The sequence below is a fragment of the Gilliamella sp. Gris1-4 genome (genome assembly GCF_001690335.1).
Taxonomy (GTDB): Bacteria; Pseudomonadota; Gammaproteobacteria; order Enterobacterales; family Orbaceae; genus Gilliamella; species Gilliamella apicola_P.
Map to the genome: position 1 here is coordinate 1 of NZ_LZHA01000037.1, position 104,766 is coordinate 104,766.

At 34.7% G+C, this 104,766-nt stretch carries 87 protein-coding genes, 6 tRNA genes, 1 other RNA gene, 1 pseudogene, 1 CRISPR repeat array and 1 riboswitch; of the genes and pseudogenes, 60 read left to right on the plus strand and 35 right to left on the minus strand.

Annotated features, from left to right (window positions below; genetic code table 11):
- Positions 1-43: 43 nt before the first annotated feature.
- Positions 44-371: a CRISPR direct-repeat array (repeat unit 28 nt; unit sequence CCTTAACGCCGTATAGGCGGTTTAGAAA).
- 464 nt (positions 372-835) lie between these two features.
- Positions 836-2,092, plus strand: coding sequence for a serine hydroxymethyltransferase (gene glyA, locus A9G31_RS04235; RefSeq protein ID WP_065560589.1), 1,257 nt, complete (start codon positions 836-838; stop codon positions 2,090-2,092).
- A 48-nt stretch (positions 2,093-2,140) separates the two neighbouring features.
- On the opposite strand, the gene A9G31_RS04240 is transcribed toward glyA, so the two are convergent.
- Positions 2,141-4,312: a phage holin family protein gene (locus A9G31_RS04240; protein WP_065560590.1), complete on the minus strand. Its 2,172-nt coding sequence runs from the start codon at positions 4,310-4,312 to the stop codon at positions 2,141-2,143.
- Between the two features lie 202 nt (positions 4,313-4,514).
- Between A9G31_RS04240 and A9G31_RS04245 the strand changes: the two genes are divergently transcribed.
- Positions 4,515-6,440 carry an ABC transporter ATP-binding protein gene (locus tag A9G31_RS04245; RefSeq protein ID WP_065560591.1) on the plus strand — a complete coding sequence of 642 codons (1,926 nt, stop codon included), beginning with the start codon at positions 4,515-4,517 and terminating at the stop codon, positions 6,438-6,440.
- Between the two features lie 105 nt (positions 6,441-6,545).
- Here the strand turns inward: A9G31_RS04245 and A9G31_RS04250 are convergent, their stop codons facing one another.
- The 3 genes from A9G31_RS04250 to apbC all read right to left on the minus strand — a co-directional run bounded on the left by A9G31_RS04250 (position 6,546) and on the right by apbC (position 9,748).
- Entirely contained in the window at positions 6,546-7,727 is a 1,182-nt protein-coding gene (locus tag A9G31_RS04250; protein WP_065560592.1) for a sugar transporter, read from the minus strand.
- 140 nt (positions 7,728-7,867) lie between these two features.
- Positions 7,868-8,380 carry a thiol peroxidase gene (tpx, locus tag A9G31_RS04255; RefSeq protein ID WP_065560593.1) on the minus strand — a complete coding sequence of 171 codons (513 nt, stop codon included), beginning with the start codon at positions 8,378-8,380 and terminating at the stop codon, positions 7,868-7,870.
- A 294-nt stretch (positions 8,381-8,674) separates the two neighbouring features.
- On the minus strand, positions 8,675-9,748 hold the full coding sequence (gene apbC / locus A9G31_RS04260) for an iron-sulfur cluster carrier protein ApbC (RefSeq protein ID WP_065560594.1): 1,074 nt from the start codon (positions 9,746-9,748) through the stop codon (positions 8,675-8,677).
- Positions 9,749-10,000: 252 nt separating this feature from the next.
- Here apbC and metG point away from each other — a divergent pair, with 252 nt between their 5' ends.
- Positions 10,001-12,028, plus strand: coding sequence for a methionine--tRNA ligase (gene metG, locus A9G31_RS04265; protein WP_065560595.1), 2,028 nt, complete (start codon positions 10,001-10,003; stop codon positions 12,026-12,028).
- A gap of 500 nt (positions 12,029-12,528) precedes the next feature.
- Positions 12,529-13,020: a hypothetical protein gene (locus A9G31_RS04270; RefSeq protein ID WP_065560596.1), complete on the plus strand. Its 492-nt coding sequence runs from the start codon at positions 12,529-12,531 to the stop codon at positions 13,018-13,020.
- Positions 13,021-13,147: 127 nt separating this feature from the next.
- Here the strand turns inward: A9G31_RS04270 and A9G31_RS04275 are convergent.
- Together A9G31_RS04275 and tolC are read right to left on the minus strand one after the other, a co-directional pair.
- Positions 13,148-13,878 (minus strand): annotated as a pseudogene (locus tag A9G31_RS04275) (SDR family NAD(P)-dependent oxidoreductase).
- A 386-nt stretch (positions 13,879-14,264) separates the two neighbouring features.
- Entirely contained in the window at positions 14,265-15,608 is a 1,344-nt protein-coding gene (gene tolC / locus A9G31_RS04280) for an outer membrane channel protein TolC (RefSeq protein WP_065560597.1), read from the minus strand.
- A gap of 139 nt (positions 15,609-15,747) precedes the next feature.
- On the opposite strand from tolC, the gene nudF reads away from it, so the two are divergent.
- Positions 15,748-16,377, plus strand: a complete 630-nt coding sequence (gene nudF, locus A9G31_RS04285; RefSeq protein WP_065560598.1) for an ADP-ribose diphosphatase — start codon at positions 15,748-15,750, stop codon at positions 16,375-16,377.
- A gap of 166 nt (positions 16,378-16,543) precedes the next feature.
- Positions 16,544-17,374 carry a 3',5'-cyclic-AMP phosphodiesterase gene (gene cpdA / locus A9G31_RS04290; protein WP_065560599.1) on the plus strand — a complete coding sequence of 277 codons (831 nt, stop codon included), beginning with the start codon at positions 16,544-16,546 and terminating at the stop codon, positions 17,372-17,374.
- 38 nt (positions 17,375-17,412) lie between these two features.
- Here cpdA and cls read toward each other — a convergent pair whose 3' ends face one another.
- The 5 genes from cls to fldA form a co-directional block, all read right to left on the minus strand.
- Positions 17,413-18,876 carry a cardiolipin synthase gene (gene cls / locus A9G31_RS04295; RefSeq protein ID WP_065560600.1) on the minus strand — a complete coding sequence of 488 codons (1,464 nt, stop codon included), beginning with the start codon at positions 18,874-18,876 and terminating at the stop codon, positions 17,413-17,415.
- A gap of 6 nt (positions 18,877-18,882) precedes the next feature.
- Positions 18,883-19,338 (minus strand): acyl-CoA thioester hydrolase YciA, encoded by a 456-nt coding sequence (gene yciA / locus A9G31_RS04300; RefSeq protein ID WP_065560601.1) that lies wholly within the window; start codon positions 19,336-19,338, stop codon positions 18,883-18,885.
- 24 nt (positions 19,339-19,362) lie between these two features.
- Positions 19,363-19,905, minus strand: a complete 543-nt coding sequence (locus A9G31_RS04305) for an inner membrane-spanning protein YciB (protein ID WP_065560602.1) — start codon at positions 19,903-19,905, stop codon at positions 19,363-19,365.
- Between the two features lie 65 nt (positions 19,906-19,970).
- Positions 19,971-20,429, minus strand: coding sequence for a ferric iron uptake transcriptional regulator (gene fur, locus A9G31_RS04310; RefSeq protein WP_034909755.1), 459 nt, complete (start codon positions 20,427-20,429; stop codon positions 19,971-19,973).
- Positions 20,430-20,508: 79 nt separating this feature from the next.
- On the minus strand, positions 20,509-21,021 hold the full coding sequence (gene fldA / locus A9G31_RS04315) for a flavodoxin FldA (RefSeq protein ID WP_065560603.1): 513 nt from the start codon (positions 21,019-21,021) through the stop codon (positions 20,509-20,511).
- Between the two features lie 178 nt (positions 21,022-21,199).
- On the opposite strand from fldA, the gene sucC reads away from it, so the two are divergent.
- The 11 genes from sucC to hslU all read left to right on the plus strand — a co-directional run bounded on the left by sucC (position 21,200) and on the right by hslU (position 31,067).
- The gene (gene sucC, locus A9G31_RS04320; RefSeq protein WP_065560604.1) at positions 21,200-22,372 is read left to right on the plus strand and encodes an ADP-forming succinate--CoA ligase subunit beta; all 1,173 of its coding nucleotides are present in this window, start codon (positions 21,200-21,202) and stop codon (positions 22,370-22,372) included.
- 24 nt (positions 22,373-22,396) lie between these two features.
- A complete protein-coding gene (gene sucD / locus A9G31_RS04325; RefSeq protein WP_065560605.1) occupies positions 22,397-23,269 on the plus strand; it encodes a succinate--CoA ligase subunit alpha in 873 nt (290 codons plus the stop codon).
- Positions 23,270-23,367: 98 nt separating this feature from the next.
- Positions 23,368-24,945 carry a cytochrome ubiquinol oxidase subunit I gene (locus A9G31_RS04330; RefSeq protein ID WP_065560606.1) on the plus strand — a complete coding sequence of 526 codons (1,578 nt, stop codon included), beginning with the start codon at positions 23,368-23,370 and terminating at the stop codon, positions 24,943-24,945.
- 13 nt (positions 24,946-24,958) lie between these two features.
- Positions 24,959-26,095: a cytochrome d ubiquinol oxidase subunit II gene (gene cydB, locus A9G31_RS04335; protein WP_065560607.1), complete on the plus strand. Its 1,137-nt coding sequence runs from the start codon at positions 24,959-24,961 to the stop codon at positions 26,093-26,095.
- Positions 26,096-26,104: 9 nt separating this feature from the next.
- A complete protein-coding gene (locus A9G31_RS12085; RefSeq protein ID WP_255306953.1) occupies positions 26,105-26,212 on the plus strand; it encodes a cytochrome bd oxidase small subunit, CydX/CbdX family in 108 nt (35 codons plus the stop codon).
- A 174-nt stretch (positions 26,213-26,386) separates the two neighbouring features.
- Positions 26,387-26,782, plus strand: coding sequence for a tol-pal system-associated acyl-CoA thioesterase (gene ybgC / locus A9G31_RS04340; protein WP_065560608.1), 396 nt, complete (start codon positions 26,387-26,389; stop codon positions 26,780-26,782).
- The gene (gene tolQ, locus A9G31_RS04345) at positions 26,783-27,463 is read left to right on the plus strand and encodes a protein TolQ (RefSeq protein ID WP_065560609.1); all 681 of its coding nucleotides are present in this window, start codon (positions 26,783-26,785) and stop codon (positions 27,461-27,463) included.
- A 2-nt stretch (positions 27,464-27,465) separates the two neighbouring features.
- Positions 27,466-27,891 carry a colicin uptake protein TolR gene (tolR, locus tag A9G31_RS04350; RefSeq protein WP_065560610.1) on the plus strand — a complete coding sequence of 142 codons (426 nt, stop codon included), beginning with the start codon at positions 27,466-27,468 and terminating at the stop codon, positions 27,889-27,891.
- A 21-nt stretch (positions 27,892-27,912) separates the two neighbouring features.
- Complete coding sequence (gene tolA, locus A9G31_RS04355) at positions 27,913-29,043, plus strand: cell envelope integrity protein TolA (protein WP_065560663.1); 1,131 nt, start codon at positions 27,913-27,915, stop codon at positions 29,041-29,043.
- A gap of 147 nt (positions 29,044-29,190) precedes the next feature.
- Positions 29,191-29,718 (plus strand): ATP-dependent protease subunit HslV, encoded by a 528-nt coding sequence (gene hslV / locus A9G31_RS04360; protein ID WP_025316169.1) that lies wholly within the window; start codon positions 29,191-29,193, stop codon positions 29,716-29,718.
- A 23-nt stretch (positions 29,719-29,741) separates the two neighbouring features.
- Positions 29,742-31,067 carry an HslU--HslV peptidase ATPase subunit gene (gene hslU, locus A9G31_RS04365; RefSeq protein ID WP_065560611.1) on the plus strand — a complete coding sequence of 442 codons (1,326 nt, stop codon included), beginning with the start codon at positions 29,742-29,744 and terminating at the stop codon, positions 31,065-31,067.
- Positions 31,068-31,129: 62 nt separating this feature from the next.
- On the opposite strand, the gene asmA is transcribed toward hslU, so the two are convergent.
- The 3 genes from asmA to mltA form a co-directional block, all read right to left on the minus strand.
- Positions 31,130-33,010 (minus strand): outer membrane assembly protein AsmA, encoded by a 1,881-nt coding sequence (asmA, locus tag A9G31_RS04370; protein ID WP_065560612.1) that lies wholly within the window; start codon positions 33,008-33,010, stop codon positions 31,130-31,132.
- Positions 33,011-33,042: 32 nt separating this feature from the next.
- Positions 33,043-33,624, minus strand: coding sequence for a dCTP deaminase (dcd, locus tag A9G31_RS04375; RefSeq protein ID WP_065560613.1), 582 nt, complete (start codon positions 33,622-33,624; stop codon positions 33,043-33,045).
- Positions 33,625-33,694: 70 nt separating this feature from the next.
- Positions 33,695-34,783 (minus strand): murein transglycosylase A, encoded by a 1,089-nt coding sequence (mltA, locus tag A9G31_RS04380; RefSeq protein ID WP_065560614.1) that lies wholly within the window; start codon positions 34,781-34,783, stop codon positions 33,695-33,697.
- 199 nt (positions 34,784-34,982) lie between these two features.
- On the opposite strand from mltA, the gene cycA reads away from it, so the two are divergent.
- Entirely contained in the window at positions 34,983-36,356 is a 1,374-nt protein-coding gene (gene cycA, locus A9G31_RS04385) for a D-serine/D-alanine/glycine transporter (protein ID WP_065560615.1), read from the plus strand.
- 57 nt (positions 36,357-36,413) lie between these two features.
- Here cycA and A9G31_RS04390 read toward each other — a convergent pair whose 3' ends face one another.
- Positions 36,414-37,427 (minus strand): TerC/Alx family metal homeostasis membrane protein, encoded by a 1,014-nt coding sequence (locus A9G31_RS04390; protein WP_065560616.1) that lies wholly within the window; start codon positions 37,425-37,427, stop codon positions 36,414-36,416.
- Between the two features lie 176 nt (positions 37,428-37,603).
- Here A9G31_RS04390 and dacB point away from each other — a divergent pair, with 176 nt between their 5' ends.
- On the plus strand, positions 37,604-39,040 hold the full coding sequence (dacB, locus tag A9G31_RS04395; RefSeq protein WP_065560617.1) for a serine-type D-Ala-D-Ala carboxypeptidase: 1,437 nt from the start codon (positions 37,604-37,606) through the stop codon (positions 39,038-39,040).
- A 64-nt stretch (positions 39,041-39,104) separates the two neighbouring features.
- Here the strand turns inward: dacB and A9G31_RS04400 are convergent, their stop codons facing one another.
- Positions 39,105-40,946 carry an ABC transporter ATP-binding protein gene (locus A9G31_RS04400; protein ID WP_065560618.1) on the minus strand — a complete coding sequence of 614 codons (1,842 nt, stop codon included), beginning with the start codon at positions 40,944-40,946 and terminating at the stop codon, positions 39,105-39,107.
- Positions 40,947-41,185: 239 nt separating this feature from the next.
- Entirely contained in the window at positions 41,186-41,875 is a 690-nt protein-coding gene (locus tag A9G31_RS04405; RefSeq protein WP_065560619.1) for a LexA family transcriptional regulator, read from the minus strand.
- A gap of 618 nt (positions 41,876-42,493) precedes the next feature.
- Between A9G31_RS04405 and tatA the strand changes: the two genes are divergently transcribed.
- Both tatA and A9G31_RS04415 read left to right on the plus strand, forming a co-directional pair.
- Entirely contained in the window at positions 42,494-42,673 is a 180-nt protein-coding gene (gene tatA, locus A9G31_RS04410; RefSeq protein ID WP_065560620.1) for a Sec-independent protein translocase subunit TatA, read from the plus strand.
- 15 nt (positions 42,674-42,688) lie between these two features.
- Complete coding sequence (locus tag A9G31_RS04415) at positions 42,689-43,873, plus strand: FAD-dependent monooxygenase (protein ID WP_065560621.1); 1,185 nt, start codon at positions 42,689-42,691, stop codon at positions 43,871-43,873.
- A gap of 242 nt (positions 43,874-44,115) precedes the next feature.
- Here A9G31_RS04415 and mutY read toward each other — a convergent pair whose 3' ends face one another.
- The 3 genes from mutY to raiA all read right to left on the minus strand — a co-directional run bounded on the left by mutY (position 44,116) and on the right by raiA (position 46,746).
- A complete protein-coding gene (gene mutY, locus A9G31_RS04420; protein WP_065560664.1) occupies positions 44,116-45,156 on the minus strand; it encodes an A/G-specific adenine glycosylase in 1,041 nt (346 codons plus the stop codon).
- Between the two features lie 5 nt (positions 45,157-45,161).
- Entirely contained in the window at positions 45,162-46,313 is a 1,152-nt protein-coding gene (gene pheA, locus A9G31_RS04425) for a bifunctional chorismate mutase/prephenate dehydratase (RefSeq protein ID WP_065560622.1), read from the minus strand.
- 100 nt (positions 46,314-46,413) lie between these two features.
- A complete protein-coding gene (gene raiA / locus A9G31_RS04430) occupies positions 46,414-46,746 on the minus strand; it encodes a ribosome-associated translation inhibitor RaiA (RefSeq protein WP_065560623.1) in 333 nt (110 codons plus the stop codon).
- A 314-nt stretch (positions 46,747-47,060) separates the two neighbouring features.
- Here raiA and trmJ point away from each other — a divergent pair, with 314 nt between their 5' ends.
- Positions 47,061-47,750, plus strand: coding sequence for a tRNA (cytosine(32)/uridine(32)-2'-O)-methyltransferase TrmJ (trmJ, locus tag A9G31_RS04435; protein WP_051634114.1), 690 nt, complete (start codon positions 47,061-47,063; stop codon positions 47,748-47,750).
- 101 nt (positions 47,751-47,851) lie between these two features.
- On the opposite strand, the gene cysS is transcribed toward trmJ, so the two are convergent.
- The 5 genes from cysS to mog all read right to left on the minus strand — a co-directional run bounded on the left by cysS (position 47,852) and on the right by mog (position 52,953).
- Positions 47,852-49,249 (minus strand): cysteine--tRNA ligase, encoded by a 1,398-nt coding sequence (gene cysS, locus A9G31_RS04440; RefSeq protein WP_065560624.1) that lies wholly within the window; start codon positions 49,247-49,249, stop codon positions 47,852-47,854.
- A gap of 233 nt (positions 49,250-49,482) precedes the next feature.
- Complete coding sequence (locus tag A9G31_RS04445; RefSeq protein WP_065560625.1) at positions 49,483-49,728, minus strand: GlsB/YeaQ/YmgE family stress response membrane protein; 246 nt, start codon at positions 49,726-49,728, stop codon at positions 49,483-49,485.
- A 303-nt stretch (positions 49,729-50,031) separates the two neighbouring features.
- Positions 50,032-51,396, minus strand: a complete 1,365-nt coding sequence (gene lysC / locus A9G31_RS04450) for a lysine-sensitive aspartokinase 3 (RefSeq protein WP_065560626.1) — start codon at positions 51,394-51,396, stop codon at positions 50,032-50,034.
- A 74-nt stretch (positions 51,397-51,470) separates the two neighbouring features.
- Positions 51,471-51,644, minus strand: a riboswitch (Lysine riboswitch).
- Between the two features lie 108 nt (positions 51,645-51,752).
- A complete protein-coding gene (argR, locus tag A9G31_RS04455) occupies positions 51,753-52,211 on the minus strand; it encodes a transcriptional regulator ArgR (protein ID WP_065560627.1) in 459 nt (152 codons plus the stop codon).
- A 163-nt stretch (positions 52,212-52,374) separates the two neighbouring features.
- A complete protein-coding gene (gene mog, locus A9G31_RS04460) occupies positions 52,375-52,953 on the minus strand; it encodes a molybdopterin adenylyltransferase (RefSeq protein WP_065560628.1) in 579 nt (192 codons plus the stop codon).
- A gap of 220 nt (positions 52,954-53,173) precedes the next feature.
- Between mog and A9G31_RS04465 the strand changes: the two genes are divergently transcribed.
- Both A9G31_RS04465 and A9G31_RS04470 read left to right on the plus strand, forming a co-directional pair.
- Positions 53,174-54,118, plus strand: a complete 945-nt coding sequence (locus tag A9G31_RS04465; protein WP_065560629.1) for an ABC transporter ATP-binding protein — start codon at positions 53,174-53,176, stop codon at positions 54,116-54,118.
- A complete protein-coding gene (locus tag A9G31_RS04470) occupies positions 54,111-54,881 on the plus strand; it encodes an ABC transporter permease (RefSeq protein ID WP_065560630.1) in 771 nt (256 codons plus the stop codon). The genes A9G31_RS04465 and A9G31_RS04470 overlap by 8 nt, the downstream gene beginning before the upstream one ends.
- 57 nt (positions 54,882-54,938) lie before the next feature.
- On the opposite strand, the gene A9G31_RS04475 is transcribed toward A9G31_RS04470, so the two are convergent.
- From A9G31_RS04475 to accB, 3 genes are all read right to left on the minus strand, one after another.
- Positions 54,939-55,577, minus strand: coding sequence for a bifunctional 4-hydroxy-2-oxoglutarate aldolase/2-dehydro-3-deoxy-phosphogluconate aldolase (locus A9G31_RS04475; RefSeq protein ID WP_065560631.1), 639 nt, complete (start codon positions 55,575-55,577; stop codon positions 54,939-54,941).
- A gap of 68 nt (positions 55,578-55,645) precedes the next feature.
- On the minus strand, positions 55,646-56,992 hold the full coding sequence (accC, locus tag A9G31_RS04480) for an acetyl-CoA carboxylase biotin carboxylase subunit (RefSeq protein ID WP_065560632.1): 1,347 nt from the start codon (positions 56,990-56,992) through the stop codon (positions 55,646-55,648).
- 39 nt (positions 56,993-57,031) lie between these two features.
- Positions 57,032-57,487, minus strand: a complete 456-nt coding sequence (accB, locus tag A9G31_RS04485) for an acetyl-CoA carboxylase biotin carboxyl carrier protein (protein WP_034909700.1) — start codon at positions 57,485-57,487, stop codon at positions 57,032-57,034.
- Between the two features lie 368 nt (positions 57,488-57,855).
- On the opposite strand from accB, the gene A9G31_RS04490 reads away from it, so the two are divergent.
- The 6 genes from A9G31_RS04490 to A9G31_RS04515 all read left to right on the plus strand — a co-directional run bounded on the left by A9G31_RS04490 (position 57,856) and on the right by A9G31_RS04515 (position 64,166).
- Entirely contained in the window at positions 57,856-58,902 is a 1,047-nt protein-coding gene (locus A9G31_RS04490; protein WP_065560633.1) for a rod shape-determining protein, read from the plus strand.
- Between the two features lie 143 nt (positions 58,903-59,045).
- Positions 59,046-59,888, plus strand: a complete 843-nt coding sequence (gene mreC, locus A9G31_RS04495; RefSeq protein ID WP_065560634.1) for a rod shape-determining protein MreC — start codon at positions 59,046-59,048, stop codon at positions 59,886-59,888.
- Positions 59,875-60,360: a rod shape-determining protein MreD gene (mreD, locus tag A9G31_RS04500; RefSeq protein WP_065560635.1), complete on the plus strand. Its 486-nt coding sequence runs from the start codon at positions 59,875-59,877 to the stop codon at positions 60,358-60,360. The genes mreC and mreD overlap by 14 nt, the downstream gene beginning before the upstream one ends.
- A gap of 11 nt (positions 60,361-60,371) precedes the next feature.
- Positions 60,372-61,847: a ribonuclease G gene (gene rng, locus A9G31_RS04505; RefSeq protein WP_065560636.1), complete on the plus strand. Its 1,476-nt coding sequence runs from the start codon at positions 60,372-60,374 to the stop codon at positions 61,845-61,847.
- A gap of 138 nt (positions 61,848-61,985) precedes the next feature.
- Positions 61,986-63,443 carry a metalloprotease TldD gene (gene tldD, locus A9G31_RS04510; RefSeq protein WP_065560637.1) on the plus strand — a complete coding sequence of 486 codons (1,458 nt, stop codon included), beginning with the start codon at positions 61,986-61,988 and terminating at the stop codon, positions 63,441-63,443.
- A 27-nt stretch (positions 63,444-63,470) separates the two neighbouring features.
- On the plus strand, positions 63,471-64,166 hold the full coding sequence (locus A9G31_RS04515; RefSeq protein WP_065560638.1) for a DedA family protein: 696 nt from the start codon (positions 63,471-63,473) through the stop codon (positions 64,164-64,166).
- A gap of 1 nt (position 64,167) precedes the next feature.
- On the opposite strand, the gene rnpB is transcribed toward A9G31_RS04515, so the two are convergent.
- Both rnpB and bamE read right to left on the minus strand, forming a co-directional pair.
- Positions 64,168-64,550: RNase P RNA component class A (rnpB, locus tag A9G31_RS04520), an RNA gene on the minus strand.
- Between the two features lie 163 nt (positions 64,551-64,713).
- A complete protein-coding gene (gene bamE / locus A9G31_RS04525) occupies positions 64,714-65,076 on the minus strand; it encodes an outer membrane protein assembly factor BamE domain-containing protein (RefSeq protein ID WP_065560639.1) in 363 nt (120 codons plus the stop codon).
- 500 nt (positions 65,077-65,576) lie between these two features.
- Here bamE and proQ point away from each other — a divergent pair, with 500 nt between their 5' ends.
- The 15 genes from proQ to recB all read left to right on the plus strand — a co-directional run bounded on the left by proQ (position 65,577) and on the right by recB (position 82,774).
- Complete coding sequence (proQ, locus tag A9G31_RS04530) at positions 65,577-66,125, plus strand: RNA chaperone ProQ (protein ID WP_065560640.1); 549 nt, start codon at positions 65,577-65,579, stop codon at positions 66,123-66,125.
- Between the two features lie 9 nt (positions 66,126-66,134).
- A complete protein-coding gene (gene prc, locus A9G31_RS04535) occupies positions 66,135-68,210 on the plus strand; it encodes a carboxy terminal-processing peptidase (RefSeq protein WP_065560641.1) in 2,076 nt (691 codons plus the stop codon).
- 21 nt (positions 68,211-68,231) lie between these two features.
- Entirely contained in the window at positions 68,232-68,324 is a 93-nt protein-coding gene (gene cydH / locus A9G31_RS11590) for a cytochrome bd-I oxidase subunit CydH (RefSeq protein WP_176700353.1), read from the plus strand.
- Positions 68,325-68,396: 72 nt separating this feature from the next.
- Positions 68,397-68,484 (plus strand) — tRNA-Ser (locus A9G31_RS04540).
- 145 nt (positions 68,485-68,629) lie between these two features.
- On the plus strand, positions 68,630-69,523 hold the full coding sequence (gene prmB / locus A9G31_RS04545) for a 50S ribosomal protein L3 N(5)-glutamine methyltransferase (RefSeq protein ID WP_065560642.1): 894 nt from the start codon (positions 68,630-68,632) through the stop codon (positions 69,521-69,523).
- A gap of 30 nt (positions 69,524-69,553) precedes the next feature.
- On the plus strand, positions 69,554-70,627 hold the full coding sequence (aroC, locus tag A9G31_RS04550; RefSeq protein ID WP_065560643.1) for a chorismate synthase: 1,074 nt from the start codon (positions 69,554-69,556) through the stop codon (positions 70,625-70,627).
- Positions 70,624-71,385 carry a TSUP family transporter gene (locus A9G31_RS04555; protein ID WP_065560644.1) on the plus strand — a complete coding sequence of 254 codons (762 nt, stop codon included), beginning with the start codon at positions 70,624-70,626 and terminating at the stop codon, positions 71,383-71,385. The genes aroC and A9G31_RS04555 overlap by 4 nt, the downstream gene beginning before the upstream one ends.
- A 225-nt stretch (positions 71,386-71,610) precedes the next feature.
- Positions 71,611-72,534, plus strand: coding sequence for a LysR family transcriptional regulator (locus A9G31_RS04560; RefSeq protein WP_065560645.1), 924 nt, complete (start codon positions 71,611-71,613; stop codon positions 72,532-72,534).
- Positions 72,535-72,683: 149 nt separating this feature from the next.
- Positions 72,684-72,953, plus strand: coding sequence for a 30S ribosomal protein S15 (gene rpsO / locus A9G31_RS04565; RefSeq protein ID WP_034909676.1), 270 nt, complete (start codon positions 72,684-72,686; stop codon positions 72,951-72,953).
- A gap of 306 nt (positions 72,954-73,259) precedes the next feature.
- Complete coding sequence (pnp, locus tag A9G31_RS04570; RefSeq protein WP_065560646.1) at positions 73,260-75,374, plus strand: polyribonucleotide nucleotidyltransferase; 2,115 nt, start codon at positions 73,260-73,262, stop codon at positions 75,372-75,374.
- A 25-nt stretch (positions 75,375-75,399) separates the two neighbouring features.
- Positions 75,400-76,260 carry a lipoprotein NlpI gene (nlpI, locus tag A9G31_RS04575; protein ID WP_065560647.1) on the plus strand — a complete coding sequence of 287 codons (861 nt, stop codon included), beginning with the start codon at positions 75,400-75,402 and terminating at the stop codon, positions 76,258-76,260.
- Between the two features lie 347 nt (positions 76,261-76,607).
- Entirely contained in the window at positions 76,608-78,374 is a 1,767-nt protein-coding gene (locus A9G31_RS04580; protein ID WP_081299341.1) for a DEAD/DEAH family ATP-dependent RNA helicase, read from the plus strand.
- A gap of 185 nt (positions 78,375-78,559) precedes the next feature.
- Positions 78,560-78,856 (plus strand): YfcZ/YiiS family protein, encoded by a 297-nt coding sequence (locus A9G31_RS04585; RefSeq protein ID WP_065560648.1) that lies wholly within the window; start codon positions 78,560-78,562, stop codon positions 78,854-78,856.
- A 25-nt stretch (positions 78,857-78,881) separates the two neighbouring features.
- The gene (gene sixA / locus A9G31_RS04590; protein WP_218056372.1) at positions 78,882-79,325 is read left to right on the plus strand and encodes a phosphohistidine phosphatase SixA; all 444 of its coding nucleotides are present in this window, start codon (positions 78,882-78,884) and stop codon (positions 79,323-79,325) included.
- Positions 79,304-82,774 (plus strand): exodeoxyribonuclease V subunit beta, encoded by a 3,471-nt coding sequence (gene recB, locus A9G31_RS04595; RefSeq protein ID WP_065560650.1) that lies wholly within the window; start codon positions 79,304-79,306, stop codon positions 82,772-82,774. Before sixA ends, recB begins: the two co-directional genes overlap by 22 nt.
- A gap of 92 nt (positions 82,775-82,866) precedes the next feature.
- On the opposite strand, the gene A9G31_RS04600 is transcribed toward recB, so the two are convergent.
- The 3 genes from A9G31_RS04600 to A9G31_RS04610 form a co-directional block, all read right to left on the minus strand.
- Positions 82,867-85,953, minus strand: a complete 3,087-nt coding sequence (locus A9G31_RS04600; RefSeq protein ID WP_065560651.1) for a beta-galactosidase — start codon at positions 85,951-85,953, stop codon at positions 82,867-82,869.
- 447 nt (positions 85,954-86,400) lie between these two features.
- Positions 86,401-87,405: a substrate-binding domain-containing protein gene (locus tag A9G31_RS04605; protein WP_034909666.1), complete on the minus strand. Its 1,005-nt coding sequence runs from the start codon at positions 87,403-87,405 to the stop codon at positions 86,401-86,403.
- Positions 87,406-87,738: 333 nt separating this feature from the next.
- Entirely contained in the window at positions 87,739-89,856 is a 2,118-nt protein-coding gene (locus A9G31_RS04610) for an alpha-galactosidase (RefSeq protein WP_065560652.1), read from the minus strand.
- A 230-nt stretch (positions 89,857-90,086) separates the two neighbouring features.
- On the opposite strand from A9G31_RS04610, the gene A9G31_RS04615 reads away from it, so the two are divergent.
- The 7 genes from A9G31_RS04615 to A9G31_RS04645 all read left to right on the plus strand — a co-directional run bounded on the left by A9G31_RS04615 (position 90,087) and on the right by A9G31_RS04645 (position 92,465).
- Positions 90,087-90,701, plus strand: coding sequence for a TIGR04211 family SH3 domain-containing protein (locus tag A9G31_RS04615; RefSeq protein WP_065560653.1), 615 nt, complete (start codon positions 90,087-90,089; stop codon positions 90,699-90,701).
- Positions 90,702-91,799 (plus strand): multifunctional CCA addition/repair protein, encoded by a 1,098-nt coding sequence (locus tag A9G31_RS04620; RefSeq protein WP_065560654.1) that lies wholly within the window; start codon positions 90,702-90,704, stop codon positions 91,797-91,799.
- Positions 91,800-91,915: 116 nt separating this feature from the next.
- Positions 91,916-91,992, plus strand: a tRNA-Met gene (locus tag A9G31_RS04625).
- Between the two features lie 37 nt (positions 91,993-92,029).
- Positions 92,030-92,114, plus strand: a tRNA-Leu gene (locus A9G31_RS04630).
- A gap of 25 nt (positions 92,115-92,139) precedes the next feature.
- Positions 92,140-92,214: transfer RNA gene (locus A9G31_RS04635), tRNA-Gln, on the plus strand.
- A 72-nt stretch (positions 92,215-92,286) separates the two neighbouring features.
- Positions 92,287-92,371: transfer RNA gene (locus A9G31_RS04640), tRNA-Leu, on the plus strand.
- A 19-nt stretch (positions 92,372-92,390) separates the two neighbouring features.
- Positions 92,391-92,465: transfer RNA gene (locus A9G31_RS04645), tRNA-Gln, on the plus strand.
- Positions 92,466-92,708: 243 nt separating this feature from the next.
- On the opposite strand, the gene A9G31_RS04650 is transcribed toward A9G31_RS04645, so the two are convergent.
- Positions 92,709-93,509: a YdgH/BhsA/McbA-like domain containing protein gene (locus A9G31_RS04650; protein ID WP_065560655.1), complete on the minus strand. Its 801-nt coding sequence runs from the start codon at positions 93,507-93,509 to the stop codon at positions 92,709-92,711.
- A 357-nt stretch (positions 93,510-93,866) separates the two neighbouring features.
- A complete protein-coding gene (locus A9G31_RS04655; RefSeq protein ID WP_065560656.1) occupies positions 93,867-94,478 on the minus strand; it encodes an NUDIX hydrolase in 612 nt (203 codons plus the stop codon).
- A gap of 92 nt (positions 94,479-94,570) precedes the next feature.
- Here A9G31_RS04655 and A9G31_RS04660 point away from each other — a divergent pair, with 92 nt between their 5' ends.
- The 8 genes from A9G31_RS04660 (at position 94,571) to era (ending at position 104,074) form a co-directional block, all read left to right on the plus strand.
- The gene (locus A9G31_RS04660; RefSeq protein ID WP_141671382.1) at positions 94,571-97,075 is read left to right on the plus strand and encodes a class I adenylate cyclase; all 2,505 of its coding nucleotides are present in this window, start codon (positions 94,571-94,573) and stop codon (positions 97,073-97,075) included.
- A gap of 218 nt (positions 97,076-97,293) precedes the next feature.
- Entirely contained in the window at positions 97,294-97,866 is a 573-nt protein-coding gene (rpoE, locus tag A9G31_RS04665; protein WP_034909980.1) for an RNA polymerase sigma factor RpoE, read from the plus strand.
- A gap of 50 nt (positions 97,867-97,916) precedes the next feature.
- Positions 97,917-98,495 (plus strand): RseA family anti-sigma factor, encoded by a 579-nt coding sequence (locus tag A9G31_RS04670; RefSeq protein ID WP_065560658.1) that lies wholly within the window; start codon positions 97,917-97,919, stop codon positions 98,493-98,495.
- Positions 98,496-98,501: 6 nt separating this feature from the next.
- The gene (locus A9G31_RS04675) at positions 98,502-99,485 is read left to right on the plus strand and encodes a MucB/RseB C-terminal domain-containing protein (RefSeq protein WP_065560659.1); all 984 of its coding nucleotides are present in this window, start codon (positions 98,502-98,504) and stop codon (positions 99,483-99,485) included.
- Between the two features lie 154 nt (positions 99,486-99,639).
- The gene (gene lepA / locus A9G31_RS04680; protein WP_034909972.1) at positions 99,640-101,436 is read left to right on the plus strand and encodes a translation elongation factor 4; all 1,797 of its coding nucleotides are present in this window, start codon (positions 99,640-99,642) and stop codon (positions 101,434-101,436) included.
- A gap of 48 nt (positions 101,437-101,484) precedes the next feature.
- On the plus strand, positions 101,485-102,486 hold the full coding sequence (gene lepB / locus A9G31_RS04685) for a signal peptidase I (RefSeq protein ID WP_065560660.1): 1,002 nt from the start codon (positions 101,485-101,487) through the stop codon (positions 102,484-102,486).
- Between the two features lie 8 nt (positions 102,487-102,494).
- Positions 102,495-103,172, plus strand: a complete 678-nt coding sequence (rnc, locus tag A9G31_RS04690; RefSeq protein WP_442902668.1) for a ribonuclease III — start codon at positions 102,495-102,497, stop codon at positions 103,170-103,172.
- On the plus strand, positions 103,169-104,074 hold the full coding sequence (gene era, locus A9G31_RS04695; RefSeq protein ID WP_065560662.1) for a GTPase Era: 906 nt from the start codon (positions 103,169-103,171) through the stop codon (positions 104,072-104,074). The genes rnc and era overlap by 4 nt, the downstream gene beginning before the upstream one ends.
- The last annotated feature ends 692 nt before the right edge of the window (positions 104,075-104,766 follow it).

Here is a 104,766-nt window from a genome sequence, read left to right on the forward strand (position 1 = left end):
TGTTTATCTTTATATAACAAGATTTATCAAATCTTGAGTTCTACCTTAACGCCGTATAGGCGGTTTAGAAAACTTTATGCCAAAAGTAGCGCAACAATTCCCTCCTTAACGCCGTATAGGCGGTTTAGAAAACGACAACGTGGACATGGTACAGGATGCGGTACCTTAACGCCGTATAGGCGGTTTAGAAATACTAAGTGATCAAATAACTAAACATACGAAACCTTAACGCCGTATAGGCGGTTTAGAAATGTAACGCAATCAACTAGCTTAGAAGAAATGCCCTTAACGCCGTATAGGCGGTTTAGAAAAATATAACTTGTAGTTTTAGAGGAGTACGCGACCTTAACGCCGTATAGGCGGCAATAAAAATAGAATTAATCATATAATTACAAAAAAAACAATCGGCTGTACTGTCTGACTTACTCTGGCGTCGGGGAGCCGAAGGCCACATTCTGCAGCCAAAGCGTGGGTTGTTAGGGAATTCGCTTAAATTCCCTAACTCGGACGTGGGCACTGAGGCTATTTTATTCACCAAAGCTAAAACGTCCGAAACCACCACACCCAACCCACTCTATCCACCAACAAAAAAAAACTATTTTGACAAAAAAACGCTCTGGTAGACTATTGATTTTATTAATGTTTTTAGCTATTTTTAACAAAAACAGCCTTATAAAAACACAATAACTTATCCCTCGATATAAATATTTTTTATAACCTCAAAAAAAAGATTGAAATCGTTTGGTTGTTAAGTAACCATATGAGTGTAATGCCCATTTTTGCTAACGATAAAGCAAAATCTGACAAACTAAATAATTGATGATAAGGATCTAACATGTTTAGTAAAGATATGACTATTGCCGATTATGATGCGGAATTGTGGAATGCTATTAAAGGTGAAGAACAGCGCCAAGAAGATCACCTTGAACTGATCGCATCAGAAAACTACACCAGTCCACGAGTAATGCAAGCGCAAGGTTCGCAATTAACCAATAAATATGCCGAAGGTTATCCCGGAAAACGTTATTATGGTGGTTGTGAGTATGTTGATGTTGTTGAAAAATTAGCAATTGATCGTGCTAAGGCTTTATTTGGTGCTGATTATGCTAATGTGCAACCGCATTCAGGTTCACAAGCTAATTTTGCCGTTTATATGGCGCTTTTAAATACAGGCGATACGGTTTTAGGTATGAACCTGTCTGAAGGTGGGCATTTGACACACGGTTCGCCAGTTAGCTTTTCGGGTAAACTTTATCATGTTGTGGATTATGGTGTTGATGATTCAGGGCGTATTGATTATGACAAGTTAGCTAAAACAGCCCAAGAATCTAAACCTAAAATGATTATTGGTGGTTTTTCGGCTTATTCTGGGGTGGTGGATTGGCAACGTATGCGCGAAATCGCCGATAGTGTGGGCGCTTATTTGTTTGTGGATATGGCGCATGTGGCAGGGCTAGTTGCGGCAGGTGTTTATCCAAATCCAGTTCCGTATGCACACGTTGTTACTACTACAACTCATAAAACTTTAGGTGGTCCTCGTGGCGGTTTGATTTTGGCTAAAGGTGGTAGTGAAGAATTATATAAAAAGTTAAATTCGGCTGTCTTTCCTGGAGCGCAAGGTGGTCCTTTAATGCATGTAATTGCCGCTAAAGCAGTTGCGTTAAAAGAGGCGATGGAGCCTGAGTATAAAATCTATCAACAACAAGTGGTGAAAAACGCTAAAGCTATGGTCGAGGTGATTTTGCAACGTGGCTATAAGGTAGTTTCTGGCGAAACACAAAACCATCTGTTTTTAATTGATTTAGTCGATAAAAATATCACAGGTAAAGAAGCTGATGCGGCTTTAGGTAGTGCTAATATTACCGTTAATAAAAATAGTGTACCAAAAGATCCACAAAGCCCATTTGTAACATCTGGTGTGCGCATTGGTACGCCGGCTATTACTCGCCGAGGCTTTAAAGAAGCCGAATCGCGAGATTTAGCTAATTGGATTTGTGATGTTTTAGATAATATAGATGATGAGCAAACCATCCAAGCTGTGAAAGAAAAGGTGCTTGCAATTTGCCGTCGTTTGCCAGTTTATCAGCATTAATGGTTGTTTCATTTCGCCGACGGTTGGCGGCGAAATGGTTTTTTGCTTTTATTTACCAATATTGGCATTTGTGTCAGTTTTGTTTTGTGCTTGTTTGTGCTGTTCGATATAGCGGTCAAGGTAACCTTCATGCCATAACCAGCCTCCTGTAATTCCAACACCAAGTAAAATTGCCAACCAAAAAATAATAATTAGTTTGTTGTGACGTTGTTTCATTGGATCGCGCAAATTACGTTTTGCATTGGTAGGGAGTTGGGCTTTGCTAGTGAGCAAGCTTCCTAGCATTAAGTTGATTTTGACTTGCCCATTAATTGCCCAACCCGATGCTTCTAGTAATGGTCCAAGTGTTCTTCGACGTAATTTTAACCATGCTAAAATAACAGAAGGGCCTGAAATAATTAGAAATAATCCAATAAAAACTAAAGGTACTTGCCACCAAGCTAGCGCAAAAATGGCTTGGAATATTGTGGCTAATGCTGTGCCGATTGCGCCAATGGCTAAACCAATTGCAGCAAAAATCCCTACACTTTTACCAATATCAAATTTATTAGCTGGATTTTGTAGTGCCTGTTCACTTGATTTTTCAATGTTGGTATCTTTACTGCTTGCCCATTTGTTTATTTGTTCGGTAATCACACGCCCCATACGTTGATAAGGAGCCCAAATTGCTTGTTGGATGCTGATTGGCTTAGTGATTATTTTAACAACATTGGCATCCCAATCGTTACCTTTATTGTCAATAAACACACCATTGCGGCCTTCAATTAATAAATCACCTTGTCCTGCTGTCATTGCTGCTGCAATTAGCTGTTTTTGTCCATGTCTAGTGCATTCACAATAAAGTAAACAGAGTTCAGAATAATTTGCCATGGTTGCGTGTTTGGCAATATTATCGACCGCAACGCAGAGTGTTGCACAGCGACCATCAATGTAGAGTTCACCAAGTTGAAATGCTGCTCGTTTTTCAGGCTGGAAGAAGTCTGCAAAAGAGGCAAAGTTAACTAGCAGACGGTAAAGATGTTTATGAAATAGGACTAATTTTTCTAACACGAGAATATCTGATGCGGATATCGGTGTTTGATTATCTTGTTCAACCATTTTCTCAAATTCGGTCAGTAAATCATTGCTAGCTAGGTTGGTAATGATGCTAATAGGAATATCATCTATACTGGCCGAAGGTTTAATTTCAACGGTTAATTGTGCCATTTCGGGCTTAGTGCTAATAAGTGAGGTATATGCTTGCAAGCTTTGTTGTATATTTTGCCATTCTTTTTGTGTTAGTTGGTCTGGGTTGGATAATGATGATTCTACTAATGTCTTAAATCGGCTGATTTTAGCTTTCCAAAGTGGATTTAGCCCATTGACTAGATCTAGAGTATCAGTTGTGTCGATTTTGGATAGCGGTAATTCGGCTAATTCTTCTTCAGATAGTAATCCGTTTTGTGTTGGTACAATATATTTTTCGTCGACATTAAGTGCCGTTTGCGCTTGAGGAGCGTATTGTGCTAATTCAGCACGTAGAAAATAATCATCAATTTTGGGTTTTAATAGCTGAATTAGTTTCCAAATTTCTGCGGTATTTTCACTAAATGGGGTTTGCGTATTACTTATTTTTGTTTGCCATTGTAACCACGTTTGTAGATTTTCAACAAAGGTGGTTGCTATGTTTAAATCAATGCCATCTTGCCCACTCATATCTTTTTGTGCACCAGTAGTTTTGATTGCTGTTGTAATAAACATTTGCATGTTTGGTGACAATTCGCTTGATGGAGGAAAGATCAAATCACCATTATAAAGTTTGTTAGCATTGATTTTTATTGATTGTTGTATATCATCTTGTGTTAAATAATCCACATTTTTTTTATTTAAGCTAGCTAAAATGCTTTGTGCGGTGACCGATAATTTTTTTCCTTGCGGGGTCGATGAGTTAATTTGTGATAATGGTAGTGTTTCACTTGTACTTAAGATACTATCAAATGAATTGATTTTATCGCAAGTCCAGCTAATGGCATCTAAAATATCAGGTATGCGAATACGTCCGTCATTATCTGAATCGAGTAGAGATAAGGTTCGTTCATCAAAATCCAACCCTGTTGTTGGGCAACTTAGAGCGACCCATAATTTAGGATCTAAATCAGGTAAATTAATAATATCACTGGCACTTTTGAATACAACTTGATCAAGCCCACCAACACGTTGAAATGTCCACATATGGCTCATAATAATCTCCACACAGAAATTTAATAATATTTTTACTAATTAATATATCAGTATTTATCTTTTTTGATAGAACTGAACAGTGATTTCTAATATTTGTAAGATCTATTGGTTTATCTTTTGTATTTGCTTTAGTTGCCTTTGGTCACTTTATGATAGAATAATGCTTTATTACTTAATATCTAAATAAAAACCACCAATAACTATGTCATTAATTAATCTTACCAATGCTTATCTTTCATTTAGTGATGCGCCCTTGCTTGATCATATCGATATGTCTATTGAGCCAAATGAGCGTGTTTGTCTTGTTGGTCGTAACGGTGCTGGAAAATCGACTTTACTTAAAGTTTTAAATAAAGAAGTGCCATTAGACGAAGGGCAAATTATTTATGAAAATAATGTGATTGTTTCACGATTGCAACAAGATCCTCCTCGTGATGTGCAAGGTAGTGTGTTTGATTTTGTGGCAGAAGGATTACACGAACAAGCACAGTTATTACGAGATTACTATGATTTAGCTCATCGTGTTGAGCACGATCCTTGCGAAAGTAATTTAGATAAATTAGCTAAAATGCAAGAACAGTTAGATCATCAAAATGGTTGGCAATTAGATAGCCGTATTCGTAATGTTATTTCTTCATTATCGCTTGATGGTGATGCGTTGTTGTCTTCGTTATCGGGAGGGTGGTTGCGTAAAGCCGCATTAGCCAAAGCGTTGGTTTGTCAACCAACAGTTTTATTGCTTGATGAACCAACCAATCATTTGGATATTCAAACCATTAAATGGTTGGAAGATTTTTTGAAAAGTTTTAATGGCAGTATTGTGTTTATTTCCCATGATCGTTCGTTTATTCGTCAAATGGCAACGCGTATTATTGATTTGGATCGAGGTAAAATTGCGTCTTGGAGTGGGAATTATGATAATTATTTGCTTGGTAAAGAAGAAGCATTGCGTGTTGAAGAGTTACAAAATGCTGAATTTGATAAAAAATTAGCCCAAGAAGAAGTCTGGATCCGACAAGGCATTAAAGCTCGTCGTACTCGTAATGAAGGGCGAGTGCGAGCATTAAAAGCAATGCGCCAAGAATATAGCAAGCGACGCCAAGTTATGGGTAGTGCTAAAATGCAAATCGAGGAAGCATTACGTTCAGGGAAAATTGTTTTTGAGCTTGAAAATGTGACATATCAGATTGAGGATAAGTTACTAGTTAATGATTTTTCTGTGCAAGTATTACGTGGTGATAAGATCGCTCTGATTGGTCCTAATGGTATTGGTAAAACAACTTTATTAAAACTGATGTTGGGTAATTTGATACCAACATTAGGTAGTGTGCATTGTGGCACAAAGCTTGAAGTTGCTTATTTTGACCAATATCGTCTCGAACTCGATCCTGAAAAAACGGTGATGGATAATTTAGCCGAAGGTAAGCAAGAGGTCATGGTTAATGGCCGATCACGCCATGTACTTGGTTATTTACAGGACTTTTTATTTCCGCCTAAACGTGCCAGAACACCTGTACGAGCACTGTCTGGTGGGGAGCGTAACCGTTTATTGCTGGCTAAACTATTTTTAAAACCTAGCAATTTATTAATACTTGATGAACCGACCAATGATCTTGATATTGAAACATTAGAATTGCTAGAAGAGTTAGTGAATGATTATCAAGGAACTGTTTTGTTGGTTAGTCATGATCGACAATTTGTTGATAATGTGGTCACTCAATGTTGGTTTTTTGAAGAAAAAGGCCATATTGGTGTTTATGCTGGTGGTTATGCCGATGCTTTGCAACAACAGCAGCAGGCACAACCAGTTAAAGTAACGACAGTTAATAAACTTGAGCAACCTAAAAAAGAATTAGCTGCTACTAATAATCAAAGTAGTGAGCGAACCGCTAAAAAGAAAGTTAGACTGAGTTATAATGAACAACGAGAATTGGCACAATTACCAAGCAAAATAGAACAATTAGAATTAGAGATTACTGATTTACAAGCACAAATTGGTCAAAGTGACTTTTTTAATCAAACTCATGAAATTACTAGTCCAATTTTACAATCTTTGGCAGATAAAGAGGCTGAATTAGAAGCTGTTTTTGAAAGATGGGAACAGTTAGAGTCTTTAAGTAAATCATAAGGTAAATGTTAGTATTGTTCAGCATTATTTATTTGTGTTATAAAATAAATAATGCTGTTTCCTTACCCTAAAGTTTTTATATAATATTTTTTACATAACCCTTTTTTAAATAACCGTTTTATTATTCCATAATTTTCTAGATAAAAAGTAGAATAATAATAGTGCGATGATGACAAAACACGCACCAACATAACCAATGTAATCAATTGAAAGTAAAATTAATACTTTACTGCCTATAAAAGCACCGCCTCCTATTCCAATATTGAAAATACCAGAATAGACTGAAGTGGCTATATCTGTGGCATCGGGTGCGGCATCAATTACTTTGCTTTGCATAACCATTCCAATAATTGTAATGGAAAGCCCCCAAATTAAACATTGAATGATTGCAGTATAAAGCGTGAATGAACATACATAAAGCGATAATAAGCAAGTAATCAGTAATAGCATAGGGATGATGAAAATTGCGGTTGGATTTTTTTCAGCATATTTTGCAAAAATAACGCTACCAATCATTCCAGAAAAACCTACAACTAATAATAAAAGGACGATAACATTTTGATTAAATCCACCAATATTTTTCATGAATGGCGTAATATAGGTATAGGCAGTAAAGTGACCTGCAATAATAATGGCAATTAATAAATAAATGTTTAGCAGTATTGGGCGTTTTAATACCATTGGAATATTTTTGATAGAGATAATATCCATGCTTGGTACAGCAGGCAATAAGCGGAGTAGTAATATCATCACGCAAAAAGCGATACCAGCAATACATAAAAAAGTCACGCGCCAGCCAACGAGTTGTCCTATGATGGTGCCAATTGGAATGCCTAGAATGGTTGCCATCGATACGCCAATAACAATAAAGCCCATTGCTTTAGCTTTTTTACCATTGGGCGCTAACCGAACTGCAAGCGGTGTTGTAATTGCCCAAAATACCGCATGTGCACAAGCAATACCAATTCTTGCTATCATTAAACTGTAAAAATTCCATGCGACTCCAGCTAAAATATGACTACCTATAAATAGGCAAAATAAAAGGATAAGTAGCTTCCTTCGTTCCATTTTTGACGTTAATACTGTGAGTGGCAATGATAATAGCGAGACAGCCCATGCATAAATGGTGAGTAATAATCCAGCATGAGCTACATCCATTGAAAAGCTTTCAGCAATATTGGGTAATAGTCCGACAGGTACAAATTCCGTTGTATTAAAAATAAATGCCGCAAATGCAAGGCAAAGAATTGATGACCAAACCCGAGATCGGTTAATACTATTATTCATGATTAAGATTTTGGAGGGAATATTAGATTACTTTTGATTATAACTGAATATGTTTGTCTATTAAATAGTTGCTAAGAATAAATCTTAAACTTAATCGCCACCAATATTAGTATTTGAGGGCGATGTTTCATTATAGCGATTTATTCTAGTGCTTTAGCTGCAGCTAGGGCTTTGTCATAATCAGGTTCAGAAGAGGTTTCTTTAACATATTCCACATAAACAATTTTGTCGTTTTTATCAATGACAAATACAGCTCGAGAAAGTAATCGCAACTCTTCAATAACAACTCCATATTTTAAACCAAAGTTGAGTTCTTTATGATCTGAGGTGACTTTAACGGCATCAATACCTTCAGCAGCACAGTAGCGATTTAAGGCAAAAGGTAAATCGACGCTAATTGAAAATATCACTGTGTCTTTTAATTTTGCCGCTTCGACGTTAAAGCGATGCACTTGAGCACTACATACTGAGGTGTCAATGGATGGAACCGAATTAATAATTCTGATTTTACCTTTAAAATCGGACAATTTAATGGGCTCCATTTTTAAATCTTGCACGATAAAATTGGGCGCTGTGTCGCCAACTTTAATTTGTGTGCCTAACAAAGTAATAGGTGCTCCGCGCATGGTGATTTCATTAACTCTTTTTTGCATAACAGTTTCCTTAGTGTTGTGACGAATCACGTTGTTGACAGTGTAATGTCTTCCAATGAATTGGAGCTGTTGCACTTGTTAGGGATAAATAGATTTAGAACTGTTCCAATATAGAACTAAAACAACTTCTGAACAATACTTGAATTTGTTTTAAGTGATGAATTAGCCGATTTCTATTATCGTTAATAATGTTATTGTTCAAAATGGTGAATAAATTTGAGTAGTTATCGAATTAATAGAAATGATATGTAATTAGTATTGGCTGTTTTTACAGCCAATAGTTGGATTTTTAAGTTACAATGTCTTAAAAGCAATATCAGGCAAAATCGCTTCACCTTGCCAATATAACTCACTAGCAATACTTCCTGCAATTTGATAATAAAGTTGGCTAAATTCGCTATCAGGGTGGTTAATGACAGTGGGCTTTCCTGTATCAAGATCTTGGCGTAACATTTTTTGAAGTGGAATTTGCCCTAGCAATTTGGTTTGATATTGCTCAGCTAAATGTTTTGCGCCACCTTCACCAAAGATGGCCTCATGATGTCCACAATGTTCGCAAATGTGGTAACTCATGTTTTCAATAATTCCTAGTGTTGGGATGTTTACTTTATTAAACATGGTAATACCTTTTTTTGCATCGATTAAAGCAATATCTTGAGGAGTTGTGATAATCACAGCAGCAGTAACTGGAATGTTTTGCGCTAGGGTTAATTGGATATCCCCTGTGCCTGGAGGCATATCAATGACAAGATAGTCGAGTTCTGGCCAAAGCGTATCTTGTAAAATCTGTAATAGTGCTTTACTTGCCATAGGTCCACGCCATACCATAGCACCATTAGGATCAACCAAATAACCAATGGAATTACTAGCAAGCCCATATGCCATGATTGGTGTCATATGTTTATTATCGGGTGTTAATGGTTGCTGGTTTTCTGTACCTAGCATGGTTGGGATCGAGGGACCATAAATATCTGCATCTAAAATCCCTACTTTCGCCCCTTGTTTTTGTAAAGCTAGCGCAAGATTGACAGCTGTTGATGATTTGCCCACACCGCCTTTTCCTGAGCTTATCGCGATAATGTTTTTTATATTATTAATGGCATTTTGGTTATTAGCACGTTTTAAAGTAGCAATTTTATATTCAATATGCCAGTCAACTTCATTAACGCTGTTAAGTTTAAGCAATTCTGGAGTGGTTATTTTTTTCAATTCTTCAAAAGCAGATTGCCAAGCGAAAGGCATTGTTAAATTTATAGTTAAGTGGTGATTAACTATTTCGCATTTTTTTATTGCTCCAAGTTCAAGTAAATTTTTTTGTAAAGTTGGATGAGTAAAATTTTCAAGAATTTTTTTTACTTCAGTGTTCATTGTGGTTATCTCTTTATGCCTTAGTATTTATACTCGTTTTATTTCCAATTACCTTGCATTAAAAGCGTAAAATACCTTAAATAATAAGGCGGTAAACAGTAAATTGGTTTACCCTCATAAAAAATGATTATTTTCTGTTTTGAAATATGAATTGAGTATATAAATTTTATCAAATTATGGCATAAATCTAGCGATAATCCCACGATTGATGTACTATTTCTGCCATTATGTAAAAAAGGGTAATAAATCAACATGACAACTCAACGCAAAATATTGGTGACTTGTGCACTTCCTTATGCCAATGGTGCAATTCACTTAGGTCATATGCTAGAACACATTCAAGCTGATGTATGGGTACGCTATCAACGTATGCGTGGTAATGAGATCTATTTTATTTGTGCTGACGATGCCCATGGCACGCCAATTATGCTAAAGGCTCAGCAATTGGGAATTACTCCAGAGCAGATGATTAGTGAAGTCAAAACCGAACATCTACGTGATTTTTCTGGCTTTAATATTAGTTATGATAATTACCATTCAACCCATAGCCCAGAAAATCGTGAGATATCAGAGCAAATTTATAAGCGTTTGAAAGCGAATGGTTATATTAAAACTAAAGTTATTTCACAGCTATTCGATCCTGAAAAACAGATGTTTTTACCTGATCGCTTTGTAAAAGGCACTTGCCCACGTTGTAAAGCGCCTGATCAGTATGGTGATAACTGTGAAGTGTGTAGTGCTACTTATAATCCTATTGATTTAATTGACCCTAAGTCTGTGGTTTCGGGCGCTACGCCGATTTTAAAAGAGTCTGAACATTTCTTTTTTGATCTACCTGCTTTTTCAAATATGTTACAAGAGTGGATTCGCTCAGGAACATTACAAGATCAAGTTGCTAATAAAATGCAAGAATGGTTCGAATCAGGCTTACAACCGTGGGATATTAGCCGTGATGCACCTTATTTTGGATTTGAGATCCCCGATGCGCCTGGTAAGTATTTTTACGTTTGGTTAGATGCACCAATCGGTTATATGGGATCTTTCTTAAATTACTGTAATAAACAAAATAAACCAATTTTTGATGAGTTTTGGGACAAAAATTCAAATACAGAACTTTACCATTTTATTGGTAAAGATATCGTGTACTTCCATAGTTTATTTTGGCCAGCTATGCTTGAAGGTAGTGAATATCGTAAACCATCGAATATTTTTGTTCATGGGTATGTCACGGTTGACGGCGCAAAAATGTCTAAATCACGCGGTACTTTTATTCAAGCAAGTACCTATTTAAAACATTTAGATCCTGACTGTTTGCGTTATTATTATGCCGCTAAACTATCATCACATATCGATGATATTGACTTAAATTTAGAAGACTTTGTTCAACGTGTAAACAGTGATTTAGTCAACAAGGTCGTTAATATTGCTTCGCGTTCTGCTGGTTTTATTTATAAACGCTTTGACGGCAAATTATCAGATAAAGTGGCAGAGCCTGAACTGTATTCCTTGTTTGTTGAAAAAGCAGAAGTGATTGCTGACTACTTTGAACAACGCGAATCAGGCAAAGCAATTCGTGAAATTATGGCACTTGCTGACGAAGCTAACCGTTATATTGACGAAAAGGCTCCTTGGGTGGTTGCTAAACAAGAAGGGCAAGATCAAACATTGCAAGATATTTGCTCAATGGGTATTCACTTATTCCGCATCTTAATGACCTATTTAAAACCCATTGTGCCTTCATTGGCTGAACGTACAGAAGCATTTTTAAATAGCAAATTAGAATGGAATGAAATTGATAATGCTTTAACAAGTCATAAAATTAATCAGTTTAAAGCTTTATTTAATCGTATTGATATGGATAAAATTACAAACATGATTGAAGAAACAAAACAACAAGCTGCATTAGCCCAACCGGCAAAACCTAAAGTTGCAGAGCCTATCGCCGAGACGATTAATTTTGACGACTTTGCTAAAGTCGATATGCGCGTTGCTTTAATTAAACATGCTTGCTTTGTTGAAGGATCCGATAAATTACTTCAATTAACGCTTGATATTGGTGACGAAACCCGTAATGTGTTTTCAGGTATCAAGCAGTTTTATCCTGACCCAGAGGTGTTAATTGGGCGTTTAACTATTATGATTGCTAACTTAGCTCCTCGTAAAATGCGCTTTGGTGTTTCAGAAGGTATGGTGCTTTGTGCGAGTGGTAAAGGTGATGATGAAGGTGTGTACCTACTATCACCAGATAGTGGCGCTAAACCAGGAATGCGAATTTCGTAATTGATACCTTTATTATAGAAGTCACATCTTAACAAGTTAATATGCTTGTTAAGATGTTTCCGATAACTATGTGTTTCAGTATAAAAATTGCTAATTTGATAAATAATTGTAGTGTGAGTTTTTCTTTCTACTCTAAAAAATCTCATTACAGTTTGATAGAGCGCAATGAGTGTCCAAAAATAGAAACCAGTATTTAAATCAAGACATTTTATTTTTATACCTACTCAGGTTGAAGACGATACAACAACTATTTGTTATTCTTTTTTTTTACGTTAAAACTAAGTTAAGTCCATTATTAAGCAATAAATTTTGATTTATCAGGTAAATTAATAGAAATCCTAGCTAACACAACTGGAGGATTTGTGTTCTAGCCATTAATTAGTTTTATAATCTATTTTCAATATGGGTATTTTATTATTTTGCTTATCAATTGATGGCTTTATTAAGTTTATTATTGATTGGTTTTTATTAATATTTTAGTAAGTATTTTTAGGATAAACATGATAAAACTGATATCTAATATTACATTAAAACCGCTACCTAAAGGTAAAAGAGGTAAAATTAGTTCGCTTGTTGAAGTTGATGGTGTTTGCTATGCTGAAAAATTAGAAGGCCGCTTTTTAGAAATGGCTTTTAGCTATGATGACTGTTATGTTTTAATTTTTGTGACACAAGATGGAGGTCCTTGGGAAGAAGTTTTATTCATCTATCTACTTGATTCAAAAAAACACAATATCGTTGATCGTGCCAGAATTGGCGGTAGCGCATATGATTGGCTTAGTGCTTGTGGTCTTTGTAATATTAAAATTTTATCTGACCATACGGTAAGTTTTGAATTTATGTCGTTTGAGGGGACTGATGGTTGGTTACTTAAACTTTTTAAAAAGCCTATAAAAACCTTTCCGTTTACACTTAGGAACCTATTTCATATCTGGCGGCCAATTTCATTTAAACGCCATTTTTTGATCGAAGTAAATAAAATTTCACTTTAAATCAATATGCTATATTTTTCTTTTTATCCTGAAATTGGCAATCAAAATAACGATTGCCAAAGCTCAATTTTGTTAAAATTCATATTTTGCTGTTTGATTTAACATTATTTGTAAATTCATTATTTTCTTACTTTTGATTTTCTGACGGATTTCCTGAATAAGGAAATATGCTGTCTTTTAGTGAAAAAGAGGAATCTTTAGTATTAATCTCACCAATAATTTTGTTGCTATCGTATAAAGCTAGTAAAAATTCGGCCATTTGCTTTGCATTATGGTACTTTGTAAAAGTTGCATCGTAGTTGTATTCACTAACATTGTTGGCTTTTTCACCAAATTCTGTTTTTGTTGCAGCGGGAGCCAATACCTTTGCGGTTAATTGTGCGTTAGCTTGCTTTAATTCCTGTGCTAGCCCTTCGGTAAAAGCATTGACATAGAATTTTGTTGCGCAATAAGTTATCGCATTAGGAACGAGAGTATACCCGCCTCGGGAGGAGATGTTTATTAGTTGTGTTTCGGGTTCATTTTGATATTTACATACATAAAGTGTTGAAAAAATCGTTAGGGTTTCAATATTTAAATGAAGCATTGATTCTATTTTTACTAAATCTTGATCGCTAACACTGCCGTAATGACCAAAACCGGCATTATTAATCCATGTTTCAATAAAATAACTGTCTAAATCATTAAAAAGGGAATAAGCGTTGGTTGTGATAAATCACAAAGTTTTATAATTACGTCTAATGCTGGGGCAATTTTTGCAATTTCTTGTTGTAAAAGTTCCAAATTTTCTTGTCTTCTTCCAATAACAATAAGGTTTTTATTTCGTTTTGCAAAAACATCAATGCTTGATTTACCAATATGTGAATCAGAATAAAAAAGATCATGTTTGGACGTTTATGATTAATGGTGAAATAGTTAATATTCCTATATCAGGGACATTTAAAAGTAATCAGACTTCAGCGTTAGCGATAGCCGTGATTGAAGGGTTAGGTATCACGATGCTACCAGAATCTATGTTACAAGAATCAATCAAGCAAAAAAATTATTTCCTATATTACAAGAGTTTTTACCACCTGCCAAGCCGCTTAATATGCTTTATACTGCTGATCGTCAGCAACCACCAAAACTAAAAGCATTTATTGAATTTGTGTTGAATGCAATATCGTAATAGGTGTGTTTTTTATACATAATAAAAAAGGCGATTTGCTCGCCTTTTTTAACAGTTTTCATAAAAGAACCAATAGTTATTTTATCGTCACTAAAGTGCTCACTTCTTTACCTAACATATTGTTTAGATAAACTAAATCATTAGCAGTTAAAGTTCCTACTGCATATTTTAATTGTAGTAAACTTGTTAAATAGTTATATTTTGCATCTGATAAATTTCGTTTAGAACTGTATAGTTGAGTTGTTGCATTTAATACGTCAACAATTGTTCTTGTTCCTACTTGATAACCAGAATTGGTTGCTTCTAATGAACTTTGTGCAGAAACTACTGCTTGTTGATAAGCTTTGATGGCACTTATTGATGATGAAATGTTGTTGTATGATGAGCGGACTTGATTAATTACACCTCGATTGGTGCTTTCTAATTTTTCGCTAAAACTGACGTAATTTTGTTGTGCTTGCTCAACTTTAGACATCGTTGCACCACCTGAAAAGATAGGTAGGTTTACACTGACTCCGACATAGTTATTCCCTGAATAAGATTTACCATGTGCACCAGAACCTACGCTATTACCGTATCTATCAGTTTTATTTAAATTAGTTGATGCTTCTAAACTTGCTGTAGGTAAATGTCCTGCTTGTGAGAGTTTGATCTGTTCTCGCGCGATGTCTTGATTTAATCTCATGGTTAATAAATTAAGATTAGATTTTTCAGATTGTTTTAACAGTGCGCTGATTTGTGCTGGTGATTCTGTTTTAAATGTATTGGTATTGACACTTGCTAAACTTGAATAAAAACGGCCACTTAATTGGCGCAATGCTTCAATGGCATTATTTAGATCATTTAATGCATCAACTTGTTGTGCAACAGTTAAGTCATAGTTAGCTTGAGCGTTTTGTACATCAGTGATTGCAACTAAACCAACTTGATGTTGTTGACGCGTTTGTTCTAACTGATGGCCAATCGCTTTTTTCTGTGCATCAATAAAGCTTAATGCATCGAGTGCTTTTAAGACATTAAAATAAGCGACAGATGTATTCAAGATTAATGTTTGACCTTGGTATTGATAGGCAATATCGGCAATACTTGCTTGTTTTTTAGTAATATCTAAGGCTTTCCAATTTGAGAAATTAAAAATGCTTTGAGATATTGCGACTTGGTATAAGTTGCCACTTTTAGATTTTACACCACTTGTATCACGTCGACCATGAGTAACACCATATGAAGCACTTAAACCAACTTGTGGTAATAAACTTGCTCGAGAACCTGAAATTGCTGCGTATGCTTTATTTTTTTCAGCTAATGAACTACGTAGATCTGGGTTAGTTTCTTTTGCTTGTTCATAAACTTGTATCAAATTTTCAGCAAAGACAGATTGGCTTAACGCTAAGCCAATTAAAAAGGTTAAGGTTTTTTTCATCAATCTTCTCTTTAAAAATCATTAAAATATAGTAGTATTTTTAATGGCGTAATTTTAACAGATAATTAGTATATAGTAAGCATAGTTTGTGCGTCATTCGCACTTTTTATTCAAATTCAGTTTAAATTCGGGATCTTTTATGAAAATTAACAACAATCTGGTAAATTTTGACAAAAATGATGTGTTTAATCTTACGAAAAGAATTTTGTATAAAGGTTTTTTTTCTTTGTTTGAATATCGTTTTCAATATCGAAAATTTGATGGTTCAATGAGTGAGATTGTTACTCGTGAAATTTTAGAACGTGGGCATGCGGTTGTGCTTTTAGCATATGACGCAAAACGTGATGAAGTTGTGCTAATTGAGCAAATCCGGATTGCTGCTATTGAAACCCAAGATAGCCCTTGGATACTAGAACTTATTGCTGGTATGATGGATCATGAAAATGAATCATTTGAAGAAGTAGCAAAACGTGAAGCAATGGAGGAGGCGGGAGTTGTTATTGGTCGATGTAAACCCATCATCAGTTATTTAGCATCTCCTGGAGGTTTAACTGAACAATTGCACATTTTGGTGGGTGAAGTTGACTCATCAACCGCTGAAGGCATTCATGGTCTTGACGAAGAAAGTGAAGATATTAAAGTTCATGTAGTAAGTCGATCTCAAGCTTATCAATGGGTTAAAGATGGAGTTATTAACAATGCTGCATCAATTATTGCCCTTCAGTGGTTAGAACTTAATCATGAGCTATTAAGAAAAGAGTGGAAATAACTTTTTAGGCATCATTTTTAATTATTTCTTTCATAAATGTGAGAACTATTTTACACTTTAATAGAATGCTAGGATTTATAATAAATTGTTTTTTCAGTCACAATGTCTATTGTGTTGTTGACATTATTAACCATGATTATAGATTAATAGACAATTGGGGTGAATTTTGGAGTCATTTCTGAAACTTCCAATCCGTAATACAAATTGCGGTAAAATATTACATATAACTGACACTCATCTTTTTGCTGATGACAATGGCTCATTGCTTGGCGTTAATTCTAATGCAAGCTTTCTAGCAGTTATAAATGAAATTGAACGTAGTAATAAGAAGTTTGATTTAATTGTAGCAACGGGTGATTTTGTACAAGATGGCTCTAAAAAAGCTTATGCGCGTTTTGCAGAACAAATAATTAAGTTTGACACCCCTTGTGTGTGGTTGGCTGGCAATCATGATAATTATGCGTATATGCAAGATGTGTTTGCAAATTATCATTTTGCTGACAATAAAGCAGTTTTGTTAGGAGATAAGTGGCTGATTATTTTATTGAATAGCCAAGTTTCTGGTCAGGCTTATGGTTTTTTACCTGAATCTGAACTCAAGTTTTTACATAATGTTTTAACTGAACATCCATATAGAGACGCATTAGTTTTTTTACACCATCATCCAGTTAATTCTGGTTGTCACTGGCTAGATCATCATATTTTGAAGAATAGTGACCAATTAGAGGAAATTATTCAAAAACATTCCAATGTAAAAGGGATTGGGTGGGGACACATTCATCAAAAACAAGATTATGTCTGGCATAATTGTAAGGCGTTTTCAACTCCTTCAACTTGTTTTCAATTTAAACCTAAATGTTATGATTTTCAATTATCAAGTGACGATGCACCGGGTTGGCGAGAAATCACACTTAATATTGATGGTTCTATTGATAGTGATGTTTATCGATTAAAGGATAATCAGTTTTTGCCAGATGTTTCTCAAAATGGTTATTAGTAGTTAGTAATCATAATAAGTTTAAAATAGGTTAATAATTACAACAAAGGTGCGAAAAAGTAAAAAAGCCGCTCGACTATGCGTTGCCAAATAGGGCGTTGATTCCACTCTTTGGTGTTTATTTCATCTGAATTAGATAAATATTTTTGTAAAAGATTTGATAAAGATTTAGCGAACTCTGCATCATCAATCACAGTTGTAATTTCAAAATTAAGCCATAAACTGCGCATATCTAAATTGACAGTTCCGACAAGACTTAATTGATTGTCAATTAAAACACTTTTGGTATGTAGCAAATTATCATTGAATTGATAGAGTTTTACTCCGCCGTTTAATAATTCAGAAAAGAATGCTCGACTTGCCCATTTTACCATTAATGAGTCATTATTTTTAGGAATGATGATGATGACTTCAACACCTCGCTGTGCAGCTGTGCATACAGCATGTAAAATATCATCACTTGGTACTAAATAAGGTGTAGTGAAAATAATTTGTTCTTGTGCCGAATAAATTGCTGTTAATAATACTTGGTGGATCATGTTTTCCATATAACCCGGACCCGATGCAATTAATTGCATAATGTGTTTATTATCTTCAGGTGGTTCAGCGAAATCAGTAATTTTTGGTAGTGCTAAATATTTTCCGGTCTCTAGCTCCCAATCACTGGCATAGAGAGCACCCATAAGGGTTGTAACAGGACCATTCATTCTGACCATGATATCAACCCATTTGCCAACATGTTTATTTTGTTTGAAGAAATTCGGATCGACAATATTCATACTACCAGTATAAGATATATAGTTATCGATAATAGCGACTTTGCGGTGTTGACGTAAGTCTAATCGCCTAAACATAAATCGAAGTAAATTTACTTGTAAGGCTTCGACAATGATGATGCCTGCAGCACGCATTCTTTTACTAGCATTACTTTTTATAAAATGCCTACTACCGGCAGAATCAACCATTAATCGGCAAGTTACACCTCGTTTAGTTGCTTGAATAAGTGCGTGTTCGACTTCATCAGCACGACCTCCTTCATTCCATATATAAAATACCATTTCGATATTTGATGTTGCTTTATTTATATCATCAATTAAACGATCAAAAATCATGTTTGTTTCACTCAGTAACTCAATATGATTACCATTGATTCCATCAAGACCAGTTTGATGTTTACAGAGTTGAAAAATTGGTTTGCTGACTTGGCTAACTTTATTGGTGAATATGTCAGGAAAGTCACTTAGTTGGTTAATAAACTTGGAAATAGTTGGGCGCATTTTTTGTGCGCGTTTAACACGTTGCTGACCTAAGTGAGCTTCGCCCAGTGAAAAATAAAGAATCACACCAACAAGCGGTAAAATATAAATAACCAGCATCCATGCAATAACATAAGTTGTAGGTCTTCGTTTAAAGACAATCCGTAATGTTGTTGAAACAATGATCAACCAATAAATAAGGAAGATCAAAGTACTAATTAATGCATGAAATGAGGTAAATTGCATATTTAATTAGCTATCAGTTAGGTTTAACTTGGTTATTGGATCTTTAGTACAATCATAATTCTGAAATACTTCTGGTAATGGTTTTGGGTTATTATGCTTATCGACTGAAACATATGTGAATACGGCATCTGTTATGCAAAACCGTTGTGTCGAATCAGATGTATCTATGACTTTTTTAACCCAAACTTCAATACCAATTGTGATAGAGGTTTTTCCGGTTTTGATACAATGTGCATAACAACAAACAACATCACCAACCATTGCAGGTTTGTAGAATGTAATACTACTAGCATTAACTGTTACAACTCGGTTTCTTGCTATTTCTTTAGATAAAATACCTCCGGCGAGATCCATTTGAGACATTATCCATCCACCAAAAATGTGCCCATGCGGATTAGTGTCAGCCGGCATCGCTAACGTTCTAAGTACCAATTGACCTTTAGGGGCTATATTTTGTGTCATGCTAAAATACTCCGTGTGTAGAATTTATTTGTTTTCTGTATCTTTATTCATATTTTTATAGATATAGATACCTGATATCAACGATAATAGTAAGGATGCACCAGGTAAAATAAATACTTTAAATATCCAAAAGAAATCATCTGTCATGTAATAGGTCGCGCCTAAACTAATGGTGCCACATAATATAAAAAAGAAGATCCATAATAAATTTAATTTATTCCATATGTTTGTCTCTAGTTGTATTTCTTTCCCTAACATTTTTTGAAGTAGGTTTTTTTTGAAAAAAAATTGGCTAACTAATAATGCTGAGGCGAATAAAAAATTAATAATAGTTACTTTCCATTTAATGATGTTAGGATCACGCATGTAGAGTGTGAATCCACCAAAAACCATAACCATTAGATAAGAAATTAGCTCTACTTTATCTAGTTTTCTATATAAAATAAGAATCAGAAGAAAACATGCTGTAGCAGCGATCATTAATGCTTGAACGCCAACAAAAACATCATACATGGTTAGAAAGACAAAAAAGAATACAAGAGGAATAAAATTTAAAAGTTGTTTCATTCAATTATTATCCTAGCACAAAAGATGAATAGATATTTTTAAATAAAAAGCCTATTGGAATAGGCTTATTTTTTGTGATGAAGTTCAGGGTGAGCTTTGCAATCGCCCGATTGACAATGTCCATACAGATATAAACTGTGAAAAGTTAAATTAACACCATATTGTTCTGCGATCTCTTTTTGTCTAGCATTGATAATATCATCACGGAACTCAAATACTTCGCCACAATCTAAGCAAATTAAATGATTGTGATGTTGTTGTGTTGCTAGTTCAAATACAGCTTTGCCACCTTCAAAGTTATGGCGAGTAACAATTCCAGCATCATCAAATTGATTTAAAACACGGTAAACGGTTGCAAGTCCAATTTCTTCACCCATATTAAGTAATTTTTTATAAAGGTCTTCTACTGTAATATGTTGGCACGAAGGATCTCGTAATAATTCTAAAATCTTTAATCGTGGTAACGTAACCTTTAAACCAGCGCTTTTGAGTGCTTCGTTATTATCATTATCATGATTTGTCATATTACTTCCCAATTAATTTATTGATCATAATTCATTATAGGAACTATGTACGGTAAATAAAAGAAATCATTTCAATAGACTAAATTTTCATTTCTGTTTTGACTTGATTTACCCAATTGTTAATACGTTCTTCAGTTAATTCTGGTTGACGATCTTCATCAATGGCTAAACCAATGAAATGAGTGTCATCAACTAAGCTTTTAGATGCTTCGAAACTATAACCTTCGGTTGACCATTGACCAACAATTTTTGCTCCTTTAGGTTCAATAACATCGCGGAGTGTTCCCATAGCATCACAGAAATATTCTGCATAGTCTTCTTGATCGCCACAACCAAAGATAGCTACTGTTTTACCACTAAAATCAATTTTTTCTAAATTAGGAAAAAAGTCATCCCAGTCAGCCTGAGATTCGCCATAGTACCAAGTTGGGATACCGAAAAATAGGTAATCGTATTGTTCAATGTTTTCTTTAGTGGCTTTTGCAATGTCGAAAAGATCAGCTTTGTCACTACCTAAAATGAGTTGGATTTGCTTTGCTACATTTTCTGTATTACCTGTATCACTACCAAAAAAAATACCAACTTGTTTCATATTTGTACCTTTGCTATCTATGATATTAAATTATTTTAGGAGTATATCATTGTCACTTATTATCAGCAATAATTCTAAATTACACAGAACATAAGTTATTATGTGCTATACAATTTATTTATCTTGCATTAAAATTATTGCCTATTTTTTATATTAAATTAGGCTGTGGAATTTCATTATGAACTTGCATGAGTATCAATCTAAATATCTTTTTAAACAATATAATTTGCCTGTACCTGAAGGGTATGTTTGTAACTCAATCGGTGAAATACAAGATACATTAGCTGAATTATCTTCAGGATCAAATTTAGGAGCTTGGGTTGCTAAATGTCAAGTTCATGCAGGGGGACGAGGTAAAGCTGGTGGTGTTATTTGTACTCAAAACTATAGTGAAATAATGCAATTTGCTGAAAAATGGTTAGGGCAAAATCTAGTTACTTATCAAACTACAGATAAAGGTCAACCAGTTAATAAGATTTTAATTGAAAAAGCATCTAATATTCAGAAAGAACTTTATTTAGGAGCAGTGGTCGATCGTAGTTCCAAGCGTGTAGTAATTATGGCTTCGACAGAAGGTGGTGTTGATATTGAAAGTGTTGCAGAAAAAACTCCATATTTAATTTATAAGACTTCACTTGATCCATTAACTGGCCCCTGTGCTTACCAAGGGCGTGAACTTGCGTTCAAATTGGGATTAACAGGTAAATTAATTAATCAATTTACAAAGTTATTTGTTAATTTTGCAAAATTATTTTTAGAAAATGATGTTTCATTAGCTGAAGTTAATCCATTAGTGATTACTGATTCCGATGAACTAATTTGTTTGGACGCAAAAGTTGTGTTAGATGATAATGCCATTTTTAGACATCCTAATTTAAATATTTTAAGGGACACAACTCAAGAAGATGAACGTGAGTCAATTGCCGCAAAACAAGGTATTAGCTATGTATCTTTAAATGGCAATATTGGTTGTATGGTTAATGGTGCAGGTCTTGCGATGGCAACTATGGATATTATTAAACTACATGGTGGTTCGCCTGCTAACTTTTTGGACGTTGGGGGTGGCACAACGAAAGAGCGTGTTGCTGAAGCATTTAAGTTAATATTATCTGACAAAAACGTGAAAGCGATTTTGGTTAATATTTTTGGTGGTATTGTTCGTTGCGATTTAATCGCCGATGGAATTATCAGTGCAATTAAAGAAATAGGTCTTACTGTTCCTGTTGTTGTTCGCCTTGAAGGTAACAATGCACAGCTTGCTCGAGAAATTTTAGCTAAAAGTAAATTAAATGTTACTACTGCCGAAAGTTTACTAGATGCGGCCCAAAAAATTGTTGCTGTTGCCAAATAATAGGACGCATGGAGAATAGTTATTATGTCAATTTTAGTTAATAAAGAAACAAAAGTTATCTGTCAAGGATTTACTGGTAGTCAGGGAACTTTTCATTCTGAACAAGCGCTTGCCTATGGTACTAAGTTAGTTGGTGGTGTGACGCCAGGTAAAGGTGGAACAACCCATTTAGGTTTACCTGTTTTTAATACTGTTAAAGAAGCGGTTGTTGCAACTGGTGCAACAGCTAGTGTTATTTATGTACCAGCAGCATTTGGTAAGGATTCTATTTTGGAAGCGATTGATGCAGGCATTAAGCTAATAGTCTGTATTACTGAAGGTATTCCAACTCTAGATATGCTTGTTGTTAAGGCAAAGTTACAACAAAATGATGTCGTAATGATTGGACCAAATTGCCCTGGTATTATTGTTCCTGATGAATGTAAAATTGGTATTATGCCTGGACATATTCATCGTGCAGGAAAGGTTGGCATCGTTTCGCGTTCTGGAACGTTAACTTATGAAGCGGTTAAACAAACAACAGATATTGGTTTAGGGCAATCCGTATGTATCGGTATCGGAGGTGACCCTATACCTGGTAGTGATTTTATTTCTATTTTAGCGCTGCTTGAACAAGATCCTAAAACTGAAGTTATTGTTATGATAGGTGAAATTGGTGGTAGTGCTGAAGAAGAAGCTGCTGAATATGTTAAAAAACATGTAACTAAACCTGTTATAGCTTATATTGCTGGTGTTTCAGCTCCATCAGGAAAACGCATGGGGCATGCAGGTGCAATTATTTCAGGAAAGAAAGGAACCGCAGTAGAAAAATCTAAAGCATTGCAATCTGCAGGCATTACAGTTGTAACAAGCCTTACCGATATAGGTGATGCAGTAAAAAAACAAATTAAAATATAATTTTTTTGATGTATATCAATTTTATTCTTTAATTATCGGTGTATAATACCCGACAATAACGTAAAAATTTGTGAGCATTTAAGGATTAGGGAGCGTTTATGCTAGATATAGTAGAACTTTCACGCCTCCAGTTTGCTCTTACTGCAATGTATCATTTTATTTTTGTTCCATTAACGCTAGGATTGGCGTTTATGCTAGCAATTATGGAAACGGTATATGTTGTTAGTGGTAAGCAAGTCTGGAAAGATATGACCAAATTCTGGGGTAAACTGTTTGGTATCAACTTTGCAGTAGGTGTCGCAACAGGTTTAACCATGGAATTTCAATTTGGTACTAATTGGTCATATTATTCACATTATGTGGGGGATATTTTTGGTGCACCATTAGCAATTGAAGGCTTAATGGCATTCTTTTTAGAATCAACCATGGTAGGTTTATTTTTCTTTGGTTGGGATAGATTAAGCCGTGGTAAACATTTAATGGTGACTTGGTGTGTCGCATTTGGTTCTAATCTTTCAGCTCTTTGGATTTTAGTAGCTAATGGTTGGATGCAATTCCCAATAGGTTCTGAATTTAACCCTATTAATTCACGCATGGAAATGGCTAATTTCTATGAGTTGATTACTAATACAGTTGCTCAATATAAATTTGTTCATACTGTTGCGGCAGGTTATCTAACAGGGGCTATTTTTATTTTAAGTATTAGTTCCTACTATTTGTTAAAAAAACGTGATGTTGCCTTTGCTAAACGTTCTTTCGCCGTTGCAGCCACATTTGGGTTTATTATGTCAATTGTTGTGGCAATCATGGGCGATGAAGCTGGCCATGAGATGACTACTGTCCAGCCAGCTAAACTTGCTGCAATCGAAGCAGAATGGGAAACTCAACCTGCCCCAGCATCATTCAATGTTATTGCTTTTCCATCACAAAGCAATAAAGAAAACTTGTTTGCAATAGAGATCCCATATGTTATGGGAATAATGACCACTCGTTCACTTGATACTCAAGTAACAGGATTAAAAGATATTTTAGCAAATAATGAAACAAGAATTCGCAATGGCATTTTAGCCTATAGTAATTTGGAGAAAATCCATCAGGGTAATCAAGATCCTAATGTACTGAAAGCTTTTGAAGATAATAAATCTGATTTAGGTTATGGTTATTTAGTCAAACGTTTTACTGATCGTGATAATTTGGCTATACCTCAGGCTACTGAAGAGCATATAAAAGCTGCGGTAGAAGACTCAATTCCTACAGTTTGGCCTCTATTCTGGGCTTTCAGAGTTATGGTCGGCCTTGGTGTATTAATGATTTTTGGTACTGGGTTTGCTTTATGGACCACTTATAAAAATAAAATTGGTGAAAAGCGTTGGTTACACCGCATATTAATTCTTTTTTTACCGTTCCCTTGGTTAGCATGTGAATCAGGGTGGTTTGTTGCTGAGTATGGTCGTCAACCTTGGGCTATTCAAGACATCTTACCGACTGGAGTAGCAAATTCATCATTAACAGCTGGTGAAGTGTTATTCACTATGGTTCTTATTTGTGGACTTTATACACTGTTCTTAATTGCTGAATTATTCTTAATGTTTAAGTTTTCTCGCTTAGGACCGAGTTCTTTAGGTACAGGAAACTATCATTATGAAAAAACACAACCGGTAACAGATAGGACATAGGGGAGTATACACAATGATTGATTACGAGATTGTACGCGTCATCTGGTGGGTGCTGATTAGTGTTGTTTTAATCGGTTTTGTTGTAACAGATGGTTTTGATATGGGCGTCGGTATTTTATTACCGTTTATTGGTAAAACTGATACAGAACGTCGCATTATGATTAATGCAATTGCTCCTCATTGGGATGGTAACCAAGTTTGGTTAATTACTGCTGGTGCAGGAATATTTGCTGCTTGGCCAATGGTATACGCTGCGTCGTTTTCTGGTTTTTATATTGCGATGATTTTAGTTCTTTGTGCGTTATTTTTTAGACCAATTGGTTTTGATTATCGTAGTAAACTAGAAAATTCGAAATGGCGAAATTTATGGGATGCTGGAATTTTTGCAGGTAGCTTTGTGCCGGCATTAGTTTTTGGTGTTGCTTTTGGTAACTTATTAGAAGGTGTTCCTTTCCGATTTGATAACTCTTATCGTGTATTTTATGATGGTAACTTCTTCGGTTTGCTTAATCCTTTTGCGTTATTGACTGGAGTTGTTAGCTTAATGTTATTTGTTTCTCATGGTGGTGCTTGGTTACAAATGAAAACATCAGGGGAACTTTATTTAAGAGCTAGAAAGGCTACACAGATTGCTAGTTTAGTTATGCTAATTGCATTTGTTTTAGCTGGAGTTTGGGTTGCATTTGGTATCCATGGTTATGAAGTTACTAGTGTGATTGATTATAATGCAGCATCGAATCCATTGACTAAAACAGTTTCTACTGATGCTTCGTGGTTAGCTAATTATATAAATTGTCCTGTTTTATGGATAGTTCCTGCTTTAGGTATAGTGTTACCATTGTTTACTATTCTTTTTTCTAGTTTAAACAAAAATGCATTGGTATTTATTTCATCAGTATTGACAATTGCGTGTGTTTTATTTACATACGGTATTGCAACTTTCCCATTTATTATGCCTTCAAGCATTATGCCAAATGCAAGTTTGACAATTTGGGATGCATCTTCAAGTCAATTAACACTTAATATTATGTTTATTGTGGTTCTTATATTTTTACCAATTGTTCTTCTATACACTATTTGGTCATATATAAAAATGTTTGGAAGACTGGATAAAAATCATATCGAAAATAATAAACATTCTCTTTATTAAGGAACTATTATGTATTACGTTTTATGGTTAATAGGAATTATTGCTGCATGCATGCTATCGGTTGTTACGGGCTTGCTAGTCGAACGTGACAGCGAAAAAGAATCTAATAACAAATAATTTTGATTAAAAATCAATAAAAAGGTGACAATTAGTTGCCTTTTAAATTATTAGTTGAGGAGTCAAAATAAAATGAAAATGATAATTGTTTTCATTTGTTGTTTTTTATATCATAGTGCAGCGAACTTTATATTTAGATATAATAGCACCAAATTTAATTAGTATGATTTAGGTATGAAACAGTTCAATTGGAGTGCTAGAGTTTACTATGAAGACACAGATGCTGGTGGTGTAGTTTATCACGCTAGGTATCTAGCTTTTTTTGAAAGAGCAAGGACTGAAATTTTAAGACAGTTTGGTATTTTCCAACAAACCTTATTACAAGAAGATATTGCTTTTGTTGTCAAGAAGATGGATATTAACTACCATTTCCCAGCTCGTCTAGATGATATGTTGACTATTAGTACTAGGATTGATCAAGTTCGCAAGGCGTCTATTGTTTTCAAACAGACTATTGTTAATCAAAATGAACAAGTTATCAGCACAGCAGATGTGCTGATTGCCTGTGTAGATATCGTTAAGATGAAGCCATGCGGGCTTCCTAAATTATTAGTTTTGGAGTTTATATAAATGGAAAATCTGAATATTATTGATCTGTTTTTACAAGCAGGTTTGTTGGTACAATGCGTGATGTTGTTACTACTTACTTTTTCTGTTATGTCGTGGGCTATTATATTTCAACGAAGTAAAATTCTTGGAAAAGCTAAAAGACAGGTCGAGGAATTTGATAATAGCTTTTGGTCTGCTGATGATTTAAATGTTTTATTTGATAAAGCGAAATTTCATAAAGAAGATATTAGTGGTACAGAACATATCTTTTATTCGGGTTTTAAGGAGTTCTCACGGCTGTATCAAATTAATCCAAATATGGCAGAATCAGCCTTAGATGGAGCATCCCGTTCTATGCGTTTGGCTATGAATCGTGAACTTGATATCCTTGAATTACATATTCCTTTTTTAGGTACAGTGGGTTCTATTAGTCCATATATCGGTTTGTTTGGTACTGTTTGGGGGATTATGCATGCATTTATTTCTTTAGGCGCAGTTAAACAGGCAACATTACAAATGGTTGCACCAGGGATTGCAGAGGCGTTAATTGCAACTGCAATTGGTTTATTCGCAGCTATTCCTGCAGTACTTGCTTATAACCGTTTATCACTTAGTGTGAGCCGAATAGAACAAAGTTATCTTAACTTTATTGACGAATTTTCTGCAATATTACAACGTCAAGCAGTTGCTGTTAGGAAATAATTATGAGCAGAAACAGACGTTCTCGTTATTCAACTAAATCAGAAATAAATATAGTACCATTACTCGATGTGCTTTTAGTATTAGTGCTTATTTTTATGGCAACAGCACCAATTATTAGTCAAAGTGTTGAAGTTGATCTACCGGAAGCATCGGAATCTAAAACAGTTTCGCCTTCAGAAACTAAACCAATCATTATTGAAGTGTCTGGTGTGGGGGTTTATGCATTGATCATTGATCAGGATCGTCAAGCTAATTTACCACAAGAAAAAATTATTGCAGAAGTTAAGCAACAAATGTCACTTAATGAAAAGGCTGTTTTTTTAGTTGGAGGTGCTAAAGATGTTCCATATGAAGAAATTATAAAAGCTTTGAATTTATTACAATCTGCGGGTGTTAAGTCTGTAGGATTAATGACTCAACCAATTTAAATAATATAAAAGATGTCAGCAATGTCTCATAAGTCAAATTCAAAATTAAGTATAGCGATTGTAATATCCATCATATTACATATGATTTTAATTATCATTTTGGGTTACCGAGCTATGTATAACAATGATGCTAATTATGGTAGTGTTAATGGTCACTCTATTGATGCTATTATGGTAGATCCTTCTGTAATGGCCGAACAATATCAAAGACAATTAAAAACTCAGATTAGCCAAAAACAAGCCGAAAAGCAAAGACAGCAACAAATAGAAGAGCAAGCTCAAGCGCTACAAGAACAACAACTAGCTCAACAGCAACGACTTAAAGAGTTAGAAAGAGAGCGCTTAAAAGTAGAAGAACTACAAAAAAAAGAAGCAGAGGCTGCACAGGCAGCACGGATTGCAAGACAAAAAGAAGAAGATGAGCGTAAAGCTAAAGAACAGTTAGAAGAGCAACAGAGACAAGCTGAAAAACAGCGTTTAGAGCAACAGCAAGCGGAATTAGCTAAACAAAAGACTGAACAAGAAGCTAAATTAAAAGCTGAGCGAGAGCTATTAGAAAAGCAACGTGAGGAAAATCAACGTAAACAAGAAGAGTTAATTAAACAAAAAGCTGAACAAGAAGCGAAAGCTAAAGCTGAACAGGAAATTATTGAAAAGCAGCGAATTGAAAATGAACAAAAGCAAGCTGAGTTAGCTAAGGAGAAAGAAGAACAAGCAAAAAAGCAAGCCGCTGAAAAAGCTGCTGCAGATAAGGCAGCTGCGGATAAAGCTAAAAGAGCTGCGCAAGCCAAAAAAGATAAAGAACTTGATAATTTATTAAGCGGGCTAACATCTGGCACATCTAATCCATCTGGAGGAGCTGCTAGTCGTAAAGGTGTTTCAGATGGGGAGTTAGATAAATACAAATCCTTAGTTCAAAATGCCATCAGTAATAAATTCATTAATCCTAATAAATTATATAGTGGTCGGAATTGCGTATTAGAAATTCAAATTGCACCAGATGGTCTATTACTTGATGTTAGCGCAACAGGTGGTGATGATGCATTATGTCGAGAAGCCCTTTCTGCGACTAAACTTGCTATCATTCCAAAACCTGCAAGCACATTTTATAATCAAGTAAAAACAATGACAATTGACTTTCAACCAAAATAGTTTTGTTTGTGAACGTTATATTCTTTGATAATTTTTAAAATAAATTATCATTACCTCCAAATTGAAATGTTGAAATTAAATTAATCATCCCAATATATAGTCTATTCATTCCAAATCAAGTTACTTAAGTGAAAGAAGGAGCAGAATATGACAACAATTGTCAGTGTCCGTCGTGAAGGGCAAGTAGTTATTGGGGGCGATGGACAAGTTACGTTAGGCGAACGTATTATTATGAAGGGAAATGCTCGTAAAGTTCGTCGTTTATATAATAACAAAGTTATTGCAGGTTTTGCTGGTGGTACAGCAGATGCTTTTACACTGTTTGAACTGTTTGAGCGAAAATTAGAGATGCACCAAGGTCATTTAACCAAAGCCGCTGTTGAACTTGCTAAAGATTGGCGAACAGATAGAATGCTACGTAAACTAGAAGCACTACTTGCTGTTGCTGATGAAAGTGCGTCATTGATTATTACAGGTACTGGCGATGTTATCCAACCAGAAGATGATTTAATTGCTATTGGTTCTGGGGGCCCTTATGCGCAAGCAGCGGCACGAGCACTACTAGATAATACCTCACTTTCTGCACATGATATTGTGCAAAAATCATTATCGATTGCTGGAGATATTTGTGTTTACACCAATAATTTCCAAACAATTGAAGAACTTAATTATTAATCTGATTTAAGAGAAATTTAACTATGTCTGAAATGACTCCTCGTGAAATTGTTAGCGAACTAAATCAACATATTATTGGACAAGAAAAAGCAAAACGTTCCGTTGCTATTGCGTTACGTAATCGCTGGCGTCGTATGCAATTAGATGAAACATTACGTCATGAAGTTACGCCAAAAAATATACTTATGATTGGACCAACTGGTGTTGGTAAAACCGAAATTGCAAGACGTTTAGCTAAATTAGCTCATGCACCGTTTATTAAAGTAGAAGCAACTAAGTTTACCGAAGTTGGTTATGTGGGTAAAGAAGTTGATTCAATTATTCGAGATTTAACTGACTCTGCAGTAAAAATGATTCGTCAAGAAGCGATTGAACGCAATCGTAATCGAGCGGAAGAATTAGCTGAAGAGCGTATTTTGGATGTACTTGTACCGCCAGCTAAAGATGGGTGGGGACAAGTTGAAGATAATAATTCAACAGCAAGACAAGCTTTTCGCAAAAAATTACGTGAAGGTTCACTTGATGATAAAGAGATAGAAATCGAATTAGCTGGTGTTAATATTGGTGTTGAAATTATGGCTCCTCCAGGTATGGAGGAGATGACAAATCAATTACAGTCAATGTTTCAAAATCTAGGTGGACAGAAAACAAAACCACGTAAAATGAAGATTAAAGATGCGTTCAAACAACTTATTGAAGAAGAAGCGGCTAAATTGGTTAATCCTGATGATCTTAAACATGAAGCGATTGAAGCTGTGGAACAAAATGGCATAGTTTTCATTGATGAAATAGATAAAGTTTGTAAAAGAGGTAATTCGTCGGGTCCAGATGTTTCACGTGAGGGAGTACAACGAGATCTTTTGCCATTGGTTGAAGGTTGCACTGTGTCGACTAAACATGGTTCTGTTAAAACGGATCATATCTTGTTCATTGCATCTGGTGCTTTCCAAACAGCAAATCCATCTGATTTAATTCCTGAATTACAGGGCAGATTACCAATTAGGGTTGAATTACAAGCTCTAACAAGTGAAGATTTTGAACGTATTTTAACTGAACCAAACGCTTCACTAACTGTTCAGTATAAAGCTTTGATGGCAACTGAAGGGGTTAATATCGATTTTACCTCGGATGGTATTCGCAAAATTGCAGAATCAGCATGGCAAGTGAATGAGCAAAATGAAAATATTGGTGCCCGTAGGTTGCATACTGTTTTGGAACGCCTGATGGAAGATGTTTCATTTGAAGCTAGTGATCTTGGTGGAGAAACTGTAACTATTGATGCTAAATATGTAAGCGATCATTTAGATAAGCTTGTTGCAGATGAAGATCTAAGCAAGTTTATTCTATAAAAAGTTTAGTGTATAAATATGAAAAGGTGAAGGTGATTATACTCAACTTCACCTTTTTATTGTTACTTTCTTAGTAGATCTCCTAAGATATCTGCAGCTTTTGATTTAGACTTTGAATTATCTTTAGAGTCATGAGTTTTTAATTTATCTCGGAGTTTGTCTAAACGTTCTTGTAATTTATCGGTTAGTGCATCGGTAATTAATTTACTCATATCAATTTGATAATGGAGATTAGCAAATTGACCATAAATACGTAGTGGTATTGTTAACTTTTGTAGTTTACTTATTGTTTCACTTTTACCGTTCCAGCCACCTAATATTTTTAAGTTTAAATTAACATCCAAGTCTTGTTTTAAAAAACCAATTCGCCCTGAGCCATCAACGACATCAAGAGTTTCAGAATTAGCATTTAATGTCGACAATTCCAAATTACCTTGCCTCAAGTTAGCAACAGCTAAAATTTTATGAAATTCAGTATATTTTTTTTGATTCTCAGGAGTCATGATATCCTTTGAATATTGAGTTGCTGCATTTTGAATGATTTTTTGAATATTTAAATTATTTAGCCTTGCATTAGTCACTACCATATTCAAATTTCCTTGCAAGCTGGCTAAGATTTTTGAACCAGATAAGCTGTTGCTTTCTAAATCTCCAGTAGCGTTAAATAAACCCTCTAAATCATGTGCTATATTTAATTGATTAAAAAATGTATTTAAATCAACATTGGATATTTTGGTATTAAGCTTCATTAGTGTATTTTTTTGTTTTCCATTGGCTATACCAGTTGCAGCTATATGTCCGTTAGCAAAATCAAAGTTAATATTTTTAAATATTGTAATACCTTCCTCATTGGTCATATCAATATTAATATTATTTAATGTTATTTCGTTAGCATTAATCTGTTTAATATTTAATTTAGCTTTGGCATTAAAACTATTTAGAAAGTTTAATTCATTATTGGTCTTTGTGACATTCGACACCACTGGTGAAGTTTGTTGAGGACTGGCTTCTTTATTTAAATTCTCACCTGCTTTCAAGAACGAAGTAAGATCGATTTTATCTGAATTTAACTGCAAATTTATATATGGTTTATTTGCTAAATCAGCATTTATCGTGGCAGTAAAATGATTTTCATTAATCGAAAAAGATAAATTTTGACTTTTGAGTAACATTTGTGGGTGTTGGTAATTAAATACACCGCTAATGTTACCTTTTAGCTCTTTTGTTGAATTATCGACACCTTTATAAATGAAATCTAATTTTTTTAAATCGATTAATGCCTGTTCTGGAAATTGATTTAAATCAACATATGCATGTACCAAATAAGATAGGTCTTGTTGATTTTTGTCTATATTACCTTTTAAATCTACGGAAATATTTTTCTCGCTATTTTGTTCTACTACTAGATTAATATTTCTAAAGTTAATTAAATCATCATTATGTTGTAATACCACAGTACTATCAATAACTTCAAATTTATTTAAGCTAAATTTCCAATTAGATGAAGTTTTTTGATCTTTAGAATCAATTGGTTTATTTGTATTCGTATTAGATGATGTTTTTGCTCCATTTTTTGCAATATTACCTTTACTTTCATTAGTAATACTGATGATTGCTGATTTTATAAAAACATTTTTGACTGATAATTTTTTTGAGAAAAGAGGTAGTAACTCAACATCTAATCTCATATTATCTGCAGTTAAAAGGGGTTTTGAAGCACCTGCATCGGTTAGCTTAATTGAATCAGTTAAAATACTCACTTGTGGCCATATATGCCAACGTAAATTTCCATCAATAGTTAATTCATATCCTGTTTTATCTTTAACTGTATCAGAAATAAACCCACGAAAGTTGTTGGGATCAACAAAAACAATCAGTGAAACAATACTAATTGTTATGACTAAAATTAAGGCAAATAGAATAACCAATATTTTTTTGATCATATTAATGTTCCTTTGTTATGGTTATCAATTATTCAGTCTTTATCAATACGACTAGCAACAGCACCATATTGGTCTTTATATTTTGCATCTAGCCTTCGATTGTATGGTCTTGCTGCAGGACCTGTCAGCGTTTCAAAACTAAGCGCGCCGATTGTCATTCCAGGTCTAAGTGCTAATGGGATTTTCCCTGAATTATAAAATTCTAATACAATTTGTCCTTGCCAACCGGGGTCGATACGGTGCGCTGTAACATGGACCATTAACCCTAATCTAGCAAGTGATGAACGTCCATCTAACCAGCCAACTAAATCGTCAGGAATAGTGACTGATTCTAGGGTTACAGCTAATGCTAATTCTCCAGGATGCAGGTAAAAGGCATCACCCTCAGGCAATACCATTTCTTCACTCATCACGCGCTCTAACACTGCGGATACTTCTTCTTTTGGGCCACTTAAATCTATATAGGGGGTGGTATGTTCTCGAAAAGTTCGAAATTGATTACCTAATCTAACATCAACAGTCGCTCCATTAATGCAGCCTGTTGCAGGTTGTGGTGTTATTTTTAATTTACCATTTTTTAAATATGCTTCGATATCTCTGTCACATAATCTCATGAGTTATCCTTAATTCAGCTTGTAATGGTTCATTCTAACAGGTTCTTTAAATGTCGTCGATGTTAGTAAATTAAGGTTTGATCACCCATGCACGCCCATAGTGGTTATAATATCCAGCTAACTCACCTGCTGTATCACCAATTCCTAGATAAAGGTCGAAATGCTGTCCTTTAATTGCACCCCCGACATCAAGTGCAACCATTAAACGGATTTCTCGTCTACCATGATATTGCCCATCGTTTTCAAGAAGAGGTACATCAACTAATACAACAGAACCTATTGGTATTAATGATTTATCCACAGCGACAGATGCATTGGCCTCTAAAGGTACCGCTGCTGCACCTTTTACCTCAGCGTTATGTTGTGGTTTAAAAAAAACAAATGAACGGTTTTGAATTAATAATTCTTTAAGTTTTTTTTCACTTTTATTTTTTGCCCAATCTTTAATAGCTTGTATCGATATTTTTTCTTTTTCTATTTCACCTTGCTCTACTAGTAATCGTCCAATACTTGAGTAGCCATGACCATTTTTACCACCATAGCAAAAGAAAACTAAGGGTGAACCATCTTCAAAATCAATATAAGCACTGCCTTGAACTTCCATAATAAAGTTATCCATTAGAGAATTGCTATAAGCGATTTCAAGCCCTTTGCCTGATAATGCGCCATTATAAATTTGTTCACGACTAGGTAATTTTCCTTTTGTTTTTACAGGCATTTTATAGATAGGATATTTGAATTCTGCTGTTGGAGTATGTCTAGCTCTAATTACTGGAGTGTAATAGCCTGTTAAATGTACATTGCCATAATTATCTTTTCCAGCCATTTCATAACTATTTAATCCGACTTTTTTAAATTCGCTGGTATCTAATGAACGGTTAATCCAAGCATCAATAGCTTTGTAAATATGTTCATTTCTTTGATATAAAGATGGTGATGCTACTTTTATTTTTGCTACTTGGATAATATATTCAGAAATGTTAACAGGAGGGGCAAGTTGTGGATGACTAATATTGAGTGCTAATGGTAATTTGCCATCCTTATATTGTCGACCTTTTTTGATGTCTTTATTTGTGTTGCTTTGGCAACCAGTTAATAATGAAAACATAATTAAAATGCATAAAGAGTAAAAAAGATTGAAAAAGTTGTTTTCTTTCATATTGTTCATTAAATTATAATAAGTTATAAAATTTAATTTGTTATACTACAAAATTTTATTATAAGAAACTATAGTTAATTATCATCAATTCATAAAAAGTTTTCATAACAATTCAGCTTGCGATTTTATTCTATAGACTTTATAGTCCTAGACTCTTAGCAAAACGAGAAATGTAGAAAATTAAAAGGAAATAATAGCGATGAGCATTACATCCTCAAAAAATGATCTAAAGCGGAATCTTTCTAATCGTCATATCCAATTAATTGCAATTAGTGGAGCAATTGGAACTGGTTTATTTATGGGTTCAGGAAAGACAATTAGTCTTGCTGGTCCTTCTATTATTTTTGTTTATATGATTATTGGTTTTATCCTTTTTTTTGTTATGCGTGCGATGGGGGAAATCCTTCTTTCTAATTTGAAGTACAAATCTTTTAGTGATTTTGCTAACGATCTTTTAGGCCCTTGGGCTGGATTTTTCACTGGTTGGACATATTGGTTTTGTTGGGTAATTACAGGGATTGCCGACGTTATTGCAATTGCTGGATATGCGCAACATTGGTATCCTGAACTGCAGTCATGGATACCAATGTTATTAACAGTTGCCTTACTTTTAACACTAAACTTATTAACGGTAAAAATGTTTGGTGAAACAGAATTTTGGTTTTCAATGATTAAGATTATTGCAATTTTAGCATTGATAGGAATTGGACTCGTACTCATTTTGACTGCTTTTCATTCCGAACAAACGGGTACCGCAGCTGCATTTTCGAATTTGTGGGAATACGGGGGCTTTTTCCCTCATGGTAGTATGGGTTTTTTTGCTGGATTTCAAATTGCTATTTTTGCTTTTGTTGGGATTGAGTTAGTTGGCACAACTGCAGCTGAAACTGTTGATCCGTGCAAAAATTTGCCGCGTGCAATTAATTCAGTGCCTGTGCGTATCATCTTTTTTTATGTTTTTGCTTTAATCATTATTATGAGTGTAACTCCATGGAAGTTTATTTCTCCAAACAAAAGTCCTTTTGTAGAATTATTCACTCTAATTGGCTTGCCCGCTGCTGCAAGTATTATTAATTTTGTAGTATTAACCTCAGCAGCATCATCAGCTAATAGTGGTATTTACTCAACAAGCAGAATGCTGTTTGGGCTAGCTAAAAAACAAGATGCTCCAGAACCGTTTGGTAAATTATCAAGTCGCTCTGTACCTGCTAATGGGCTATTATTCTCGTGCACATGTTTATTTGGTGGAGTTGTTTTGATTTATTTAGTGCCTAATGTCATGGAAGCTTTTACTATAGTAACTACAATTTCGGCTATTTTATTTATGTTTATTTGGTCGATGATTCTTATTTCTTATATTGCTTATCGCCGCAAAAAAATAAACTTACATGAACAATCTCAATTTAAAATGCCAGGTGGTATTTTTATGTGCTGCGTTTGTTTGGCTTTTTTTGCTTTCGTGATTGTATTACTTACTTTTGAGGTTGATACCCGTCAAGCACTAGTGGCAACACCTATTTGGTTTGCTATTTTAGGTGTAAGCTATTTTATTCGATCTTTAAAACGTCAATAAATTTATACTAAAAATGGCAGGAAAACCTGCCAATATTTTTACTCTAATTATCGCACTTTATTTTTTCGGACAGATGATGCTAGCAATAATTCCTAAAGTTAGTGTGCCTAAAACGATATAAAGACTGGTAATTGGATCTATATCAATACCGTATCCAAATAGATGATTACTTGCATTTAAAGCTAATTTCCCAGCAATAAAAAAGAGTAAACAGATAATCGCTTTATCAAGGTGAGTTAAATGCTGTTTCATGGCTTGTAAAATAAAATACATAGTCCTAAGGCCTAAAATAGCAAAAATCATTGAGCTATAAACGATTAACGGTTCTTGGCTTACAGCAATCACAGCAGGAACAGAATCAAAAGCAAACATAACGTCACTTAGTTCAATTACAACAATACATGAAAACAGCGGTGTAGCATAAAAAATACTTTTAGGTATTTTACCAACTAAATTGTTGTTCTCAGGTTTTGCTAGCTCTATATCAAGTTGCTTTTTTGTCAATAAAATGTGATGACCGACAATTTTGGGGTAAGATGGAAAAATACGTTTGGCGATGCGAAAGGTTAAATGATTTGAATAATCCTTAATGTCTTGGTCATTATCTTGATTTTTTAGCATTATTATTCCAGTACAAGCAATCAATATTGAAAAGACTAATTCCATTCCAGGACCTAAATATAACAAACCTGTACCAATTACAACAAATATGACGCGAAATATAATAGCTCCAATAACACCCCAATAAAGTAAGCGATGACGATAATTATTGGGTACTGAAAACCACGAAAAAATAGTCATAATAACAAACAAATTGTCGACAGATAATGCTTTTTCAAGAATGTAACCAGCAACAAATAAGCTTGCTGTAGTACTACCATGATGAATGTACAAAAATAGAGCAAACCCCAATGCAACAATTATCCAAAAAAGTGACCAAATAATGGCATTTTTTAAACTAATAGGCTTATCGTTATGATGAGCATATAAATCAATAATAATTGCAGCCATGGCTAGCGCAACAAATACTAACATGGTTTCTATTGGAAACCCTAACGAGTTTTGCATCATATATATCGCCTAGTTTTAATCGAATTTAGATAATTTGAATAGCCGGTCTATCAAATTTAACCATAATATATAATTATAAAAGTGATAGAGTATATATTGCTAGCTAAATCAAAAAAAGTTATATTTGCAAATCTTATTTAACTGTTTTAGTTTAATAATATTTTGAGCCAATATTTATGACAAAATTTAGGATAACTATTTTCTTTTTTATTCCTTTTATTTCAGGAATATTAAATGCACAACCAGTCGAGCCCTATATATCTTCTTTACCTAAAGGAAGCGATTTATCCGTTTTGGTTCAATCTGTAGGAAGTAATCCTAAAACATTAGCAAAATATAAAAGTGATCAGTTCAAACAGCCTGCAAGTACTCAAAAAGTGATAACTGCGTTAGCTGCTGAGCTTGAACTAGGAAGAGATTTTCGATTTATAACTCGTATACAAACTAATGGTTCAATAAGCAATAAGCAGTTAAATGGTGATCTTATTATTCAATTAAGTGGAGACCCAACTTTAACTCGCGACCGATTAAAAAGTATGATTGCGACCTTGGGGCAAAAAGGTATTGAAAAGATATCAGGGAATGTAATTTTAGATACTTCAATCTTTACAAGTCATGATAAAGCATCTGGCTGGTCTTGGAATAATTTAACTGCATGTTATAGTGCTCCGCCATCTGCTGCTATTATTGATGATAACTGTTTTAATGCAATAATAACTCCAGGTAAGGTTGGTTCCAAAGCCTCTGTTTCAGTCTCTTCTAACATTCCTATTATGTTTACAGGTGATGTCAGAACGATTGCAGCTAATAGTAAAGATTTAAATGATAAATATTGTGAATTAGATGTAAGTTATTCAGATAAAAACCATTACCATCTATCAGGATGCATTGCTGTAAGTGCGGATAAAACGCCATTAAAATTTGCAGTAATAGATAGTGTTGAATATTTTTCAAAAATTTTGAAAAATGAGCTTAAACAAAAAAAAATAACGTATACCGGATCATTTATTGAACGTAACCAAAGGACTAATGCTCAGTTGTCATTATTATCCTCTAGTCAATCAGCTCCACTTTCTGAACTGTTAACAGTTATGCTTAAAAAATCAAATAATTTGTATGCAGATGCTATATTTAGAACTTTAGGCGCTCATTATTATAATGTTCAAGGTACATGGCGTAATGGTGGTGATGCTGTTAAGCAAATTTTACGCAAAAAAGCAGGTATAAATCTAGAAAATTTAGTTATTGCTGATGGTTCTGGATTATCTAGATTAAACTTGGTTAGTGCTGATAAGTTAATGGAAATTTTACAATATATTGCAGCCAATAATACAAAATTAAAAATGATTGAAATGTTACCAATTGCAGGTGTTGACGGTACTTTGCAGAATCGAAAAAGTTTTAATCAAGCACCTTTTAAAGAGACGATAAGAGCCAAAACAGGTTATATCCAAGGTTGCTATAACTTAGCTGGATTTATCCAAAAGTCAGATGGAGGATATGTTGCATTTGTGCAGCTATTATCGGGATACCAAGCTGATAATAAGGGAGAGCCTAAAAATAGTGCGGTCATGCGATTTGAATCGGAATTCTATAAAAATTTTATTAATTAATAAAGTGTAGTCAGGACTCATATATTTTATTTTTAGTTATATGAGTCCCGACATTTTTTGCAAATTAAATATTATCGGCTAAAAAACCACAACTCTGATGTTTCCAAAGCTGTGCATATAAACCATTCTTGTTCAGTAATTCTTGATGAGTTCCTTGTTCGATGATTTTACCTTGATCAAGTACCACGAGCCTATCCATTGCCGCGATTGTTGATAATCGATGGGCAATAGCAATAACGGTTTTTCCTTCCATTAAAGTGTATAGGCTTTCTTGAATTGCTTGTTCAATTTCAGAGTCTAATGCACTTGTTGCTTCATCTAATAATAAAATAGGGGCATTTTTTAGAATGACGCGAGCAATGGCAATACGTTGCCTTTGTCCTCCAGATAATTTAATACCTCGTTCACCAACAAAAGCGTCGTATCCTTTTTTACCTCTTGTATCAACGAGTGTTTGAATAAAGTTATCAGCATGAGCCCTTTGGGCAACTTTTATCATATCTTCTTCAGAAGCATTGTTGTTACCGTAAAGTAAGTTTTCTCGTACTGAGCGATGCAATAATGAAGTATCTTGTGTCACCATACCGATTTGTGAGCGTAAGCTTTCTTGACTAACGGCAGTAATATCTTGTCCATCAATAACAATTTTTCCACTTTGTAAATCGTAAAAGCGAAGTAATAAATTGATAAGTGTTGATTTTCCAGCTCCAGAACGACCAACTAAACCAATTTTTTCACCAGGTCTAATTGTTAAATTTAAATCTTCAATAATTGCATTGTGTTGTTTTTTATCATAAGCAAAATGGATGTGCTTAAATTCGATTTTCCCTTGGGTAACATGAAGTGATGTTGCATTAGGTTGATCAATAACTGTTTTAGTGGCTGAAAAAGTATTAATCCCATCTTTAACGATGCCAATATTTTCAAATAAAGCTGCCAATTCCCACATAATCCAATGTGAAAAACCGTTTAATCGAAGCGCTACAGCGGTTGTTGTTGCAATTGCACCAACACCAATTAATTGATTGCTCCATAGCCATAAGGCAATACCTGTTGTGCTTAGTATCAACAAAATAGACATTAAATGATTAACAATTTCAAAGCTACTGACTAAGCGCATTTGTTTATTGACAGTGACTAAAAATTCATCCATTGATTCTTTAGCATATTTTGCTTCATTGCCAGCATGTGAAAAAAGTTTTACGGTTATGATATTGGTATAGGCATCGGTTACTCTTCCTGTCATCGTCGAACGAGCATCAGCTTGCATGCTAGCAACTTTACTTAGACGAGGAATAAAATAATACATAGCAATACCATAAATTAGACACCAGCCTATAAATGGAATTAATAACCAAAGATCTAGTTGCCCGATGATTGTTGCCATAGTAATAAACGATATAAAGACATAGATAAAAATCTCCGTCACTAAAAAGCAAGTATCACGAACTGCAAGCGCTGTTTGCATGACTTTGGCGGATATTCTACCGGCAAAGTCATCTTGGAAAAAACGCATGCTTTGATTGAGTACCAACCGATGAAGGTTCCAGCGCATTCTCATTGGAAAATTACCAGCCAAGCATTGATGTTTAATAATAGTTTGTAATCCAATAATAATTGAACTTGCTATGATGATTAAAGCTAATATTACTAATGCTGTTTTTTCTTGTTGCCAAAATTTGCTAGGTTCAACAGCTGCAAGCCAATCAATAACTCTACCAAGAGCTGCGTATAAAAAAGCTTCAAAAGCGCCAGCAAATGCACTAAGAATAATTAATAATAGTAGGAATAAGCGAGTTCCTTTAGTTGATTGCCATATGAAATTAAAAAAATTTTTAGGCATACATTGAGATTCAGCTTCAGCTTTTGGATAAGGTGATACTAATTTTTCAAAAAATCGATACATATTCGGCCTGATAAATAATAAAGTTTTCTATTGATAATATAATTAATGATATAAAAAAGAGGGTAGTGCAAATAGATGTAAATTATCTATGCATTAATTTGTCACATGAAATTTTAGATATATATCTAAAATTGTTACAATATTATAAATATTAATAAACTGAAGAGGAAATAAAAATGTTTAATATTTCCTCTATTTATGATTATATCTTGAAAGCTGACATATAGCCATTACTGGTCTTAAAATATATCTTTAATAATAAGCACAACTCGCCCAACAATATGATATTTTTGAAAGTCTGCTTTAGGTACTTCAATAGTAGGATATTGGTTATTATTACAGATTAACAACCATCCATTGAGTGTTAAACGTATCTTTCTCAAAAAGGTAATATTTTCATATTCAATTAGGTAAATTGCGCCATCAATAATCTCACTTATTTCTGTATTAAGAATTAACCCATTATTATTTTTGATTTCTGGTGACATTAGATCACCTTTGGCCCAATATATAATTAATTTTTTAGCATCTAATCCTCGATGCTTAACCCAACCTTCAACAATAGGATAATTCATTACTGGAGGCGTTTCTCTAACAAAACGCTCTTTTTGTGCTTCTTCTTTTGTTGGTAGCTGTTTTTTATATACAGGAATACGATAAATATTTTCGTTATAGACATCCTCGCTTTCTTTAAGGTCTAAAACTTCTAATTTATGTCCAGTGGCAAGCCAATTAAAAGAAACATTACATTTTTCAGCAATGACTTCCAAACGTGTAAGTGATGGGTATGTTTTACCCGATAAATAATCTCGGATTACTGTTTCTGACATATCACATTTTTTTGCGAAAGCAGATACAGATAAACCTTGCATTGAACTATACAATCTATCTTTAAAAGTTTTAACATTATTATTTTTAATTGTATTCATCTTTGAACCATTATTTTTTGTATAATTTTATTAATTATAGTTTATTTTTTGTGATTTTGTATATGTTAGTAACATTGAAAATCTATTAATTTTCTTTTATTCCTGTGTTGATTTGCTTTTTTAATTCTATATTTTATTTTTTATCTTGTTTTTTCATTTTTTTTTATTATTGTTAATGTTTTTTGAAAAATAGTTGTCCGATATTTTTCTGCTTAAATATGCGTATTTTTGTGTAAAAAAATGTTTATCTGGTGGAGTTGAATGTTTTTTTATGATGTATTTGATATTTATCAAAACTTTCTTTGTGATTGTTTTTTGTTATTATGATGATTTTATTTGATTTATTTTTTTGTGTAAAAATAAATCAAATTGAAAAAGGAAATAAAAACGTTGACGAAAGCGAAAAAAAATGGATAATAAACAGTGTAAGGATTTTTCATTGTTTTCTTTCCTTATATTCCTTATATTTCATGTTGGCCTGTATAGTTTTATACAGGTCTTTTTTATTCTTGAACTATTCATGAAATTCTTTCACAAAAAGAGTATAATCAATATTCTATAAAAGCTGCTTTAAAGCTTATCCTAACTGAGCGCTATATTTATTGAGAGGATTTGATTATGTCTTTTAGTATTCCACATCTTTTAGTGTTTCTTGTCGTGGTGATTTTATTATTTGGCACTAAGAAATTACGCAATTTAGGTTCGGACCTTGGTTTAGCATTAAAGGGCTTTAAAAAAGCGATGAATGATGACGAAGATGAATCAAAAAATGATAATAAGTTAGATGATAATAAATAGTTGCACTTATTTAGTATGAATTTACAATTTGATGTAGTAATTGTTGGTGGTGGATTAGTTGGTTTAGCCACTGCTTGTGCACTTAGCCAATGTGATTTAAACATTGCGATTATAGATACTAAAATTTGTCAGCATGAATTCTTGCCACATGCTGAAATGAGTATTAGAGCTTCTGCTATTAATGGCGCTAGCCAGCGCTACTTTTCAAAAATTGGTATATGGGATGATTTATGCAATAGCAACCGTGTACAGGAATTTACTGAGATAGGTGTATGGGAAAAAAATGGTCAAGCCCATTTGTCTGCCCAAGCCAAAGATTACGGTTATTCTAATCTTGGATACATAATTGAAAATCATGTTATTTCTCATTACCTTTGCCAGTTTGCCTTAAACTGTTCGAATATTAAGATTTATAGGCAAGAAGCAGTTGATTGCACTTTTAATGATGATTTTGCCTTTTTAACACTTGCAAATGAAACTGTTTTACGAGCTAAATTAATGATAGGGGCTGATGGTGCTCATTCTTGGGTGCGTAGGAGTGAAAATATTTCTGTTCTTGAGCGTGATTATCTTCATCATGCTATTATTACGACTGTTAAAACTGAATATCCTCATCATTCCTGTGCTAGACAAGTGTTTTATCCCAATGGAATTATTGCTTTTCTTCCTCTTTGGAATGCAAATAAAAGTTGTTTAGTCTGGTCAACAAAACCAGATAATGCCACTACTTTAACTTCACTTTCTGAATCAGAATTTTCGAATGAATTATTTCGGTTGACTGGTGATAAAGTCGGTAAATGTCAGTTAATTAACTCTAGAATGGTATTCCCATTAAAAGCGCGGTTTGCTAAACAATTTATTAAGCATCGGTTAGTGCTTATTGGCGATGCAGCTCATACTATTCACCCTTTAGCGGGGCAAGGGGTAAATTTAGGTTTTCAAGATTCTGCTTTATTAGTTTCAACCATTAAACAATTAATTGAAACTAATAAAGATATTGGGCTTGTAAAAAATTTAAAATCATTTGAGTTTAATCGTCGCAAAGATGCGTTAGTTATGCTCACGGCCATGCAAACTATTCAAGATATGTTTAATGGTGATAATTTGTTGAAAAAAACGTTAAGAACAATTGGTATGAATATTATTGATAATAGTCAGCTATTAAAAAAGCAACTGATTAAATATGCTATGCATATTTAATTTAAACTTATATCTAGTTATTATTGTGGCTGTAAAAACCTTTCAGGTAAGTGTGTGTTTCAGTATAAAAAATAAATTATGATACTTAATAGATTAAGAATCTATTTCAGAAATAACAATCCAACCATAAAATAAGTAAACTGAACTAAAGCCGCATGATCTAATGTGCTTAGCAAATTATAGTTAAACAAGAATAATAATGATGCACTAAAAAGTGCACCAATATTGATAATAAATCGTGATTAAATTGTTTGTTTTAATAAGTTATAAACAGGGGTAGCAAGACCTATTTTTGCGTTGTTAGATTTTAGTTTATACCAATAGCCACTATGTTCATTAAAACATTTTGTATACTTAGTAATGACACAATAAATAGGAAAGATATCTAAGTGAAAATGACTAAATGTGTGGCGAAATGCAACAAGTTGCTTTGGTGCTGTTGTTTCGATACCTTGTTTTTTTAACCAGTCAGTTATTGCTTGTTTACTTGAAAATTGAGGGAAACAATACAATCCTCCCCAAATACCAGACGGAGGCCTTTTTTCAAGCCAAATTGTATGATCATATTCCAGCATTAAAAAATAGGCTGTCTTTTTGGGAATGGCATTTTTAGTTTTTTTTGTGGGATAGAGTTGCCAGCTTTCGGTTTTATATGCTAGACAATGGGTTTGCAATGGGCATAAGGAGCATTTAGGTTTAGTGCGTGTGCAAACCATAGCCCCAATATCCATCATAGCTTGATTAAATTTTGCTACCTTATGTTTCGGTGTGACTTGTGCACTTAATTGCCAAAGTTTATTTTCGACAGTTTTAATACCAGGCCAACCTTCAACAGCAAAATATCGGGTTAAAACACGTTTTACGTTGCCATCTAAAATTGGATAATGTTGATTTTGTGCAAGAGATAAAATTGCACCAGCTGTTGAGCGTCCTATGCCTGGAAGTGCGACGACATCATCGAACTTTGTAGGGAACATGCCATTAAATTTATCCACAATTAATTGTGCTGCTTTATGTAAATTACGTGCTCTTGCATAATAACCAAGTCCTGTCCAAAGATGCAATACATCATCAATTGGCGCTTTTGCTAAATCTGTTATTTGTGGGAAGTGCTCAATAAAACGATTAAAGTAAGGAATAACCGTTGCAACTTGGGTTTGCTGTAGCATCACTTCAGACAACCAAACATGATAAGAGCTTTTTTCGACCTGCCATGGTAGCGATTTTCTGCCATATTGTTCATACCACGTCAGGACAGCTTGCGGAAAGTATTGTATTGTCATAGCCATTACATTGCAGAAACAATAGAATCACTAGGATAGCAACCTAGTACCTTAGTATATAAAGTCATTGATGCCAATTCTTTGAGAGCTGTTTGCATTTCATAAGAATGAATGTTACCTTGCAAATCGATATAAAACATCTCTTCCCAAGGCGTACCATGAATTGGGCGTGATTCAAGTTTAGTCATAACAATGTTATGGTTACGTAATACCGATAGCGCATCAACTAAAGCACCTGCTTGCTGACCTGTTTTCATGAGAATTGTGGTTTTAGCAGGGATTTGATCAGATACTTCTATTGGCTGACGAGCTAACACAATAAAACGAGTAATGTTTTCTTTTTGATTGGCAAAATTATGTTCAAGGACTTGTAGCCCATATAATTCACCACCATCTTTATTACCCATAGCTGCAACATTAGGTTGATTCAATTTAGCTACAGTTTCCATTGCTGATGAAGTACTATCGCAGTATATGATTTTCCAATGAGGATAGTTCTCTAAGAAGTTACTACATTGCTGGAATGGTTGTGGATGGCTATAAATAGTATCGATTTGCTCTAGCTGGGAATTTTGTATAGCAAGAATACAATGATCAATAGGTAAAGAGAGCTCACCAATAATATGCAGGTTAGTTTTTTGCAATAAATCATAAACTTCATTAATTGAGCCGGAACTTGAATTTTCTATTGGTAAGATTCCATAATCTACAGCACCATTTTCGACTTGTTCAAAAATCTCTTTAAAGGTTGAACAGCTTAATTCAATCATTTCATCTAAGTGAGCGCTAGCATAACGGCGGGCAGCAGAATGCGAATAAGATCCTTTGGGGCCTAAAAAGGCAACTTTGGCTGTGGTGATTGTGCTGAGATTAAGCTTTTCTTGCAAGATTTTTTGTTGTAATAGTACAGAATCTTCAATAATTAATTGATATAAGCGTTTAATGAAAATATCATCAAGATGATAGTCTTTGCCTTCATTGATTAAGGCTCTGATAAGTGAACGTTCACGATCAATGTCGCGCACAGGAATGTTTGCTTCAATTTTCGTATGAATTACTTGCGTTGAAAGTTGGCGCCTCTGGGCAATAAGCTCTAACAATGTTTTATCTAATTTATTAATTTTATCTCGCAAAGATAATAAAGGATTTGTAGCCATTTTTTATTAGTTATTTAAAAAAGATAGTTTGTATTATAACAAGCAAAAAAATAAAGGCACCATCAAAGTGCCTTTTTATTCAATCAAGAAAATTAACAAATTAAATTTCTTCTTCTAATACTGTGTCTTTTATGCTGTTAACTGCACGCCGAGATTCATTTTTGTGTTGTAGTTTATTAAGTTGTTTTTCAAGCTTATCAATAAGATCATTTATTGCAGCATACATATCAATATGTTTGGCAGAAGCAACTAATGAGGTTCCTTTGGTGGAAATTGTTGCGTCAACAATAAATCCATCTGGTTCTTTAGATAAAATAAAATGAGGGTTGATTAACAGTGCTCTCCATTTATCTAACTTCGAAAATTTATCTTCTAGATAGCTACGAATAGCAGGGGTAACATCCATTTGTTTACTGGTAATACTTAAAGTCATAATTGACCTCCTCTTTTTTATCAACAAAGTTAATTTTAATGTTGTTACTATATTGGCAAATTATTTTAGTCTCTTTAATAAGGTTTTTGTTTTTGCCTGATTTTTATTAGTTTAATTTTAAAATAGATTTCATTGACTAAATATTGCATAACATGTGGACCAGATGAAACTGATTTTACCATGGTTTTAATATATACTGTATTAATAATTATTTAGTTTATCCTGTGTTATAGTAATTATTTAATAATGGGGACAATGTGAATTATTTAGATAATGTGAAGATTGTTTTGGTTGAAACATCTCATACAGGCAATATGGGCTCTGCTGCGAGAGCAATGAAAACCATGGGATTAACTAACCTTTGTTTAGTTAATCCGATCATAAAGCCTGATTCTCAATCGATTTCGTTAGCTGCAGGTGCCAGTGATATTATAAAAAATGCACAAATCTTTTCTTCACTTGAACAAGCCATTGCTGATTGTACTTTAGTGATTGGTACTAGTGCGCGTTCTCGTAGTTTACAGTGGCCATATTTAACTCCCAAAAAGTGTGGCGATAAGATTATTCAAGAAGCCTCAAATCTCCATACTCAAGTCGCTTTGGTATTTGGGCGTGAGCGTGTTGGTTTAACTAATGAAGAATTGCAAAAGTGCCATTATCATGTTGGAATTCCAGCTAACCCTAGTTATAGTTCTTTAAATCTTGCTATGTCGGTACAGGTTTTGTGTTATGAAATTCGCATGTCAATGCTCAATCTTGAAGATCAGCAATCTGAAAAGGAGAATGAGAATATGGCTGAAACTGAGTTTCCTATAGATGCTGATATAGAGCGCTTTTACCAGCATTTAGAACAAACTTTATTACAGACAGGCTTTATTAATGCCAATCATCCAGGACAAATTATGGGGCGTTTGCGTCGATTATTTACACGTGCACGTATTGAACAACAGGAACTAAATATTTTGCGTGGCATTTTAACTTCGATTAATAAAATTTTACATTGATGACAAATAGAAACACCCACAGATTTGTGGGTGCTATTTTAAGGTTGATACTGTTTAATCTAGTATCTTATCTATTAATCAAAATATCAATTCTAAGTATGTTAGCTTTTAGCTTTTTTGCGCCATGTTGTGCCATTTGCACTATCTTCAAGAACAATATTCATTGCATTTAGTTTGTCACGAGCTTCATCGGCCTGAGACCAATTTTTGCTTGCTCTTGCTTCGTTACGTTGTTTTATTAATGCTTCAACTAATGCCACATCAACATCATCTTGCTTATCACCTTGTAAAAATTTAACAGGATCTTGCTCTAATAATCCAAGAACTGCTGATAAATAACGTAACTCAGCTGCTAATTCATTAGCGAGTTGCATATTATTATCGGCTTTGGCTTTGTTTATCTCACGAGCCAGATCAAAAAGCGTTGAATAAGCTTCTGGTGTATTAAAGTCATCATCCATTGCGTTACAAAACTGGCGATAATAATTACTATCAGGTGTCGTATGTGGATGATTCGCATCAGTATCTCGCAAGGCTGTATATAGTCGCTCAAGTGCCATTCTTGCTTGTTTTAAATTATCTTCACTATAATTTAACTGACTACGATAATGACCAGATAGTAAAAAATAACGTACTGTTTCAGCATCATAATGCTTTAATACATCGCGAATAGTGAAAAAATTATTGAGTGATTTTGACATTTTTTCTTGGTCGACCATCACCATACCTGAGTGCATCCAGTAATTTACATATTGACCGTTATGCGCACAAGTTGATTGGGCAATTTCGTTTTCATGATGTGGAAACATTAAATCTGAACCGCCACCGTGAATATCAAAGTGATTGCCTAATTGATAGCTGTTCATTGCTGAACATTCAATGTGCCAACCAGGGCGACCTTTACCCCATGGTGAATCCCAACTTGGTTCGTTAGGTTTTGACATTTTCCATAATACAAAATCCATTGGATTTTGTTTAACATCAACAACTTCAACTCGAGCACCAGCTTGTAATTGTTCTAAATTTTGGCGAGATAAAATACCGTAATTCGGATCGCTGTCTACCGAAAACATGACATCACCATTATTAGCAATATATGCATGTTTTTTTTCGAGAAGCTCTTCAACTAATTTGATAATTTGTGGCATATGATGAGTTGCACGAGGCTCTATATCAGGTCGACGAATATTTAGTGCATCAAAATCGGCATACATTTCTTGTAGCATTCTATCTGTAAGTTGATCACAGGTTTCACTATTTTCGAACGCACGTCTAATTATTTTGTCATCAACATCAGTAATATTACGAACATAAGTTAAATCGTAACCTAAAAAATGTAAATAACGTGCGACAACATCGAAAGCTACGAAAGTACGTCCGTGACCAATATGACAAAGATCGTAAATTGTCACTCCACAAACATAGAGTCCAACTCTATTAGGGGTAATTGGTTGAAATATTTCTTTTTCTCGCGTTAATGTATTGAATATTTTTAACATTATAATTTACAGGGTAAAATTGATGGATTTGTTAGATAATATAACAAAATTCTGGATATGACGAAATTACTTATTAAGAACTTTGTAAGCAAAATTGAGAAAATGCATATACCAATATAACTGAATTAGATTTGTTGAGTTTGTGTTAATGATGAGAAATATGATGTACTATAAATACAAACCTTAACCTAATTTAAATTGGCGGTTTACCCGCCAATTTAAATTAAAATAACTTATTGTTTTAAATGGCGATAGATATAAATGAGTATAATCGACCCAAGTACTGAAATTAACAAACTAGGGAAATTAAATCCAGTTACACTACCCCAACCAAAGAAGGTGCTAATATACCCACCCACTAAGGCTCCTGCTATGCCTAATAAAATAGTTTTAAAAACCCCTACACGTCCTAGTGGCATAAAAAACTTTGCAATCCAGCCGGCAATTAATCCTAGAATAACCCAACTTATAATACCCATGATAATTTCCTTCTTTTATTGAAATTAATTTTAGTTTACTCAAATAAATTAAAAAATCTAACAGATGTTGATGCTCAATGTAATAGTTTTAATCAATTGATTAAAAATAATAAATAACAGTAAATTTTTAATAATCAATGAATAAGGATTTGGTAGGTAAATGCTGTTGGTAATTTGTTATCTTATGATTTTTTAATTAAAATTAAAGTATTTGACCATGTTTCCAACTCTGGACATATACTTGATGAATATAGGAAGATAACTAAACATAATTAAAAGGGAGGTTTAATCTCCCTTAATATATTATTGTTCGAAAATTGTTTTATGTAGAATTTTGATAATTGATTCGGCATCATTGCTTTTTGCTAATAAGCAAAGATTGTGAGTACTTGCCCCATAACAGCAAAGCCTAATAATAAATTCATCTAATACACCAAACACTTCTTTTGCAATACCTCTGGTTGAGGTTAGGTTATTACCAATAATAGCAATGAGTGCTAAATCTTCTTCTATATCAACATGACAAACGGTTGATAATTCATCAAATAATTCTTTCGTTAATAAACTGTTTCCGTTGGTGTTTGTACCTGTAGTGTCGATGGTTAGTGCAATACTTACTTCTGATGTAGTTACTAAATCAACCGAAATGTTATGCTTAGCTAATATCATAAACACATTTGCAAGAAAGCCTTGTGCATGTAGCATATTTAAACTGGTCAGTGTTAGTAAGGTTTGTTTACGACGTAACGCCAATGCTCTGAAGACAGGTAATTTAGATGTGATACTATTAGTGCTATAAACAATAGTTCCCCCATCTTGCGGTGCTTTACTTGAACCAACAAAGACAGGAATATTGCTACGTACAGCTGGGACAAGCGTTGCTGGGTGTAGTACTTTTGCTCCAAACGTTGCCATTTCAGTCGCCTCCGCAAAAGATATTTCATCAATGCGTTTAGCTGCTGGGGTAATGCGAGGATCGTTAGTATAAATTCCAGCAACATCAGTCCAAATATCAATTTGAGTTGCACCCAATGCTTCACCTAGTAACGCTGCTGTATAGTCACTTCCACCTCGTCCTAAAGTAGTGGTTTTTCCAGAACTTTCACTGCCAATAAACCCTTGTGTTACAATGACACAATTATTGTCTAGTGACTTTAAATGGGCACAACAAAGCTGTTTAATATCTTCAATTTTAGGTGTTGCTTTACCAAAGTTATTATTGGTGCGCATAACTTTTCGTACGTCAAACCACATGGCTTTTTTCTGTTTTTCTTTTAATATTTCGACAAACAGTTTTGAAGACATAATTTCACCGTGGCTAACAAGCTCATCGGTTAACGCAGGTGATGTTGCTAAGCTTGCCGCTTCTGACAATGAGGCTATATTGGCAATGATTTGGTCTATTTCAGCACGTAGTTTTGGATTTTCAGGTAATTGTTCTAGAATGTTGTATTGGATAGATTGAATTTTCGCAATATGTTGAGATCTTACTTCAGCGTCACGTCCTTCTGCTAATGCAACTAACAAATTTGTTACACCAGCGGAGGCTGATAATACAACAACCTTTACGTTAGGGTTAGCTATTACAACATTGGCACTATTAACCATTGCTGGATAATCGGCAACACTAGTACCACCAAATTTAGCTATTACAAATGATGTTTCCATGGATTCCTCATATTAAAAATTTTTATTTTTAACAGAGTTAGAGCGGGCATGTTCTATTTACAATTAAAAAGTACAAACCATGAAGCGCTCCACCTGTTAAGGTGACAACCCAAGGGATTCAGCCCTTGCAGTCGATTTAATTACTTCTGGATGGGTAATCAAACCTCGGCATTACGTCCCCTCGATCATTTATTAGTGGTTCCAGTCCCTAAAATGACTTACCTGAGTAATGCGCCTCTTCGTTTTGCAACTTCTGTTACGAAATCAGCACTATATAGGATTAACGATTTTATTAATTGTGTCAATAGGTTAAAAGTTAAAAATTATTTAGTTGTAATATGGCAAAATGGAAAGATCTATAGTTCTCTTTCAAACAATTCAATAATGGTTTGATATAATTTTTTTACAGTACATTCTTTAGTTGGTGTACTAAAGATTGTATCATCACCAGCAATTGAACCTAAAATACCTTCCGATTTACCAATTGAGTCTAGTAATCGAGCAATGAGTTGAGCTGCGCCTGGGCTAGTACGTATCACCACCATTGAGCTATTGAAATCAATATCAATCACTAAATTTTTTAATGGGCTACTAGTTGTTGGTACGCTTATTTCTGCAGGTAAACAATAGACCATTTCGGATTTTGCATTTCTGGTTCTTACCGCACCAAATTTGGTTAGCATACGTGAAACTTTTGATTGATTAATGTTATCAAATCCTTGTTCTTGTAACGCTTGTACGATTTCTACTTGTGAACTAAACTTCTCTTGACGAAGCATCTCTTTAAATGTTTTTGTGAGATTAGCTTGTTTCATAATGTTCCTTGGCTTCTAATTTGTTACTCTTTACTACTAATAAATGTCGTTATAAGACTCATAATAAAGTCTAATTGATATTTAAACCAAAATAACTACTACCAATTTTAATGTTTCAGTAGCAATTATTATATAAATAATTATGCGTTAAATATGCATAAAATTAAAGTGTTGATTTAATAGCATCCTTCGGTCTATAAGATTTCACTATTTGGTCATAGGTTTCAATATAAGGTCCTTCTAGTAGTTGTATACAATAAGGGATACTAGCAAATATGCCACTCACAATAACATTACCTTGATCATCTTTAACACCCTCAAGTGTTTCTTTAATTGATTTTGGTCTACCAGGTAGGTTGATGATTAGACATTTTTTGCGAATAACACCAACTTGCCTAGATAAAATAGCAGTTGGTACAAAATGTAAACTGATCTGACGCATCTGCTCACCATAACCGGGCATTACACGATCAGCGATTGCTAATGTTGCATCTGGGGTTACGTCTCTAGTCGCAGGGCCTGTGCCACCAGTAGTTAAAATTAAATGGCAATGTTGATTATCAACAAGTTCACATAATGTTTGTTCAATAACAACTTGTTCATCTGGAATAATATGGTTTTTGGTTGTAAATGGTGTTTTAAGTGCTGTTTGCAACCATGATATTAATGATGGTATGCCTTCATCTTGATAAATGTCGCTTGATGCTCTATCTGACACTGAAACTAATCCAATCTTAAACATGATACTTATTCCTTAAGCAATAACTTAGACGCAGATTGATAATTAAAGATACGTTATTAGTATTTAATTAATAATATGTGCTTTATTTTAGAAATTATAATTTATTTATATTGATATAAATAAAACTAAAAAACTCTTTACAATGATTGATTATATTGTCGATTCATTAAACATGATATCATATTATTAAAATAACAATTGATTCTCTTAGGATATATTCATGCCATCAATTCCTGCACTTGAGTTAATCTCACTCAAAAAAATCTATAAAAACGGTGTAGAAGCATTAAAAGGTATCGATTTAACTGTACAAGCAGGCGATTTTTATGCTTTGCTGGGACCAAATGGTGCTGGTAAATCAACAACTATAGGTATTATTAGTTCATTAGTGACTAAAACTTGTGGGCAAGTAAAAATCTTTGGTTACGACTTAGATACCGATATTGTAAATGCTAAAAGACAATTAGGGATTGTACCGCAAGAATTCAATTTTAACCAATTTGAAGAAGTGTTACAAATAGTCACTAATCAAGGTGGTTATTATGGATTGCCCCGAAAAATCGCATTAGAGCGAGCCGAAAAATATTTGCGAGTTTTAGATTTGTGGGATAAACGCCATAGTCGAGCTAACCTGCTATCAGGTGGAATGAAAAGGCGATTAATGATAGCCAGAGCTCTCGTGCATGAACCTAAATTATTAATTCTTGATGAGCCGACTGCAGGCGTTGATATTGAATTACGCCGTTCTATGTGGGATTTTTTACGTGAAATCAATCGTCAAGGTATCACAATTATTTTAACTACACATTATTTAGAAGAGGCAGAAATGCTCTGTAGAAATATTGGTATTATTCAGAGCGGCAAATTGATAGCAAACTCATCAATGCGTGAGCTATTGGCGAAAAGCCAATCTGAAACAATTGTTATTGATTATGTGGCAACGCCTAAGCCGATTGAGTTAAATGGCTATAATTATTTCGATGTTGAGCCTGGGATGTTGGAAGTGAAAGTAGATAAACAAAATGGATTAAATCAATTATTTGAACAATTAAATAAACAAAATATTAAAGTTATCAGCGTACGAAATAAAGCGAATCGATTAGAAGAGTTATTTGTTGAGCTGTTGCATAGTGATACTAAACAAAAAGGTGGCATTAATGAATAATTTATATTGGATTGCCTTAAAAAGTATTTGGCGTAAAGAAGTGACCCGATTTTTAAGAATTTGGATTCAAACCTTAATTCCACCTGTTATTACCATGTCTCTTTATTTTATTATCTTTGGTAATTTAATTGGCTCTCGTGTTGGCGACATGGGCGGTTTTAGCTATATGGAATTTATTGTTCCAGGATTAATAATGATGTCAGTAATTACTAATTCCTATACCAATGTTTGTTCATCTTTTTTTAGTGCTAAATTTCAACGTAACATTGAAGAAATATTGGTGGCGCCTGTGTCAACAAATATTCTTATTCTAGGATATGTTGGTGGTGGTGTGATGCGCGGTATTTTAACGGGTATTTTGGTTACTATTGTATCGCTATTCTTTGTTCGCTTCGATGTACATTCTTGGTTGTTTGTTATTTTTACATTGCTATTGACCTCGATTTTATTTTCATTAGCTGGTCTACTCAATGCAGTATTTGCCAAGACGTTTGATGATATTAGCATTATTCCAACATTTGTGTTAACACCATTAACTTATCTAGGAGGTGTTTTTTATTCAATTACAATGCTACCAACATTTTGGCAATGGGTATCGAAAATTAATCCCATTGTTTATATGATTAATGGTTTTCGTTATGGATTTTTGGGAGTGTCAGATGTGCCATTATGGATCACATTTTCAATGCTTATTTTATTTGTAACTGTACTTTATGTAATTACATGGCGACTGATTGATAGTGGACTAGGATTGAGAAGTTAATTAAAGCTAGGAAATAATAGTTAACCGCCGATATTGTATCGGCGGAATAATAATTAGCTACTGTGCACCAGCAACAGCTTCCTTAGCCATCTCAGTGATTTTAGTAAAATCACCTTTTGCTATGGCATCCGTTGGAATAAACCAAGTTCCACCAACACATAGTACATTATTAAGTGCCAAATAATCACGGTAGTTTTTAGAATTCACACCGCCTGTAGGGCAAAACTTCATGTATCCACAAGGGCCAGAAAATGCCTTTAATGCAGCAACTCCGCCATTGATTTCAGCTGGGAAGAATTTTAATGCCGTTAAACCATATTCTTGGGCTTTTAATAATTCAGAAATAGTTGCAATACCAGGAATAACAGGGATAGGGCCTGCAACTGCAGCTTCTAAAATAGCATCGGTAATTCCTGGTGTAATAACAAACTCTACACCAGCTTCAGTAACCTGTTTTAGTTGTTCAACACTAGTTACTGTTCCTGCTCCTACAATTGCTTCAGGAACTTCTTTGATGATTTTCTTAATTGCTTCAATCGCACAAGCTGTTCTTAACGTTACTTCTAGTACCTTCACTCCACCAGCAATGAGAGCTTTAGCTAGTGGTACAGCATCCTCAATTCGTTCAATAACGATAACCGGAACCACTGGTCCCATAGTTAAAATTTCTTCAGCACTTCGTTTCCATTTTTTCATTTGTTTCTACCCACACCTTATTGATACTTAAATAAAGCAATAATCCCTAATAAATAGGGATTATTTTGTTATTCATAAATACCTAATTTCTTTTCTAAATAATGAATATTTGTGCCACCTTTTTGGAAACCACTGTCGTTCATAATTTCAATATGAAGATCAATATTGGTTTTGATTCCATCAATAACTAGTTCTGCTAATGCATTTTTCATACGTGCTATAGCGACTTCACGTGTTTCACCATAAGCAATTAATTTACCAATCATTGAGTCATAGTAAGGTGGGACACTGTAACCAGCATAAATATGCGATTCCCAACGAATGCCAAAGCCACCTGGAGCATGGAAGCGAGTGATTTTTCCTGGTGATGGCATAAAAGATTTGGGATCTTCAGCATTAATTCTACATTCAATCGCATGACCTTTAATTTCAATATCACTTTGTTTAATTGAAAGCGGTTTGCCGGCTGCAATTAAAATTTGTTCCCTAATTAGATCAACTCCAGTTATCATTTCAGTAACAGGATGTTCTACTTGAATACGGGTATTCATTTCAATGAAATAAAATTCACCATTTTCAAATAAAAATTCGAATGTGCCTGCACCTCGGTAGCCAATCTCGATACATGCATTAACGCAACGCTCACCGATGAATTTACGCATTTTAGGTGTAATACCAACAGCAGGAGCTTCTTCAACAACTTTCTGATGTCGTCTTTGCATTGAGCAGTCTCGTTCACCTAAATAAACTGCATTTCCTTGACCATCAGAAAGTACTTGGATTTCAATATGACGAGGATTTTCAAGGAATTTTTCCATGTAAACCATATCATTGTTGAAAGCAGTTTTGGCTTCTAACTTAGTCATTTTAATTGATTGTTCAAGATCTTTTTCTTCACGAACAATACGCATACCACGACCGCCACCGCCGCCAGAAGCTTTAATGATAACAGGATAGCCAATTTGCTTGGCAATTTGTTTATTAATTTCAATATCGCTACTTAGAGGACCATCTGAACCAGGTACACAAGGAACACCTGCTTTTTTCATGGCGTGAATTGCTGATACTTTATCACCCATAAGGCGAATAGTATCTGGTTTAGGACCAACAAAAATAAATCCAGATCGCTCAACTTGTTCAGCAAAATCTGCATTTTCAGATAAGAAACCATAACCAGGATGAATTGCAGCTGCTCCGGTTACTTCCGCAGCTGAAATTAATGCAGGAACGTTAAGGTAACTTTTTACTGATGCTGCTGGACCAATACAGACGGTTTCGTCTGCAAGTAATACATGTTTTAAGTCTTTATCTGCCGTAGAATGAACGGCGACAGTTTTTATTCCAAGTTCTTTACATGCTCGTAAGATACGTAGAGCTATTTCTCCACGATTCGCAATAAGAATTTTATCAAGCATATTCAATCTCTTAATCGTATTGTCAATAATAAATTCAGATTATTCAATGATGAATAGTGGCTGATCAAATTCAACTGGTTGACCATTTTCAACCAATATGGCTTTTATTGTACCAGCTTTTTCTGATTCAATTTGGTTCATCATTTTCATCGCTTCAACGATGCAAAGCACATCGCCAACATTTACTGTTTGGCCAATTTCAACAAAAGCTTTTGATTCAGGGCTCGGTGTACGATAAAAAGTTCCAACCATTGGGGATTTAATTGTTGTACCATCAGTTACCACATTATCAGTTACAACTTCTGTTTGAACGGTTGGAGCAACAACAACAGGAGCTGGTTGAGGAATTTGAATATTTTGTACTGGCGCCGAATAGTTTGTAGTAGGAGCAGCACGACTAATACGAACTGATTCCTCACCTTCAGAAATTTCAAGCTCTGAAATACCTGACTCTTCAACTAATTCAATTAATTTTTTAATTTTGCGTATATCCATGAATTACACCGTGTTTATTTGATATAAGTAACAATTATTTAAATGCATCCTTATTATCGGCTAAAGGTTTTCTAGTCGGTAATAAAGTTGTAACTCAACATTAACGCGGAAGAATACACTGTAAAACAGATTTTGTCATTATATATCTCCTTTACAATCACTTGTTATACTATTTTCTAGGTATTATTTTATAATTGCGATACAATATTGAGCGTCAATTACTATTGAGATTTGCTATGGTTTGAAAGGCTTAAATTATACTCCATTTAGCCTTAATAAAGTTGAAAATATCTATTTTTTGATTCCATGGTTGTTTTTTAATACTGAAATATACTTAAACAAGATTAATTCTAGGAAGAGTTTTTATTATGTTCAAAAAAGTTCGTGGCTTGTTTTCAAATGATTTATCGATCGATTTAGGTACAGCAAATACACTTATTTATGTTAAAGGACAAGGTATCGTATTAAACGAACCTTCAGTTGTAGCGATTCGCCAAGATCATCGCACAGGCACTCCAAAAAGTGTTGCTGCTGTTGGGCATGCTGCGAAACTAATGTTAGGGCGAACACCTGGCAATATAGCAGCCATTAGACCAATGAAAGATGGTGTTATTGCCGATTTTTCTGTCACTGAAAAAATGTTACAGTACTTTATTCGCCAAGTTCATAGTCATAGTTTTTTAAGACCAAGCCCACGCGTACTTGTTTGTGTTCCTGTTGGTGCTACGCAAGTTGAACGTCGTGCTATCCGAGAGTCAGCATTAGGCGCAGGGGCACGCGAGGTGTATTTAATTGAAGAGCCAATGGCGGCAGCTATTGGTGCTGATTTGCCTGTATCTGCACCTACTGGTTCAATGGTTGTTGATATTGGTGGTGGAACTACCGAAGTGGCTGTTATTTCACTAAATGGTGTTGTTTATTCCGCATCTGCACGTATTGGTGGTGACCGATTTGATGAAGCGATTATTAATTACGTCCGTCGCAATTATGGTTCTTTAATTGGTGAGGCAACCGCCGAAAAAATAAAACATGTTATTGGTAGCGCTTACCCTGGCGATGAAGTCCTCGAAATTGAAGTTCGTGGACGCAACCTTGCTGAAGGTGTGCCGCGTAGCTTTACTTTAAACTCTAATGAAATTTTAGAAGCGCTACAAGAACCATTAAGTGGTATTGTTAGTGCGGTAAAAGTTGCATTAGAGCAGTGCCCTCCTGAGCTTGCTTCTGATATTTCAGAACATGGTATGGTTTTAACCGGTGGTGGTGCTTTATTACGCAATATTGATAAGTTATTATCAGCTGAAACAGGTATTCATGTTGTAGTAGCAGAAGATCCACTAACATGTGTTGCCAGAGGCGGTGGCAAGGCGTTAGATATGGTCGATATGCATGGCGGTGATCTATTTAGTGAAGAGTAATTAATAATTTATTGTTAATTAGTTTCATTTTGATAAAACAATAGCTAATCATGCATCTCATATTTTTCCCGCCGACAATCGTGTCGGCGGAGTCATATTTTGAAATAATTAGATCTTGAGCTTTAAACAGGTAAGTACTGGCAATGAAATTACTTTTTTCTAAACGCTCCCCTCTTAGTGTACAATTATTTACTTCTCTGGCGTTAGCCTTGGCTCTAATTGTATTAGATGTCAATTATCGCCCATTTAAAGAAATTCGTTATTATTTAGATACCATCATTTCGCCACTATATTTTGTTTCAAATGCACCAAAGTCGTCGTTTGATTCTCTTTACGAGATGTCCAAAACACGAGAAACATTAATAAATGAAAATACAAATTTACATGCAGACTTATTACAACAAAAAAACGATCTATTATTACTTGAGCATTTAAAACATGAAAATGATAGGCTTCGTGAATTGTTAGGTTCTCCTTTAAGACATGATGAACAGAAAATGGCTGCACAAGTATTGCTTATAGATACTGATCCTTATGTTTATCAATTCGTTGTAAATAAAGGTAAACAAGATGGTGTTTATGTTGGGCAGCCTGTAGTGGATGAAAAAGGAATTGTTGGGCAAATTTATGAAACAGCTCAATCAACTAGTCGTGCTATTTTATTGTGTGATTATCAACATGCGATACCCGTACAAGTATTAAGAAACGACATTGGTATGATTGCTGTGGGAAACGGGTGTAGTAATGACTTAACATTAGAATTTATGCCTAATAACGTTGATGTAAAGGTCGGCGATGTTTTAGTTACTTCAGGGCTTGATGGCCGTTTTCCAGAAGGATATCCGGTAGCTGTAGTTAGTTCAGTAAAACTTGATATTACAGATGCTACTCCTGTTATTACAGCTACACCTACAGCTGATTTGAAACGTTTACGTTATTTATTGTTATTGTGGGGAAATCAAGGAGTAAAACATGAGGGCTCGTAATCGAATAATGATTATTTGGATAACGCTATTTATTGGCTTATGTTTACAAATCATTCCGTGGTCTCCATCATATAGCGTATTTAAACCACATATATTGATTTTGATTTTTGCTTATTGGCTAATAGCTCTTCCTCATCGAGTTGGGATTGGTACTGCTTTTGTATTTGGAGCCATAATGGATCTATGTACTGGTTCTATTTTGGGAGTTCATGCTTTTATATATTCATTTATTGCTTACTTATTTGTTTTTAAATTCCAATTGATACGTAATTTAGCTTTATGGCAACAGTCGTTTATCATCTTTGGGATATCAGTATGTTATAATTTACTGGTATTTTTATTTCAAGTCAGCATTTATCATACTATAACAATATCGCCATTGATTTTTATATCAAGCTGTGTTGATGGTCTATTATGGGTTGTCATTTATCTATTTTTGCGGCTAATAAGACGAAGCTTTGCTATCAATTAAAAAGGAATCTTATGTCTGTTGAATTATTAATGAATATAACGCCATCTGAAACTCGAGTTGCTTATATCGAAGATGGTGTATTGCAAGAGATCCATGTTGATCGTGAGTCTAGACGCGGTATTGTTGGGAATATTTATAAAGGTAAAATAATCCGTATTTTGCCTGGTATGCAAGCCGCTTTTGTAGACATTGGTCTTGATAAAGCTGCCTTTTTGCATGCATCAGATATTATGCCTCATACTGAGTGCGTATCAGATACAGAGCAAGAACAATTTCAAGTAAAAGATATCTCTGAACTTGTCCGCCAAGGGCAGGATTTAATGGTACAAGTAGTTAAAGATCCATTGGGAACTAAAGGGGCAAGGCTTACAACCGATATTACTTTGCCATCACGTTATTTGGTATTAATGCCTGGATCAAATTCTGCGCATGTAGCCACATCACAACGCATAGAAAGTGAACAAGAACGTGAAAGATTAAAAAATATTGTTGAGCAATATGTGACAACAGAGGCTGGTTTTATTGTTAGAACGGCTGCAGAAGGTGCAAGTGCGCATGAGTTAGAGCAAGATGCTAATTTTTTAAAGCGACTTTGGACTAAAATTCAAGAACGTATGGCTCGTCCAGTAAGTAAAAATCTTGTTTATGGGGAATTGGCATTATCACAACGTGTATTGCGCGATTTTGTTGGTGATCCAATTGAGCGAATTTTAGTGGATTCGAAATTAACATATGATTTATTAGTTGAATTTACGCAAGAATTTATGCCCGAGGTAACCAATAAATTATCTCACTATCGTGGTAATATTCCTATTTTTGATCTTTATGATACCGAAAATGAGATTCAAAGAGCATTAGAGCGTAAAGTCAAATTGAAGTCTGGCGGATATTTAATTATTGATCAAACCGAAGCCATGACTACTATTGATATCAATACTGGTGCATTTGTAGGACATCGGAATTTAGAAGAGACGATTTTTAATACTAATATTGAAGCAACAATAGCGATTGCCCGTCAATTACGTTTGCGTAATTTAGGGGGAATTATTATTATCGATTTTATCGACATGCAAGAAGATCTGCACCGTGAACGGGTGTTACAATCGCTCCATGATTCTTTATCTAAAGATAGGGCTAGAACAACTGTTAATTTATTTTCGAGTTTAGGATTGGTCGAAATGACCCGCAAGCGAACACGTGAAAGTATAGGGCATATTCTATGTGAAGAATGTCCAGCATGTAAAGGTCGTGGCATGGTTAAATCGGTAGAAACAGTTTGCAACGAAATTTTACGTGATATTGTTCGTGTTTATAAAGCTCATCACTCTGAATACTTTTTAGTTTATGCATCGACTGCTGTAGCTAATGCTTTAACTAATGATGAATCTCATGCTTTAGCTGAAGTTGAGGTGTTTGTGGGTAAACGCGTTGAAGTAAAAGTTGAACCACTTTATATTCAAGAACAATATGATGTTGTATTAATGTAGAAGCAATGTCTTGTAAAAAAGTTTCCGGTAACTATACGTTTCAGTATAAAAATAATGAAAGTTAAATAATTGTGATGATCAACTAGTCATAATCGATTATCAAAAAACTTCTATTAACAATTAGAATTTAAGGAATTTATGATAGTAACTCAAGTGAGTGAACGACTACTCAACCCAAACAATCTAAGCCAACAAGATCTTTCGCATTTACTTGATATGCTGAGCTCAAGGAAAATTGATTTTGGTGACTTGTATTTTCTATCTGGTTATTATGAAAACTGGTTACTTGAAGATGGTATTATAAAAAATGCCTCATTTCACCGTGACCAGGGTGTTGGCGTTAGGGCCATTGTTGGTGAAAAAACAGGGTTTGCTTATACTGATCAGCTTTCATTAGCGAGGTTAGAACAAAGTATATTCGCAGCCAATTCAATAACTAAAATACAAACACCTATCAAAGTGACGCCATTTAAATCTGCTCAAACAGTATCTATATACTCGTCAATCAATCCGATCAATTCTTTTTCTAAAGAACAGAAAATTGAATTGTTGCAACAAATTGACCACTTAGCACGCTCAATCGATCCTAGAGTTATTGAAGTTTCAGCCAGTTTGACTGGAAGTTATGAAGATATTTTAATAGCAGCAACTGATGGTACATTAAAAGCTGACATTCGTCCTTTGGTGCGTTTATCCGTTTCAGTTTTGGTTGAAAAAGAGGGTAGACGTGAGCGAGGAAGTAGTGGGGGCGGTGGTCGATTTGGGTATGAATATTTTTTAACAATCAACCCAAAAACATCAGAAAATTATGCTGACAGCTATGCCCGAGAAGCCGTGCGTCAAGCACTTGTTTCTCTTTCTGCTAAAGCCGCACCAGCAGGAACAATGCCTGTTGTTTTAGGTGCTGGTTGGCCTGGCGTTTTGTTACATGAGGCTGTAGGCCATGGCTTAGAAGGCGATTTTAATCGTAAAAACAGTTCAGTTTTTTCTGGAAAAATTGGTGAACAAGTTACTTCAGAAGTTTGTACTATTGTTGATGATGGCACGATTGAAAATCGCCGTGGCTCACTATCTATTGATGACGAAGGTACTCCAAGTCAAAAAACAGTGCTTATTGAAAATGGTATTTTAAAAGGCTATATGTTTGATAAGCTTAACGCAAAATTGATGAATACATGTTCAACTGGTAATGGTCGTCGTGAAGGATATGCATACTTACCTATGCCAAGAATGACCAATACCTATATGTTGGCAGGAAATTCCTCTTTTGACGATATCATTAGTAGCGTCGATTATGGTCTTTATGCACCTAATTTTGCTGGTGGACAAGTAGATATCACCTCTGGTAAGTTTGTGTTTTCAACTTCAGAAGCTTACTTAATTGAAAAGGGAAAAATAACAACTCCGGTTAAAGGTGCAACGTTAATTGGTTCAGGTATAGAAACTATGCAGCAAATATCTATGGTAGGTAATGATCTAGCATTAGATTCTGGTGTAGGTGTTTGTGGTAAAGCAGGGCAGAGCGTACCTGTTGGGGTTGGGCAACCCACTTTAAAAGTAGATAATTTAACCGTTGGTGGTACCATTAACCACTAATAATACTTTAATGGGATTTAAAAATAGATGGAAACAATAATTACACTTTATCATGCGTTTGTTAACATGGATATAGTAACGCTTTCAAATCCTAATGTGCTATGGACACTATATGGAATGTTGTTTGTTATTATTCTTTTAGAAAATGGCGTTTTACCGGCGGCTTTTTTACCTGGAGACAGTCTATTATTCCTAACAGGTGTATTAATTAGCCAAAATGTATTTCATTTTGGTTTAATTAATTTTATTTTAATTGCCGGTGCAGCTTTAGGTACTTGGTTAGGCTATGCTCAAGGACTTTGGCTTGGTAATACTAAGCTTGTTCAAAGTTGGATGGCGCATATACCTGAAAAATATCATCATAAATCTGAAGTATTATTCCATAAGTATGGATTACAAGCGCTATTTATTGGGAGATTTATTGCCTTTGTACGTACATTATTACCGATGATGGCTGGATTATCAGGACTACATAGTCGAAAATTCCATATTTATAATATAATCAGTGCTACATTATGGATTTTCTTTATTGTGACATTAGGTTACCTATTTGGGTTATCACCAATTTTCAAGGAATATGAAAAGCAAATCATGTCTCTGCTAATGCTAATACCGGTTTTATTGTTAGTGTTAGGGTTACTTTTTTCAATTTTTCTTGCTGTTAAGCGCTCTTTAAGCAATAAAAAACAATCTAAAATTGGATTAAACAATAAAAAGAAGTAGAAAGTGAAATTAACCGATAAGCCGGGTTCTGTCGTGGACAATCATTCCTCTAGGCTAATACTCACGCATTAGCTCAAGCAGTCTACCCGGATTCAACGCGGGCCACGCCAATGAATCCCTATTTGACCTTGCTCCGAGTGGAGTTTACCGTGCCACAACTGTTACCAGTTGCGCGGTGTGCTCTTACCACACCCTTTCACCCTTACCTGATCTTATAAAATAAGCCATCGGCGGTTTACTCTCTGTTGCACTAGTCGTGAATTTTCGCTCTCGCCAAAACCCCCCAGGCGTTACCTGGCACTCTGCCCTATGGAGCCCGGACTTTCCTCCCCTCTGTTTGTTTCTTTATAAAAACAACAAAGCAGCGATTGTCTGGTTAATTTCGTTGATGAGTATAACCTAAAGCGCAATTTTGTCCAGAGCTGTCTTATCTATAGAAGATAGATGAGTGAAGTTTAAACCTTTGTAAGGTAATGTAACTAAATAGAATTGAAACATCAAATTTATAGCACATCTTATTAGTGATGAGCTATAAAAACAGAATTTATTACCATTTTTTTTGTCTTTGGTTTTCATCATAATTGAACCAAGTTACTACTCCTTTAGATATAATAATATCAAGCTTTCCTTCAACAATATTGTATTGTGTTTCACCAATTAACATATGGCTTGTTGAGCTCTTTTTAGTATACTGATATGTCCACTGTGTTTCGTTGCTATTAATAACTGTTTTTGCTGTTGGCTCACCAAATAAAGACAAAATTTGAGATTCAGTTGATGACCCTTCAACAATTTTGCTTACTTTTTCGTTATTAAGCGGTGAACCTTGCTCATAAAGATTTTTTTGTGCGCACGCTGATAAAGCAAGTATAGAACAAGTGATGAGAAGAAATTTCTTAATATTTTTCATAATATAGTTGCCTATTGTGTTAATTTGTAGTTGATGTGAAATATGAATTGATAATAGCATATGTTTTATAACGTTCAAGATGGAACAACTGAAGGCATGACTAAAAAATCTAATTCTTCAGTGCTGAATTTTTTAATGTAAAAATATTTTCTTCTTTATACTATTTTTTAGATCTTATTTCTATTTTTTAATTTCCTTAGTTTATAACCATAAGTATCTATGCTATGCTTTTCTATCAATAAAAAAGAGAATTTGATAATTTAATTATGCTTGTTGAAAATGAAAAGATTGTCGTTTTAGTATTTATTTTAATCAATTTTTAGTGATAGTATTTAAGTAGCTATTTACTATGAATAATCAGTTAGGCTTTTAAGTTTAATATATACAGATATTAAAGATTTTTTAACAATTATAAATAAACCCAAAAAGATAGTTAGTGTTATCATATAAGCTGCGATATACTTTAACGCTAGTAAAATTTAGTTGCTATGGAATAACCAATGGAAAAACAGTTTCAATTAACAAATAGTAAAGAGATTATTGCTTATTTAGTTCAACAATTCCCAAATTGTTTTACCCTTGAAGGCGAGGCAAAACCATTAAAGATTGGAATTTTTCAAGATATTATTTCTCGTTTAGAAGGTAATGACGAACTTAGTAAAACTAAACTCCGTGCTGCACTTCGTTCATATACAATGAGTTGGCGTTACTTATACAGTATAAAAGAAGGAGTCAATCGTGTAGATTTAGATGGTAATCCTACTGAAGTCATCAACCAAGAACAGATGGATCATGCGCAGCAACAGTTGAAAGAGAGCAAAGAAAAAGCTAAAGAGCGTTTTAAAGAACGTGAAAAAGAAAAACGTAAAGCTACTCGTATGCTTCCTAAAAAAGCTAAAACTTTAAAAATTGGTGATTTTGTTAAAGTCGTAGTAGGTAATAAACCTATAAAAGTACAAGTCATTAATATCGAAAAAGAGCATATTAAGGTAAAGGTTGGTGCAGGTATGGAGTTAACAGTCAAACCTGAACATATTATCAATAAGTAGAGAATTTAAATGAATAAATTACTCATTATTACACTTAGCCTTATTTTTGGTATTTTAGGCCAAAGTGTTCAGGCGAAACCGCAAACTAATGAACAGATACCAGTTCTAAAGCAAGATGATATCCACCAGGTTGTTGCTAAACGTGTAACGAATTTTTTTACTCAATCACATTATCGCAATTTTGCTTTGGATGGCGCTTTTTCTGCTCAGATTTTCGATCGCTATTTCAAATTATTAGATGGTAATAAATCCATATTCATTCAAAGTGATGTTTCTAACTTTAGAAATAGGCAAGAATCTTTAGGTCAAGAGCTAGTCGATGGCAATTTAAAAACGGCTTATGATATTTACAACCTTTTTTTGAAAAAACGTTATGACCGTTATCAATATGCTCTTGAGGTTTTACAACGTCCAATGGATTTTTCTGCCAATGATGAAATTGATTTTAATCGTGAAGAAATTGCTTGGCCGACTTCAGAAAGCGAACTTAATGCTTATTGGGATAAGCGTGTTAAATATGATGAGTTGAGTTTATCTTTATCAGGAAAAAACGAAAAAGAGATCCGAGAAGTTTTAAGCAAACGTTATAATCGCGTTTTAAAAACAATAATGCAATCAAATAATGAAGATGCTTTTCAAGTATTTATGAATGCATTTGCTAGGGAAATCGATCCTCACACTAGCTATTTGGCACCACGTAAAAAACGAGATTTTGATTCTGAAATGAGTTTATCATTCGAGGGCATTGGCGCAACGTTAAGTCAGCAAGATGACTATACTGTGATTATGTCTTTTGTAACAGGTGGACCAGCTGAAAAAAGTAAGTTACTTACCGTCGGTGATAAAATTATTGGAGTAGGTCAAAGTAATTCAGCGATTGAAGATGTCATTGGTTGGCGATTGGATGATGTTGTCGATAAAATTCGTGGGCCTAAAGGCACTGTCGTAAAACTAGAAATTTTACCTGCTGGTAATAATAGTAAGACAAAAGTAATTGAACTTACTCGTGATAAAATTCGTTTTGAAGATCGAGAAGCAAAATTAAAGACCATTGATAATCCACGTGGTAAAGTTGGCGTTATTGAAATACCAAGTTTCTATATGGGATTAACGGAAAAAGTTGAAGGACTCTTATCAAAAGCAAATAAAGAAAATTTGCAAGGTTTAGTTATTGATTTGCGTGATAATGGTGGTGGTTCGTTAGCCGAAGTTATCAATTTAACTGGCTTATTTATTGATACTGGACCAGTTGTTCAGGTACGTGATAATTTACAAAAAGTCATCACTTACAATGATAAGAATAAAGGTATCGAATACACAGGGCCACTTGTTGTTATGATTAATCGTTATAGTGCATCAGCATCAGAAATATTTTCTGCCGCTATGCAAGATTATGGGCGTGCATTAATAGTTGGTGAAACCACTTATGGTAAGGGAACCGTCCAAACTTCTCGTAACATCTCTTATCCGGTTGATGCAAGACTACATCCAAATTGGCCTGAACTTGGTGGAGCTCAATATACTATTCAGAAGTTTTATCGTATCAATGGTGGTAGTACTCAATTAAAAGGAGTTGAGCCAGATATTGAAATGAATAAAATTAAGTATGTTGATGAAACGGGAGAACGTTTTTTAGATAACGCACTACCGTGGGATAAAATACCATCCGCTGATTATTTGGCTCTTGCCAATATTAAGCCATTGTTGCCTGATTTAGAATCACAACATTTAGCCAGGATTTCACATAATCCTGAATTTATGTATATTGATGAAGATATCAAACGATTTAATGATAAAAAAGATCGTCAATATATTGTTTCACTTAATAAGAAAAAACGAGAAGTAGAACAAAAAAATAATGAGGAACGTGATTTAAAAAGAACTAATGAGCGTTTAAATAAAGCAGGTTTACCATCAATTGCCAAACTAGATGATTTACCAAAAGATTATAAACAACCTGATCCTTACTTAGATGAATCTATCGAGATACTTCTTGATTTTGCACCTAAGTATCCGAAAATTGAAGGTGGTAGTTCTATTAACAATATTATTTCTTTTGATAAACCAATCGAAAAGGCTAATTAATAATAAATAATGGGAGATAATATGATGGATTTGAATTTAAGATATGCTTTAGTCACAACTATTGCCGTGTTAGCTGTGTTAGCAACATTTGGTTTTATTGTTTGTATGAATTAAAAAAGCTTGATTAATTATTTAGTGATCATTATAGTATGCAACCTGCTTTTGAAAAGCAGGTTCTAATAATGAGGTGAGGTGTCCGAGTGGTTGAAGGAGCACGCCTGGAAAGTGTGTATACGGCAACGTATCAAGGGTTCGAATCCCTTCCTCACCGCCATAAATATTTAGTCATTAAAAGATAGAACCATTAGGCTCATATCACAATACAATTAGCTATTAGATTACTTTAATAGTTCTCAATTTAGAGTCGTTATCTAAAATGACAAACAATACCTTCCTCTCCTTAATCATTTGGAGCCATTATGGAAAACTTACGCACAGTTCAAGACTTTATACGTTGGACAGCATCACAACTTAGTCTATCAGATGTCTTTTTAGGTCATGGTACAGATAATCCTATTGACGAGTCTAAACAATTAATTTTAGCAACGTTAGGATTATCGTTGTTTATTCCTGAAGAATTTTATTCTACAAATCTAACTAATGATGAAAAAAGTCAAATTATTGATATTATTCAAAAGCGAATAAAAGATCGCGTACCAACTCCTTATTTAACTAATCAAGCTTGGTTTTGTGGACATGCTTTTTATGTGGATGAGCGTGTATTAATTCCTCGTTCTCCTATTGGTGAACTAATTGATAACCATTTTGAGCAAATAATATTAACTGAACCTAAAAACATTTTAGATCTATGTACTGGTAGTGGCTGTATAGGGATTGCTTGCGCTTATGAATTTGCTGATGCTCAAGTTGATATAACTGATATTTCATTAGAAGCATTAGATATCGCCCAAACAAATATTGAGATGCACGAAATGGATTTTCAAGTTACTCCTATTTTGTCAGATCTATTTGATGATGTGCCTGAAAAACAATACGATCTGATTGTCACTAATCCGCCTTATGTTGATAGTGAAGATATGAGTGATTTGCCAGATGAGTTTTTATATGAACCTAAATTAGCATTAGAAGCGGGCTTTGATGGTTTAGATCTGGTAAAAAAAATTTTACGAGATGCGATAAATTATTTAACACCAGCAGGTGTATTAGTTTGTGAAGTCGGCAATAGTTGGGTTAGCTTACAACAACAATATCCCGATGTCCCTTTTAATTGGATAGAATTTGAACGTGGTGGGTTGGGTGTATTTTCTATCACACGTGAAGAACTGATTCAATATCATTACTGTTTTAAATAAGCTGTTTTTAATCATTGGAATAAATTTATTATGGCTGGAAACTCAATCGGAAAATTATTCAAAGTAACCACATTTGGTGAATCACACGGAGTAGCATTAGGGTGTGTTGTCGATGGTGTTCCTCCTGGACTTGCGTTAACAGAATCAGACATGCAAAATGATCTTGATCGTCGTAGACCTGGCTCATCTCGTTATACAACTCAACGCCGAGAAGCAGATCAAGTCAAAATTTTGTCAGGCGTATTTGAAGGTGTTACAACTGGGACGAGTATTGGTTTACTTATTGAAAATACCGATCAACGTTCTCAAGATTATAGTAAAATTAAAGATATCTTCAGACCAAGCCATGCAGATTACACTTATCAAAATAAATATGGCATACGCGATTATCGCGGTGGCGGTCGCTCCTCTGCTCGTGAAACGGCTATGAGAGTTGCTGCCGGTGCTATTGCAAAAAAATATCTACAAGAAAAGCTTGGCATTACTATTCGTGGTTATTTGGCTCAGATGGGTGATGTAAAATGTGAATTGAAAGACTGGCAACAAGTTGAACTCAATCCATTTTTTTGCGCAGATGAGAGTAAATTAGGTGCACTTGAACAGCTGCTTCGGTCATTAAAAAAAGAGGGTGACTCAATAGGTGCGAAAGTTTGCATTGTTGCTGAAAATATTCCAGTAGGACTTGGCGAACCTGTATTTGATAAACTAGATGCTGATCTTGCGCATGCACTAATGAGTATTAATGCCGTGAAAGGTGTAGAAATTGGCGATGGTTTTGCTGTTGTGAATAAACGTGGTAGCGAAAATCGTGATGAAATAACACCTAAAGGCTTTTTATCTAATCATGCCGGTGGGATTTTAGGTGGTATTAGTTCAGGACAAACCATATCAGCTAGCATAGCTCTTAAACCCACGCCTAGTATAGAAATTCCAGGTAAATCAGTTAATATTTTGGGTGAAAGCGTTGAAGTATCTACACATGGTCGACATGATCCATGTGTTGGCATTCGAGCTGTACCAATTGCTGAAGCAATGGTTGCTATTGTGCTGATGGATCACTACCTTCGTTATCGGGCTCAATGTGGTGATGTAAATAAATTATGAGTTATGATCTGCTTATTTTACTTTTTCTGATTGCTGCTTTGGCCGGTTTTATTGATTCTATTGCTGGCGGAGGTGGTTTATTAACTGTCCCTGCATTACTTGCTGTTGGACTGCCACCAGCTAGTGCATTGGCAACCAATAAATTGCAAAGTTGCGGTGGTTCGTTTTCTGCTAGCCTATATTTTATCCGGCAGCATATGGTAGATTTAAAACAACAAAAATGGGCAATCGTTTTTGCTTTTGTTGGTTCAGCAATTGGAACATTATCTGTGATGCGTATCCAAGCTGATTTTTTAAAATTATTATTACCAATTTTAACTATTAGCGTTGGGCTCTATTTTTTACTTTCTCCAACTATTGGAGAAAACGACCGTAACAGTCGCCTTTCACTTATTCAATTCGCATTAATTCCTGCCTTTGGTATTGGTTTTTATGATGGCTTTTTTGGCCCTGGAGCTGGTTCATTTTATGCGTTAGCTTATATCACGTTAGCTGGTTTTAATTTAACTAAAGCGACTGCACATACCAAAGTACTAAACTTTACCTCAAATTTGGCCGGCTTGTTGTTTTTTATTATAGGGGGCGAAGTAATATGGTCAATTGGATTGGTTATGTTAGTTGGTCAATTTATAGGAGCAAGGCTTGGTGCTAAAATGGTTATCGCCAAAGGTCGTAAATTAATTCGACCAATGTTAATCACAGTTTCGACTCTTATGAGTATAAAATTAATTTACGAAAATTTTTTTAATTGCTTATAAGTTAAATAATTTATATTTTATTCTATCTAAAGTAATTTTATTATCAATTTTATTGCTTCAAATTTTTACCTTTCATAATTCATTGTATTAAATTTTCTGTCAAAAACTTTCCGGTAACTATATGTTTGAGTATAAAATAGCAACAAATATTTACTTCACTTAAATATTATATAGTATATATTTGTGTCATATAAGATAGTTTGTGTTAACTCGTCAACCGATATTATGAAACTTCAACAATTACGCTACATTTTAGAAATTGCACGTTCAGGCTCAATTAATGAAGCAGCTAAGAATTTATATATTACTCAGCCAAGCTTATCAACAGCGGTGAAAGATCTAGAGGCTGAATTTGGTATTGAGATTTTTGTGCGCAGTTCTAAAGGAGTTTCACTTTCACCTGATGGCGTTGAGTTTTTAGGTTATGCCAAACAAGTTCTAGATCAAGCTGAGCTATTAAAACAGCACTACTCAAAAAAAGAACCCTCTAAGCAGTTATGTAGTATATCCACTCAGCATTACGCTTTTGCGGTTAATGCTTTTGTTAATTTAATTAAAAATAATCAAACAGATGAGTATGAGTTTACGCTTAGGGAAACAAAAACATATGATATTATCACCGATGTAGCTAATTTACGTAGTGAAGTTGGTATCTTGTATTTGAATGATTTTAATCAAAAAGTGATTTTACGGTTACTGAAAGAACATAGATTAACCTTTAACCCACTTTTTGAAGCTAATCCTCATGTATTTATTAGTACTCATCATCCATTAGCATCCATGAAGTTATTATCTTTAGATGATTTAGAGGATTACCCTTATCTCTCATTTGAGCAGGGCGAGTATAACTCATTCTATTTTTCTGAAGAAATTTTAAGTACGGTTTATCATAAAAAGAGTATACACGTTAGTGATAGAGCAACCTTATTTAACCTATTGCACGGACTTAATGGTTATACCATTAGTACAGGGGTTTTAAGTGCTGACTTAAACGGATCTGATATTTTATCAATACCGTTAGATGTAGAAGAAAAAATCCTAATAGGCTGGATCACATCACAAAAGGCTCAACTAAGCTTATCGGCTCAAAATTATATTGAGGCGCTAAAAAAACTAATTCAAGAAGAGTATGGTTTTGAACTTAAGTAAATATTGCTGTTAACTAAATAAATCAAATTGCTATTTTTATAGATTTCAGTATAATTTCCTCGCTCATATATTCACTATATGGGCACCGAGGAATGTCTGAATTAGAGATCGGTCATTCCATTTTTTATATTTATTTTAAGAGGTTTATTATGTCTCTAACTGTAGAAGCTAAAGCGAAAATCGTTGCCGAATATGGTCGTGGCACTAACGACACTGGTTCAACAGAGGTTCAAGTTGCTCTTTTAACTGCACGTATTAATGATTTACAAGGTCATTTTTCTGAGCATAAAAAAGATCACCATAGCCGTCGTGGTCTATTACGTATGGTGTCTAGCCGTCGTAAATTATTAGATTATTTACGTCGTAAAGATATTGAACGTTATAACCAATTGATTAAAAAACTAGGTTTACGTCGCTAATTGACAATCTACTTGAAAAGAGGCTTAGGCCTCTTTTTCGTTGTGAAAAATCGATGCTCTGATATAATATGGAGCGTTAAAAATTATTATTTTATGTAAGCCAACAAAGTAAAGATTATATCTCATGTTTCGCGCGACTAATGAGAGCTCTATAATTTATAGATTTGTCATTAGTCGTGACAGTGAAATAATCTTTTTGTTGTATATATCCCACATTGTTGAAGAGAGTATCAATAAGCGTAGCGTAATGCTGCGTCCTGTCGAAATATCAAACTTCAACATAACAAATAACAAGAGGACACTATTTTGTTTAATCCGACATGTCAAAAATTTCAATATGGTCGTCATACCGTGACTTTAGAAACTGGTATTATGGCTCGTCAAGCAACCGCAGCTGTTATGGTTAATATGGATGATACTGCTGTATTTGTCACGGTTGTTGCAAATAAAAAAGTAAAAGAAGGTCAAGACTTCTTCCCATTAACAGTTAATTACCAAGAACGTACCTATGCTGCAGGGCGTATTCCTGGTGGATTTTTTAAACGTGAAGGTCGTCCAAGTGAAGGTGAAACTCTAATTGCACGTTTAATCGACCGCCCGCTTCGTCCATTATTTCCTGAAGGATTTGTTAATGAAATCCAAATTATTGCAACCGTTGTTTCGGTTAATCCCGAGGTGAGCCCTGACCTAGTTGCAATGATTGGCGCTTCTGCTGCACTTTGCTTATCTGGTGTTCCATTCCACGGTCCTATTGGTGCTGCACGTGTTGGCTTTATTAATGATGAATTTGTATTAAATCCATCAGTAAAAGAGCTTGCAGCCAGTCGTCTAGATTTAGTTGTTGCGGGCACAAAAAGTGCAGTATTAATGGTTGAATCTGAAGCTGATTTACTCACTGAAGATCAAATGTTAGCAGCGGTAGTATTTGGTCATGAACAACAACAAGTTGTTATTGATAATATTAACGAATTTGTAGAAAAAGCCAATTGTGAAAAATGGGATTGGGTAGCACCGGCTAAAAATGAGGTGCTATATAATGCCATTGTTGAATTAGCTAAAGATCGTTTGGGCGAAGCTTATCGTATTACTGAAAAGCAAGCACGTTATGCACAAATCGATTTAATTAAAGAAGAAGTTTTAGCTGTACTAAAAGAACAAAATGACGAGCTTGATGAAAACGAAGTGATTAATATTATTGTTGAGTTGGAAAGTCAAATTGTTCGTAAGCGTGTTATTGCTGGTGAACCGCGTATTGATGGTCGTGAAAAAGATATGATTCGTGCACTTGATATCCGTACTAATGTCTTACCAAGAACTCATGGTAGTGCACTGTTTACACGTGGTGAAACTCAGGCACTAGTTACTGCAACATTAGGTACTGAGCGTGACGCACAAATCATTGATGAGTTAACTGGTGAATATACCGAACGGTTCTTACTTCATTACAATTTCCCTCCATACTCTGTTGGCGAAACAGGCATGGTTGGCTCACCAAAACGCCGAGAAATTGGTCATGGTCGCCTAGCTAAACGAGGTGTTGCGGCTGTAATGCCAAGCCGTGAAGAATTTCCATATACTGTTCGAGTAGTGTCTGAAATTACTGAGTCAAATGGTTCATCTTCAATGGCTTCTGTTTGTGGTGCTTCACTTGCTCTTATGGATGCAGGGGTACCAATCAAATCATCTGTTGCTGGTATTGCAATGGGATTAGTAAAAGAAGGTGATCAGTTTGTCGTATTGTCAGATATTCTTGGTGACGAAGACCACCTTGGTGATATGGACTTTAAAGTAGCAGGTACACGCGAAGGTGTAAGTGCATTGCAAATGGATATCAAAATTGAAGGTATAACCAAAGAAATTATGCAAGTAGCACTTAATCAAGCTAAAGGTGCTCGTTTACATATTTTAGGTGTAATGGAACAAGCAATTAATAAGCCTCGCCAAGAAATTTCAGAGTTTGCACCACGTATTTATACAATGAATGTAAATCCTGACAAAATTCGCGATATTATCGGTAAAGGTGGCGCAACAATTCGGGCTTTAACCGAAGAAACAGGAACAACTATTGAAATCACTGATGATGGTACTGTTAAGATTGCAGCTTCAGATGGCAATAAAGCCAAAGATGCTATGGCACGTATTACTAACTTAGTTGCTGATGTCGAAATTGGTAAAATTTATACAGGTAAAGTGACAAGAATCGTTGATTTTGGTGCTTTTGTATCGGTTATTGGTGGTAAAGAAGGACTTGTTCATGTGTCCCAAATTGCCGATCATCGAGTTGAAAAAGTGGCTGATTATCTAAAAGTAGGTCAAGAAGTAAATGTTAAAGTACTAGAAATTGATCGCCAAGGTAGAATCCGTTTGAGTATGAAAGATGCAGTCGAACCTACACCAGAAGTTGCTTCAACAGCAGAATAAAATTATTATTCATTAGGGGATAAAAATGGGATTATTCAACCTGAAAACTGTATGCTGCATTTTGCTAGCTGTTATTCTTTTGTCAGGTTGTTCTAATTCTCAACCTTTGTTAGCTGTTCCTGAGCAAGTTTCATATGATGATGAGTTAAAAATTGCTCAGCTCAGCCAACAGCTATCTCAAAAAGGCCTTGATACTGGAACGCGAATGCAACTCATATTTGAGCGAGGTATCGCCTATGATTCATTGGGGTTTAAAGCCTTTGCTCAAAGCGATTTTTCCTATTTGTTGGGTTTAAATCCGGAAGTTCCTGACATTTACAACTTTTTAGGAACTTATGCATTAAGAGATGGTGATTTTGATACAGCTTTGATGTCGTTTAATACTACATTAGAGCTTGATCCCACTTATACTTATGCATATTTAAATCGTGCTATTACGTTGTATCGTACAGGCCATTATCAGGCTGCAGAGCGTGATGCATTACGGTTTTATCAATATGATGTGAATGAACCTATTAGAATTCTATGGCTTTATTTGATTGAAAAGGAAAATGATAATAAAGCCGCCAAAAATGAGCTACAAAAACGTTATGATCTGATTAATGATAAAACGAGTTATAGTGGCAATATTATTGCATTTTATTTAGGTAAAATTAGCGAATCTAAATTAATGCAGAACCTTCAACAAGGTGTAGAGAATAATCGACAATTAGCCGAACGCCTTTGTGAAGCCTACTTTTACTTAGGTAAATATTATCAAAGTAAAGGTGACAACGAACGTGCCAAAATGTTATTTAAATATGCTTTAGCCAATAATATTTATAACTATGTTGAACATCAACAGGCACTTTATGAAATGAAGTTACTTGAAGAAAAAGAAGAGTAACAAGGGTCATGCCAGTTTTAAAAGTGAAAATATTGTTATAGCGTAGTTCTGATTTGCCAAATAATATGTTCTTAACATTAGATAATGCGGTTAGCTTTATCTTAGATATATAAATATCAATCAACCTTAGTTTATTTTTTTAGATTCGATTTGTTGAGTTAACATAGGCAGTTAGTTATTGGGGTGAGTTGTAAATTTTCAATTTAGTGAGCTGGCATAAATTTATATCTGCTTTCTTTATTTGGTTTAAAAAAATAAGATAAAACTTATATGATATTAGTTAATAATTATCAGGATTTTTACTAAATAAGTAAGTTTATATATTCAAAATTTATAAGCGAGTTTACATGACAAAAGAAGTTTCTTTTATTGATCTTGGTTTATCCGAGGATATTCTTAACGCATTAAATGATCTTGGTTTTAGCAAACCATCACCAATCCAATCTGAATGTATTCCTCTATTATTAGAGGGTAATGATGTATTGGGTATGGCACAGACAGGTAGTGGCAAAACCGCTGCATTTTCAATTCCTTTCTTAATGAATATTGACGCAAACTTAAAAGCACCACAACTTTTAGTATTAGCTCCTACACGGGAATTGGCTATACAAGTTGCTGATGCTTGCTCTGAATATTCAAAATATATGAAAGGGGTAAAAGTACTCGCTTTATATGGTGGACAGCGTTATGACGTTCAATTACGAGCCTTAAAGCAAGGTCCTCAAATTGTAGTTGGTACACCAGGACGTTTGCTTGATCACTTAAATCGTAAAACCTTAGATCTCTCTAATCTTAAGGGATTAGTACTTGATGAAGCAGATGAAATGTTAAGAATGGGCTTTATTGATGATGTTGAAAGCATTATGACAACGATTCCAGATGATCATCAAACAGCTTTATTTTCGGCAACAATGCCAGCACCAATTCGTCGTATTACTAAACGATTTATGCAAAATCCTAAAGAAGTTCAGATCAAAGGTACCAATCAAACTGCACCTGATATTAACCAAAGTTATTGGCTTGTTCGGGGTATGCGTAAAAACGAAGCTATTGTTCGCTTTCTAGAAGCAGAAGATTTTGATGCGGCTATTATTTTTGTTCGAACAAAATCAGCTACTTTAGATGTGGCGGAAGTGCTTGAAAAGCACGGTTATAGTTGTGCTGCATTAAATGGTGATATGACACAACAATTGCGTGAACAAACATTAGATCGTTTACGTAATGGTCGTTTAGATATATTAATTGCAACTGATGTTGCTGCTCGTGGTTTAGATGTTGAGCGTATTAGCTTAGTTATCAATTATGATATCACGTTAGATTCTGAATCTTATGTTCACCGTATTGGACGAACTGGTCGTGCTGGACGTGCTGGTCGTGCTATTTTATTTGTTGATAGCCGTGAACGTCGTTTACTTAAGAATATCGAGCAAACTATCAAAAAAACAATTCCAGAAGTTGGGTTGCCATCAAAAGAGCTACTTGAACAGCGCCGTTTAGCTAAATTTACTGCGCAAGTTCAGAAACAACTTGAGAGTAGTGATTTAGATGAGTACCAAAAGTTATTAGCAAAAATACAAGCGGATAGTGGAGCCGATCTTGAAACGATTGCAACCGCTTTATTAAAATTAGCACAAGGGGAACGCCCTTTAATTTTACCACCAGACCCAGTGTTTAAACCATCGCGTGAAATGCGAGATCGGGATAATCGTGGCGGTGAACGCCGTTTACGTGGTGATAATCGTGAATCCCCAAAACGTCGAGAACGACGCGATGTTGGTGATATGGATATGTATCGTATTGAAGTTGGTAAAGAGAACGGTATTGAAGTTCGTCATATTGTGGGGGCAATTGCTAACGAAGCTGATATTAGCAGTCGTTACATTGGTAATATCAAGCTTCATGACACTTATTCGACAGTTGAATTACCAAAAGGTATGCCAAAAGACATACTAAAACATTTTGAAAAAGTAAGAGTACTTAATCAACCAATGAAAATGAGCTTAATCAGTGGAGCAACGTCTGATACTAAACGAGCTCGTAAAAACAGTAAATCAGATACATCTGATAAACCGTTTGCAAAAAAGCGTGGTCGCCCAACAGCACCTAAATTCTAATGTATTGACCTCTGTCATTTGGCAGAGGTATCTTTAATTCTTTTTATCTCAACTAACAAGATAGTTTAGTAGCCACATAATACTGCATTATATTCAGATAAAAAACAAAACAGAGTTAGCGCTTTGCCCTAAGTTATGATTGAGAGTATACTATTAAAAATATTAACAGTTAATTAGAGGTAAGCATGGCAGATTCTTTAAACAAATGCAAAGCAAACGAAACTCCAGCATGTTGTTGTGTGGATGTTGGTACAATAATTGATAACGAAGACTGTAGCGCTGAGTATGAACACATCTTTGCGACAGAATCAGAAGCTCAAGCTAAGTTAGCATCTTTAACTCAAGCTGCAAATGATGTCGCAACAGAGCCGTGTGAAATTAATAGCAATATTGATAAAATAAGTAATGGCTTTAAACTATCAACAAAATTCACCTTTTGTTGTGGTGCAGAATGCATGATTTTCCAATTAAAATTACGTTAATTGAATATTGATGAAAGTTTGTATTATGAGACATGGTGAAGCAGGGTTTTCTGCTTCATCGGATTCCAGTAGAACATTAACAAATTATGGCATTAATCAGTCAAATCAAGCTGGTAAATGGCTTAAACAGCAAAATTTTCAATTTGAAATTGGTTTGGTTAGCCCTTATTTGCGAGCTCAACAAACACTAACAGAATTATCATCACACGTTAGTGTTGCAAAAGTTGAAACTAATCAGTTTTTAGTGCCTGGTGGTAGCTCATCTCATATTGCTGACGTATTAGCAATATTGTTAAATGATGGGGTTGAAAATGTGATTATTGTATCTCATTTGCCATTGGTGGGATATTTAGTTAATGAACTATGTCCGCAAGTTGCTCCTCCTATGTTTTCTACTGCCGCAATTGCTTGTATTAGTTTATTACCAAACTCTGCAGGGAATCTTGAATGGTTTCATCAAGCGGAGTAAAAAAACTTAATCTTTTTGATTTACCTCTAACTGGTCGAACTTTAATTGAAGCATCGGCTGGAACCGGTAAAACTTATTCTCTTGCCTTTATTTACTTAAGATTATTATTGGGCATTGGTCAAAATAGTTACCCAAGACCTTTAAATGTTAACGAAATTCTGGTTGTGACTTTTACCAAAGCGGCAACTCAAGAACTTCGATCGCGGATAAGGCAAAATATTCAAGAACTGCGAATAGGGCTATTACAAGGACATCATAAAGATCCTATTTATCAACAACTCATTGAATTAATTGATGATAGAAAATTTGCAGTACAGCAACTTACTATTGCTCAACAGTCAATGGATGATGCGGCTATTTATACTATACATAGTTTTTGCCAACGAATACTAACTAGCCATGCATTTGAATCGGGTGTTTTATTTGAGCAAAAGCTAATCTCTGATGAATATGAGTTAAAATTAAGAGTAACCCAAGATTTTTGGCGTCACTATTTTACACCGCTTGATAAACCACTTGCTTATTTAGTGCTTGCTACATGGCAAGATCCAACGGCATTGCTAAAAGACATCACCCCTTATTTAGGGTTAGATTTCAACAATGCTGGCAAGGTAAACCTAGATATAAGTACAACAATAAAGTTGTTTCACCAACAAAGTTATGAAAAAATTGAAAATATTAAAAAATCTTGGTTAGCTTTGTCTGAAAAATTAGTTGAAATCATTATACAATCAGGTGTCAGCAAACAATCATATAGTAGTCGAAATCTACCCAATTGGGTAATTAAAGTATCGGCATGGGCTAACAGCGAAACTCGAACGTTTGAATTACCCAACGAACTTGAAAAATTTAAGCAATCAGTTTTAATCGAAAAGACGAAAGAAGGAAAAAGTGTTCCATGTCATTCGTTTTTTGAACAAATTGACGATCTATATAAACAACCTTTTGATCTACGAAGCCAAATCTTAATGGATATTGTCAGTGTAATTCAAAAAGGGCTCTATAACGAAAAAATCAAAAATGGCGAGATGAGCTTTGACGATCTTATTTGGCAACTAAATCGTGCACTAAAAGCAAAAGCAGGTGATCGATTTGCGCAAAGTATAGCCTCAAAATATTGTGTTGCTTTAATTGATGAGTTCCAGGATACCGATCCTGCTCAGTATCAAATTTTTGATCGTATTTATGACAGGAACAAGTTAGATCGAGGTCTATTATTTATTGGTGATCCAAAACAAGCAATTTACAGCTTTCGAGGTGCAGATATATTCACTTACTTAAAAGCTAAACAATCGACAGGGGAAAATTCTTTTACCATGGATGTAAACCATCGTTCATCTGCTTCGATGGTCAAAGCTGTTAACCAATTATTTTCTAATTGCGATAATCCATTTATATTTAATGATATTCCTTTTTTACCCATGGAAGCGGCAAAACGGAATCAGCAAAAGTCTTTGCAAGTTAACAACCAAGAAGTATCGGCATTAGCTGCTTACTTACTGCCTGATGATATTGCAACCAATTCAGATTATCAAGAACACATGGCTAGTTGTTGTGCTAGCCAAATAGTGACTTTACTGTCTAATTCGTCAATGTTAATTGATAGCGAAAACGAACAACGTCCAGTGACTACAGCTGACATTGCAATCTTAGTGCGTAATGGACGTGAGGCCAAAGTTATCCAACAAAAATTGACTCATTGCGGTGTTAAGAGTGTCTACTTGTCAAACAATAGTAGTGTGTTTTCTTCAAATGAAGCAAAAGATGTATTGAGCCTATTGCAAGCTGTTTTAATGCCAGAAAACGAAACAATGCTCAAGTTAGCATTAATGACATCGCTATTAGGTCAAACCATGACAGACCTTGAACAAATCACTGACGATCAAGATAAATGGGAAAGTTTGATCGAAGAATTCAAACAATATCAAGCAATTTGGCAATATTATGGTGTATTGGTTATGTTACGCCGAATGATGAAAAAACGGCATCTAGCTGAAAACATCTTAGCTCGCCAAGATGGTGAACGAACATTAACTAACTTAATGCATTTAGGTGAATTACTTCAAGAAACATCAAATGAGTTAGATGGTCCACACGCCTTAATTCGGTGGTTGACAAAACAAATTGTTAACCCAGATCCAAATTTAGAAAATCATCAACAACGCCTTGAAAGTGATGAAAACCTTATCAAGATTATTACTATTCATAAATCAAAGGGATTAGAGTTTCCGATTGTTTGGTTACCATTTATTTCAATATATCGTGCATCCGATAGCCAATTTTATCATGATAAAGATAATGACTATCAGCCAACTTATGCATGGTTACTGTCTGATGAGATTAAAGAGCAGATAGAAAAAGAGCGACTTGCTGAAGATTTGCGGCTATTGTATGTTGCAATGACTCGCTCGGTTTATCATTGTAGTATTGGACTTGCTTCATTGAAAAAAAGCCAATCGGCTATTAATCATTTATTAAAAAGTGAATTAAGATCAATTGCTAATATAGCTAGTTTAATTGATATCCAATTACCAATAGAGAGCGAACAGTATATTCCGCCAATTTTGCCAAATCAATCATTATCGGCTAACGTATTTTCGCGTAATATCTCAAACAGTTGGCGGGTCACAAGTTATACTGAATTACAAAAGCATAATCATAATGTATTGGCTTATAAGCCTGATCTTATTAATGACTGGGACGAATCCCCATACGAATCCGATAGAGTACAATCAAACGACACACCATATGATATCCACCATTTTCCTAAAGGAGCATATGTCGGTACATTAATGCACAGCATTATGGAAGATATCACATCAGATAATCTTGTTGAATTATGTAATCAGATGGTAAAAAAGCTCAATTTAGAAACAGAGTGGAATAGCGTAGTAACAAATTGGATGCAACAAATATTGACTACAAAACTGCATGATCCAAATTTAATATTATCGCAAGTGTTAATGGGGCAACATATTAACGAATTGCAATTCTATCTCCCTATACGCAAAACAGTCACTAGTCAGCAATTAGATAGTTTGTGTAAACAATATGATCATTTATCAAGATTATGTCCCGAATTAGATTTTGAGTCGGTACAAGGTATGCTAAGAGGCTTTATCGATTTAGTCTTCAAATTTGAAGGGAAATATTATGTGGTTGATTATAAATCTAATTGGTTAGGTGAATGTGTTGATGCTTATAGCCAAGAAGCACTTGAAAAAGTGATGTGCGATCATCGCTATGACCTACAATATCAACTTTACTGTTTAGCATTGCATCGTTTTTTAAAAGGACGTTTGTCTAATTACCAATACCAAACGCATTTTGGAGGGGTATACTATCTCTTTTTACGAGGAATGCCCGAGCAAGGCATCTTTTATCACCTACCTCAGCAAGAATTTATCGAAGAACTTGATAAGCTGTTTGATGGTGAAATGTTAAATTGAATATAACAATTATTAAGAAATAACCATATCGAAAAATACAATTGAATAAAAATAAGGCACCCGAAACGGTGCCTTATTTTTAGATGGCTTATTTAACATTTAAACATAAGCTGATAGCTATAGTGTTTATCTGTCAGTAAAAATTCATGATGTACATTTGGTGTCCAAGAATCATCTCCACCAATTCCCATATGATAAGCATCAATACTTATATAAGCGCATGACCTAGGTTCCAATAAATGACGATGAGTTTTTTCTATTAATTGCTCTGTCCCATATTGATTAACGTTAAATTTAAACTGATGTCCAGTTATGATCATCTCATTAAGTTGCAATCTTTTAACCTCGCAACGCAATCCATTTTCACATGGATAAATATAAGGTGTATAAAGTTCTGCAAAAGGTAACGACCAATCACCAAAAATAGCTGATGTTTTTCGATCAGGATAATTTTCATGAGGTCCTAAGCCAAGCCATTTTACTTTTTTAGGAATCTGTTTCATTTGATAACATAAACCGACTCTTGCGGGTGCGGGCATATCGTTAGCAATATCAACTTGCACAGATAAAGTGAATTTGCCTTCTTGATCGAACTCGTATTGCCATTTAGTTTGAATTACTTTTTTGTTTTTGAACAAATATCCATGCAGTGCTTCGATCACAATCTTATCTGTTGATTGTGTAAGATGCATACCTAAACATTGGTGGGTTAGATCATAATAACCAGCGGCTTTCCACTGCTCAACCCAAGCGAATGGATTATTATTACTATCAAAATCGCCACTAATACCAATATCATTATCAATAGGCGCACGAACAAACTGATCAGCAAAAGGTGAAGCTAATAATGGTTTATTACCTTTTGTCCATTGGTAAAGCTGCCCTGTTTTTTTATTAAATAGCCAACTTTGGTTTTTGTAATTAATAATGTAATCATCTTTAGTTTCGGTCAATTTTAGTTTATTTTTTGCTTGGCAAAAAGCTAATGAAGGAATATAAGAATTAGCTAATTTCCACTGTTCCCATGCAATAATATGACCTGCTTGTGACCATGGTGTAGCCTTGTTTTGAATAACACGAACTGATAAATGTAGGTCTTCACAATTTAAATCATTTGCTATATCGTCAAGTAAAGTTATTTGTAATGAACTATTGGGTTTAATATTAAGCTTAATTTTTCCTTTTTGATATTTTTTTCCATTAAATAATAATTCCCAATATAAAGTTTCATTATTTGCATGGTGAAATAGATATTCGCTTGTAATATCAATAACCAACGGTTTTTGACTAATTAGCTTAAATTGGAATGGTTGTTGTACCTTTTTGGCTTCAATCAAACTTGGGTGAGAAGTTCTATCAGGAAAGACTAATCCATCCAAGCAAAATTGCCTATCATGATAAGCCTCACCAAAATCACCGCCATAAGCCCAATAATTATCGCCAGAAGGTGTAGAACAGCGTATCCCATGATCAGCCCATTCCCAAATAAACCCACCTTGTAGCCTAGGATATTGTCTGAACGCTTGCCAGTATTTATAAAATGCACCTAGGCTATTACCCATTGCATGGGCATATTCACACAAAATAAGTGGGCGATTTTCATTTGGTAATGAAATCCATTTTTTTATTGCCCATTTGGCAACATTAGGATGTGGTTGATCTTGCTCAACGCGGGCATACATAGGACAAATAATGTCAGTGGCAGTAGTGTTTGCGCCACCGCCTTCATATTGCACAGGACGAGTTGGATCGTTACTTTTAATCCAAGCATAAAGTGCATCATGGTTTGCCCCATGTCCCGATTCATTTCCTAACGACCAAATAATAATAGAAGGGTGATTACGATCGCGCTGAACCATTCGCGTTACACGTTCACTATAAGCAGCAAGCCATCTAGGATCGGCAGACAAACGAGACATAGGAAACATACCATGTGATTCGATATTGGCTTCATCAACTAAATATAGTCCATATAGATCACAAAGATCATACCAACGAGGATCATTAGGATAATGACTACATCTCACAGCATTAAAATTATGTTGTTTAATCAATTTGATATCATGCAACATTGCTTCTTCCGTCAATGCATATCCCAAATCAGGATAGAACTCATGGCGATTTGTGCCTTTAATTAATAGTGGTTTACCATTTAAGCATAGTTGTCCATGTTTAATTTCAATAGCCCTAAATCCAACGTTATAAGCTTCTGATTCAATTAATCCTGTTTTTTTGTGATATAAACTAACAACAATTCGATAAAGGTTTGGGGTTTCAGCACTCCATAACTGTGGTTTAGTAACTGGTATTTGAAAACGTAAACGGTCAGTGTATCCTCCTTTTTCGTCAACAAAAGGTAAGCCGATTGATTGCATATGCTCGACAACTAACTTATTTTGTTGCCATAGTTCAATACCTACATCCAATAAATCTATGTTTCCATCATGCTGAATATCGGCCTGCAGAGATAAAGTTGCATTTTGATAACAATCGTCAAGTAAAGTATCAATATGAATATCACTTAAGTGGGATTTAGGTTTATTCAGTAGGGAAACATTTCGGAAAATACCACTCAATCGCCACATATCTTGATCTTCAAGATAACTGCCATCACACCATTTTAAGACTAATACTGCTATGCGGTTTTTACCGACTTTCAAAAAAGGCGTTAGATCAAATTCTGCTGGAATTCTACTATCTTGCGAATAACCAACCCATCGTCCATTACACCAAAGATGAAATGCAGAGCTAACCCCATCAAATATAATCCGTGTATCGCCTTTAGTCAGCCACTCTTTAGTCACAGAAATATATCGTGAATAACATCCTGTTGGATTTTCATCTGGTACATAAGGTGGGTTATATGGAAAAGGATAACGTATATTGGTATAAACTGGCGCATCATATCTCTTTAACTGCCAGTTAGATGGTACCTCAATTGTAGTTGCATCAAGTTCCTTTTGTAACCATGACTCTGGAACTTGCTTGGGACTTGTAAAATAACTAAAAAACCAATTACCATTTAACGATATTATAGAATCTGAATCACTATTATTTTTAGCTTGTTGTTTATTTCGCCAACTATGAAATTTTGGATGGGTATCGAGTTTATTAATACTTAAAACAGATAAATTATTCCAATCGTGCCGGCTTATAATTTCATTGAAAGAAGGATTCATATGTTCTCCATTTTACTCTGATTATTGTTACTATCACCGATTTATTTACTAATTATTATAGGGAGTCTGTAATTAAATACGGTGATCTTGTTAACATTTATGTAATCGTATACATAAAATATTAAATCTAGTTTTATCGGTTTTAATTGATAAAAATTTGTTAGAAATAATCAGCAAAAAACGTTTAAAAATATACCAGTAATATGGAAATTTTAAGTGAGTAGAATAATGACTATCTTGGTAGATATACTTGCTTTAAAGATTATTATTTCGCATCAGAAGATAAAGCATAATAAATAGTTTCGCGATTGGCTATAAACTGTTTAGACAAATAAGTGACGGATAATTTTTTTATAATATCTCTATATTTTTTGTCTGTGATAAGGCAAATTATGTATATTTATTACAGTAGTTTCTTAAATGACTGTAAACAGTAATTCCTACATATTAATTAAAAAAAGTGACTGAATAACGCTTAGTTAAGGTTGGTATATAGACGTTAATCAAATTTGTTGGAATACTTTCTCCTTTTGCAAGCTTTAGTGCTAATTCAGCAGCTTGTTCAGCCATTGTCTGTAAAGGATAACGAATGGTAGTTAATTTAGGATGTAAATAACGTGATAAAACAAGATCATCAAAACCAATGATCGAAATATCGTTTGGAATTTTAATATCATTATCATAAAGCACAGACATTGCACCGGCGGCCATTGAATCGTTATAACAAGCAATTGCGGTGATATGGCAGTTACGCTCAAGTAATGACATCATTGCTTGTTCGCCACCTATTTCATTTGGTAAACCAATCGCAATCAGATTCTCATTAACATTAATACCATGTTCTAACAATGCGTCTTTATATCCTTGTAAACGATCAGATGAGTCAGAAATATTATGATTTGAACATAAATAACCAATTCTAGTATGCCCATGTTGAATTAAATGTTTGACTGCAAGATAAGATCCGTAACGATCATCAAGAGCAATACAGCGTTTTTCAAATCCTTTTACAATACGATTAATTAAAACCATACCGGGTACTTGTTGCATCAATTTTTCTAGATCGCTATCAGAGAGCATTTTGGCATGTACAACTAACGACGAACAGCGATGCTCAATTAATTGAGTAATAGCATTATATTCTTGTTGCTCATTATGATAGCCATTACCGATCAACAAAAAATGACCTGTTCGTGAGGCAACTTTTTCAACGGTACTAACCATGGCACCAAAAAATGGATCCGATACATCAGCTACAACAATACCAATAGTATTCGAATTTTGTTGTGATAAAGCGCGTGCATTAGCATCTGGATAGTAGTTTAATTTTTCCATAGCTTCTTTCACGGTATCTCTAGTATTATCTCGAACGTTATTTGCGTTATTAATTACGCGAGATACGGTTGCAACTGAAACTTTAGCTAAACGTGCAACATCTTTTATTGTCGCCATAAAAAACCTTTTAATTAATTACTATCCATAAAATATCGATAATATTTAATACTTATCAATATAGAGTTCTGTAGATTAACAATAATATAAGACAAAAAGCACTGAAAGTGAAAGGGTTATCTTTTTTACTGTCTTGAAGTTAATTCACTTGCAATACTATTGATATATGACTGAACTAATTGATCATAATAAGGTAAAATAAAAATTTTGCCAATAATATCATTGGTGAATTGAAAACTAGAATTGTTTCATTAAAAATTGAATATTAAGGGGACAGCGATTAGCAAATCCCCTGATAGTCGCTAAGTAATTAATTTAAAAGTATTAATAACATTATTTAGCAGTTACTTTTATTAATATAGCCGTTGCTGGATCAAGTACAGGTAAAGGTAAACCGACATTCATTAACCAATCACCAGATAACGTTGTTTTGTCCTTCATCCATTGAGGTAATTCTTTCATAACATGACCGTTTATTTTAGGATCGATATTATCAGGCATATCTAGCACTTCAATTTGGTATTGTTTATCGGCCAACAAACCTGTCAATCGTAAATTACCGCTTAATGCGTAGGTTGGTAATGTTAGTTGAGCAATAATAAACACAGCTTCTTTTTGGTCTTGGCTAACAACACCATAACTTTGCATAGCAGGGTTATCATCAACATCCAATCTTACAGAATTACCGCTATGTAACATAGGACGCAGCTGTTTATGTAAATTAATGTAATAAGCAAAACCTTTTTGTTCTTGCTCAGATACTTTTACTGGATCAAGTTCAACTCCCATATGACCAAATAAAGCAGTTAGACCGCGTAAATTCATATGTAGCTCACGGAATGTAGTATGACATAATGCTCCGCCAATATGAGCACCCATCACTTCAGGAGGGAAGAAATAACTCATTCCGCGTTGAATTATTTGTCTATCTAATGCATCGTTAGAATCTGAAGTCCAAAAACGTTGTGTACGCTTTAAAATCTCATAATCAACTCGGCCTCCACCTGATGAACAAGATTCTATTTCAACGGTAGGGAATTTTTCTTGCAAAATATCAAGCAATCGGTAAAGCGCTTTAGTTTGACCAACAATAGCAGGATTACCTTCATGACCAGGTTGAACAATTTCACGATTCATATCCCATTTTATATAATCAACGTCATAACTACTGAGTAACCAAGTTAGTCTTTCAAGTAGATATTCAAAAACAGCTGGATTTTGTAAATCAAGTAAATACTGATGGCGACCTTCTGGTTGTTGATAACCTGGTAGTTCAAGTAACCAATTTGGATGGGCACGATAAAGATCTGAGTTTTTATTAATCATTTCTGGTTCAACCCAAATACCAAACTCCATACCAAGATCTTTAACATGTTTAATAACTGGTTCTAAACCATTAGGATATTTTCGCTCATCTAAATACCAATCACCTAATCCTTGGTAATCGTCATCACGTTTACCAAACCAACCGTCATCAATGATAAAGCGTTCAACACCAATTTGAGCCGCTTTAGTCGCCATTTTCATAATGTAATCAGGATTATGGTCAAAAAAGATACCTTCCCATGTATTAAGATGAACAGGACGAGCTTTATTTTTGGCGAATTTAATAATATTACTACGTAAATATTGGTGGAAATGTTGACTCATTTTATTTAAGCCTTCATCACTATAGGTAGCATATAACCAAGGAGTACTTAAAGATTCACCTTTAGCTAGTGATATTTCTCCTGCATAATACAGAGCTTCTGCTTGAATAAAACGTTTGCCGTTACTTTTAACTGCAACTTGAATGCGATGATTACCACTCCATCCCAAGTGGATTCCCCAAACTTCGCCAGTTTGTTCTTTAAAACCTTCAGTACCAACCATCATACCAGGGAAATATTCGTGTGATGTTCGTCCTCGTCGATTTTCTTGTAAATAACCACAATGTGATATTTTAGTTCGATGAGGGAAAAACTCTTTAATCCAACGACCACTAAAAGCCATTAATTCTTGTGCCCGTTCAGGAATAGGTAACGTAATAGAAAAACGATTAACTTGATATGGTTCATCACCTAAATTAGTTAATGTATTTTGACACTGCAATACGCCATTTTTATCTAAAATAAAAAGACTGGTTAAACGAAGTTTAGCAATGTTATCTTCACTAATAATGGTAATGCTATTGTCAGTTTTATTAACTTCTTTAGTTGTAAAAACGGGAGACCAATCTTTACTATTTCGGTGCCCTTCAAGCCCTGGTGTACTAAAATTACCTAAACCTTCCTCTGGACATAGAGTAAATGGAACGTTGACATCTATACGGGAATTAGGTACAGCAGGGTAAAGCATGTCAATCATTTCAGGTTGAAAGTTTTGTAATCGTTTACCAAAATAACACAATTCGGCATACGGTTCAGTGCGAAAAAGGATATCTATATTATTATTGCTAAGACGATAATTCATAATGGCTCCAAGTTTGTAATATGTCACTTATATAAAATAATAGCTATTTATATAAAATAATATTTTTAATTTCATATTTTGTGATTAAGATCTCATAAAAAATGTAAACGATTTCATTGCTAGAGGAATATCTATTTTAGATTTTAAAACTATTTATTATAAAATGAATATGCGACTTGCTATTATTTTATGTTATTATGAAATTATTTATAGATGTTTGTTGGAAATATATGAAAAAACAAAATATTATTGCACTACTTTCGTTTTTTACCATTGCTTTTAATGGGTACGCTATAGACAAATATGTGACTGATAATGTCGATATTTATTTGCGTAGAGGCCCTGGTTCGCAATATGCATTTTCTAATGCGGTCAAAGCTGGAGCAAAAGTAGTCGAGCTTGAAAAAAGCGCAGATGGTAAATTTACTCGTATTCAACTAAACAATGGTAGCACCGCTTGGATTGAAACAAGCAAACTAAATGAACAACCTAGTTATAAAGAACGCTTTCCAGCGCTCGAAGCAAAACTAGCAGAATATCAAGATAAAGTTGATAATGCTGAGGCAAATCAACAAAAATTGTTAAGTGATTATATCCAAAAGTTGCAAACAGCTGAAAAATCGATAGAAACACTTCAAAATAAAAATGAAGCACTAGAACAACAAGTTAAAGAGCAAAATTCACGAATTGAATCAATGCTAAATCAAGTCGATGATAAACGCCGAGACCTTATTGTAACTTGGTTTACCTATGGCGGTCTTGTTGCTGGAGGCGGTCTTATTTTAGGGCTTATATTACCAAGAATTATACCAAACCGACGCAAAAAAGATCGTTGGATGAGATAGATGAGTAAAATCTACCTTGTAGGAGGGGGGGTGCGTGACAAATTGTTGCACCTACCTGTTGCTGATCATGACTGGGTTGTTGTTGGCGCTACACCAGACGAGCTTTTAGCATTAGGTTATCAACAAGTCGGTAAAGACTTTCCAGTTTTTTTACACCCTCATACGAAAGAAGAATATGCGTTGGCTCGCACTGAGCGTAAATCCGGTAGAGGTTATACTGGATTTATCTGTGATTTTGGTAAAAAGATCACATTAGAACAAGATCTGATTCGCCGTGATTTAACCATTAATGCCATTGCAATGGACGAAGATGGCAATATAATCGATCCATATCATGGCGTTGATGACATCAAACATAAAATTTTACGCCATGTATCGCCAGCCTTCCGAGAAGATCCTTTACGTATTTTGCGCGTAGCTCGTTTTGCAGCTCGTTTTCATCAATTCGGTTTTACTGTAGCTCCTCAAACTCTAGATCTAATGAAACAAATGGTATTAGCCGGTGAGGTTAGTTACTTAACACCAGAACGAGTGTGGAAAGAAACTGAAAAAGCATTGTTGACATCAAATCCTCAGATCTATTTTCAAGTACTAGAACAATGTGGAGCGCTTCAATTATTATTTTCATCATTAGACCTAACAGCCAATATTAGTAATGCACTAAAAAAATCTGCTCTATTAACTGATGATTTAACTATCCGCTTTGCTGTACTGTGTGCACAGTTACCTAATAAATTAGCGGTTGAAGCATTATGTACAAAAATTAAAGTACCTAACAACTATACTAAAGTTGCCGTCATGGTTCAGCAGAATCGAAATAATCTTGAACAAGTGCAAACCCTGACAGCTGAACAAATTATTTCTTTGCTAAATAGCATTGATGTATGGCGCAACCCTTCGCACCTTGACCAATTAATTATTGCAAGCCAAGCTTTTGCTAAAACAGCATCGTTTGCACAAGCAAATTATATAAAAGAAGCTTATAAAATCGCCAATGGCGTCAATGTGCAGCAAATTATTTCTGACGGTTATACAGGAAAACAAATTCATTTTGAGTTACAAAAAAGGCGAATCGAAGCGTTATTAAACTGGATTTGATTGCATCTTAATCAATCGTCACTTTTTTTCAAAATATCTTAAAAAAATAGTTGACGATTTGTCGTAACCCTAGCATAATGCGCCTCGCAGTGTTGGTTATGACGTTGCGAATGAATGGCTACGTAGCTCAGTTGGTTAGAGCACATCACTCATAATGATGGGGTCACAGGTTCGAATCCCGTCGTAGCCACCATTAAGATTAGGTAGTACTTTTACCGGAAGTATTCAGTGCGGGTGTGGCGAAATTGGTAGACGCACCAGATTTAGGTTCTGGCGCCGCAAGGTGTGTGAGTTCAAGTCTCTCCACCCGCACCATTTAATCTTAACATCTATCCTTTATTGGGGTATAGCCAAGCGGTAAGGCAGCGGGTTTTGATCCCGCCACGCCCAGGTTCGAATCCTGGTACCCCAGCCATTCCAATCTGCTCAAAGTTTTGATATCTGATTACATAACTTATTTGTTTGCTTTTTTTGATTATTCCTAATTACGGGTATGGCGGAATTGGTAGACGCGCTAGATTCAGGTTCTAGTTCCGAAAGGTGTGCGAGTTCAAATCTCACTACCCGTACCAGATATCATCCCCTATTAATTGGGGTATAGCCAAGCGGTAAGGCAGCGGATTCTGATTCCGCCATTCCAAGGTTCGAATCCTTGTACCCCAGCCATAGAATATTTTCCAATTCTTTGCTATTAAAATATAGTCTTTGACTAAAAATATTCCTTTGTCTTTGTGGATTAAGATTGGTGAGTTATCTTCTATTAAATCAGTTGATGGTAATTAAGAGATATTAATTAAAACCAATCAAATAAAAAATTAATAAAATTAACTTTCTACCTGATTGGTTTTTAGTCAAATTGCCATTGGCAAACAAATTGCTCACGTGGGTTTATTTCAGTTACGTACAATCTTATTTATATAAGTTCACAAAAACAGTTTGTGCCGTACCTGCCGGGTTAGATGATACTTCTTTTACATAATAAAAGTGTGCACCATTAGCAACTGCATGTTTTTGTGCGGCGGCACTGATTTCTGCTGTATTATTAAATACACCATGGAAGCTAATAGTATTAAATGGCGTCATGCGTTTAAACGCTTCACTACTAATCTCGTAGGCATCTTGACCGGCTATTGCTGTTGTGACGATATAATCCCTAACGGGTGCGTCTTGTTTGTATAAAGCAATTTCGATATTTTCTGCTTGGTTTCTAATATCATCAGACGAAATTGAATCGATATAAAACGCATAGGCATTTTTTTCAGCGGCTAATTTACTTGCAGCTTCGGTGATTTCAGAAGTGTTATTATAATTACCTTTAAATTTAACAACATCAAATGGTAAATAGTAAAGAGCTTTTGAACGTTCATAAGAAACTACACCATTATAAATAGTTTCTTTTTTCTGTACGGCTATTGGTGCGTTTGATTTGTAAATATTGGCATAAACAATCGCACGATCTGAAGAAGTTCCATTAGCTGGACTTTCCATTGCAGTAATATAGTAATATTTAGCACCTGCTTCATCGGCAGCACGAGAAATATCTTTAGCAGCATTTTCGGCTTGTAAATAACTTCCAGTTACTGAAATTTCTTTTAATGGTACTAAATGACTACTTTCTTTAGCAGTTAATGGCTCGGCAGCATAAAGACTAGCAACAGGTAATGATAACAATACGGCTAATGCAATAGAGGATTTGGTAAAACGTTTCATAATATATTCCTTCATTTTTGAATTATAAAAATAGAAAATCGCTGTTCAACGCTTATTTTATTTGCAGATATATTTATTGATATTACTTCGAAAATATTCGAACTGGCAGAGCTCCTGATGTGTTGTCCTTGTCTACTTGTAAAAAGCGTTAAGACATTAATAGTTGTTTTGGTAGGAAAAAATAGTAAAACAACTTGTTATTGTTATAAGACGTTCAGTAATAATCCTCAAGTTCTTTTAATCAAATAGAAGGGTGCCTAGCATTAATTGTTTAAAATGGAATGAATTGTCAAAAAAAGAGTTAATTTGAGTTAATTAAGAATGTTAATATTTTCTAAATTATATTTTTCCTACAGATTATTCTCTAATTCTTTCAATAAAGAATTTAAGGATTTGTGCAGTTAATCCCCAAATAACCCGATTGTGATACTGATAATAATAGACAGAATACTCAGCTCTTTTTTGCCATTTAGGTGATCGGTTTAAAATGATATCAAAAGGGAAATCATCAGAAGGTTTATGCCCGACAAACATTGTTGCACGCTGAGGGGGATTTTGAATAAACCACTCAATAGGAACGGTAAAAATCTGTTCGACTTCATCATGATTTAGTTGCAAATCATCAAGTGAATTGATTGTGCCAACAAATGGATAAATAGCCATACCTAATGTTGCAATAAACTTGGGTAATGCTCCTAAAATTGTTATGTGCTTAAAGGGTATACCTAATTCTTCAACTGTTTCACGTTTAGCTGTGTATTCGGGATTGGTATCAGATAATTCCACACGCCCCCCAGGAAAGCAAATATCTCCAGGTTGCCATTTTAATTTTCTAGATCTAATTTGAAATAAAAGATGCAATTGATGATCAATATCAACAATCGGCAATAATACTGCAGCTTTATTATCGATAAATTTTCTGTTTTCTTTTTTTTGAATCTGTTTAGCAATATTTTCAATTGTTATCATAATTATTCATTTTATTTAGGGATTAAATTTTTGTTCTATTTACCTTACACAAATAACATGCTAGATTTAATAGAAGCGTTAAATTAATACGCGTGTTTTATCTAATTGAAGCCATGCAATATTATATCAATAACATAAAAAAAGAGCTTGAAGATCTTGCCAAATTGAAACGTGAGCGTGCTATCATTGGTATGCCTCCTGAATTTCAGCAGGTATTTTTATTACTTCCTGCGCTTTTTCATTATCACACACCTAAATTACCAGGATATATGGAAGGCGATATACCTTCAGGTATTGCTTGCTATCAATTGTCTGATGATGTAAGTAAACGGCTTAAAACTGAATTCGATTTTATTCCATCCACTAACGAAAATAAAATAATTAACATTCCGGCCATATCCGCTTTATATACAATGGGAAGTACCTGTTCTATTGGACAGTCAATTCAATCTGATCTTGATATCTGGATATGCATTGAAAACAGTTTAACAGATCAGCAAAAAGAAGCCTTACAACAAAAATGCCGTTTGATCGAAGACTGGGCAGCAAATTTGCAAGTCAAATTAACGTTATTTGTGGTAGATGCTGATCGTTTTATTAATAAACATCATGAATGCCTAATGGGCGAAAATTGCGGAACTGCGCAGCATATTTTGTTACTTGAGGAGTTTTACCGCTCCGCAAATTTGTTAGCTGGCAAATACTTGCTGTGGTTTGCAATACCTTATAATTTCACCGTAAATAACGTTACTTATCCTACTTATGAAAAGTGCGTTCAAGCAATGGTTGATCTCAATTTAATCGAGCGGGAGCAATGGATTGATTTTGGTCCACTAACTGGATTATCAGCTCAAGAGTATTTTGGTGCAAGTTTATGGCAACTTTATAAAAGTATTGATTCACCTTTTAAAGCCGTACTTAAAACCCTATTATTAGAAGCATATTCATGGATTTACCCACAAAATAAACCAGTTGCTTATCAAATGAGGGAGCTGATTCAAAAAGGCGAAATTCATAAAGGAATGTATCTTGATTCGTATTACATGCTGTTGGACAGAATCAGTAAATACCTCATTGAAATTAATGATTATGAACGACTTGAATTAATTCGTAATTGCTTTTATTTAAAAGTGAACGAAAAACTTTCTATCCCAATGCAATCGTCGTCATGGCGACGCTCTATTTTAAGTGACCTAGTTAAAAGTTGGGGATGGGATGAGCAACAAATTGCAAAATTAGATTCTTGTCAAACTTGGAAAATAGGGCAAGTCCGAGAAATACACGAAATCTTATTACACACCATGATGTCCGGCTATCGAAATTTACTCAATTTTGGTCGTCGTAATAATTTAGACTCATTAATTAGTCCTCAAGATCTGGCGATATTAACACGAAAGCTCTATGCTGCTTTTGAAGTATTACCGGGAAAGATTACAACGTTAAAGCTCAATATATCTGATAATTTACAAGAAGAAGCATTAACATTTATTCATGTTGCAGAAGATCGTGTCAATCGAGCAGGATGGTACGTTTACAATCAAAAACCCATGTTACACTCAATTATTGGCCATCAATATCTTGAATATAGCAAATACTTAGTAAAACTAGTAGGTTGGTGTTATTTTAACGGCTTAATTGCTGATAGCACTCACTTTTATTATCATGATGGTGAAAACAGAAATAATTCGAAAATTAATAAATTGATCGTTGATCTAAAAAATTACTTTCCTATTGATGTGCCAGCAGCAACTGAAGAACAGCTATATGGACCATGCGAAATTCGTCACTTGGCTATTATTCTAAATTTAGAAGACGATCCGAGCGCTAACATTGAATTAGACGATGAAGTGACCAATAGTGTACTTAATTATGGTAAAAATGAGCTAAGTTTAGTGGGATCAATTGATCTTCTTTATCGTAATTCGTGGAACGAAATTCGTGTTCTCCATTTCAGCGGTGCGTTATCGGTATTGCAGGCGATTAAAGAATTACTAAATCGAATGCATAAAGATGCTGATTTGCCCAATTCGCTAGAAATCTTTTGTTATAGTGAATACCTGAGCGACGAAATCAAACAACAAATGAAAAAGTTAATGGATGAATGTATTGATTTACGTTTAACTACCACCCAAAATAACTCAACGCAGGTCAAACCATTAAGGATTGGTGGGGCTTCGTGGTATCTATTTTTTGAGCGATTAGGAGTATCATGTCATCAATTTGAAAATGCGATTGATTTTTATGGTGCGGTATCAAATAACAAAATACAAGGTAGACCACTAAATATTTTAGACGAAACAAATGAACTACCGAAAGAAATTGACAGCGTTGCTTATGCAGGGATCATACAATTCTTCTTTGAAAATACCGATTCAGGTTTTGATCTTTACATTCTAAATGAACATAACCAAGTTGAGATATACCGTAATTGCAATGGTTCAAGAGACAATATGGTTAAAGATATCAACGAATTTTATATTTTATCAGACGATCGTTTCACATTCACCACTAGCAGCTCAGTTAACTTTAATCTACCTCAATTTTATCAAATCACCTATAATGAGCGAGATGAAAGAGAGATCATCCCACTTAATTAAAAGATCAACAAACGATCTTTCTTAAATATAATCATGTCAAAAAGTTTCCGGTAACTATGTGTTTTAGTATAAAAAAATAAAAATTTACAATTAATAAGTAAAATAATTAAATTTCTATTAAAATAATGGGAACTTTTTTCTAATTTAAGAATCTAACTGTATGTCAGCACAACTTTGGGCCGATTGACAGTTACTAACAAAATAAGGAAAGGCCTTTAATGGGGGAGCAAGTAACAGACCAAGTATTAGTAGATCGCGTTCTTAATGGAGACAAAAACGCATTTAACTTACTGGTTGTTCGTTATCAAAACAAACTGGCTCATTTGGTTTCTCGTTATGTATTAGCATCTGAAGTACCTGATGTTGTGCAAGAGACTTTTATTAAGGCATATCGATCATTAAGTCTTTTTAAAGGTGAAAGTGTTTTTTACACATGGCTGTATCGAATTGCAGTCAATACAGCAAAGAACTACTTAACGTCTCAAGGACGACGGCCACCATCATCAGATATAGATGCTAGTGAAGCCGAAAGTTACGAAGGTGCAGATTCATTAAGAGATCTTGATAATCCTGAAAATTTAGCACTTTCAGACGAAGTAAAAAAAACAGTATTTGCAACGATCGAAGCATTACCTGATGATTTAAAAACCGCAATTACATTGCGCGAAATCGAAGGTTTAAGCTACGAAGAAATCGCTCAAATCATGGATGTACCAGTTGGCACAGTGAGATCACGTATTTTTAGAGCTCGTGATGCAATTGATGAAAAAATTAAACCATTACTCAGTTAATGGCTACAAACAAATGAATAAAGAGTAGTCATAAATTTAAGGTATTTACTATGCAAATAGAACAGAAAGAGCAACTTTCATTACTTATGGATGGTGAGTTTACAAACGACCATATTGTTGATGAAGTATTAAATGATGAAAGTTTGCAATCATGCTGGCATCGTTACCATATTATCAGAGACACAATGCGAGGTGAATTACATAGTAGTTCACTAAATCGTAGTAGTTCATTAAATTTAGATATCTCTAGTCAAATTGCTCAAGCGATAGCAACTGAAGATTTATACAATCAACCTATTGATCAACCTAATATTGACACAACCACGCCTCCAAAAGCTGAAAACCTAATTTGGATCCACGTTAAAGACTTTATAGGCAAAGTGAGCCAAGTTGGACTTGCAGCTTGTGTCACTCTTGGAATTATTGCAGGTGTACAATATAATCAAGGACAAACAGATAGTACCAGTGCAAGCTCTACATTAAATACAGTACCCGTTGGTGTAAGTGTGGCTCCTGTAGGTGGCATTCATCAACAAAACGATCAACAATTACTTGAAAAACGACAATACGATAAGATCAGATTGCTTGTACAAGATTATGAATTGCAAAAAAGATTAAATGCACACTAATTTTAAATGAAATCATCAAATTATTTTATCAAACATTTTATAAAACAGAGCCGAAAAATAATATTCGCTCTGTTTTTTGCATTTTATTCAGTATCGATTTATGCTAACGATACAGAAGATGCTTTTGCGTTATTAACTAAAATGAATCACGCTGTACAAACGCAAGATTACCGCATTTACTTCGTATCTCAAGATAAAAATCAATATGCAACCACATTCGAATATAGCCATATAGGAGCGCCTGTAAAAGAAGATATTAATGCCTACTTGCGCTATCTAGAAGGCTCTGATAAAGAGATCATCTTACATAAAGGCATAACCAGTTACTTTCAACCTAATAGTTCATCGTTTTCTATCACTAGCTCACGAATTATCGAAGCTTTCCCTGACGTTGTTTATAATAATTTTAATGATCTTAAAGAAGTTTACGATTTTATTTTCCTAGGGAAATCAAGAACAGCTAATCGAAGCGCTAAATTAGTTAAAATCATAGCCAAAGAACAGGACCGTTATAGCTATGTAATTTGGATTGATGATGAAAACAGTTTACCAATTAGGATCGATTTATTAGATCAAAATAGCGACATCATTAATCAAATAAAAGTAATACAGCTAGATAAAAATTTTGATAAAAAAGAGCAACTAGATTATATCAACAGCCGAACTTACCCAATCTTATTATCGATCGAAAAACAAAATAATGTCCTTGACCAATGGCGACTAGCGTGGTTACCTAAAGGATTTAAAGAAGTAGCTGCTTATAATTTGAATTTTTACAATTCTGACATTGCGACTAAATTGTTTTCAGATGGCGTATTTTCATTTACAGTTAATATCTCATCTGATCAAGCTAAACAAGCTAATCAAATTATTCAACAAGGTGGAAGGACTATTTTTTCAACCAACTTAGGTCATAAAAATATTATCATCATAGGTAATTTACCGCGTACTACAGTTGAACGTATTGCACAAAACATTGTTCAGAAATAAACGCAAAGTTCTCGATAACGCTATGCTTAGTAGTGATAAAAGTGTAAAATGCTTCTCTTTCTGACTATGTAATTATTAGCAATATTGGTCATAACCAAAAGCATTTTAGATAGTTAACCATTAATAACCAAGATACTAATTATAATTTATTAATATGAATAAAAATATCCGCAATTTTTCAATTATTGCCCATATTGACCATGGTAAATCAACGCTTTCAGACCGCATAATACAAATTTGCGGTGGGCTTTCAGATCGTGAAATGGAAGCTCAAGTACTTGATTCAATGGATCTTGAGCGTGAACGTGGCATCACAATCAAAGCACAAAGTGTAACCCTTGATTATCATGCTAAAAATGGCGAAACATACCAGCTCAATTTTATTGACACACCAGGTCATGTTGATTTTTCTTATGAAGTGTCACGCTCGCTAGCTGCTTGTGAAGGGGCGTTATTAGTTGTGGATGCGGGGCAAGGTGTTGAAGCACAAACGCTGGCAAACTGCTACACCGCGTTAGATATGGATCTTGAAGTTGTCCCTGTTCTAAACAAAATTGACTTACCAGCAGCTGAACCAGAGCGCGTTGCAGCCGAAATCGAAGATATTGTAGGTATTGATGCTAGCAATGCAGTGCGCTGCTCGGCAAAAACTGGCGTTGGAGTTGTTGATGTACTTGAGCAATTAGTCAGTGATATTCCACCACCAGAAGGTGATTCGACAGCACCATTGCAAGCACTTATTATCGATTCATGGTTTGATAATTATTTAGGTGTAGTTTCATTAATTCGTATCAAAAATGGTGAATTAAACAAAGGTGATAAGATCAAAGTAATGAGTACCGGTATGACTTATAACGTTGATCGACTTGGCATTTTTACCCCTAAGCAAATTGACAAACAATGCCTGCATTGTGGTGAAGTGGGTTGGGTTGTTTGTGCGATCAAAGATATACTAGGCGCGCCAGTGGGCGACACCTTAACTTTAGCAAAAGCACCTGCGCAAAATCCATTACCTGGTTTCAAAAAGGTCAAACCACAAGTTTATGCTGGATTATTCCCAACCAGTTCTGACGATTACGAAGCTTTTCGTGATGCCCTTGGCAAATTAAGTCTAAATGATGCCTCATTGTTTTATGAGCCAGAAAATTCTGGAGCTTTAGGGTTTGGATTCCGTTGTGGTTTTCTTGGCTTATTACATATGGAAATCATTCAAGAACGCTTAGAGCGTGAATACAACCTTGATTTGATAACCACAGCACCAACGGTTGTTTATGAAGTACTAACCACATCAAATGACATTATCTACGTTGATAGCCCAGCCAAGTTACCAGCAGTAAATAACATTCAAGAATTACGCGAACCAATAGCAGAATGTAACATATTAGTTCCGCAAACTTATTTAGGCAACGTCATCACACTCTGTGTTGAAAAACGTGGCGTGCAAACCAACATGGTTTATCATGGAAACCAAGTTGCTTTAACGTACGAAATCCCAATGACCGAAGTTGTATTAGACTTTTTTGACAAACTAAAATCGACTTCACGTGGGTATGCATCATTAGATTACAGCTTTAAACGATTCCAAGCTGCCGACATGGTAAGATTGGACGTATTAATTAATGGTGAACGTGTTGACGCATTAGCCTTAATTACTCACAAAGACAATGCACCATATCGTGGACGAGAATTAGTCGAAAAAATGAAAGATCTTATTCCTCGTCAACTATTTGATATTGCCATACAAGCGGCTATCGGCAATCATGTCATAGCAAGATCAACGGTCAAACAACTACGCAAAAATGTATTAGCCAAATGTTATGGTGGCGATGTGAGTCGTAAAAAGAAACTTTTACAGAAGCAAAAAGAAGGTAAAAAGCGCATGAAACAAATAGGTAATGTCGAGTTACCGCAAGAAGCCTTTTTAGCTATTTTGCATGTAGGAAAAGATTAACCAATTAAAAACAAATCAATAAAAAGATTTATTTAAAGAGGGGAAAAAATGGCTGGAACATTTGCCATCATATTAACATTAGCAACACTCATTACTGGTATCTTTTGGTTTTTAGAAAAATTCAAATGGAAACCAGCAAGGCAACGTAAAGTTGAAGAAATCCGTACCCAAAGCAATGGCGAAGTTGATGGACAGTTACTTGCCGAAGTTGGTAAACCCAAAGGTTGGGTTGAAAACTTAGCATCGTTTTTTCCAGTGCTGTTTGTTGTGTTTGTTATTCGTTCATTCATCTATGAACCATTTCAAATTCCATCAGGATCAATGATGCAGACATTACTAATTGGCGACTTTATTGCGGTTGAAAAATTTTCTTATGGCGTGCGTGATCCTATTACTAACACCGTCATCATACCGACAGGACAACCAAAACGTGGTGATGTTGCCGTATTTAAACACCCAAATGTTCCTAAAATGGATCTTATAAAGCGTGTTGTCGGCTTGCCAGGTGACAAAATCGTCTATTTAGTAAAAGAAAAGCAAATTTTAATCTATCCAGCTTGCCAAGCAACAGATACAAATTGCGAAGGGCAACAATTACAGCCACTTGATTTGCATTATAGTCAACCAAAACCAAGCAACTGGAAAGAAGTACACGAACAGTTCAAACAAGGCCTTAATTTTTACACGCTAGAACAATATGCAGATAAAGGCATTGTCGATTCTCAGTCTATCGTGACATTGGATATGAATATTCAACAAGAAACTCTAGGGGACACACCGCACGATATTCTAACCACCCAAGGTTCACAAGAAAATCCTAACTATTTTTATCATCAGGATGGACAACCGATAGCCACTTGGGTTGTACCACAAGGGCATTATTTTATGATGGGTGACAACCGCGATAACAGTGGTGACAGTCGATACTTTGGTTTTGTACCGGAAGCTAATTTTGTTGGTAAAGCAACCGCAATTTGGGTCAGCTTTGAAAAACAACCAAACGAATGGCCAACTGGAGTTCGCTTAAGTCGTATTGGTGGCATACATTAATAGCTATAATTATGAAAAAATTTAGTCAAATTCAACAATCAATCGGCTATATATTTCAAGATATATCCTTACTTGAATTAGCACTTACTCACCGAAGTGCTAATAAACTGCATAATGAACGTTTAGAGTTTTTAGGGGATTCTATTTTAAGTCTTGTTATAGCCGATGAACTTTATCACCGTTTTATCAAACAAGATGAAGGTGACCTAAGCCAAATGCGTGCAACACTCGTTTGCGGGCAAACACTTGCCGAAATTGGTAAAGATTTTAAATTGGGCGATCACCTTATTTTAGGGCAAGGTGAATTAAAAAGTGGTGGTTTTCGTCGCGAATCGATTATTTCTGATGCTGTAGAAGCCATAATCGGTGCCATTTATCTAGATAGCAACCTCGACACAGTTCGTTCACTTATCTTATCATGGTATCAAAGTCGCTTGACCCAAATTCAACCTGGTATTAAACAAAAAGATGCCAAAACAAGATTGCAAGAATACTTACAAGGAATTCATCGTCCGCGCCCATGTTATCTAATTCTTGAAGTAACTGGCGATAACCACGAACAAGAATTCTTAATTCAATGCAAAATAGACAATGATAGCCATGAATATTTAGGTCGTGGCCTAAGTCGCCGAAAAGCAGAACAAGCTGCCGCACAAGAAGCTCTCAACCAATTAGGTATAAAATGACAGAAACAACACAACATTGTGGATTTGTCGCCATTGTCGGGCGACCAAATGTAGGTAAATCAACGCTACTAAACCAATTGCTAGGTCAAAAAATCTCGATCACATCACGCAAAGCGCAAACGACCCGTCACCGAATTGTAGGGATTGACACGCAGGATAACGACCAAATTATCTATATCGACACCCCCGGACTTCATATTGAAGAAAAAAGAGCCATAAACCGCTTAATGAACCGTGCTGCAAGCAGCTCAATAGGGGATGTAGAACTCGTTATTTTTGTGGTTGAAGGCACCCATTGGAATGACGACGACGAAATGGTCGCCAACAAACTCAAAGATTGCAAAAGCCCAGTTCTGTTAGTGATTAATAAAATTGACAACGTCATCGACAAGACTCAATTATTACCGCATATTCAAGCGATAAGCCAAAAAGTTAACTTTCTTGATGTTGTGCCAATTAGCGCAGAAAAAGGAGAAGGTGTAGATATTATCAAAGATATCGTCAAAAAACACTTACCAGAAGGCGAACACCATTTTCCTGAAGATTACATTACCGACCGCTCGCAACGTTTTATGGCATCGGAAATCATCCGCGAAAAACTTATGCGCTTTTTGGGTGACGAATTACCTTACTCGGTAACTGTCGAAATTGAACAATTCAAAGTTGATGAACGTAACGGAATGTATCGAATTAACGGATTAATCTTAGTTGAACGTGAAGGACAAAAGAAAATGGTCATCGGCAACAAAGGTGAAAAAATCAAAAAAATTGGTATTGAAGCGCGCAAAGACATGCAATCATTTTTCGACAACAAAGTCCATCTAGAGCTTTGGGTAAAAGTCAAAGCAGGCTGGGCTGATGATGAACGAGCGTTGCGGAGTTTGGGTTATAGTGATGATTAAAGATCTTGCCCGATTTCTACCTTTAATCAGGCATCCTAATGCCTGATTTTCTATCCATTCTGCGCCTTTTAATGTCATAAAAATAGCCATTTTATAAATGCCACTTGCACAATACTACAAGCTTAAATTCTTAACTATTCCTGCGTCAAAATTCGCCAATCTCTTAAAATTAAATATGGTGACTATAAATATCTAGTAACCAAATACCAAAGCCACAAAACTACCACTCCAAACAAAATCACTTTCCACTATAACCGACTAATTTAATTAAAACAAAAAATCAATAAAATCAATAGTCTACCGGAGCGATTTTAGGCCTTTAAAAAGCACCTACTCCACCAGTCCCAAAAACCACTCAACCGCTACGCCCCATAAAAAACGCCACTCCCCAAAAAAAGCCAAAGCAACCCCACACTCACCGCTAACAAATCTTTACAATAAATTAACAAAAAAAGTGGCGGATTATTTATCATCAAGTTATAATTTTTGAGCTTATTCAAGCAGGAAATCGTTCAAAAATAAAGCAAACGGATAGAGAAATTGATAAAAAACAAGAAATTATTTGGCAAGGAAATAAAAATGCATTACCATGGTTGGCATCTGGCATCTGGCATCTGGCCTGCCAAACCTATGCCCTAAATCTTATTGATTCGCACGGTAGCCAAAGTAGGTCGCCACAGTTATTTTCATCA

What these genes read in the sequence shown, in the direction of transcription:
- glyA (WP_065560589.1), top strand. Translation starts at nt 836, where the DNA reads ATGTTTAGTAAAGATATGACTATTGCCGATTATGATGCGGAATTGTGG.
- A9G31_RS04240 (WP_065560590.1), bottom strand. Translation starts at nt 4,312, where the DNA reads ATGAGCCATATGTGGACATTTCAACGTGTTGGTGGGCTTGATCAAGTT.
- A9G31_RS04245 (WP_065560591.1), top strand. Translation starts at nt 4,515, where the DNA reads ATGTCATTAATTAATCTTACCAATGCTTATCTTTCATTTAGTGATGCG.
- A9G31_RS04250 (WP_065560592.1), bottom strand. Translation starts at nt 7,727, where the DNA reads ATGAATAATAGTATTAACCGATCTCGGGTTTGGTCATCAATTCTTTGC.
- tpx (WP_065560593.1), bottom strand. Translation starts at nt 8,380, where the DNA reads ATGCAAAAAAGAGTTAATGAAATCACCATGCGCGGAGCACCTATTACT.
- apbC (WP_065560594.1), bottom strand. Translation starts at nt 9,748, where the DNA reads ATGAACACTGAAGTAAAAAAAATTCTTGAAAATTTTACTCATCCAACT.
- metG (WP_065560595.1), top strand. Translation starts at nt 10,001, where the DNA reads ATGACAACTCAACGCAAAATATTGGTGACTTGTGCACTTCCTTATGCC.
- A9G31_RS04270 (WP_065560596.1), top strand. Translation starts at nt 12,529, where the DNA reads ATGATAAAACTGATATCTAATATTACATTAAAACCGCTACCTAAAGGT.
- tolC (WP_065560597.1), bottom strand. Translation starts at nt 15,608, where the DNA reads ATGAAAAAAACCTTAACCTTTTTAATTGGCTTAGCGTTAAGCCAATCT.
- nudF (WP_065560598.1), top strand. Translation starts at nt 15,748, where the DNA reads ATGAAAATTAACAACAATCTGGTAAATTTTGACAAAAATGATGTGTTT.
- cls (WP_065560600.1), bottom strand. Translation starts at nt 18,876, where the DNA reads ATGCAATTTACCTCATTTCATGCATTAATTAGTACTTTGATCTTCCTT.
- yciA (WP_065560601.1), bottom strand. Translation starts at nt 19,338, where the DNA reads ATGACACAAAATATAGCCCCTAAAGGTCAATTGGTACTTAGAACGTTA.
- A9G31_RS04305 (WP_065560602.1), bottom strand. Translation starts at nt 19,905, where the DNA reads ATGAAACAACTTTTAAATTTTATTCCTCTTGTATTCTTTTTTGTCTTT.
- fur (WP_034909755.1), bottom strand. Translation starts at nt 20,429, where the DNA reads ATGACAAATCATGATAATGATAATAACGAAGCACTCAAAAGCGCTGGT.
- fldA (WP_065560603.1), bottom strand. Translation starts at nt 21,021, where the DNA reads ATGAAACAAGTTGGTATTTTTTTTGGTAGTGATACAGGTAATACAGAA.
- sucC (WP_065560604.1), top strand. Translation starts at nt 21,200, where the DNA reads ATGAACTTGCATGAGTATCAATCTAAATATCTTTTTAAACAATATAAT.
- sucD (WP_065560605.1), top strand. Translation starts at nt 22,397, where the DNA reads ATGTCAATTTTAGTTAATAAAGAAACAAAAGTTATCTGTCAAGGATTT.
- A9G31_RS04330 (WP_065560606.1), top strand. Translation starts at nt 23,368, where the DNA reads ATGCTAGATATAGTAGAACTTTCACGCCTCCAGTTTGCTCTTACTGCA.
- cydB (WP_065560607.1), top strand. Translation starts at nt 24,959, where the DNA reads ATGATTGATTACGAGATTGTACGCGTCATCTGGTGGGTGCTGATTAGT.
- A9G31_RS12085 (WP_255306953.1), top strand. Translation starts at nt 26,105, where the DNA reads ATGTATTACGTTTTATGGTTAATAGGAATTATTGCTGCATGCATGCTA.
- ybgC (WP_065560608.1), top strand. Translation starts at nt 26,387, where the DNA reads ATGAAACAGTTCAATTGGAGTGCTAGAGTTTACTATGAAGACACAGAT.
- tolQ (WP_065560609.1), top strand. Translation starts at nt 26,783, where the DNA reads ATGGAAAATCTGAATATTATTGATCTGTTTTTACAAGCAGGTTTGTTG.
- tolR (WP_065560610.1), top strand. Translation starts at nt 27,466, where the DNA reads ATGAGCAGAAACAGACGTTCTCGTTATTCAACTAAATCAGAAATAAAT.
- tolA (WP_065560663.1), top strand. Translation starts at nt 27,913, where the DNA reads ATGTCTCATAAGTCAAATTCAAAATTAAGTATAGCGATTGTAATATCC.
- hslV (WP_025316169.1), top strand. Translation starts at nt 29,191, where the DNA reads ATGACAACAATTGTCAGTGTCCGTCGTGAAGGGCAAGTAGTTATTGGG.
- hslU (WP_065560611.1), top strand. Translation starts at nt 29,742, where the DNA reads ATGTCTGAAATGACTCCTCGTGAAATTGTTAGCGAACTAAATCAACAT.
- asmA (WP_065560612.1), bottom strand. Translation starts at nt 33,010, where the DNA reads ATGATCAAAAAAATATTGGTTATTCTATTTGCCTTAATTTTAGTCATA.
- dcd (WP_065560613.1), bottom strand. Translation starts at nt 33,624, where the DNA reads ATGAGATTATGTGACAGAGATATCGAAGCATATTTAAAAAATGGTAAA.
- mltA (WP_065560614.1), bottom strand. Translation starts at nt 34,783, where the DNA reads ATGAAAGAAAACAACTTTTTCAATCTTTTTTACTCTTTATGCATTTTA.
- cycA (WP_065560615.1), top strand. Translation starts at nt 34,983, where the DNA reads ATGAGCATTACATCCTCAAAAAATGATCTAAAGCGGAATCTTTCTAAT.
- A9G31_RS04390 (WP_065560616.1), bottom strand. Translation starts at nt 37,427, where the DNA reads ATGATGCAAAACTCGTTAGGGTTTCCAATAGAAACCATGTTAGTATTT.
- dacB (WP_065560617.1), top strand. Translation starts at nt 37,604, where the DNA reads ATGACAAAATTTAGGATAACTATTTTCTTTTTTATTCCTTTTATTTCA.
- A9G31_RS04400 (WP_065560618.1), bottom strand. Translation starts at nt 40,946, where the DNA reads ATGTATCGATTTTTTGAAAAATTAGTATCACCTTATCCAAAAGCTGAA.
- A9G31_RS04405 (WP_065560619.1), bottom strand. Translation starts at nt 41,875, where the DNA reads ATGAATACAATTAAAAATAATAATGTTAAAACTTTTAAAGATAGATTG.
- tatA (WP_065560620.1), top strand. Translation starts at nt 42,494, where the DNA reads ATGTCTTTTAGTATTCCACATCTTTTAGTGTTTCTTGTCGTGGTGATT.
- A9G31_RS04415 (WP_065560621.1), top strand. Translation starts at nt 42,689, where the DNA reads ATGAATTTACAATTTGATGTAGTAATTGTTGGTGGTGGATTAGTTGGT.
- mutY (WP_065560664.1), bottom strand. Translation starts at nt 45,156, where the DNA reads ATGACAATACAATACTTTCCGCAAGCTGTCCTGACGTGGTATGAACAA.
- pheA (WP_065560622.1), bottom strand. Translation starts at nt 46,313, where the DNA reads ATGGCTACAAATCCTTTATTATCTTTGCGAGATAAAATTAATAAATTA.
- raiA (WP_065560623.1), bottom strand. Translation starts at nt 46,746, where the DNA reads ATGACTTTAAGTATTACCAGTAAACAAATGGATGTTACCCCTGCTATT.
- trmJ (WP_051634114.1), top strand. Translation starts at nt 47,061, where the DNA reads ATGGGCTCTGCTGCGAGAGCAATGAAAACCATGGGATTAACTAACCTT.
- cysS (WP_065560624.1), bottom strand. Translation starts at nt 49,249, where the DNA reads ATGTTAAAAATATTCAATACATTAACGCGAGAAAAAGAAATATTTCAA.
- A9G31_RS04445 (WP_065560625.1), bottom strand. Translation starts at nt 49,728, where the DNA reads ATGGGTATTATAAGTTGGGTTATTCTAGGATTAATTGCCGGCTGGATT.
- lysC (WP_065560626.1), bottom strand. Translation starts at nt 51,396, where the DNA reads ATGGAAACATCATTTGTAATAGCTAAATTTGGTGGTACTAGTGTTGCC.
- argR (WP_065560627.1), bottom strand. Translation starts at nt 52,211, where the DNA reads ATGAAACAAGCTAATCTCACAAAAACATTTAAAGAGATGCTTCGTCAA.
- mog (WP_065560628.1), bottom strand. Translation starts at nt 52,953, where the DNA reads ATGTTTAAGATTGGATTAGTTTCAGTGTCAGATAGAGCATCAAGCGAC.
- A9G31_RS04465 (WP_065560629.1), top strand. Translation starts at nt 53,174, where the DNA reads ATGCCATCAATTCCTGCACTTGAGTTAATCTCACTCAAAAAAATCTAT.
- A9G31_RS04470 (WP_065560630.1), top strand. Translation starts at nt 54,111, where the DNA reads ATGAATAATTTATATTGGATTGCCTTAAAAAGTATTTGGCGTAAAGAA.
- A9G31_RS04475 (WP_065560631.1), bottom strand. Translation starts at nt 55,577, where the DNA reads ATGAAAAAATGGAAACGAAGTGCTGAAGAAATTTTAACTATGGGACCA.
- accC (WP_065560632.1), bottom strand. Translation starts at nt 56,992, where the DNA reads ATGCTTGATAAAATTCTTATTGCGAATCGTGGAGAAATAGCTCTACGT.
- accB (WP_034909700.1), bottom strand. Translation starts at nt 57,487, where the DNA reads ATGGATATACGCAAAATTAAAAAATTAATTGAATTAGTTGAAGAGTCA.
- A9G31_RS04490 (WP_065560633.1), top strand. Translation starts at nt 57,856, where the DNA reads ATGTTCAAAAAAGTTCGTGGCTTGTTTTCAAATGATTTATCGATCGAT.
- mreC (WP_065560634.1), top strand. Translation starts at nt 59,046, where the DNA reads ATGAAATTACTTTTTTCTAAACGCTCCCCTCTTAGTGTACAATTATTT.
- mreD (WP_065560635.1), top strand. Translation starts at nt 59,875, where the DNA reads ATGAGGGCTCGTAATCGAATAATGATTATTTGGATAACGCTATTTATT.
- rng (WP_065560636.1), top strand. Translation starts at nt 60,372, where the DNA reads ATGTCTGTTGAATTATTAATGAATATAACGCCATCTGAAACTCGAGTT.
- tldD (WP_065560637.1), top strand. Translation starts at nt 61,986, where the DNA reads ATGATAGTAACTCAAGTGAGTGAACGACTACTCAACCCAAACAATCTA.
- A9G31_RS04515 (WP_065560638.1), top strand. Translation starts at nt 63,471, where the DNA reads ATGGAAACAATAATTACACTTTATCATGCGTTTGTTAACATGGATATA.
- bamE (WP_065560639.1), bottom strand. Translation starts at nt 65,076, where the DNA reads ATGAAAAATATTAAGAAATTTCTTCTCATCACTTGTTCTATACTTGCT.
- proQ (WP_065560640.1), top strand. Translation starts at nt 65,577, where the DNA reads ATGGAAAAACAGTTTCAATTAACAAATAGTAAAGAGATTATTGCTTAT.
- prc (WP_065560641.1), top strand. Translation starts at nt 66,135, where the DNA reads ATGAATAAATTACTCATTATTACACTTAGCCTTATTTTTGGTATTTTA.
- cydH (WP_176700353.1), top strand. Translation starts at nt 68,232, where the DNA reads ATGATGGATTTGAATTTAAGATATGCTTTAGTCACAACTATTGCCGTG.
- prmB (WP_065560642.1), top strand. Translation starts at nt 68,630, where the DNA reads ATGGAAAACTTACGCACAGTTCAAGACTTTATACGTTGGACAGCATCA.
- aroC (WP_065560643.1), top strand. Translation starts at nt 69,554, where the DNA reads ATGGCTGGAAACTCAATCGGAAAATTATTCAAAGTAACCACATTTGGT.
- A9G31_RS04555 (WP_065560644.1), top strand. Translation starts at nt 70,624, where the DNA reads ATGAGTTATGATCTGCTTATTTTACTTTTTCTGATTGCTGCTTTGGCC.
- A9G31_RS04560 (WP_065560645.1), top strand. Translation starts at nt 71,611, where the DNA reads ATGAAACTTCAACAATTACGCTACATTTTAGAAATTGCACGTTCAGGC.
- rpsO (WP_034909676.1), top strand. Translation starts at nt 72,684, where the DNA reads ATGTCTCTAACTGTAGAAGCTAAAGCGAAAATCGTTGCCGAATATGGT.
- nlpI (WP_065560647.1), top strand. Translation starts at nt 75,400, where the DNA reads ATGGGATTATTCAACCTGAAAACTGTATGCTGCATTTTGCTAGCTGTT.
- A9G31_RS04580 (WP_081299341.1), top strand. Translation starts at nt 76,608, where the DNA reads ATGACAAAAGAAGTTTCTTTTATTGATCTTGGTTTATCCGAGGATATT.
- A9G31_RS04585 (WP_065560648.1), top strand. Translation starts at nt 78,560, where the DNA reads ATGGCAGATTCTTTAAACAAATGCAAAGCAAACGAAACTCCAGCATGT.
- sixA (WP_218056372.1), top strand. Translation starts at nt 78,882, where the DNA reads ATGAGACATGGTGAAGCAGGGTTTTCTGCTTCATCGGATTCCAGTAGA.
- recB (WP_065560650.1), top strand. Translation starts at nt 79,304, where the DNA reads ATGGTTTCATCAAGCGGAGTAAAAAAACTTAATCTTTTTGATTTACCT.
- A9G31_RS04600 (WP_065560651.1), bottom strand. Translation starts at nt 85,953, where the DNA reads ATGAATCCTTCTTTCAATGAAATTATAAGCCGGCACGATTGGAATAAT.
- A9G31_RS04605 (WP_034909666.1), bottom strand. Translation starts at nt 87,405, where the DNA reads ATGGCGACAATAAAAGATGTTGCACGTTTAGCTAAAGTTTCAGTTGCA.
- A9G31_RS04610 (WP_065560652.1), bottom strand. Translation starts at nt 89,856, where the DNA reads ATGAATTATCGTCTTAGCAATAATAATATAGATATCCTTTTTCGCACT.
- A9G31_RS04615 (WP_065560653.1), top strand. Translation starts at nt 90,087, where the DNA reads ATGAAAAAACAAAATATTATTGCACTACTTTCGTTTTTTACCATTGCT.
- A9G31_RS04620 (WP_065560654.1), top strand. Translation starts at nt 90,702, where the DNA reads ATGAGTAAAATCTACCTTGTAGGAGGGGGGGTGCGTGACAAATTGTTG.
- A9G31_RS04650 (WP_065560655.1), bottom strand. Translation starts at nt 93,509, where the DNA reads ATGAAACGTTTTACCAAATCCTCTATTGCATTAGCCGTATTGTTATCA.
- A9G31_RS04655 (WP_065560656.1), bottom strand. Translation starts at nt 94,478, where the DNA reads ATGATAACAATTGAAAATATTGCTAAACAGATTCAAAAAAAAGAAAAC.
- rpoE (WP_034909980.1), top strand. Translation starts at nt 97,294, where the DNA reads ATGGGGGAGCAAGTAACAGACCAAGTATTAGTAGATCGCGTTCTTAAT.
- A9G31_RS04670 (WP_065560658.1), top strand. Translation starts at nt 97,917, where the DNA reads ATGCAAATAGAACAGAAAGAGCAACTTTCATTACTTATGGATGGTGAG.
- A9G31_RS04675 (WP_065560659.1), top strand. Translation starts at nt 98,502, where the DNA reads ATGAAATCATCAAATTATTTTATCAAACATTTTATAAAACAGAGCCGA.
- lepA (WP_034909972.1), top strand. Translation starts at nt 99,640, where the DNA reads ATGAATAAAAATATCCGCAATTTTTCAATTATTGCCCATATTGACCAT.
- lepB (WP_065560660.1), top strand. Translation starts at nt 101,485, where the DNA reads ATGGCTGGAACATTTGCCATCATATTAACATTAGCAACACTCATTACT.
- era (WP_065560662.1), top strand. Translation starts at nt 103,169, where the DNA reads ATGACAGAAACAACACAACATTGTGGATTTGTCGCCATTGTCGGGCGA.